General features: G+C 70.5%; 108 protein-coding genes, 1 tRNA gene and 2 pseudogenes (1 of these 111 cut by a window edge). 56 read left to right on the forward strand and 55 right to left on the reverse strand.

The window, feature by feature from the left end; translation table 11 throughout:
* Positions 1–155, forward strand: the 3' portion of a protein-coding gene (locus ABZT17_RS00280; protein ID WP_356341755.1) for an MBL fold metallo-hydrolase. It extends 874 nt beyond the left edge of the window; only the last 155 of its 1,029 coding nucleotides appear in the window; its start codon lies beyond the left edge, outside the window; the stop codon is at positions 153–155.
* Between the two features lie 39 nt (positions 156–194).
* A complete protein-coding gene (locus ABZT17_RS00285) occupies positions 195–755 on the forward strand; it encodes a nuclear transport factor 2 family protein (RefSeq protein WP_356341758.1) in 561 nt (186 codons plus the stop codon).
* On the opposite strand, the gene ABZT17_RS00290 is transcribed toward ABZT17_RS00285, so the two are convergent.
* Positions 704–2,854, reverse strand: coding sequence for a hypothetical protein (locus ABZT17_RS00290; protein ID WP_356341760.1), 2,151 nt, complete (start codon positions 2,852–2,854; stop codon positions 704–706). The two genes, ABZT17_RS00285 and ABZT17_RS00290, sit on opposite strands and share 52 nt — an antisense overlap.
* A 207-nt stretch (positions 2,855–3,061) precedes the next feature.
* Between ABZT17_RS00290 and ABZT17_RS00295 the strand changes: the two genes are divergently transcribed.
* From ABZT17_RS00295 to ABZT17_RS00305, 3 genes are all read left to right on the forward strand, one after another.
* Positions 3,062–4,069 carry a PP2C family protein-serine/threonine phosphatase gene (locus tag ABZT17_RS00295; protein ID WP_356341763.1) on the forward strand — a complete coding sequence of 336 codons (1,008 nt, stop codon included), beginning with the start codon at positions 3,062–3,064 and terminating at the stop codon, positions 4,067–4,069.
* 493 nt (positions 4,070–4,562) lie between these two features.
* Positions 4,563–4,982, forward strand: coding sequence for a transglycosylase SLT domain-containing protein (locus tag ABZT17_RS00300; protein ID WP_356341766.1), 420 nt, complete (start codon positions 4,563–4,565; stop codon positions 4,980–4,982).
* A gap of 295 nt (positions 4,983–5,277) precedes the next feature.
* The gene (locus tag ABZT17_RS00305) at positions 5,278–5,811 is read left to right on the forward strand and encodes a hypothetical protein (protein ID WP_356341768.1); all 534 of its coding nucleotides are present in this window, start codon (positions 5,278–5,280) and stop codon (positions 5,809–5,811) included.
* 37 nt (positions 5,812–5,848) lie between these two features.
* On the opposite strand, the pseudogene ABZT17_RS00310 reads toward ABZT17_RS00305, so the two are convergent.
* The 4 genes and pseudogenes from ABZT17_RS00310 to ABZT17_RS00325 all read right to left on the reverse strand — a co-directional run.
* Positions 5,849–6,070: pseudogene (locus ABZT17_RS00310) on the reverse strand (helix-turn-helix transcriptional regulator); the annotation flags it as partial.
* Between the two features lie 29 nt (positions 6,071–6,099).
* Positions 6,100–6,438: a helix-turn-helix transcriptional regulator gene (locus ABZT17_RS00315; RefSeq protein WP_356341771.1), complete on the reverse strand. Its 339-nt coding sequence runs from the start codon at positions 6,436–6,438 to the stop codon at positions 6,100–6,102.
* Positions 6,435–6,818, reverse strand: a complete 384-nt coding sequence (locus tag ABZT17_RS00320; RefSeq protein ID WP_356341773.1) for a type II toxin-antitoxin system RelE/ParE family toxin — start codon at positions 6,816–6,818, stop codon at positions 6,435–6,437. Before ABZT17_RS00320 ends, ABZT17_RS00315 begins: the two co-directional genes overlap by 4 nt.
* 421 nt (positions 6,819–7,239) lie before the next feature.
* Entirely contained in the window at positions 7,240–8,187 is a 948-nt protein-coding gene (locus tag ABZT17_RS00325; protein WP_356341775.1) for a WD40 repeat domain-containing protein, read from the reverse strand.
* A gap of 451 nt (positions 8,188–8,638) precedes the next feature.
* Between ABZT17_RS00325 and ABZT17_RS00330 the strand changes: the two genes are divergently transcribed.
* On the forward strand, positions 8,639–9,094 hold the full coding sequence (locus ABZT17_RS00330) for a DUF1801 domain-containing protein (RefSeq protein WP_356341778.1): 456 nt from the start codon (positions 8,639–8,641) through the stop codon (positions 9,092–9,094).
* Between the two features lie 12 nt (positions 9,095–9,106).
* Here ABZT17_RS00330 and ABZT17_RS00335 read toward each other — a convergent pair whose 3' ends face one another.
* The gene (locus ABZT17_RS00335) at positions 9,107–10,411 is read right to left on the reverse strand and encodes an alpha/beta hydrolase (protein ID WP_356341781.1); all 1,305 of its coding nucleotides are present in this window, start codon (positions 10,409–10,411) and stop codon (positions 9,107–9,109) included.
* A gap of 76 nt (positions 10,412–10,487) precedes the next feature.
* Between ABZT17_RS00335 and ABZT17_RS00340 the strand changes: the two genes are divergently transcribed.
* On the forward strand, positions 10,488–11,168 hold the full coding sequence (locus tag ABZT17_RS00340; RefSeq protein ID WP_356341783.1) for a YoaK family protein: 681 nt from the start codon (positions 10,488–10,490) through the stop codon (positions 11,166–11,168).
* A gap of 13 nt (positions 11,169–11,181) precedes the next feature.
* On the opposite strand, the gene ABZT17_RS00345 is transcribed toward ABZT17_RS00340, so the two are convergent.
* The 4 genes from ABZT17_RS00345 to ABZT17_RS00360 all read right to left on the reverse strand — a co-directional run bounded on the left by ABZT17_RS00345 (position 11,182) and on the right by ABZT17_RS00360 (position 13,159).
* Positions 11,182–11,649, reverse strand: coding sequence for a pyridoxamine 5'-phosphate oxidase family protein (locus tag ABZT17_RS00345; RefSeq protein ID WP_356341786.1), 468 nt, complete (start codon positions 11,647–11,649; stop codon positions 11,182–11,184).
* Complete coding sequence (locus ABZT17_RS00350) at positions 11,649–12,149, reverse strand: hypothetical protein (RefSeq protein WP_356341788.1); 501 nt, start codon at positions 12,147–12,149, stop codon at positions 11,649–11,651. The genes ABZT17_RS00345 and ABZT17_RS00350 overlap by 1 nt, the downstream gene beginning before the upstream one ends.
* Before the next feature lie 65 nt (positions 12,150–12,214).
* Positions 12,215–12,760 carry a GNAT family N-acetyltransferase gene (locus ABZT17_RS00355; RefSeq protein ID WP_356341790.1) on the reverse strand — a complete coding sequence of 182 codons (546 nt, stop codon included), beginning with the start codon at positions 12,758–12,760 and terminating at the stop codon, positions 12,215–12,217.
* 3 nt (positions 12,761–12,763) lie between these two features.
* On the reverse strand, positions 12,764–13,159 hold the full coding sequence (locus ABZT17_RS00360) for an ATP-binding protein (RefSeq protein ID WP_356341792.1): 396 nt from the start codon (positions 13,157–13,159) through the stop codon (positions 12,764–12,766).
* A gap of 98 nt (positions 13,160–13,257) precedes the next feature.
* Between ABZT17_RS00360 and ABZT17_RS00365 the strand changes: the two genes are divergently transcribed.
* Both ABZT17_RS00365 and ABZT17_RS00370 read left to right on the forward strand, forming a co-directional pair.
* Entirely contained in the window at positions 13,258–14,094 is an 837-nt protein-coding gene (locus ABZT17_RS00365; protein ID WP_356341797.1) for a helix-turn-helix transcriptional regulator, read from the forward strand.
* Entirely contained in the window at positions 14,066–14,269 is a 204-nt protein-coding gene (locus ABZT17_RS00370) for a DUF397 domain-containing protein (protein WP_356341800.1), read from the forward strand. Before ABZT17_RS00365 ends, ABZT17_RS00370 begins: the two co-directional genes overlap by 29 nt.
* On the opposite strand, the gene ABZT17_RS00375 is transcribed toward ABZT17_RS00370, so the two are convergent.
* Together ABZT17_RS00375 and ABZT17_RS00380 are read right to left on the reverse strand one after the other, a co-directional pair.
* Entirely contained in the window at positions 14,247–14,468 is a 222-nt protein-coding gene (locus ABZT17_RS00375; protein ID WP_356341802.1) for a hypothetical protein, read from the reverse strand. The genes ABZT17_RS00370 and ABZT17_RS00375 overlap by 23 nt on opposite strands.
* Positions 14,469–14,494: 26 nt before the next feature.
* Positions 14,495–15,664, reverse strand: coding sequence for a steroid 3-ketoacyl-CoA thiolase (locus ABZT17_RS00380; RefSeq protein WP_356341804.1), 1,170 nt, complete (start codon positions 15,662–15,664; stop codon positions 14,495–14,497).
* A gap of 228 nt (positions 15,665–15,892) precedes the next feature.
* Here ABZT17_RS00380 and ABZT17_RS00385 point away from each other — a divergent pair, with 228 nt between their 5' ends.
* Entirely contained in the window at positions 15,893–17,128 is a 1,236-nt protein-coding gene (locus ABZT17_RS00385; RefSeq protein WP_356341807.1) for a cytochrome P450, read from the forward strand.
* A gap of 55 nt (positions 17,129–17,183) precedes the next feature.
* Here the strand turns inward: ABZT17_RS00385 and ABZT17_RS00390 are convergent, their stop codons facing one another.
* Positions 17,184–18,359, reverse strand: a complete 1,176-nt coding sequence (locus tag ABZT17_RS00390; protein ID WP_356341810.1) for a hypothetical protein — start codon at positions 18,357–18,359, stop codon at positions 17,184–17,186.
* Positions 18,360–18,441: 82 nt separating this feature from the next.
* The gene (locus ABZT17_RS00395) at positions 18,442–20,487 is read right to left on the reverse strand and encodes a bifunctional glycosyltransferase 87/phosphatase PAP2 family protein (RefSeq protein WP_356341812.1); all 2,046 of its coding nucleotides are present in this window, start codon (positions 20,485–20,487) and stop codon (positions 18,442–18,444) included.
* A gap of 296 nt (positions 20,488–20,783) precedes the next feature.
* Between ABZT17_RS00395 and proP the strand changes: the two genes are divergently transcribed.
* Together proP and ABZT17_RS00405 are read left to right on the forward strand one after the other, a co-directional pair.
* On the forward strand, positions 20,784–22,154 hold the full coding sequence (proP, locus tag ABZT17_RS00400; RefSeq protein ID WP_356341815.1) for a glycine betaine/L-proline transporter ProP: 1,371 nt from the start codon (positions 20,784–20,786) through the stop codon (positions 22,152–22,154).
* A 69-nt stretch (positions 22,155–22,223) separates the two neighbouring features.
* Positions 22,224–22,895 (forward strand): O-methyltransferase, encoded by a 672-nt coding sequence (locus ABZT17_RS00405; RefSeq protein WP_356341817.1) that lies wholly within the window; start codon positions 22,224–22,226, stop codon positions 22,893–22,895.
* A gap of 28 nt (positions 22,896–22,923) precedes the next feature.
* On the opposite strand, the gene ABZT17_RS00410 is transcribed toward ABZT17_RS00405, so the two are convergent.
* Positions 22,924–23,313, reverse strand: coding sequence for a hypothetical protein (locus ABZT17_RS00410; RefSeq protein ID WP_356341820.1), 390 nt, complete (start codon positions 23,311–23,313; stop codon positions 22,924–22,926).
* 80 nt (positions 23,314–23,393) lie between these two features.
* Here ABZT17_RS00410 and ABZT17_RS00415 point away from each other — a divergent pair, with 80 nt between their 5' ends.
* Positions 23,394–23,837 carry a DUF1992 domain-containing protein gene (locus ABZT17_RS00415; RefSeq protein ID WP_356341822.1) on the forward strand — a complete coding sequence of 148 codons (444 nt, stop codon included), beginning with the start codon at positions 23,394–23,396 and terminating at the stop codon, positions 23,835–23,837.
* On the opposite strand, the gene ABZT17_RS00420 is transcribed toward ABZT17_RS00415, so the two are convergent.
* On the reverse strand, positions 23,826–24,236 hold the full coding sequence (locus tag ABZT17_RS00420) for a hypothetical protein (protein ID WP_356342229.1): 411 nt from the start codon (positions 24,234–24,236) through the stop codon (positions 23,826–23,828). The genes ABZT17_RS00415 and ABZT17_RS00420 overlap by 12 nt on opposite strands.
* 446 nt (positions 24,237–24,682) lie before the next feature.
* Positions 24,683–25,348, reverse strand: coding sequence for a hypothetical protein (locus ABZT17_RS00425; protein WP_356341825.1), 666 nt, complete (start codon positions 25,346–25,348; stop codon positions 24,683–24,685).
* A 125-nt stretch (positions 25,349–25,473) separates the two neighbouring features.
* Here ABZT17_RS00425 and ABZT17_RS00430 point away from each other — a divergent pair, with 125 nt between their 5' ends.
* On the forward strand, positions 25,474–25,974 hold the full coding sequence (locus ABZT17_RS00430) for a GNAT family N-acetyltransferase (RefSeq protein WP_356341827.1): 501 nt from the start codon (positions 25,474–25,476) through the stop codon (positions 25,972–25,974).
* Between the two features lie 31 nt (positions 25,975–26,005).
* On the opposite strand, the gene ABZT17_RS00435 is transcribed toward ABZT17_RS00430, so the two are convergent.
* Complete coding sequence (locus ABZT17_RS00435) at positions 26,006–28,051, reverse strand: MDR family MFS transporter (RefSeq protein ID WP_356341830.1); 2,046 nt, start codon at positions 28,049–28,051, stop codon at positions 26,006–26,008.
* 176 nt (positions 28,052–28,227) lie between these two features.
* Here ABZT17_RS00435 and ABZT17_RS00440 point away from each other — a divergent pair, with 176 nt between their 5' ends.
* A complete protein-coding gene (locus ABZT17_RS00440; protein ID WP_356341832.1) occupies positions 28,228–29,199 on the forward strand; it encodes a peptidoglycan-binding domain-containing protein in 972 nt (323 codons plus the stop codon).
* Positions 29,200–29,212: 13 nt separating this feature from the next.
* Here the strand turns inward: ABZT17_RS00440 and ABZT17_RS00445 are convergent, their stop codons facing one another.
* Both ABZT17_RS00445 and ABZT17_RS00450 read right to left on the reverse strand, forming a co-directional pair.
* Positions 29,213–29,881, reverse strand: coding sequence for an HAD-IA family hydrolase (locus ABZT17_RS00445; RefSeq protein ID WP_356342231.1), 669 nt, complete (start codon positions 29,879–29,881; stop codon positions 29,213–29,215).
* Positions 29,882–30,165: 284 nt separating this feature from the next.
* Positions 30,166–30,747, reverse strand: coding sequence for a TMEM165/GDT1 family protein (locus tag ABZT17_RS00450; RefSeq protein WP_356341835.1), 582 nt, complete (start codon positions 30,745–30,747; stop codon positions 30,166–30,168).
* 364 nt (positions 30,748–31,111) lie between these two features.
* On the opposite strand from ABZT17_RS00450, the gene ABZT17_RS00455 reads away from it, so the two are divergent.
* The 3 genes from ABZT17_RS00455 to ABZT17_RS00465 all read left to right on the forward strand — a co-directional run bounded on the left by ABZT17_RS00455 (position 31,112) and on the right by ABZT17_RS00465 (position 34,409).
* Positions 31,112–31,756, forward strand: coding sequence for an HNH endonuclease family protein (locus ABZT17_RS00455; RefSeq protein ID WP_356341838.1), 645 nt, complete (start codon positions 31,112–31,114; stop codon positions 31,754–31,756).
* A 140-nt stretch (positions 31,757–31,896) separates the two neighbouring features.
* The gene (locus tag ABZT17_RS00460; RefSeq protein WP_356341840.1) at positions 31,897–33,531 is read left to right on the forward strand and encodes an alkaline phosphatase D family protein; all 1,635 of its coding nucleotides are present in this window, start codon (positions 31,897–31,899) and stop codon (positions 33,529–33,531) included.
* Positions 33,532–33,797: 266 nt separating this feature from the next.
* Positions 33,798–34,409, forward strand: a complete 612-nt coding sequence (locus ABZT17_RS00465; protein ID WP_356341841.1) for a VTT domain-containing protein — start codon at positions 33,798–33,800, stop codon at positions 34,407–34,409.
* Between the two features lie 77 nt (positions 34,410–34,486).
* On the opposite strand, the gene ABZT17_RS00470 is transcribed toward ABZT17_RS00465, so the two are convergent.
* Entirely contained in the window at positions 34,487–34,711 is a 225-nt protein-coding gene (locus tag ABZT17_RS00470) for a DUF2277 domain-containing protein (RefSeq protein WP_356341844.1), read from the reverse strand.
* Positions 34,712–34,804: 93 nt separating this feature from the next.
* Here ABZT17_RS00470 and ABZT17_RS00475 point away from each other — a divergent pair, with 93 nt between their 5' ends.
* The 3 genes from ABZT17_RS00475 to ABZT17_RS00485 all read left to right on the forward strand — a co-directional run bounded on the left by ABZT17_RS00475 (position 34,805) and on the right by ABZT17_RS00485 (position 36,775).
* On the forward strand, positions 34,805–35,782 hold the full coding sequence (locus tag ABZT17_RS00475) for a 2-dehydropantoate 2-reductase (protein WP_356341846.1): 978 nt from the start codon (positions 34,805–34,807) through the stop codon (positions 35,780–35,782).
* A 68-nt stretch (positions 35,783–35,850) separates the two neighbouring features.
* Positions 35,851–36,366 carry a hypothetical protein gene (locus ABZT17_RS00480; RefSeq protein ID WP_356342233.1) on the forward strand — a complete coding sequence of 172 codons (516 nt, stop codon included), beginning with the start codon at positions 35,851–35,853 and terminating at the stop codon, positions 36,364–36,366.
* A gap of 79 nt (positions 36,367–36,445) precedes the next feature.
* Positions 36,446–36,775 carry a hypothetical protein gene (locus ABZT17_RS00485; protein ID WP_356341849.1) on the forward strand — a complete coding sequence of 110 codons (330 nt, stop codon included), beginning with the start codon at positions 36,446–36,448 and terminating at the stop codon, positions 36,773–36,775.
* Between the two features lie 45 nt (positions 36,776–36,820).
* Here the strand turns inward: ABZT17_RS00485 and ABZT17_RS00490 are convergent.
* Positions 36,821–36,892 (reverse strand) — tRNA-Val (locus ABZT17_RS00490).
* 198 nt (positions 36,893–37,090) lie between these two features.
* On the opposite strand from ABZT17_RS00490, the gene ABZT17_RS00495 reads away from it, so the two are divergent.
* The gene (locus ABZT17_RS00495; protein ID WP_356341851.1) at positions 37,091–38,479 is read left to right on the forward strand and encodes a hypothetical protein; all 1,389 of its coding nucleotides are present in this window, start codon (positions 37,091–37,093) and stop codon (positions 38,477–38,479) included.
* A 38-nt stretch (positions 38,480–38,517) separates the two neighbouring features.
* Positions 38,518–38,733, forward strand: coding sequence for a zinc ribbon domain-containing protein (locus ABZT17_RS00500; protein ID WP_356341853.1), 216 nt, complete (start codon positions 38,518–38,520; stop codon positions 38,731–38,733).
* A gap of 87 nt (positions 38,734–38,820) precedes the next feature.
* Here ABZT17_RS00500 and ABZT17_RS00505 read toward each other — a convergent pair whose 3' ends face one another.
* From ABZT17_RS00505 to ABZT17_RS00515, 3 genes are read right to left on the reverse strand one after another with little or no spacing between them, the layout of a single operon-like run.
* Positions 38,821–39,636 carry an HAD family hydrolase gene (locus tag ABZT17_RS00505; RefSeq protein WP_356341856.1) on the reverse strand — a complete coding sequence of 272 codons (816 nt, stop codon included), beginning with the start codon at positions 39,634–39,636 and terminating at the stop codon, positions 38,821–38,823.
* Positions 39,636–42,281: a phosphoribosyltransferase gene (locus ABZT17_RS00510; RefSeq protein WP_356341859.1), complete on the reverse strand. Its 2,646-nt coding sequence runs from the start codon at positions 42,279–42,281 to the stop codon at positions 39,636–39,638. The genes ABZT17_RS00505 and ABZT17_RS00510 overlap by 1 nt, the downstream gene beginning before the upstream one ends.
* 19 nt (positions 42,282–42,300) lie before the next feature.
* A complete protein-coding gene (locus ABZT17_RS00515) occupies positions 42,301–43,467 on the reverse strand; it encodes an HpcH/HpaI aldolase/citrate lyase family protein (protein WP_356341861.1) in 1,167 nt (388 codons plus the stop codon).
* A gap of 183 nt (positions 43,468–43,650) precedes the next feature.
* Between ABZT17_RS00515 and ABZT17_RS00520 the strand changes: the two genes are divergently transcribed.
* Positions 43,651–44,457, forward strand: coding sequence for a TerD family protein (locus tag ABZT17_RS00520; RefSeq protein ID WP_356341863.1), 807 nt, complete (start codon positions 43,651–43,653; stop codon positions 44,455–44,457).
* Between the two features lie 19 nt (positions 44,458–44,476).
* On the opposite strand, the gene ABZT17_RS00525 is transcribed toward ABZT17_RS00520, so the two are convergent.
* The 6 genes from ABZT17_RS00525 to ABZT17_RS00550 form a co-directional block, all read right to left on the reverse strand.
* A complete protein-coding gene (locus tag ABZT17_RS00525; protein ID WP_356341865.1) occupies positions 44,477–45,214 on the reverse strand; it encodes a Tellurium resistance in 738 nt (245 codons plus the stop codon).
* A gap of 119 nt (positions 45,215–45,333) precedes the next feature.
* Positions 45,334–46,482: a DUF475 domain-containing protein gene (locus ABZT17_RS00530; RefSeq protein WP_356341868.1), complete on the reverse strand. Its 1,149-nt coding sequence runs from the start codon at positions 46,480–46,482 to the stop codon at positions 45,334–45,336.
* Positions 46,483–46,530: 48 nt separating this feature from the next.
* Positions 46,531–47,106: a TerD family protein gene (locus tag ABZT17_RS00535; protein WP_356341870.1), complete on the reverse strand. Its 576-nt coding sequence runs from the start codon at positions 47,104–47,106 to the stop codon at positions 46,531–46,533.
* Between the two features lie 148 nt (positions 47,107–47,254).
* Positions 47,255–47,830, reverse strand: coding sequence for a calcium homeostasis/redox stress adaptation protein (locus ABZT17_RS00540; protein WP_356341872.1), 576 nt, complete (start codon positions 47,828–47,830; stop codon positions 47,255–47,257).
* A 112-nt stretch (positions 47,831–47,942) separates the two neighbouring features.
* Positions 47,943–48,401 (reverse strand): peroxiredoxin, encoded by a 459-nt coding sequence (locus ABZT17_RS00545; protein WP_356341874.1) that lies wholly within the window; start codon positions 48,399–48,401, stop codon positions 47,943–47,945.
* Positions 48,402–48,512: 111 nt separating this feature from the next.
* Positions 48,513–48,944, reverse strand: coding sequence for a DUF3052 domain-containing protein (locus ABZT17_RS00550; protein ID WP_356341877.1), 432 nt, complete (start codon positions 48,942–48,944; stop codon positions 48,513–48,515).
* A 352-nt stretch (positions 48,945–49,296) separates the two neighbouring features.
* Here ABZT17_RS00550 and aceE point away from each other — a divergent pair, with 352 nt between their 5' ends.
* Both aceE and ABZT17_RS00560 read left to right on the forward strand, forming a co-directional pair.
* Positions 49,297–52,044, forward strand: a complete 2,748-nt coding sequence (aceE, locus tag ABZT17_RS00555) for a pyruvate dehydrogenase (acetyl-transferring), homodimeric type (RefSeq protein WP_356341879.1) — start codon at positions 49,297–49,299, stop codon at positions 52,042–52,044.
* Between the two features lie 48 nt (positions 52,045–52,092).
* Positions 52,093–52,830, forward strand: coding sequence for a potassium channel family protein (locus ABZT17_RS00560; RefSeq protein WP_356341882.1), 738 nt, complete (start codon positions 52,093–52,095; stop codon positions 52,828–52,830).
* A 205-nt stretch (positions 52,831–53,035) separates the two neighbouring features.
* Here ABZT17_RS00560 and ABZT17_RS00565 read toward each other — a convergent pair whose 3' ends face one another.
* Together ABZT17_RS00565 and ABZT17_RS00570 are read right to left on the reverse strand one after the other, a co-directional pair.
* A complete protein-coding gene (locus tag ABZT17_RS00565; RefSeq protein WP_356341884.1) occupies positions 53,036–53,344 on the reverse strand; it encodes a small hydrophobic protein in 309 nt (102 codons plus the stop codon).
* Positions 53,345–53,604: 260 nt separating this feature from the next.
* Complete coding sequence (locus tag ABZT17_RS00570; protein WP_356341886.1) at positions 53,605–55,227, reverse strand: MFS transporter; 1,623 nt, start codon at positions 55,225–55,227, stop codon at positions 53,605–53,607.
* Positions 55,228–55,293: 66 nt separating this feature from the next.
* Between ABZT17_RS00570 and ABZT17_RS00575 the strand changes: the two genes are divergently transcribed.
* From ABZT17_RS00575 to ABZT17_RS00585, 3 genes are all read left to right on the forward strand, one after another.
* On the forward strand, positions 55,294–55,920 hold the full coding sequence (locus ABZT17_RS00575) for a TetR family transcriptional regulator (RefSeq protein WP_356341888.1): 627 nt from the start codon (positions 55,294–55,296) through the stop codon (positions 55,918–55,920).
* A gap of 92 nt (positions 55,921–56,012) precedes the next feature.
* The gene (locus ABZT17_RS00580; RefSeq protein ID WP_356341890.1) at positions 56,013–57,230 is read left to right on the forward strand and encodes an alpha/beta hydrolase; all 1,218 of its coding nucleotides are present in this window, start codon (positions 56,013–56,015) and stop codon (positions 57,228–57,230) included.
* A 57-nt stretch (positions 57,231–57,287) separates the two neighbouring features.
* Positions 57,288–58,145, forward strand: a complete 858-nt coding sequence (locus ABZT17_RS00585) for a DUF4429 domain-containing protein (RefSeq protein ID WP_356341892.1) — start codon at positions 57,288–57,290, stop codon at positions 58,143–58,145.
* 31 nt (positions 58,146–58,176) lie between these two features.
* Here the strand turns inward: ABZT17_RS00585 and ABZT17_RS00590 are convergent, their stop codons facing one another.
* Positions 58,177–59,193 (reverse strand): aldo/keto reductase, encoded by a 1,017-nt coding sequence (locus ABZT17_RS00590; RefSeq protein ID WP_356341894.1) that lies wholly within the window; start codon positions 59,191–59,193, stop codon positions 58,177–58,179.
* A complete protein-coding gene (locus tag ABZT17_RS00595; protein WP_356341896.1) occupies positions 59,190–59,654 on the reverse strand; it encodes a MerR family transcriptional regulator in 465 nt (154 codons plus the stop codon). Before ABZT17_RS00595 ends, ABZT17_RS00590 begins: the two co-directional genes overlap by 4 nt.
* Before the next feature lie 116 nt (positions 59,655–59,770).
* Here ABZT17_RS00595 and ABZT17_RS00600 point away from each other — a divergent pair, with 116 nt between their 5' ends.
* On the forward strand, positions 59,771–60,589 hold the full coding sequence (locus ABZT17_RS00600; RefSeq protein WP_356341898.1) for a serine hydrolase domain-containing protein: 819 nt from the start codon (positions 59,771–59,773) through the stop codon (positions 60,587–60,589).
* Here the strand turns inward: ABZT17_RS00600 and ABZT17_RS00605 are convergent.
* Positions 60,586–61,245 carry a pirin family protein gene (locus ABZT17_RS00605; protein ID WP_356342235.1) on the reverse strand — a complete coding sequence of 220 codons (660 nt, stop codon included), beginning with the start codon at positions 61,243–61,245 and terminating at the stop codon, positions 60,586–60,588. The genes ABZT17_RS00600 and ABZT17_RS00605 overlap by 4 nt on opposite strands.
* Positions 61,246–61,471: 226 nt before the next feature.
* Between ABZT17_RS00605 and ABZT17_RS00610 the strand changes: the two genes are divergently transcribed.
* The 5 genes from ABZT17_RS00610 to fabF all read left to right on the forward strand — a co-directional run bounded on the left by ABZT17_RS00610 (position 61,472) and on the right by fabF (position 66,443).
* Entirely contained in the window at positions 61,472–62,674 is a 1,203-nt protein-coding gene (locus ABZT17_RS00610; RefSeq protein WP_356341900.1) for a helix-turn-helix domain-containing protein, read from the forward strand.
* Between the two features lie 89 nt (positions 62,675–62,763).
* Positions 62,764–63,690, forward strand: coding sequence for an ACP S-malonyltransferase (locus tag ABZT17_RS00615; protein WP_356341903.1), 927 nt, complete (start codon positions 62,764–62,766; stop codon positions 63,688–63,690).
* 22 nt (positions 63,691–63,712) lie between these two features.
* Entirely contained in the window at positions 63,713–64,711 is a 999-nt protein-coding gene (locus tag ABZT17_RS00620; RefSeq protein ID WP_356341906.1) for a ketoacyl-ACP synthase III, read from the forward strand.
* 103 nt (positions 64,712–64,814) lie between these two features.
* Positions 64,815–65,063, forward strand: a complete 249-nt coding sequence (locus ABZT17_RS00625) for an acyl carrier protein (RefSeq protein WP_015660680.1) — start codon at positions 64,815–64,817, stop codon at positions 65,061–65,063.
* 108 nt (positions 65,064–65,171) lie between these two features.
* The gene (gene fabF / locus ABZT17_RS00630) at positions 65,172–66,443 is read left to right on the forward strand and encodes a beta-ketoacyl-ACP synthase II (RefSeq protein ID WP_356341909.1); all 1,272 of its coding nucleotides are present in this window, start codon (positions 65,172–65,174) and stop codon (positions 66,441–66,443) included.
* Positions 66,444–66,521: 78 nt separating this feature from the next.
* On the opposite strand, the gene ABZT17_RS00635 is transcribed toward fabF, so the two are convergent.
* Positions 66,522–67,016, reverse strand: a complete 495-nt coding sequence (locus ABZT17_RS00635) for a DUF3145 domain-containing protein (protein WP_356341911.1) — start codon at positions 67,014–67,016, stop codon at positions 66,522–66,524.
* Between the two features lie 284 nt (positions 67,017–67,300).
* On the opposite strand from ABZT17_RS00635, the gene ABZT17_RS00640 reads away from it, so the two are divergent.
* Complete coding sequence (locus tag ABZT17_RS00640) at positions 67,301–68,191, forward strand: SGNH/GDSL hydrolase family protein (RefSeq protein WP_356341914.1); 891 nt, start codon at positions 67,301–67,303, stop codon at positions 68,189–68,191.
* Positions 68,192–68,206: 15 nt separating this feature from the next.
* A complete protein-coding gene (locus ABZT17_RS00645) occupies positions 68,207–69,178 on the forward strand; it encodes an aldose epimerase family protein (protein ID WP_356341917.1) in 972 nt (323 codons plus the stop codon).
* 165 nt (positions 69,179–69,343) lie between these two features.
* Here the strand turns inward: ABZT17_RS00645 and ABZT17_RS00650 are convergent, their stop codons facing one another.
* Positions 69,344–71,797 carry a glycoside hydrolase family 3 C-terminal domain-containing protein gene (locus ABZT17_RS00650; protein WP_356341919.1) on the reverse strand — a complete coding sequence of 818 codons (2,454 nt, stop codon included), beginning with the start codon at positions 71,795–71,797 and terminating at the stop codon, positions 69,344–69,346.
* Positions 71,798–71,902: 105 nt separating this feature from the next.
* Here ABZT17_RS00650 and ABZT17_RS00655 point away from each other — a divergent pair, with 105 nt between their 5' ends.
* Positions 71,903–72,481 carry a TetR/AcrR family transcriptional regulator gene (locus ABZT17_RS00655; RefSeq protein WP_356341921.1) on the forward strand — a complete coding sequence of 193 codons (579 nt, stop codon included), beginning with the start codon at positions 71,903–71,905 and terminating at the stop codon, positions 72,479–72,481.
* Positions 72,482–72,500: 19 nt separating this feature from the next.
* Here ABZT17_RS00655 and ABZT17_RS00660 read toward each other — a convergent pair whose 3' ends face one another.
* Positions 72,501–72,839, reverse strand: coding sequence for a YrdB family protein (locus tag ABZT17_RS00660; RefSeq protein ID WP_356341924.1), 339 nt, complete (start codon positions 72,837–72,839; stop codon positions 72,501–72,503).
* A 141-nt stretch (positions 72,840–72,980) separates the two neighbouring features.
* On the opposite strand from ABZT17_RS00660, the gene ABZT17_RS00665 reads away from it, so the two are divergent.
* Entirely contained in the window at positions 72,981–73,226 is a 246-nt protein-coding gene (locus ABZT17_RS00665) for a hypothetical protein (RefSeq protein ID WP_356341926.1), read from the forward strand.
* A gap of 95 nt (positions 73,227–73,321) precedes the next feature.
* Entirely contained in the window at positions 73,322–74,575 is a 1,254-nt protein-coding gene (locus tag ABZT17_RS00670; RefSeq protein ID WP_356341928.1) for a pyroglutamyl peptidase, read from the forward strand.
* A gap of 48 nt (positions 74,576–74,623) precedes the next feature.
* Here the strand turns inward: ABZT17_RS00670 and ABZT17_RS00675 are convergent, their stop codons facing one another.
* Together ABZT17_RS00675 and ABZT17_RS00680 are read right to left on the reverse strand one after the other, a co-directional pair.
* Positions 74,624–75,436, reverse strand: a complete 813-nt coding sequence (locus tag ABZT17_RS00675; protein ID WP_356341931.1) for an EI24 domain-containing protein — start codon at positions 75,434–75,436, stop codon at positions 74,624–74,626.
* A 73-nt stretch (positions 75,437–75,509) separates the two neighbouring features.
* A complete protein-coding gene (locus ABZT17_RS00680) occupies positions 75,510–76,373 on the reverse strand; it encodes a hypothetical protein (RefSeq protein ID WP_356341933.1) in 864 nt (287 codons plus the stop codon).
* Between the two features lie 119 nt (positions 76,374–76,492).
* Between ABZT17_RS00680 and ABZT17_RS00685 the strand changes: the two genes are divergently transcribed.
* Both ABZT17_RS00685 and ABZT17_RS00690 read left to right on the forward strand, forming a co-directional pair.
* Entirely contained in the window at positions 76,493–76,696 is a 204-nt protein-coding gene (locus ABZT17_RS00685) for a hypothetical protein (RefSeq protein WP_356341935.1), read from the forward strand.
* Between the two features lie 9 nt (positions 76,697–76,705).
* Positions 76,706–77,857: a serine hydrolase domain-containing protein gene (locus ABZT17_RS00690; RefSeq protein WP_356341937.1), complete on the forward strand. Its 1,152-nt coding sequence runs from the start codon at positions 76,706–76,708 to the stop codon at positions 77,855–77,857.
* Between the two features lie 327 nt (positions 77,858–78,184).
* On the opposite strand, the gene ABZT17_RS00695 is transcribed toward ABZT17_RS00690, so the two are convergent.
* Positions 78,185–79,183 (reverse strand): NADP-dependent oxidoreductase, encoded by a 999-nt coding sequence (locus ABZT17_RS00695; RefSeq protein ID WP_356341939.1) that lies wholly within the window; start codon positions 79,181–79,183, stop codon positions 78,185–78,187.
* A gap of 90 nt (positions 79,184–79,273) precedes the next feature.
* Here ABZT17_RS00695 and ABZT17_RS00700 point away from each other — a divergent pair, with 90 nt between their 5' ends.
* Positions 79,274–79,726, forward strand: coding sequence for a MarR family transcriptional regulator (locus ABZT17_RS00700; protein ID WP_356341942.1), 453 nt, complete (start codon positions 79,274–79,276; stop codon positions 79,724–79,726).
* A gap of 79 nt (positions 79,727–79,805) precedes the next feature.
* Here the strand turns inward: ABZT17_RS00700 and ABZT17_RS00705 are convergent, their stop codons facing one another.
* Entirely contained in the window at positions 79,806–80,642 is an 837-nt protein-coding gene (locus tag ABZT17_RS00705; RefSeq protein ID WP_356341944.1) for a hypothetical protein, read from the reverse strand.
* Positions 80,643–80,900: 258 nt separating this feature from the next.
* Here ABZT17_RS00705 and ABZT17_RS00710 point away from each other — a divergent pair, with 258 nt between their 5' ends.
* From ABZT17_RS00710 to ABZT17_RS00745, 8 genes are all read left to right on the forward strand, one after another.
* Positions 80,901–82,061 (forward strand): mandelate racemase/muconate lactonizing enzyme family protein, encoded by a 1,161-nt coding sequence (locus ABZT17_RS00710; protein ID WP_356341946.1) that lies wholly within the window; start codon positions 80,901–80,903, stop codon positions 82,059–82,061.
* Positions 82,058–83,068 (forward strand): alcohol dehydrogenase catalytic domain-containing protein, encoded by a 1,011-nt coding sequence (locus tag ABZT17_RS00715; protein ID WP_356341949.1) that lies wholly within the window; start codon positions 82,058–82,060, stop codon positions 83,066–83,068. Before ABZT17_RS00710 ends, ABZT17_RS00715 begins: the two co-directional genes overlap by 4 nt.
* 112 nt (positions 83,069–83,180) lie before the next feature.
* The gene (locus ABZT17_RS00720; RefSeq protein WP_356341951.1) at positions 83,181–84,149 is read left to right on the forward strand and encodes a hypothetical protein; all 969 of its coding nucleotides are present in this window, start codon (positions 83,181–83,183) and stop codon (positions 84,147–84,149) included.
* 46 nt (positions 84,150–84,195) lie between these two features.
* The gene (chvE, locus tag ABZT17_RS00725) at positions 84,196–85,305 is read left to right on the forward strand and encodes a multiple monosaccharide ABC transporter substrate-binding protein (RefSeq protein ID WP_356341953.1); all 1,110 of its coding nucleotides are present in this window, start codon (positions 84,196–84,198) and stop codon (positions 85,303–85,305) included.
* A 36-nt stretch (positions 85,306–85,341) separates the two neighbouring features.
* Entirely contained in the window at positions 85,342–86,892 is a 1,551-nt protein-coding gene (gene mmsA, locus ABZT17_RS00730) for a multiple monosaccharide ABC transporter ATP-binding protein (protein ID WP_356341955.1), read from the forward strand.
* On the forward strand, positions 86,889–88,133 hold the full coding sequence (mmsB, locus tag ABZT17_RS00735; RefSeq protein WP_356341957.1) for a multiple monosaccharide ABC transporter permease: 1,245 nt from the start codon (positions 86,889–86,891) through the stop codon (positions 88,131–88,133). Before mmsA ends, mmsB begins: the two co-directional genes overlap by 4 nt.
* A 56-nt stretch (positions 88,134–88,189) precedes the next feature.
* Positions 88,190–89,344 carry an aldose epimerase family protein gene (locus ABZT17_RS00740; RefSeq protein WP_356341960.1) on the forward strand — a complete coding sequence of 385 codons (1,155 nt, stop codon included), beginning with the start codon at positions 88,190–88,192 and terminating at the stop codon, positions 89,342–89,344.
* Between the two features lie 188 nt (positions 89,345–89,532).
* Positions 89,533–91,242, forward strand: coding sequence for a histidinol-phosphate transaminase (locus ABZT17_RS00745; protein ID WP_356341962.1), 1,710 nt, complete (start codon positions 89,533–89,535; stop codon positions 91,240–91,242).
* Positions 91,243–91,292: 50 nt separating this feature from the next.
* Here the strand turns inward: ABZT17_RS00745 and ABZT17_RS00750 are convergent, their stop codons facing one another.
* From ABZT17_RS00750 to ABZT17_RS00760, 3 genes are all read right to left on the reverse strand, one after another.
* Positions 91,293–92,903: a methyltransferase gene (locus ABZT17_RS00750; RefSeq protein ID WP_356341964.1), complete on the reverse strand. Its 1,611-nt coding sequence runs from the start codon at positions 92,901–92,903 to the stop codon at positions 91,293–91,295.
* A 25-nt stretch (positions 92,904–92,928) separates the two neighbouring features.
* The gene (locus ABZT17_RS00755; protein ID WP_356341966.1) at positions 92,929–94,107 is read right to left on the reverse strand and encodes a 4-hydroxybenzoate 3-monooxygenase; all 1,179 of its coding nucleotides are present in this window, start codon (positions 94,105–94,107) and stop codon (positions 92,929–92,931) included.
* Positions 94,108–94,273: 166 nt separating this feature from the next.
* Positions 94,274–94,858: a class I SAM-dependent methyltransferase gene (locus tag ABZT17_RS00760; RefSeq protein WP_356341968.1), complete on the reverse strand. Its 585-nt coding sequence runs from the start codon at positions 94,856–94,858 to the stop codon at positions 94,274–94,276.
* A 545-nt stretch (positions 94,859–95,403) separates the two neighbouring features.
* Here ABZT17_RS00760 and ABZT17_RS00765 point away from each other — a divergent pair.
* A pseudogene (locus ABZT17_RS00765) lies at positions 95,404–95,673 on the forward strand (helix-turn-helix transcriptional regulator); the annotation flags it as partial.
* A gap of 131 nt (positions 95,674–95,804) precedes the next feature.
* On the opposite strand, the gene ABZT17_RS00770 reads toward ABZT17_RS00765, so the two are convergent.
* Positions 95,805–96,455: a DUF4360 domain-containing protein gene (locus ABZT17_RS00770; protein WP_356341971.1), complete on the reverse strand. Its 651-nt coding sequence runs from the start codon at positions 96,453–96,455 to the stop codon at positions 95,805–95,807.
* A 263-nt stretch (positions 96,456–96,718) separates the two neighbouring features.
* Positions 96,719–97,177, reverse strand: a complete 459-nt coding sequence (locus tag ABZT17_RS00775; protein WP_356341973.1) for an Rrf2 family transcriptional regulator — start codon at positions 97,175–97,177, stop codon at positions 96,719–96,721.
* 79 nt (positions 97,178–97,256) lie between these two features.
* On the opposite strand from ABZT17_RS00775, the gene ABZT17_RS00780 reads away from it, so the two are divergent.
* Both ABZT17_RS00780 and ABZT17_RS00785 read left to right on the forward strand, forming a co-directional pair.
* On the forward strand, positions 97,257–100,196 hold the full coding sequence (locus tag ABZT17_RS00780; protein WP_356341976.1) for a beta-galactosidase: 2,940 nt from the start codon (positions 97,257–97,259) through the stop codon (positions 100,194–100,196).
* A gap of 58 nt (positions 100,197–100,254) precedes the next feature.
* On the forward strand, positions 100,255–101,412 hold the full coding sequence (locus ABZT17_RS00785) for a hypothetical protein (RefSeq protein ID WP_356341978.1): 1,158 nt from the start codon (positions 100,255–100,257) through the stop codon (positions 101,410–101,412).
* Between the two features lie 9 nt (positions 101,413–101,421).
* Here ABZT17_RS00785 and ABZT17_RS00790 read toward each other — a convergent pair whose 3' ends face one another.
* The 5 genes from ABZT17_RS00790 to ABZT17_RS00810 are packed head-to-tail and all read right to left on the reverse strand — an operon-like array spanning position 101,422 to position 107,082.
* Complete coding sequence (locus ABZT17_RS00790; RefSeq protein ID WP_356341981.1) at positions 101,422–102,939, reverse strand: alpha-N-arabinofuranosidase; 1,518 nt, start codon at positions 102,937–102,939, stop codon at positions 101,422–101,424.
* Between the two features lie 21 nt (positions 102,940–102,960).
* Positions 102,961–103,929 carry an arabinan endo-1,5-alpha-L-arabinosidase gene (locus ABZT17_RS00795; RefSeq protein WP_356341983.1) on the reverse strand — a complete coding sequence of 323 codons (969 nt, stop codon included), beginning with the start codon at positions 103,927–103,929 and terminating at the stop codon, positions 102,961–102,963.
* The gene (locus ABZT17_RS00800) at positions 103,926–104,795 is read right to left on the reverse strand and encodes a carbohydrate ABC transporter permease (protein WP_356341985.1); all 870 of its coding nucleotides are present in this window, start codon (positions 104,793–104,795) and stop codon (positions 103,926–103,928) included. The genes ABZT17_RS00795 and ABZT17_RS00800 overlap by 4 nt, the downstream gene beginning before the upstream one ends.
* On the reverse strand, positions 104,792–105,730 hold the full coding sequence (locus ABZT17_RS00805) for a sugar ABC transporter permease (RefSeq protein ID WP_356341988.1): 939 nt from the start codon (positions 105,728–105,730) through the stop codon (positions 104,792–104,794). Before ABZT17_RS00805 ends, ABZT17_RS00800 begins: the two co-directional genes overlap by 4 nt.
* Entirely contained in the window at positions 105,727–107,082 is a 1,356-nt protein-coding gene (locus tag ABZT17_RS00810) for an extracellular solute-binding protein (RefSeq protein ID WP_356341990.1), read from the reverse strand. Before ABZT17_RS00810 ends, ABZT17_RS00805 begins: the two co-directional genes overlap by 4 nt.
* Positions 107,083–107,308: 226 nt before the next feature.
* On the opposite strand from ABZT17_RS00810, the gene ABZT17_RS00815 reads away from it, so the two are divergent.
* Positions 107,309–107,887, forward strand: a complete 579-nt coding sequence (locus ABZT17_RS00815; RefSeq protein ID WP_356341992.1) for a toxin-antitoxin system, toxin component family protein — start codon at positions 107,309–107,311, stop codon at positions 107,885–107,887.
* Positions 107,884–109,164, forward strand: coding sequence for a DUF6545 domain-containing protein (locus ABZT17_RS00820; RefSeq protein ID WP_356341994.1), 1,281 nt, complete (start codon positions 107,884–107,886; stop codon positions 109,162–109,164). Before ABZT17_RS00815 ends, ABZT17_RS00820 begins: the two co-directional genes overlap by 4 nt.
* 45 nt (positions 109,165–109,209) lie before the next feature.
* On the opposite strand, the gene ABZT17_RS00825 is transcribed toward ABZT17_RS00820, so the two are convergent.
* Together ABZT17_RS00825 and ABZT17_RS00830 are read right to left on the reverse strand one after the other, a co-directional pair.
* Entirely contained in the window at positions 109,210–110,064 is an 855-nt protein-coding gene (locus ABZT17_RS00825) for an SMP-30/gluconolactonase/LRE family protein (protein WP_356341996.1), read from the reverse strand.
* Positions 110,061–110,834 (reverse strand): IclR family transcriptional regulator, encoded by a 774-nt coding sequence (locus tag ABZT17_RS00830; RefSeq protein WP_356341998.1) that lies wholly within the window; start codon positions 110,832–110,834, stop codon positions 110,061–110,063. The genes ABZT17_RS00825 and ABZT17_RS00830 overlap by 4 nt, the downstream gene beginning before the upstream one ends.
* Between the last annotated feature and the right edge of the window lie 489 nt (positions 110,835–111,323).

The following is a 111,323-nucleotide window of genomic DNA, read 5'->3' on the forward strand; positions in this document are numbered from 1 at the left end:
AACGCATGGAGTGGAACCGGCCCTGGGACCAGATCCCCTACGGATCGAGGAACATCGCCGTGTCGGAGGCGGAGGCGCATCTGCGGCGACTGGTGAAACTGGGCCGGGCGGAAGCGGTGACGGGGAGCGATCCGGTGACGTACGTGGCCGTGTAATGCGTTGATCCGCTCGATCCAGCGGTGGTACGAATCCCCATGGACCCCATACAGACCGATTCCCCGCAGACCGATTCCCCGCAGCTCGGCCCTCTGCAGACCGATTCCCCGCAGCTCGACCCCCTGCAACAGCTCCTCGCCGAGCGGGCCTGCGAGCGGCTCATCCTCGACTTCGTCCGTCGGCTGGACCTCGGAGAGCCCGGCTCCGTCGCCGGGTTGTTCACCGAGGACGGGCGGTGGGAGTGGCCGGCGGGCGAGCGGCTGATCGCGGGGCGCGCCGCGCTGCGGCGGTACTTCGGCTCCCGGCCCGCCGACCGCCTCTCGCGCCGCGTCATGACGAACGTCCTGGTCAGCGTCGCCTCCGCGGAGTCCGCCACGGCCACCTCGTACTTCACGACGTACCGCGTCGACGGATGGACCGGCGGCATCGTCCCGGCCGCCGCCCCCGTCCAGGTCGGACACTACGAGGACGCGTTCCGCCGTACCAACGACGGGAGTTGGCTGCTCTCGCGCCGTGTGCTGCACCTGCCGTTCGGCGGCCCCACCCCTCAGGCGCCGGGCGCGCCGGGGACGCCGGGGGCGTCCGGGTTGAGCGCGTAGTCGAGGCCTTCGTCGTACGACATCGCCGCGCCGTCCGCGTAGGCCTGCTCGTAGGTCTCGTCGCCGAGGCGGTCGCGGAGGGTGCGTTCGCGGGCGCGGCGGGCGGCGATCTGCTGCGGGGAGTTCATCTGGGAGCGGCCGAGGAGCTCCCAGATCCGCTCGCTGACGCCCTGCACCCGGGCGGCGAACCGGCCGTCCCCGGCGGTGGTCTCGGCCTCGGCGAGGACGTCGAGGGTGAAGGCGAGGCCGAGCGTGTTGTGCAGCAGCCGGTGCCCGGTGAGCGCGGCCCGGCAGTTGCGCCGGGCCGCCTCGAAGTCGCCCTGTGCCGCGTCCAGTTGGGCGATCATCGCGTCGGCGAAGGCTCTCGCCCAGCGTTCACCGCAGCGCTCGCTGCCGGCCAGGGTCGCCCGGGCCGCCGCGCGCGCCTTCTCGTGGTCGCCGGCGTAGAGATGGCTGTAGGCCACTCCGAGGCTGTTCATGACGAGGGCTGCTCCCCGCCAGTCCATCCCCACGGACGGCGGCGGATCCGCCGCCAGGACGTCGACCGCCTCGGGCAACCGGCCGACCAGGGCCAGATACCCGCCCGTGAGGTACGCGGACGCCCGGATCATGCCGGGGTCGCCGAACTCCCGCGCGGCCTCGGCGCACTGCACGCCCCAGCCCCGCATCACATCGAGGTCGCCCTGGTTCATCGCCACCGCTCCCCGCGCCCACAGCGCGAGCACCAGCTCAGGACCCGGCTCGTGCGCCACCGCCAGCACCCGGTCGAGGCACCATTGGGCGTCCCGTGGCATACCGCAGTTGCGCCACAGGAAGCCGACGCTCCCGGCCATCTCCAGCGCCACCCGCCCGCCGGGCTCCTCCAGCGCGCACTCCACCGCGGCCCGCAGATTCGCCTGCTCCGCGAAGACACGCTCGCACCACGCCACTTGACGGCTGCTGTTCCAGTCGGAGCACGCCTCCCGCGCGAACCGCCGGTAGTGCTCGCGGTGCCTTCGGCGTACGTCCTCCTCCTCGCCGAGCCCGCGCAGCCACTCCGCGCCGTACTCCCGGACCGTGTCCAACAGCCGGAAGCGGTCGGGGTCGGCGGGGTGCCGTAGCACGATCGACTGTTCGTGCAGGCGCAGCAGTACGTCCGCGACCCGTTCGGCGGGCAGGGGGCCGCCGGCGCAGACCCAGGTGGCGGCGCCTCTGGTGAACGTACCGGCGAAGACCGAGAGCCGGGCCCACAGCAGCCGTTCCAGCGGGGCGCACAGTTCGTGGCTCCAGCCGATGGTGGTGCGCAGGGTCCAGTGGCGGGGCGGGCCCTCGCCGCCCCGCTCGGTGGCGAGGACGTCGAAGCGGGAGCGCAGACGGTCGGTGAGGAGGTCGTGCAGCTTGTCGAGGGAGTACGACGCCAGGCGGGCGGCGGCGAGTTCGATGGCGAGGGGGATGCCGTCCAGGGCCCGGCAGATGGCGGCGACCTGGTGCCGGGAGCCGTCGTCGAGGACGAAGGAGCCGGAGCTGAAGGCGGAGTCGGCGGTGGCGGCTCGGCGGACGAACAGGGCTTCGGCGTCGGAGAGTTCCCCGCCCGATGGCGTTCCTTCCGCCGCCACCGGCAGCGGGTCCACGGCGAGTACCCGCTCGCCCACCAGTCCCAGCCGCTCCCGGCTGGTGGCGAGGATCCGCAGCCCCGGTGCCGCGGAGAGCAGGTCGGCGGCGAGGGCCGCGCAGTCGGCCAGCAGGTGTTCGCAGGAGTCGAGGACGAGCAGCAGCCGCTTGTCCTGGGCCCAGACGGACAGCGCCTCGATCGCCGAGCCGGTCGACTGGTCGGCGAGCCGCACCGCCTCCATCACGGCGAGCGGGAGCTGACCCTGGGCGCGCAGCCAGGACAGTTCCACCACCCACACACCGTCCGGATACGCCTGGCGGGCCTGTTCGGCCGCCCGGAGCGCGATCCGTGTCTTGCCCACGCCGCCGACCCCCAGAAGGGTCAGCAGCCGACCGCCGTCTTCGGTCAACTCCTGTGCCAGCCAGGAGAGTTCGTGGTCACGGCCGATGAGGTCACGGGGGTCGGGCGGCAGGTTTCCCGGCCCGCGGACGTCCGTCTTGCGAGGCACGGCGACCAGTCTGGCCGTACCGGATCGCGCACATATGCCAGAGCGCCAAGCACGACAGAAAGATCGCGGGAATTGGGCAGTTCGCGGCACATTTCGACGAGATGCGCTCAACTCCATGTCGGCGCGCGACGGAAGGGAGATATTCGGACATCGTCGGGCGGGGGCAGCGACGGCGAGGGCAGCTACGAGGGAGCGGGAACAGCACGAATGAACGCCATCCGCACGGCGCCGATGACCCTGATCCTGCTGGGGCCGTTCCTGGCCTGTGTCTGGCTGGGCGTGCGGCGCACACTGCTGGTCGGCTGCGCCGCGGCCGCCCTCGGTCTGGCTCTGGGGCTCGGCCAAGGCGCCCTGTCGTCGGGGGAGTTCGCGGCCGGGTACGGCGGGCTTCTGGCGGGCTGCGCGCTCGCGCCGTACGCCGCCGCCCGCCGCACCGCCCTGCTCCGGGCCTGCACCGAGGCCCGTGAGGCGGCCCGCGGCACCCAGCAGCTGATCCTGCGCCCCCTCTCCCGCGAGCTGGCCGGCACCCACGTCTGCACCCGCTACCACTGCGCCGCCCCGAGGTCGGCGATCGGCGGCGACCTGTACGACACCGCGGTGACGCCGTACGGCCTGCGGGTGCTGGTCGGCGATGTGCGCGGGCACGGCGTGGAGGCCCTGCGGCTGACCGCCGCCACCATCGCCGCCTTCCGTGAACTCGCCTACACCGCACCGGACTTGCCCGCGCTCGTCACCGACCTGGACAAGCGGCTGACCCCGGAGCTGGAGGCGGAGGACTTCGTCACCGCCGTACTGGCCGAGTTCGCGCCCGGCGAGGTGCGCCTGGTCAACTGCGGCCATCCGGCGCCGCTCAGAGCGGGCCGGCGGGTGGAGCTCCTCGAACCCTTCGTGCCGGTCACGCCCCTGGGCCTGGCCCCGGACCCCCGCCAGTACCGGGTCCGTCTCGCCCCCGGCGACCGGCTCCTCCTCTACACCGACGGTCTCACCGAGGCCCGCTCCCCCGAGGGCGTCCCCTTCCCCCTCCTCCCCGAGGCCACGCTCGCGCTGCGCGAGCCGCTCCCCGACGACGCGCTCGACTCCCTCTACGGCCGTCTCCTCGCCCACACCCGCGCCCGCCCCGTCGACGATCTGGCCCTGGTGCTGTGCCAGCCGTCCGACACAGCGGTCCCGGTGCCGGCCACCGTCTCTCACAGCCACCCCTCAGGGTGCGACTGACCTGCGGGTGGAGCGGCCCGGTCGTCATCACACCCGTACAGGGAGGCCGGTGCGAGACCTGGGCCGGGCCCCGTCGTCACGGTCTCACGGTCGTGCTGACGCCGACTCTCGGCCCGGCCGTGCTCAAGGTGCTACGCAGAGCCACACGCCGGGCCGCGTTCGAGAGCGCGGTCACATTCGAACCTCGTTGAGCGGTGAACCGTCCCACATGACCCACATCACTCACTATCCTACCTAGTAGTGCATATCGGACGCCATGTCCACGCCATAACGCACTCTGACCTGCGCTTTGAGAGTCAGGTCACATTCACCCCGATCACCCCAAATGCGACCACAACTAGTAAAAGGGGTCATTGCGGACGTGCCCTGAGCCTGTTTCTCTGGACGACGTCGCACGGCGCCGACCGGCCCCACGGGCCTCGGCGCCGCCGTATGTCCCCGGTCCTCCGGAGACGTACACGCGACAGACCTGTTCCCGAAGAAAAGGCTCCTCGTGACCATCTCCCGCATCGTCCGCCGCATCTCGTCCCCGAAGAAGGCCCTCGCCAGCGCCGCCGTGGCCGCCGCCACCGCCGGTATGGTGCTGACCGCGGCCCCCGCTCACGCCGCGACCGCCGACTCGGTCACCGCGGCCAAGGCGATCGCCCACCGGATGATCCCGAGCGCGGCCCAGTACAGCGCCTTCAACAACATCGTCGAGCACGAGAGCGGCTGGAACGTCACCGCCACCAACTCGTCCTCCGGCGCCTACGGCCTGGTCCAGGCCCTGCCGGGCTCGAAGATGGCCTCCGCCGGCTCGGACTGGAAGACCAGCGCCAAGACCCAGATCGAGTGGGGCCTGAACTACATGAACGCCCGCTACGGCAGCCCGGCCGGCGCCTGGGCCTTCTGGCAGGCCAACGGCTGGTACTGACCCCGGCCTGCCGTCACGGAACCCAGGAGCCCCATCAGGATGTACCTGATGGGGCTCCTGTCTGCTGTTGAAACCTCAGAGTCTGCTGGGCCCGCGAACGATCGAGGGTAACTCTGCACCTGCCGGTCCCCCAGGGCTTCGGCGTAGTCGGCGGGTGTCCGTTTCGTGATCACTTGAGATGACGAGAGGGAGAGCGGGTGGTTCCTGCTCATGTCCGTTGCGCCCCGGAGCCCTTGCCTCTCCCCCCGCACCGTCGGGTGGAGCGAGCCGACTGCGCTGGGAGATGATCCCGTGCGTGGCTGAAGAGGCAGGTACAGATGCGGACGACGCTTGTGCATGGGCTGAGCGACTGGGTTGGGCGTTCGGGCTTATATCGGAGGATCCGGCTGCGAGAGGTGCAGCGCTCGTCCATCTGGCGGAGGCCCAGAGAAAGGTCTTGGATGCGCTCGCCCGGTCCAACGAGATGTGGCTGCTGACGCGGCCCCTGGGAGCCGACAAGCGGTACCGGGAGCCGGCCTGTGTGAATGTGCTGCTTTTCCTGGAGTGGGAGGCAAGGGACCCGCTGGAGTGGACGCAGCATGCGAAGGCGTGGGGTACGAAGCAGAGCCTGATCCGCAAGGTGGCCCGTGCTCGCCAGGAGGAGGCGATCAAGGCGAAGCTCACCGACCTGGTCGAGATCGTTGTCCACCGGGCGTATCGCTGCAAGGATCGCGAATACGTGCGGGTTGCCCGGGCTGTCGACAGCGCTGATCTACGGGGCAGGCTCGATCGGGCAGCCGATTCGGACAGTCCGTGGGCCCGGTGCCATGCCGGTGCTCTGGCTCCTTGACCGCCCTGACCTGCCGAACACCCCTCGTGTCTGCGTGTCAAGCGGCTTTGTCGTGCGGGGTGAGGCTGATGGTCAGGTCGGCGCCGAGAGCCTGAGCCAGGCGGCGCAGGAGGGGAAGCGTGGGCATGGTCCCGCCGCCTTCGAAGCGGGAGATCTGCGGCTGCTTCATCCCGCACCGCTCGGCCAGCTCGGCCTGGGACAGCCCGAGCTCGATGCGCCGGTCGTGGACGAGTTGCCCGAGCTCACAGGCGAGCGCGGAAGGCGGGTCCTGCATGGTTCCTCCCCGCCTCAGGCCGCTGGGGCGACGATGGTGACGGTGGGCTCGTCTCCCCCGGCGAGGTGCACGTCCACCGTGAGGTCCAGTGCGCGGGCCAGGCGCATGATGACCGCGATGGGCGGCAGCTCGGTGGCCGTCTCGATGCCTTCGATGTCATCGACGTCGACGTGCATGCGCTCGGCGAGGTCGGCCTCGCTCAGGCCCAGCTGCTTACGCCGGTCGTAGACGGCCCTGCCCAACGTCATGGCGAGGCCGGCCTCTTCGTAGACCCGGTCGTACTCGGGGTCAGCGTCCAGGTGTTCGCCCAGCAGCCGGCGGTGGCGACGGGTCCTCCATTCGCTGTGGTTCATCGGTTCTCCTTGAGGTTGCGGCTGTAGAGGTCGTGCTCGGCGGCGGCTTCATGCTCTGCCTCGCACAATCGCTGTGCGGCGTGGGCGCGGTCCACTTCGGCCTGCTCGCGCATCTTGGTCTTGCGGAACACGGTGAGCAGCACGACACGTCGGCCGGGCACCAGCCAGTAAGTGATCCGCTGATGGGCATCGCCCAGGCGGAAGCGCAGCTCGCGGAGCTTGCCGCCCAGGTGGCGGGAGTGCGGTTCGTCGAGCGTGGTGGGCTGCTCGGCGAGCAGGTCGGCGACACGTTCGGCCTGCTTGTAGTGATGGGCGGGAAGGTACTCCAGCCACAGTCGCACCTCCGGCTCGATCTCGATCGAGTACCGCCCGCTGTCCATAGCGCCGATGATATATGGCACGGGGTGCGAAAGCGCGATTTCGAACGTCAGGTCGTGTGCCGTCGCCGCGATCGCAGCCGCTCCAGCGTCGCACACCCCCGTACTCCCCCCTTCGTCCTGCCGCCACGGCGCCGCCCGCAACCAGCGGCAACCTGCCGAGGCGGCGCAGGGTCGGCTTCTTTCGGCAGGATCGGGCCCAGCGGGGGAGGCAGCGTACAGCCGGGCTGGTGCGTCGCCCAGTTTGGCGGCGCGGGGCAGGGGCGGGAGGGGGCGGCCCCAGACGGGTGGCCGGGAGCTTCGCCCCCCGCCGGAGGCGAGGCAGGCCACCGCCCTCAGTAGCCACCTTTCCACTCACGTCCAGAAATTCCTTTAACCTGCTGCCTCACTATCGCCGCGCACCAACCGCAGGCAGCACCCGAATTCATTCCGCCACGGAATAGAGCCTGATTTCACCCTGCGCTGTCCCCACCGCGATGAGAGTGGTTCCATCCGGCTGGTCAAGCGCAGCAACCGATACGCCGGACAGCGACAGGTCTATCGCCTCACCGGTCCAGGCGTGCCAGGCCAGAATTACGCCGCTTGAACCCGCGGCCAAAAGTAGTGGTATGCCCCCCGGACACGCGGTGGTCAAGAATCGTACGTCAGACCCGGCCGTCAGGGGATCCCCTACCCGCTCACCCGTCACTGCGTCCCAACGGGAGACCTCGCCCTCGACATCACTCGATGCGAACAGGCTTCCCCCATCGGCCGTAGGCAGACGACAAATAGATGTCACCAGTGAAGCGTGCCCTTCGACCGGAACGCCGATAGGGGCACCGGTGATCGCATCCCAACGTCTCAGGTAACCCGCATCGTCTCCGGACATGATGACGGCATCCGTCGCTGAGAGGCCCACGAGCCCCACAGCCCGTACGGAAGTCTCGTGACCACGCAGCGGCGCACCCAACTGTTCGCCACTTGCAACGTCCCACCGGAAAACGGCGTGATTATGCCCTGCACCCAGAAGTACCGTACGACCATCAGGAAAGGTGGCGACTTCCATCCCCCAGATGGTCCAATCCGACGAATCCACGCTGTCCAGAGGTTCTCCGGTGTGGGCGTTCCAGCGTTCGACGCCGTCTTCCGTCGACACGGCCAGGATGCTTCGCCCATCCGGAAGTCCGGCAAGCACAGCGTCGTACCAGCCCGGAAGTTCCTCGGTGAAGGACCACAATGATGCACCGGTGGTGAGGTCCCACCCGTGGATTACTGTTTCTACCCCCATTATCGAAACGATTAGATTGGAGCCATCCGTTCCGGGTGCGAGGATGGGGCGCACCGCCTCCGAGTGCCCCGTGTTGATGGTCAACACCTCGACAGCTCTCAGCATGAGCGCCCCTTTCCTGTAAGCACGAACCGCCGAAATCTACCACAAAGACATTCAACTCTATCGCCGTTTTTTTCGGTTTCATTCGTTGCGACCGCCTCTCTTGTTCGCGAATGGAAGTCGGGATCCACGGTCCTGGACTTGGAGACGTGGCTGGTCGTGCTCTTGGTGGTGCCTCTGCTGGATTTCTCGGTGACGGTGTCGAGGTCGCCGGTGGGGTTCCAGGTGAGGGACTGGGTGTCGGTGCCGTTCGGGCAATGAGAAAACGCAAGAGGAGACCTTGATTTCCGTCAAGGCACCGGCGCCCTGTGCCCGCTCGACGCCGCCGGCGGGACGTGCAGGTGCCAGCAGCCGACCTTGCCATCGGTCAGTTTTCGAGAAGTCTCCGGCCCGGCCCTGTCCGTAGCCTGAAATGGCAGCGGGAAAGTCTCGCGGGCGACGGAGGAGACCTGCCATGGCCACGAAGGCGAGCGTCACGACGGACGAGAAGTACGACGGCTTCACCGCCGCGGAGCGCGAGGCCATGAAGGAGCGCGCCAAGGAGCTGAAGTCGACCGCCCGCCGGGGCAGGGCGAAGGCCGACACCGAGGCCGAGGTGCTGGCGAAGATCGCCGAGATGACGCAGGAGGAGCGCGTCCTCGCCGAGGGGATCCACGCCATCGTGAAGGCCGCGGCCCCGCATCTCACGCCGAAGACCTGGTACGGCATGCCGGCGTACGCCAAGGACGGCAAGGTCGTCTGCTTCTTCCAGCCCGCGAGCAAGTTCAAGGCCCGCTACTCGACGCTCGGGTTCAACGACCCGGCCACCCTCGACGACGGCACCATGTGGCCGACCGCCTTCGCCCTGACCGCCCTCACCCCTCAGAACGAGGCCGCGATCACCGCCCTCATAGCGAAGGCCGCGGGCTGATCTCACACGACCTCATACCGAAGGCCGCGAGCTGAGCTCGCCGAACCACCGCGCCACCTCCGGCGCCGACACGGCGAACGAGCCGAAGTGGTCTACGTTCCCCCGGTTCAGCACCGGCACCGCCCGCCCGTGCTCCGCCAGCCGCTCGGCGCAGCTGCCCGCGTTCTGGATCGGCACGTCGGTGTCGGCCGCCCCCGCGTACAGCCGAACCGGCACGTCCGGCTTCCAGTCGCAGGTGCCGTCGGCCGAGCGCAGCGCGGCGAGCAGCCGGCCGGTGGGGTGGCGCAGACGGTCGTAGAAGGCCGGTGTGAGCAGCCGTTTGACGGAGGGGGCCAGCCCCTTCACCACGTCGTCCTCCTCGTGCGTGCCGTCGAGGAGTGACTCGACGCGGCTCGCGTAGGGAGCGCGGAAGACCTCGGCGGGGTTGCCGTAGAGGTGGTGCAGGCGGTTCTGGGCGGTCAGCCAGTACGAGATGTAGAGAACGCTGCTGGTGTCGTTGACGCGCCCGTCGAAGAGGGCCGGCATCTCCTGGCCCTCCAGGTCGTACGGTCCGCTGATCGGCGCGAGCGCCCTCAGCCGGAAGTGCGGGTCGGCGCCGTGCTCCAGCGCCTTCCCGAGCGCCATGGCCACCTGCCCGCCCTGCGAGAAGCCGGTCGCGTACACCTCACCGTCCAGCGGCCGGCCCAGCCGCGCGGCGGCGGTCCGCGCGGCGCGCAGCATGTCGACGGAGGCGGTGACGGAGGAGGCGGTGTCCATATAGGGGTGCGGGCCCGGCCCCTCCCCCAGTCCCAGATAGTCGGGCGCGGCGACCGCCTTCCCGGCGGAGGCGTTCAGATACGACGGCACCCGCCCGAAGTCCTCGCTCGCGGAGGGCGCGTAGGTGCGCTTGACCATGGTGCCGTGGGTGTCGGAGACGAGGTCGAGGCGGTGGGCTCCGCCCGTGGGGAGGGTGAGCAGCCCGGTCGCGGTGGTGGGTTTCCCGTACGGGTCCACGGTCCGGTACGTCAACCGGTACGCCCGCACGCCGTACCGTACGGTGCCGCCGGCGATGTTCCGCTCGGCCAGGAAGGCCCTGACCTGCGCGGCGTCATGGTCGGAGACCGACGTGACGGAGACGAGACCGCCCCGCCCCCCGACGTCCCGCTCCCCCGCGGCGGCGACCGGCGCGACGGTGAGCCCGCCGAGCGCTGTGACCCCGGCCAGCAGCAGGGCGGCGGCCCTCGCGAGCCCTCGCTTCCGCCCACGCCAACTGGTCCTGTTTTCTTGAGATGTACCTGATTCAGCGTTTTCGCCGGATATACGGCTCTCATCGCTCATGCCGCCGACGCTACGGAGGCGCGCCCCGCGTCGGCATCCGAGACTCCCCCGGATCCGTGGTGGACTTGGGTCCACCATGAGCGAGAGCGCGAGCGCATACGAGACACGCGGACTGCGGCTGGTGGCCGTGCTGTTGGGGCTGACGGCGGTCAGCGGACTGATCGACGCCGTGAGTTATCTGGGCGTCGGCCACGTCTTCACGGCGAACATGACCGGCAATGTGGTGGTGCTGGGCTTCGCGGCGGCCGGCGCCCCCGGCTTCTCCGTGCCGCACACGGCGACCTCACTGGCCTGCTTCCTGCTCGGCGCGATCACCGGCGGCCGGGCCTCCCGATGGCGGCCGGAGGGCTCGCGCCGTACCAGGGCGCGACTGCTGCTGGCGGCCGAGGCGGTCCTGGTGGGCGGCGCGGCGCTGACGGCGTTCCTCGTCCCGCACGGGACCGCCACCGACTACGCCGTGATCGCCCTCACGGCGATCGCGATGGGCCTGCGCAACGCGACGGTCCGCAAGCTCGACGTCGCCGGTCTCACCACCACGACGGTTTTGACCATGACCCTTACCGGGCTGGCGGCCGACTCCCGCGCCGGGGGCGGCTCGGGCCGCCGTTCGCCACGCCGCTCGGGGGCGGTCGTGGCGATGGCGGCCGGGGCCTGTCTGGGTGCGTGGCTGGTGCTGCACCACGGCCTGGCCCTGCCGCTGCTGGTCGCGGCGGTGGCGGTGGGCGTGCTGGCGGTGGTGGCGTCGGGGCGGGAGTAGGCCGACGAGCGGGTCAGCCGAGGTCGACCGGGATCCGGTGGTCGGGCGCTCCGTCCTTCGCCAGGATCGAGTGGTCTGCGGCCACCGCGCGGTACAGCCGCATCCCGGAGTCGCCCCGTACGTCGTCAAGTGTCCAGGCCCTGCCGCCGTGCCGGAGCGAGCGGCGGGAGAAGACGTCCATGGCGCGCTCGGCGGCCGGTCCGTCCACCGCCTCGGCGACGGCGGACATGTACACACCCTGCCCCGTGCCGATCGGCACCGACGAGTCGAACACCGAGATGCCGACCTCCGGCCGCACCGCGATGTTGCGCGAGTGGAGGGCGTCCGGGGACGAGACCCAGACGAACTCCCGGCACCCCAGATGCGCGAAGTAGACCGGCGAGCTCCAGGGCCGCCCGTCCCCGTCGGCGGTGGCGAGCACCATGTACAGACTCGCCTCGACGATGTCACGCGCTATCCCACAGGACGGCCTCGGGTTCATCAGTGGCTCCTGCGGTACGACAGGACGAAGTCCAGTTCCCACGGCGTCGAATCCCCGACCGCCTTCTCCCACGCGCCGACGATCGTGGGGCGACGCGAGCCGTCCGGGCCGCCCTCGGCGATCCGCGCGAAATACCGCTGCCGGAAGTCGAGGGGCGTGAAGTCGGGCCTCTCCCGGAGCAGTTGCCACGCCCCGTCGGCGAGGCTCATGTCGTAGAGCCGTACGACACCCCGGGTGTCGTAGTAGTGATACGTGTATCCGCTTCCCTCGGTACCGAGGGGGTCCACCGGGACCACCGGGTTCACGGCGATGATCGCCATGCTGTCCGGGGCCGGATCCGGCGCCTCGGTCCGCTGGATCAGGAACTGCCCGTTCAGGCCCCACTCGAACACACTCCGCCCCGGGGACGTGGTCATCCCCGGGAAGTCGGCCTCCACCACCCACTCCCCGACCAGGACGTCCAACCGCCTCAGCGCTTCCTGCCGTACCGCAGCGTCCACCGCGAACACCTCCCTCTCAGGAGGACAGACACCGCCCGCCGCCGAAACTCATCGGTCGCCGGGTTTCAGCCGAGGTTCAACCACGCCCGGCGCAGCCCGGTCTCCGCGGGCTGCCGGGTCCGGTTTCCCAGCGTCTCACCGGTCAGCTCCTCCGGCTCCCCGACCGCGAAGCCCAGACCGCGCAGAAACCCGAGCCCCGGCTCCCAGCCTCCCGGGCAGGCGGCGGCCACCTTCCGCGTCCCCCGCCCGGCCCCCTCCTCGATCAACCGCCCGGCGACCGCCGACCCGACCCCCTCCCCCCGGGCCTCGGGCGCCACCACGAACAACCCCACCGAACAGCTCTCGGCATCCGGATACCGGTCCACGAGATCGACCAGGCCTACGACACCCCCGCCCCGGCAGACGACCAGCAGCCGCTTCTGGTCGAACTCCGCCCCCTCGGGCAGCGCGTAGTACAGGCTCTGTACGTCCGCCGGTAGCGCCGCGGATCCGGTCGCGGCGGTGAAGTAGTCCCCGCAGGCCGCGAACAGCCGGGCCACGCCCTTCTCGTCCTCCGGCAGCAGCTCCCGCACGGTCACCGGGGCACCCCCGGCCATGTCGATCTCGTCCATGCCTCAGTACCTCGTCGCCTCGAACCACACCGTCTTGCCGCCCCCGGACGCCCTGCACACCCCCCATTTGTCGACCACCGCGTCCAGCAGGACCAGCCCGCGCCCGCCCTCCGCCTCCGGACACAACTCGTCTCCCAGCACCGGCGGTTGGGCCCACCCGTCGGTCAGCTCGACGCGTACCCCGGCCGTCTGCCGCAACACCAGCAGCACGCAGCGCCGGTCGGGGACATGCCGTACGACGTTGGCGACCAGCTCCGTCACGCCCAGCTCCACGGCGTCCGACAGCTCGGGCAGGCCCCACTCCTCCAGCAACGAGCGGACGATACGGCGGATATGACGTGCCGAGTGGGCGCCGGCGGTGAGGCTCAGACGGTAGGTGGGGGGAAAGTACAGGTTCATGGGACGAGCGTGACCTGGTCCAACTACTCTGGGCTACAAGGCGGATACAACCAGTCCCGCAGTCGACAGCAGTCCTTGCAGCCAAGGGGGCCGTGCGCGTGACCCACATCCACACCCTCGACCCGGGCGCCTCGCCCCTCGATTACTACGGCTACGAGTTGCGCCGGTACCGCGAGGCGGCGGGCCTGACCCAGCGGCAGCTGGGGGACATCGTCAACTACACGGGCTCGATGGTGGGCCAGATCGAGACGGCACGGAAACTGCCGACCCACGACTTCAGCCAGCGGGCGGACGCGGCACTGGGCACGGACGGGGCACTGACGAGGCTCGTCGAGCTGGTGATGCGAAGCCAACTACCGGCCTGGTTCAGGCAGGTGGCTGAGCTGGAGGCTCGGGCCGTTGAGATCTGCACCTTCCAGATGGGCATGATTCACGGCCTCCTCCAGACCGACGCGTATGCCCGAGCCACGCTGGGAGCGCTCGACCGAACCAACCTCGACGATCGCACCGCCGTCCGGCTGTCCCGCCAGCGCATCTTCGAGAAGGACGAGCCACCGGTCTTCTGGATGGTCGTCAGTGAGGGCGTGTTGTACCAGGAGGTCGGTGGACGGGACACCATGCGCGGCCAACTGGCGCACCTGTTGAGCTTCGCAGGCAATCCTCGGATCAACGTCCAGGTGCTGCCTTTCTCGGCAGGAGCCCATGCCGGTTCGCAAGGCTCGTTCACCGTCTTCCGCTTCGCGAGCGATCCGACCATCGTCTATACCGAGGGGTACGGCAGCGGACATCCGAGCGCGAACCCGGACACCGTCAAGGACTGTTCACTCCGTTACGATCATCTCCGAGCCGCCGCTCTCCCCCTCAGGGATTCGGCGGAGCTCATCCGGCGAGTGATGGAGGAACGCTATGGAGAACCAGGCGACTCAGTGGCGTAAGTCCAGTTACAGCGGCGACCAGGGCGGCGAGTGCATCGAGGTCGCCGAACTGCCCGCCGCCACCATCGCCATCCGAGACTCGAAGACCCCCGCCGGACCCATCCTCACCCTCCAGCCCGACGCCTTCCGTCGCTTCGTCTCCTGGGCCGGTGCTACTCCTGGGCCTGGGCTCTGACCCGTCTCCACTCCTTGCGGAACAGGAAGCCGCGCAGGACCGCCACGGCCAGGAACAGCAGACCTATGCCGCCCCTGGCCCAGCCTCCCACCGTGACGAACCAGTAGAGGGCCAGGCCGGCGAAGAAGAGGGCGATCGCCATCACGAGCGGTTCGCGGATGTACCAGGGCAGGACGCGGAGGATCAGATTGATCAGCATCCGCAGACCTTATCGGCGCGATGGCCCTAGAGGCGCTGAATAATCGTTCCGGTGGCCAGCCCACCCCCCGCGCACATGGTGATGAGCGCGAACTCCTTGTCGGTGCGCTCCAGTTCATGGAGCGCGGTGGTGATGAGCCGGGCCCCGGTGGCGCCCACCGGGTGCCCGAGGGCGATCGCGCCGCCGTTCACGTTGACCTTCTCCAGGTCCTGCTCGAAGACCTGCGCCCAGCTCAACACCACTGCCGCGAACGCCTCGTTGATCTCGACGACGTCGATGTCGCGCAACGACATACCGGCCTTGCCGAGCACGGCGCGGGTCGCGTCGATGGGCCCGTCGAGGTGGAAGTGCGGGTCGGCGCCGACCAGCGCCTGGGCCACGATCCGCGCGCGGGGCCGCAGCTTCAGCGCCCGCGCCATCCGCTTGGACGCCCACATGATGGCCGACGCGCCGTCGCTGATCTGCGAGGAGTTGCCCGCCGTGTGGACGGCCGTGGGCATGACCGGCTTCAGACCGGCCAGCGCCTCCATCGACGTGTCGCGCAGGCCCTCGTCCCGGTCGACGAGCCGCCACATGCCCTGTCCGGCGCGCTGCTCGTCCTCCGTCGTCGGCACCTGGACCGCGAAGGTCTCCTTCTTGAACCGCTCCTCGGCCCACGCGACGGCGGCCCGCTCCTGCGAGATGAGGCCGAGCGAGTCGACGTTCTCCCGGGTCAGCCCCCGGTGCCGGGCGATCCGCTCGGCCGCCTCGAACTGGTTGGGCAGATCCACGTTCCACTCGTCCGGGAACGGCTTGCCCGGCCCGTGCTTGGACCCCGATCCCAGCGGCACCCGCGACATCGCCTCGACACCGCACGAGATACCGACGTCGATCACACCCGCGGCGACCATGTTGGCCACCATGTGCGAGGCCTGCTGCGAGGAGCCGCACTGGCAGTCGACCGTCGTCGCCGCCGTCTCGTACGGCAGCCCCATGGTCAGCCAGGCCGTGCGCGCGGGGTTCATGGACTGCTCGCCGGCGTGGGTCACCGTACCGCCGACGATCTGTTCGACCGCGTCGGCTGGGATGCCGGTGCGGCCGAGGAGTTCACGGTAGGTCTCGCCCAGGAGGTAGGCGGGGTGCAGATTGGCGAGCGCTCCGCCGCGCCTGCCGATGGGGGTGCGTACGGCTTCGACGATCACGGGTTCCGCGGCCATGGGGAGGTCCTCTCCTCTGGTACCCGCGCGGCGCGGGGGCGTCCCGGCCGGCCCCGCCACGCTGAACTAGTACGTGTTCTAGTTCTGTCTGCAGTCTGCTGACTCCGCGTCCATAACCGCAAGGGGCTTGCACGCAATTGGGTTCGCCACGCCTCTTGCACCTTGTAGAACCCGTTACTACCTTCACGGCAACCCTGATTTCTGATGGACCGTCAGCTGGAGTAGCCCATGTCCTGTCCAGCTCTCCCCGAGGGGTTCGACTTCACCGACCCCGATCTGCTGCAAGCGCGTGTGCCCCTGCCGGAGTTCGCCGAGCTGCGGCGGGCCGAACCGGTCCGCTGGGTGCCCCAGCCGGGGGGCATCGCCGGCTTCCAGGACGAGGGCTACTGGGCCGTGACCCGGCACGCCGACGTCAAGTACGTCTCCACGCACCCGGAGTTGTTCTCCTCGTACCTCAACACGGCGATCATCCGCTTCCACGAGCACATGCAGCGCGACGCGATCGACGCCCAGCGGCTCATCCTGCTCAACATGGACCCGCCGGAGCACACCCGCGTCCGCCAGATCGTGCAGCGCATCTTCACCCCGCGCGCCATCCGCGCGCTGGAGGAACGCCTGCGCGACCGGGCCCACACCATCGCGGCGGGCGCCCGCGCCCACCCGGGCCCCTTCGACTTCGTCACCGAGGTCGCCTGCGAACTGCCCCTGCAGGCCATCGCGGAGCTCATCGGCATCCCGCAGGACGACCGGTCCAAGATCTTCGACTGGTCCAACAAGATGATCTCCTACGACGATCCCGAGTACGCCATCACCGAGGAGATCGGCGCCCAGTCGGCCGCCGAGCTGATCGCCTACGCGATGAACATGTCCGCCGACCGCAAGCAGTGCCCGGCGAAGGACATCGTGACGACGCTGGTGGCGGCGGAGGACCAGGGCAACCTCAACTCCGACGAGTTCGGCTTCTTCGTGCTGATGCTGGCTGTCGCCGGCAACGAGACGACCCGTAACGCCATCACGCACGGCATGCACGCCTTCCTGACCCACCCCGAGCAGTGGGAGCTGTACAAGCGGGAGCGGCCGGCCACCGCGGCCGAGGAGATCGTCCGCTGGGCGACCCCGGTCAACGCCTTCCAGCGCACCGCCACCCAGGACCTCGAACTCGGCGGCCGGCAGATCAGGAAGGGCGACCGCGTAGGCATCTTCTACGCCGCCGCCAACCACGACCCCGAGGTCTTCACCGACCCCGACGCCTTCGACGTCCTCCGCGACCCCAACCCCCACCTCGGCTTCGGCGGTGGCGGCCCGCACTACTGCCTGGGCAAGTCCCTCGCGGTCCTGGAGATCGACCTGATCTTCAACGCGATCGCCGACGCCCTGCCCGACCTCACCCTCGTGGGCGACCCGGACCGTCTGCGCTCGTCATGGATCAACGGCGTCAAACACCTCCAGGTACAAGCTGGTTGACGATCTCGGGCCGGCGGTCTCCCGGACCCGCCGGCCCGTCCCCCGTCAGACCGCGTCAGCGCGTCCAGAGCGTGGCGTGGTACGTCGCGTCGGGACCGCCCGGGCTCGACGGCGCGGTGCCGCTCGTCCCCACGACGGCCCCGTGCCGGTCGACCGCGGACGCCGTGGAGTAGACCCCGCCGAGGGACGGCAACTGGGTGAACCGGTGGGTGTCCACGCGGTAGACGTACGGGAAGGGCCCCAGGTACAGGTCACCGGCGACGTATTTCCCGGCGACCCCGTTGATACCGGTCCTGCTGCTCGCGGTGCCGAACTTGGTGACGGCGCCGGTGGTGAGGTCCAGTGCGTAGGCGGCCGGGCGGTTGCCGGCGAGGACGGTGTGCCCGGTGACGTACGGCTGGTACGACATGTCGGTGCCGAGGTCGGTCCAGGCCCCGGTGCGGATGTCGTACGCGAAACCGTGCGGCGCGTCGCCCGGCCGTGGCTGGGTGATGCCGACGACCGTGTGGCCGCTGACCGAGGTCGCCCTGCTGGAGACGCCGCCGTGGGCGCTCAGGTCGGTCCAGGTCTTGGTGCGCAGGTCGTAGACGTAGGCCTGCCCGTTCTGCGCGCCGGGGCCGGTCCAGGTGCCGACGACATAGCGCCCCCCGGAGATCCCGGCCGCGCCGCTGCCACCCGACGGGCCGATCGGTGAGCCGAGGTCGGTCATGACCTTGGTCCGGGCGTCGTACGCGAAGGCGTGGTTGCCCTGGTTGCCGGCCGTCCAGCCGCTGCCGACCACGATGTTCCCGCTGATCGCGTTGACATGGCTGTCGCTGCCGCCGAGGCCCAACTCCCGCATGTGATGGGTGCGCAGGTCGTAGACGAAGGCGCGCTCGTCGCCGGCGGCGGTGAGGGAGTCGCCGATGACATGGCGCCCCTCGACCCCGACCGTGCTGCTCGTGGTGCCGCCGAGCGTGCCGAGGTCGGTCATGACACGGGTGGAGCGGTCGTAGGCGTAGGCGTGGAACTCGGTGTCACCGGCGGTCGAGGAACCGCCGACCACGGTGTCGCGGTCGACCGCGATCGCCGTGCTGCTGCTGCCGCCGAGCGTGCCCAGGTCGAGCGCCGTGTACGGCGGCGGCGCCGGCTTCCCGGCCGGGGCGGCGAACGCCTGGCCCGAACCGAACGCGAGCAGGGCGAGCGTGGCGGCCGCGGCCCGTGCGGCCAATCCGGATCTTGCGCGTCTCATACGACAACCCCCTGTGGTCGGATGTACGAGAAGACTCGTCCGGGTCACAGGGGGTTGCGCAGGTTTCCAGACATACGTTCGGTCAGCTGGGCGTCGGTTCCTTCGCCGCCGCCGGCTCCGCGCTCGCCGCGGTCACCGTCGCGAGCCTGGCGCGTGGCCCCTGGAGCAGATACGACAGTCCGAAGCCCGCGCCGACGACCACCGCGCCGCCCACCGCGTCCAGCACCCAGTGGTTGCCGGTGGCGACGATCGCCGACACCGTGAAGAACGGGTGCAGCAGGCCCAGTGCCTTCATCCACCACCGGGGCGCGATGATCGCGATCACCACTCCGCACCACAGCGACCAGCCGAAGTGCAGGGACGGCATCGCCGCGTACTGGTTGGTGAGGGCGGTCAGGGTGCCGTAGTCGGGCTTGTTGAAGTTCTGGACGCCGTGGACCGTGTCGATGATGCCGAGGCCGGGCAGGAGGCGGGGCGGGGCGAGGGGGTAGAGCCAGAAGCCGATCAGGGCGATGAGGGTGGCGAAGCCGAGGGAGGCGCGGGCCCAGCGGTAGTCGACCGGGCGGCGCCAGTAGAGGACGCCGAGGACGGTCAGCGGGACGACGAAGTGGAAGGACTCGTAGTAGAAGTCGAAGAAGCTCCGGAGCCAGTCGACCTTGACGACCGCGTGGTTGACCCAGTGCTCGACGTCGATGTGCAGGAAGCGCTCGATGTCGAGGATCTGGTGGCCGTGGTGCTCGGCCCGCGCCCGCCCCGCCGAGTTCGAGCCGCCCGTCGCCGCGAGTCTGACCTTCTGGTACGCCGCGTAGGTGACGCGGATGAGCAGCAGCTCCAGGAGGAGGTTCGGCCGGCTGAGGACCCTGCGCAGGTACGGGACCAGCGGGACGTGCCGCAGGCGCGCCGGGACCGGCTCGGCGTACTCCGTGGGGATCGGCGCCCGGTAGTACGGCGAGGTGCGGGACAGGAAGGGCACCACGGTCGCGGCGGCCAGGGCGGCGAGCAGGACGACGTTGTCACGCAGGGGGTCCATCGCCGCCATGTTCGGCAGCATCATCTTCGCCGGCAGCGTCATGACCAGGACGACGGCCACCGGCCAGACGTAGCGGTCCGAGGCCCGCCTGCCGACCCGGCCCACCACCGCGAGCAGCACCCACAGCAGCTGGTGCTGCCAGGTGGTCGGGGAGACCGCGATCGCCGCGCAGCCGGTGATCGCCACGGCGAGCAGGAGCTGGCCGTCGCGCGCGTAGCGCACGGCCCGGCGGACGCCGAGGAACGCCACCGCCGTACCGAGCGTGAAGAAGAGGGTGATCTCCAGCGGGCCGGTGAGGTCCAGCCGCAGCAGCGCGCCGTGCAGGGACTGGTTGGCGAGGTCGTCGGCCTTGCCGCCCAGACCCGTGCCCGCCATGTGGTGGACCCAGTAGGTGTACGAGTCGTGCGGCATCGCCGCCCAGGCGAGCGCCGTGGACGCGACGAAGGTGAGCCCGGTGGAGACGGCCGCGCGTCTGCGGCCGGTGAACCACAGCAGCGCCGCGAAGAGCAGCACCGTCGGCTGGAGCGCGGCGGCGAGGCCGATCAGCAGACCGCCGGTCCTCTCGCCGCGCACGACGAAGCAGCCGACCAGGACGAGCAGGACCGGGATGATGCTGGTCTGGCCGAGCCAGAGCGCGTTGCGCACCGGCAGGGACAGCATGAGCAGACTGATCGCGACCGGCGCGGCCAGCAACGAGGTGCGCCGGCTCACCGGCTGCGGCAGGGCCCGCGCGACCACCAGGCCGAGCGCCACCACCAGCAGCAGGGTGCCGAAGGTCCAGCCCCAGCCGAGCGCCTGCTCGGCCGCCCGGGTCAGCGGCTTGAGGACCAGGCCCCCGAAGGGGGTGCCGGTGAACTGCGTCGAGTCGTACAGCGACCCCTTCACATGCAGGACGCCGTCGGGTCCGACCCAGGTCTCCAGGTCCGTCAGCCGCTCGCCTCTCGGCGTACTGAGGACGACGGCCACCTGCCGTACGGCGAGGACCGCCGCGACCAGCCACAGACCCAGCCGGGCCACGCGCAGACGGCCCCTCACCGCGCCGACGGCCGTCGCCCCGTAGGCTCCCGCCGGTCGTCCGCTGTGCTCCACGTTCGCCACGCCTCGTCGGCCTCCCGCCCCGATCCTCTGTGAGCCCCGTGAGGGACCCCCCGGAGAGAGACGCAGGCTACCCCGGCTTCACCTGACGTCCCTCCTCCTTTTGTCTGGATGACGATAGTCCGCCCGGGGTGGGGTTGCTCGCGCGGGACGCGATAAGGATCACAACCGGTCGGGTTCTGCCCGGGAGCGGGCATACGAGTCTCCGTACACCCCGTTTACGTGTATGGCACAACGACGTGCGCCGGGCCCTTGTCGGCCCCGTCCCTGTCCCCGTCGAAAGGTAGGCGAGCGAAGTTTTGGCGAGCGTCACCGCCCCCGTCCCCGCCCCTCCCGTCCGCACCACCCACCGCGCCCCCGATGCCACCGCCACCGACCCCGCCCTCGTACGACGCGCCGTCAAGGCCGCGGCGCTGGGCAACGCGATGGAGTGGTTCGACTTCGGTGTCTACAGCTATATCGCGGTCACCCTGGGCAAGGTCTTCTTCCCGTCCGGCAACCCCACCGTGCAGCTCCTGTCCACCTTCGGAGCCTTCGCCGCGGCCTTCCTGGTCCGCCCGCTCGGCGGCGCGGTCTTCGGCCCGCTCGGCGACCGGATCGGCCGCCAGAAGGTCCTCGCGGTCACGATGATCATGATGGCGGCGGGCACCTTCGCCATCGGCCTGATCCCGTCGTACGCCTCCATCGGCGTCGGAGCACCCCTGCTGCTGCTCGCCGCCCGTCTCGTCCAGGGCTTCTCCACCGGCGGCGAGTACGCGGGCGCCTCGACCTTCATCGCCGAGTACGCGCCCGACCGGCGGCGCGGCTTCCTGGGCAGCTGGCTGGAGTTCGGCACGCTGGCCGGCTACATCGCCGGCGCCGGCCTGGTGACCCTGATGACCGCCCTGCTGTCCACCGCCGACCTGGTGAGCTGGGGCTGGCGGATCCCGTTCCTGATCGCCGGCCCGATGGGCGTCGTGGGCCTGTATCTGCGGATGCGCCTGGAGGAGACCCCGGCGTTCGCGGCGGAGGTCGAGAAGGCGGAGTCCAGCCGCCCCAAGGTCCCGCTGCGCGAGATGATCACCGGCCAGTGGCGGGCCCTGCTGCTCTGTGTCGGCCTCGTGCTGGTCTTCAACGTCACCGACTACATGCTGCTGTCGTACATGCCCAGCTATCTGACCAGCGAGCTCCACTACGACGAGACGCACGGCCTGCTCGTCGTGCTCGCGGTGATGGCGCTGATGATGATCGTCCAGCCGTTCGCGGGCGCCCTCACCGACCGTGTCGGCCGGCGTCCGGTGATCGCGGCGGGCTGCGCGGGCTTCCTGTTCCTGTCCGTGCCCGCCGTGCTCCTGATCCGCCAGGGCGCTCTGGCCGCGGTCGGGCTCGGCATGGGCGCGCTCGGCCTGCTGCTGGTCTGCTTCACGGCCGCGATGCCCTCGGCCCTGCCCGCCCTGTTCCCGACCCGGGTGCGCTACGGCTCCCTGTCGATCGGCTTCAACGTCTCCGTGTCCCTGTTCGGCGGCACGACCCCGCTGGTCGTCACGGCCCTGATCGGCGCGACCGGCGACATGATGATGCCCGCCTACTACATGATGGCCGCGGCCGTGATCGGCGGTGTCGCGGTGTGGTTCATGACCGAGTCGGCGGGCAAGCCACTGCCGGGATCGGCACCGTCGGTGGAAAAGTAGACGTCGATCCATCCGATTCGGTCGAACCGGCCGATTCAGCCCGATCCAGCCGATGAAAGGCGCAGGCGCATGAGCGAGTCGCAGGTCTGGGACACCGTGGACGACTACTTCACCGCCCACCTCTCCCCGAACGACGAAGCCCTGGAAGCCGCGGTCCGCGACAGCGACGCGGCCGGCCTCCCGCACATCGCGGTCAGCGCGCCCCAGGGCAAGTTCCTGCAACTCCTCGCCGAGATCCAGGGCGCCCGCACGGTCCTGGAGATCGGCACCCTCGGCGGCTACAGCACCATCTGGCTGGCCCGCGCCCTGCCCGCCGACGGCAGGCTGATCTCCCTGGAGTACAGCGCCCGGCACGCCGAGGTCGCCACCCGCAACCTCGCGCGGGCCGGCCTGGACCGGGTGGCCGAGGTCCGCGTCGGCCCCGCCCTGGAGTCACTGCCCAAGCTGGCCGACGAGAACCCGGCCCCCTTCGACCTCGTCTTCATCGACGCCGACAAGGGCAACAACCCGCACTACGTCGAGTGGGCGCTCCGGCTGACCCGCGCGGGCAGCCTGATCGTCCTCGACAACGTCGTACGGCAGGGCCGGGTCGCCGACCCCGACAGCACCTCACCCGATGTGGTCGGCACCCGCGCCGCGCTCGAACTGATCGGCAGCCACCCCAGGTTGACGGGCACCGCGATCCAGACGGTGGGCGGCAAGGGGTACGACGGGTTCGCGCTGGCGCGGGTGCTGGGGTAGTCAGAACTCGTGAGTCGGAACTCGTGAGTCAGAACTCGTGGTAGAAGCCCACGTTCACGCTGCGGGGGGCGGTGCGGTCGCGGATGACGATCTCGCCGTTGCCGCCCCGGGGCAGGGCCACCGTGCCGCCGTAGGCGAGGGCCTGGGCGTACTCGCCCACCACCAGGCGCACCTCCGAGGAGGGATCGGGCTGCGAGCCCTGCAGCCAGGTCACCTGCCAGATGCCCTCGGGCCCGCACAGGAATTCCAGGTGGACCCGGGAGACGAACAGCCAGTCGTCGGGCGTCACCAGCCGGCACACCGCCCGGTCCCGGCCCACTCGCAGCACGGCACCGGCCTCGCTCGGCGCGTCGGCCAACTGCATGCCGGCCGTGGCCCCCTCTTCCCCGGAGACGGTGGCCATGGTCAGTTCGAGCACGTGCACTCCTCTTGAAGTGTCCTTACGCAGCCGCCGCATGATAAATCGCCCGGGCATACCGCGTCCGGCACAATGGACTCATGACCGAGCGAAAGCCACCGGGTGTCCCGTTCGAGTCCTGGGTGGACAAGCAGATCCGCGACGCGGAGCGGCGCGGGGAGTTCGCCCAACTCCCGGGCGCGGGGAAGCCGTTGCCGGCCGGCAGTGACACGACGTACGACGAACTGTGGTGGATCAAGCAGAAGATGGCCCGCGAGGGGCTGTCGGTGCTGCCGCCGACGCTGGCCCTGCGCAAGGAGGCCGAGGACACGCTCGCGGCGGCGTACGCGGCACCCTCCGAACGGATCGCGCGCAAGCTGATCACCGACGTCAACGTCAAGATCCGCGACATGATGTTCAAGCCGCCGCCCGGGCCCCCGCTGGGGATGAAGCCGTACGACGTCGACGAGGTCGCACGGGAGTGGCGGGAGCGCCGGACGGCGGCGGGCGGGGCGGGCGGCCCCGCGGAGGGCTCAGCCCTGTAGCAGGCGTTCGGCCAGCTCGCGGTAGTCGCGCAGGGCGAGGCGGAGCTGCTCGGTGTCGGGGTGCGAGCCCTTGGTGCCCTTCTCGTCACCGTCCTGCCAGGACATCCGCAGCGTCCGCCGGCGCCGTGTCACCGCCTCGACGAACCGCCCGGCGATCTCCTCGACCACCTGATCGGCCTCGGCGACGGCGTCCCGGGGACCGTCGACGAACCCGGCCACGGCGTGCCGCAGCCGAAGCTGAAGCTTGTCGGACTCGTCATGGGGGAAGAGGCGGGGGCCGGCGGCACCGGTGCTGGTGTCAGTGCCGGGGGTGGTGTCGGTGCGACCGGGCGCGCCCGCGGAACCGGAGGTGGTGCCGGCGTGAGCGGCGGCGCCCGCCGCCCCCGACGCGCCGACCACGGTGGTACCGCCTTCACGCCGCGCGTCCCGCGCCGTCGAGTCGGTCGCCTCGGACGGCGTCGGCGCCACGATCGGCCCCGTCGACCCGCCCTCACCCGCCACGGCGTCCCGCTCCGTCCCCTCGACGAACCCGTGCCCGGTACGACCACCGCCGGCCCCGGCCGCCCCGGCCTCGGACGGCGTGGTCGGCGCGACCGTACACCCCTCCGTACCGTCACCCTCCGCGTACCCACGACCGGTCAGACCGCCACCCGCATCGGGCGTCTCGGCCCCGGACGGAGTCGGCGCGACGGTACGGCCCTCCGTGCCGTCGCCGTCGCCCGGCGTGCCTTCACGGCCCGCGTTCTCGGGTGGGGTCGGGGTGACCGTTCGGCGAGGGTTGTCGTCGTCGCCCGGTGTGCGGCCCCGGTTGGCGTCGGGGCCCTTCGTCACGTCTGTCATGTCGGTCAGCTCCCCTTCGCGTGCCGGCGGGTGAAGGTCCACGGCGCGTGGCCGCGGTCCTCCTCGTGGACGTCCGCGCGGGCGGCGGGCGCCAGTGCCTTCTCCTCGTGGCGGGCGGGCGTCATCAGTTCGTCGAAGAGCGCGCGGGCCTCGACCATGGCCTCCCGCATCTCCTCCGTGTCGGCCCGGTCCCCGTCCTGCCCGCCGGCGCCGACGCGGGCGACCCGGTGGACGTGCCGGTAGCCGTGGACATGGTCGGCGTGGTGCACGGACAGCGCGGCGAGCTGCTCCTCGTACTCCCGGCCGTCCGGGAAGCCGCGCTCCGCGGCCACCTCCGCCAGCAGCCGGTCCGCCTCGGCGACCGCTTCCCGGGGCGCGTCGACGAACCGCTCCTGCGCGGCCGTCCAGCGGGCCTCGTACTGCTCACGCCGGCCCGCGTCCAGCGGCCGCTCGCGCAGCGAACCGTGCCGCTCGACGCGCTCGGTGAGCTCACGTTCGGCGGCCTTGGTGTCTCCGTCGTGCCGGGCCAGCGTACGGGCGTACTCGGGCCCGAAGCGCCGCTTCAGGTCCCGGCCGCCGCGGGGGCCCTTGGCACGCAGGGTCAGGGCGGCCGCTACAACGACCACGGCCGCCACGATCACGATCAGAACAATGATCATGCCAGTGGACATGGGTGCCTTCCGGTGTGTCGGCCCAGGCGGGCCGGTTCCCCGAACGGGTCACCCGGAAGCCCCCGCTCAAACGGCACGGCATATTCGCTTGCGTGGGCGACACGCCCGGTTCGCAGAATGGCCGGATGACGACGAGCTGGACCATCGGCCCCGAGCCCTTCGACTCCCCCGTGGCGTCGGCCCTCTGGCGGGCGTACTACACGGAGGTCAGCGACCGCTACTACCTCCTGCACGAGGGCCGCAGGACCGACCCGGCCGAGCTGGAACGCGAGGTCAGGGCCCGCACCGGCGAGGAACTCGCCCCACCCACAGGGCAGTTGCTCGTCGGACGGTACGGCGGTGAGCCGGCGGGTTCGGCGGGCGTACGGCTGCTCGACGCGGCGACCGCCGAGCTGACCCGGATGTTCGTCGTCGAGGAGCTGCGCGGCAAGGGCGGGGCCGCGCTGCTGGTGCGGGCCGCCGAGGAGGCCGCCCGGGCCCTGGGCGCCGCCCGCCTGGTCCTCGACACCCGGGCCGACCTCACCGAGGCCCGCGCCCTGTACGCCCGCCTGGGATACGAGGAGACCGCGCCGCACAACGACGACCAGTACGCCGACCACTGGTTCCGCAAGGACCTGACCGGCTGACCTGCTGACCTGCTGACCGGCGAGATTCTGCTCAAACGGTCTTCTCCGCCGAGGAATTGTGCGGCTGCTCCCGTTCCGAGCCGCACAGCTCGGCGTTCAGCTCCTGGACCAGCCGCGTCAGATCGGTCGGTCGGTCCGGTCCCCACCAGTCCCCCAGCAGCGCGGCGAGGGACTCCTCACGGGCCTGCGCCAGCCGCTCCGCGACCTCGCGGCCGGTGTCGGTGAGGACGAGGTCGAGGCCCTCCCGGTTCGCCAGGCGCCGTTCCTCGACCTGCCGGGCCGCGGCGAGGATGACGCCCAGCGGCACGGAGCTGCGGTCCGCCAGCACCGCCGGCTCCGTCCAGCCGTACCTCTTGATCCGCAGCAGCAGCCAACTGGCCGCCGGGAGAAGGTCGTAGCCCGCGCGTTCGGTGATCTCGCGGTAGATCTCCCGGCGGCCCTCCCGTGTGCCCAGCAAGGACAGCGCACGGCACACCTCGTCGTACGAGGACCGCTCGACCGGATTGCTGGCCAGTGTCTCCGTGACGTCGGGCGCGGTGACGGACCCGCGCAGCCGGTCCTCCTTCAGGAACCAGGCGAGGACGAAGCCGAAGGCGGCGACCGGGGCGGCGTACAGGAACACGTCGGTGATGGCCGAGGCGTAGGCGTGCAGGGCGGGTCCGCGCAGGGCCGGCGGGAGCGAACCGATGCCCCGCGGATCGGACTTGAGCGCGTCCGGTGAGACACCGCCCGGCAGCCGTGCGCCCCGGAAGGCGTCCGTCAGCTTGTCGCCGAGACGGCTCGCGAAGACCGTGCCGAAGATGGCCACGCCGAAGGAGGCGCCGATGGAGCGGAAGAAGGTGGCGCCGGAGGTGGCGACGCCGAGATCCTCGTACGAGACCGCGTTCTGCACGATCAGCACCAGCACCTGCATGACCAGGCCGAGTCCGAGGCCGAAGACGAAGAAGTAGGCGCTCATCTCGGCCGTGGAACTGTGCTCGTCGAGGCGGTGGAGCAGCAGCAGCCCGAGCGTGGTGACGGCCGTGCCCGTCACCGGGAACACCTTCCACCGGCCCGTGCGGCTGACGATCTGTCCGGACACCGTGGACGACAGCAGTAGCCCGAACACCATCGGCAGCATGTGCACACCCGACATGGTGGGCGAGACACCCTGCACCACCTGTAGGAACGTCGGCAGATAGGTCATCGCGCCGAACATCGCGAAGCCGACGATGAAGCTGATGACCGCCGAGAGCGTGAAGGTGCGCACACGGAACAGCTTGAGCGGGAGCACGGGTTCGGCCGCCCGCCGCTCCACGAGCACGAAGGCGACCGCGAGCACCGCTCCCGCCACGGCCAGTCCGACGATCTGCGGGGAGCCCCAGCCCCATGTCGTACCGCCGAGGGAGGCCACCAGCACCAGGCAGGTGGCGACGGACGCGATCAAGAAGGTGCCCAGGTAGTCGATGACATGGGGGGTGGACCTGCGCGGGATGCGCAGCACGCCCGCGATGACGGCGAGCGCGACGACCCCGACCGGGAGGTTGACGTAGAACACCCAGCGCCAGCTCAGATGCTCGGTGAACAGACCGCCGAGCAGCGGGCCGAGGACGCTCGTCGCGCCGAACACCGCCCCGAACAGGCCCTGGTAGCGGCCGCGTTCACGCGGCGGGACCACATCCCCGACGATCGCCATCGACAGCACCATCAACCCGCCGCCGCCCAGCCCCTGAACGGCCCGGAACGCGATCAACTCCCCCATGTTCTGGGACATTCCGCACAGCGCGGAGCCGATGAGGAAGATGACGATCGCGGTCTGGAAGAGCCGCTTGCGGCCGTACTGGTCACCGAGTTTGCCCCACAGCGGGGTCGCGGCCGTCGAGGCCAGCAGATACGCGGTGACCACCCATGACAGGTGTTCAAGCCCGCCGAGGTCGCTGACGATCGTCGGCAGCGCCGTCGACACGATGGTCTGGTCGAGTGCGGCGAGCAGCATCCCGAGGAGCAGCGCGCCGATCGAGACGAGGACGTTCCCGGGCACATGCGGATCCCGTGCCTCCTGCCGGTGCCCGGTCGCCGCGGGCGCATCCCCTGCCATCAGACCTCCCAAGGATTCGGTGCCCTTCCCTCGTGTCCATCCTGGTCGGAGTGACCGGATATGGCCTGTCGAGTCCTGCGGAGGGCGGTATTCCGGGGGCTTGTGGGAGACGCGGTGGAGAAGATCTGAATAATGTCTGGGGTCCGCGAGGGGAGCGTGGAGGGAGGGATGATCACATGACGGACCGAAACGGTCACCTGTGCCCGGAGTGCGGTGCGCCGAGAGGCGCCGACAACACCCCGTCCTGCGGCTGCACCCGCCGCGCGGCGGAAGCCCTGCGCGAGACCCGCACGGCGGAGGCGGCGGCCGCGGAGGACTTCGATCCGCTGCGCATACGGCCGTATGTCGAGCTGGAGGGCTCGGCCGAAGGGGTGCTGGAAGGCGCGGCGGACGAGACGATGCCGTTGCGGGCGGTGCCGGGGCACCTGGGCGCCACGCCCGCCATCGACGACGACCTCCCTACACGGGAGCTACGGCTGTCCGAGGCGTCCATGGGGCCCGCAGCGCTCGAAGCGCTCGAAGCTCACGACGGGGCCGGCGCGTCGCGTCCGTCCCGGCGTCGGCGCGGCACCGTCCTGCTCGGTGCGGGTGGGGCGCTGGTGGCCGTGGTCGCCGCCGCGGGGCTCGCGAGCGGGATGTTCTCCTACCAGACGCCGACACGGAACACCGCGCTTCCGCACGACGTACGGGCGAGCGTGCCGGACGCGTCGACCAGCCCGGCGTCCCCGTCTCCGTCCCTGGCGGCCACCTCGCCACTGCCCGCGGCGCCGCCGCCGTCCGTGCGGCCGCACCCGTCCCTCCCTCCGTCGCCGTCGGCGTCCGGCCCGGCACCGAGCCCGTCCCGCTCGACGGCCCCGACGACGGCTCCACCGACGGCCACCGCCACCGGCACGGTCACCGCCGGCCAGGACCGCCAGAGCCAGCCGCCGGTCCTGCGCCGTGGGGACAGCGGGCCGGAGGTGACGGAGCTGGAGCTGCGGCTGACCCAACTCGGCCTGTACACACGGCAGGCGAGCGGCCAGTACAACGAGGGCGTCGAGGACGCGGTGACGCGGTATCAGCAGGCGCGGGGGCTTCAGGTGCCGGAACTCGGGGTGTACGACCTGGAGACGCGGGCGCACCTGGAATCGGAGACGACGCAGCCCTGAGCCCCGGGAACGGTCACTGTACGTACAGTCGAATCGTCCCGTCGGCTCCGCCCTCGACCTTCACCTGCGTCAGGTCCCGTACCACCACGTCCGGCTCGTGGAAGTCCGCGCGGGCGCCCACGCCCACCACCCGCATGCCCGCCGCGCGCCCGGCCGCGATGCCCGCCGCCGAGTCCTCGAAGACTATGCAGTCGGCAGGGTCGACGCCCAGTTCGGCGGCGCCCTTGAGGAACCCTTCCGGGTCCGGCTTGCTGGCTCCCACACACTCTGCGGTGACGCGCACGTCCGGCAGCCCGAGCCCGGCCGCCGCCATCCGCGCCGCGGAGAGCGGGGCGTCCGCCGAGGTCACCAGTGCGTGCGGCAGCCCGCGCAGGGAGGCGAGGAACTCCCCGGCGCCGGGGATCGCCACGACGCCGTCCGTGTCGGCGGTCTCCTCGGCGAGCATGCGGGCGTTGTCCGCGTGGTTCTGCTCCATGGGGCGGTCGGGCAGCAGTACGGCCATGGAGGCGTGCCCCTGGCGTCCGTGCACCACCTTCATCACCTCGTCCCCGTCCAGCCCGTGCTGCTCGGCCCAGCGTCGCCAGATGCGCTCGACGACGGCGTCGGAGTTCACGAGAGTGCCGTCCATGTCCAGCAGGAGGGCGCGGGCGGTCAGGACGGTGGGCACGGTGGTGACCGTCATCGGCAGCTCCAGGGCGCGGTGGGAGGGTCCGAAGGACAAGGCGGCCTCGCCCGCCGGTCAGGGAGAACGGGCGAGAGCCACTTTGTTTCTCCACGGTACAAAATCCCCCCGCCATCCGCCAGCCCCCCGAATAACAGTTCACCCACCGTTCAGCTCCCCCGGCCCCACCACACCCGCCCCCGCCCCACCCGGAACCGGCGCCAGCCACCACCGGCCAAGGCACACAAACCCAGCGGGCACGGAGGGCGCGCCCCAGCCCGGGGCCCATCGGCGCCGGGTCACGCTCAGCCGGCCAAGGCCTCCCACAGGCTCCATACGCCCAGGGCCAGCATCAGCAGGGCCGCGATCTTGGTGATCAGTGCCAGTGGCACCCGCTTCATCAGGGCCTTTCCGCCGACGATGCCCAGACCGGCCACCGCCCACAGAGCCAGCACCGCGCCGAGGCCGACGGACAGCGGGTCGTCGTAGCGGGCCGCGAGGTTCGCCGTCATGATCTGCGTGAGATCGCCGAACTCGGCGACCAGGATGAGCATGAATCCGGTGCCGGCGACCTTCCAGAAGGACTGGTCCGCGGGCCTGCGGATGTCGTCGTCGCCCTCGTCCTTCTTCAGCAGCAGTACGGCGGCGCCGGCCAGGAAGAGCACACCGGTCAGCGCGTGCACGATCCGCTGGGGCAGCAGGGTCAGGACGCTGCCGGCCGCGACGGCGAGCACGACATGCAGCAGGAACGCGGCCGCGACCCCGGCGAAGACGTACGACGCCCGGTAGCGCGTGCCGAGCACGAGCCCGGCCAGGGCGGTCTTGTCCGGCAGCTCGGCCAGGAAGACGACGCCGAAGACGAGCGCCGTGACGGTGATGCTGATCAAGGTTCCTCAATCGGTCGGGGCTGCCCCACCGAGAGTGCTGCTGCTGTGCGCGGACACCTCGGCATGGCAGCACACATGAATGCGCACTGCTTGCCGAAGGTCTCGCCGGCGAGGTCCACAGGGACCCGCCTCCGGGCGCCGGCTCAGACGAGCTGAGCAGTATGTCGACGGTCCGGCGAAGAGCTACTCCCCTTCTGCGCCGTCCATCGTACGCGACACACGGAGCGAAGAAAGTTCGACCGTGAACCTTGTCGTGTCATGAACGCGTCACTAACTTCTTACCGAAGACTCACCTTCCCGCAACACGGCACCGCGAGCATTCCCCTGCTCGCACCCACCGCCCCCGCCTCCCAAGGGAGTTCGCATGCCGAAGTTCTACGCGCGTCGACGGCTGAGCATACTCGCGGCCCTTACCGGACTCATAGCCTCCGTCGGACTCCTCAACGGTCCGACCGCCTCCGCCGCCCTCCCCACCCCGGTCAGCGCCGCCACCGCCCGCACCTACCTCGCCTCGCTCACCGTGGCGACGGAGAACCGTACCGGCTACGCCCGCGATCTCTTCCCCACCTGGATCACCATCTCCGGGACCTGCAACACCCGTGAGTACATCCTCAAGCGGGACGGCTCCAACGTCGTCGTCGACTCCGCCTGCGCCGCCACCAGCGGCAGCTGGTACTCGGTCTACGACGGTGCCACCTGGACCGCCGCCTCCGACGTCGACATCGACCACCTCGTCCCGCTCGCCGAGGCCTGGGACTCCGGCGCGAGCGCCTGGACCACCGCCCAGCGCCAGGCCTTCGCCAACGACGTGACCCGGCCGCAGCTGCTCGCCGTCACCGACAACGTGAACCAGTCCAAGGGCGACAAGGACCCGGCCGAGTGGATGCCCCCGCTCAGCTCGTACGCCTGCACCTACGTCCGCGCCTGGGTCCAGGTGAAGTACTACTACGGCCTCTCGGTCGACTCCGCGGAGAAGAGCAAGCTGAGCTCGGTCCTCAGCGGCTGCTGATCTCCCCGCCCCGGAACCTGGTCAGTGACCTCCGTCGTTCCGTACCGTACGGGGCGACGGAGGAGGGTGGACCGAAGGGGCGCGCCGACACCGGCCGACGCCCCGGAGGCCGACCCGACCATGGAAGGGCGGGGCATCACGTGGCCGAACTGCGCCTGGGTCCGGTGCTGAGATATGCCGACGAGACGTCCGCGACCGTGTGGGTCGAGGCCGGTCGCCCGTGCACGGCCGAGGTGCGCTGCGCCGACGGGTCGAGCGGACAGGCCCGGACCTTCCAGGTCGCCGGCCATCACTACGCCCTGGTGCCGGTCACCGGACTCACCCCGGGCACCACGACGTCGTACGACGTCCTTCTCGACGGTCTGCGCGTGTGGCCGCCGCCCGCATCGCCCTTCCCGCCCTCCGTCATCCGCGTCCCGGGCGGGGACGACGGTGTCCGTGTCTCCTTCGGCTCCTGCCGCTGGGCCGCCCCGCCCACCGCCGAGCCCGACCCCGTCGGCCCCGACGCCCTGGACACCCTCGCCGCCCGTATCGCCGCCGACCCGGCCGCCGAACGCCCGGACGTGCTCCTGCTGTTGGGCGACCAGGTGTACGCCGACGAGATCTCCGAGGCGACCCGGCGCTGGCTGGCCGCGCGGCGCGATCTGAGCGATCCGCCGGGGGTGGAGGTGGCGGACTACGAGGAGTACACCCGCCTCTACTACGAGTCCTGGCTCGACCCCGAGGTGCGCTGGCTGCTGTCGACCGTGCCGTCCTGCATGATCTTCGACGACCACGATGTCATCGACGACTGGAACACCTCGGCCGCCTGGCTGGACGACATGCGGGCCACCCCCTGGTGGCGCGAGCGGCTGCTGAGCGGGCTGATGTCGTACTGGGTGCACCAGCATCTGGGCAATCTGTCACCCGCCGAGCTCGCGGCCGACCCCCTCTACACCGCCGTACGCGAACTCCCGGACGGAACCGACGAATTGCGTGCCTTCGCCTGCAAGGCCGACGCCGATCCGGCCTCCGTGCGCTGGAGCTACCGGCGCGACTTCGGCCGGGTACGGCTGCTGATGGTCGACACGCGTGCGGCCCGGGTGCTCGACGAGGAGGCACGGGCGATGCTCGACCCCGGGGAGGCGACGTGGCTGCGCGAGCAGGCGCTCGCGGACCGGGGGTCCTACGACCACCTCCTCGTCGGCACCTCCCTGCCCTGGCTGCTGCCGCACCTGGTGCATGACGCCGAGGCGTGGAACGCGGCCCTGTGCCGGGGTGACCGCGGAGCGCGCTGGGCGCGGTTCGGGGAGGATCTGCGGCGGCGGGCGGATCTGGAGCACTGGGCGGCGTTCCCGGCCTCCTTCGCGGAGCTCGCCGCACTGTTCGCGGAGGTCGGTTCGGGGGCGGAGGCACCGGCGACGGTGCTGGTGCTGTCGGGGGATGTGCACCACGCCTACGTGGCCGAGGCCTCCTGGCCCTCCGGTGGACCGCGCCCGAACTCGCTGGTGCTGCAACTGACGTGCTCGCCCGTGCACAACGCCGTGCCCCGCGCGATACGCGTCGGCTTCCGGTTCGGGTGGAGCGCGGTGGCCCGGGTCCTGGGGCGGCGGTTCGCCCGGCACGGGAGGTGTGCGCCGACGCCGGTCAAGTGGCGCAGAACGGGCGGACCTTGGTTCGGCAACCAGCTCATGACCCTGACGCTGAAGGGGCGTTCGGCACGGCTGCGGCTGGAACAGGCGCGGGGAGAGGGCGTGTTGGAGACGGTGGAGGAGGCCACGCTCAGCACCGCGTGAGGCGCGGACGCGTCACCGTTGCCCGTGGGCGGCCGGGGAGCGACCGGGGGCGACCGGGGGCGACCGGGGGGCGGATGAGGCGGACCGTCCGCTTCCACCAGGCAGTGTGCGACAGCCGGGTGAAGGTCTCGTATCGATCACACTCGCCCCCCATGTATCTGCTGTAACACCCCGGGCGTACGCTGTATGGCTGTTGATGGCCGCCCTGCCGCTCCCCTGCGACGTCGCGGCAGATGTGGTTCAGGGGGAGTCACGGGGAGTCTGCGGTGCTGGAGAGTGTGGGGTCACTGACCGAGACCCCTTGGATCTACGCCATGGTGGCGCTGTCGGTGCTGCTCGACGTGTTCCTGCCGGTCCTGCCGAGCGGAGTGCTGGTGATCACGGCCGCCACGGCGGCGGCAGCGGGCTCCGCGACCGGCCAGGTGCCGCACGAGGTGCCCGACATCATCGCGCTGACCCTGTGCGCGGCGGCCGCCTCGGTCCTCGGCGACCTGGTGGCGTACCGGCTGGCCTGGCGGGGCGGTGAGCGCCTGGACCGCGCGATCGCGCGCTCACGCCGGCTGACCTCCGCGCAGGAACGTCTCGGCCAGGCCCTCGCCCGGGGTGGCGGCGGCCTGGTCATCCTCGCCCGCTTCGCCCCGGCCGGCCGCTCGGTCGTCTCCCTCGGCGCCGGCGCCGCCCACCGCAGGGCCCGCGACTTCCTGCCCTGGTCGGCGCTGGCGGGCCTGGCCTGGGCGGTGTACAGCGTCGCCCTCGGCTACTACGGCGGCCAGTGGCTGGGTACGACATGGCTGGCGACCGCGGTGTCGGTGCTGGCGCTGTTCGGGGCGGGGGCGGGGGCCGCGTATGTGATGCGCCGGCCGGTGAAGGCGTCGTAGCCGAACGTCCGTCACGGCCGAGTGCCCGACGCGGCCGAGTGCCCGACGCGGCCGAGTGCCCGCTGCCTTCCAGGGCCCTAGGCGCTCGCCTTCTGGCCCCGTACCTCCAGGCCGTCCAGCAGCTCCGTCGTGGCCTGTGCGATCACCTCGACGGCGTGGTCGAACACCTCCTGGTTGTGTGCGGCGGGCGCCCGGAAGCCGGACACCTTCCGTACGAACTGCAGGGCCGCGGCCCTGATCTCCTCCTCGGTCGCCTCTTCGGGCAACGCGGGCGGGCGCAAGGTCTTGATGCTCCGGCACATGGGACCAGTCTGGCCCAACTCCGGGGCGCCTGCGATGATCCTTTCCGAGGCGGCCACCGGTTCGGGGCCGACCGACGAAGGGACAACACCATCATGGCGAACGAGAAGCCGACCGTCGCGGTGCTCGGCCCCGGCGGTGTGGGCGGGCTGCTCGCGGGACTGCTGGCCAGGGCGGGCCACCGGGTGATCTGCCTGGCGTCCGACGAGACGGCGCACACTCTGCGCACGGCCGGGCTACGGGTCCGCACCCGCGACTTCAGCGCCGCCGACCTGGGCGGAGCGGACGGCGGGGGTGAGGCGTTCAGCGAGTTCACGGTCGCGGTCGAGGCGGACGGCGTGCTGCGCGAGCCGGTCGACTTCTGTCTGGTCGCCGTCAAGGAGACCGGTCTGGACGGCGCCCTCGACCGCGTCCCGCCCGCCGCGCTGGGCGACGCCCTTCTCGTGCCGTTCCTGAACGGCGTCGAACACCCGGCGGCCCTGCGGGCCCGCTACCGCGCCGATCTGGTCGCCCCGGCCGCCATCCGCGTCGAGTCGGCCCGGGTCGCGCCCGGGGTGATCGAACGGGGCAGCCCCTTCACCGAGATCGACCTGACCCTCGGCGACGGCACCGTCGACCGCGAACGGGTGCACGTCCTCGCCCGCGCCCTCGACTCCGCCGGTGTCTCGCGGGTGCGGGTGTACGACGAGGAGACGGCGCCACTGTGGGCCAAACTGAGGTTTCTGGCGCCCTTCGCCCTGCTCACCACCCGTTACGCGCTGCCCCTGGGCGAGGTACGCACCCGGCACCGGGACGAGCTGAGGACCCTGCTGGAGGAGGCCGCGGCGGTCGGCCACGCCGCCGGCACTCCCACGGGCCCGGCTCCCGACGCGGCCCTGATCAACCGGGAACTGGCCCGCTACGACGCCTTCCCGGCCCCCGCCAAGTCCTCGATGCAGCGCGACGCCGAGGCCGGCCGCCCGCTCGAACTGGACGCTATCGGCGGCTCGTTGCTGCGCGCCGCGGAGCGGCACGGGGTGAGTGTGCCGGTGACGGCGCGGGTGGTACGGGAGTTGAGGGCCGCCGGCCACTGAATCCGCGACCGTCCGACGACGCCCCTCGGTCCGGTGCCCCCGGTTCGGGCCGTCCCGCCTCTTCCGGCCTGTGGCGGGACCGCGACTTCCGTAGTCTCTGGATCGGGCAGACCGTCTCCCAACTCGGCGAGCACACGAGCCTGTTGGTGCTGCCGCTGTTCGCCGTGCTCACGCTCGGCGCCGGGGCCGACCAGCTGGGCCTGCTGCGCGCGGTGGGGCAGGCGCCGATCCTGGTGTTGTCGCTGTTCGTCGGCGCCTGGGTCGACGGATGGCGGACCCGTACGGTGATGGTGGTGGCGGACGCCGGCCGCGCCGCGGGCGGCCAGCTGGTGAACGTCACGGTCATGGCGGTCCGGCAGGCGCTCACCCCGGCCGGGATACAGGGCCGCGTGGCCGCGACGATCACCTGTGCCGGCATGGGGACGACCCCCCTCGGCTCGCTGCTCGGCGGCTTCCTCGCCCAGTGGTGGGGCTTGCGCACGGGCCTTCTGGTGACGGCCGCGGCCATGCTGCTCTCCCCGGCCCTGATGGCCCTCTCCCCGCTCACCCGCCTGGGCCGAACGCTTCCCGCCCCCGCCGAGTAGGACGGACCGGCCCCACCCGTTCGCATGAACCCCGAGAAGGAACTCGCATCCCAAAATCGAACAGGCGTAGCATTGTCGCGTGGCAACGACCTATGACTTTCCGAGTGACCTCCTCGCCGGTCAGGAGGAGCTGCATCAGGTCCGGGCCGAGCTGTCGGCCCTGCTCAAGCGTCTCCCCTGGTCGGTGGAGCCCCTGGACGGCTTCAGCGACACGGGCGGCTGGCGCAAGGTGGAGCGCCCCGCTTCCCCGGGCTGGACGGCCGACGAGCAGGCGGAGGTCGAGAAGCTGCGGCAGCGCGAGCACGAGCTGGCGGTCTTCGTCACCACCCACCGCTTCTGGACGGAGGTCACGGCCGGAGAGCGGGTCGACGCCCGTACGAGGCTGAAGCACGCCCGCTCCGGCGAGTGAGACACGGAAGACCCCGGCCGCGGACGACCGGGGTCTTCTCCTGTGTGGGCGCGGACGGTTTCGAACCGCCGACATCCTGCTTGTAAGGCAGGCGCTCTACCCCTGAGCTACGCACCCGGGACGAGTCGACAGCCTACCTTGCCCGAGCCGGTGCCCCGCAAACCCGTTTCACGAGAGTGCCTGGTGCGGAAGGGTGCCGATGACGGCAAAGTCACAGTGCCGAACGCGAACTGACCGGCCCGTGTGTTCGTCCTTCACGGGTGGGAGAATGAAACCGGGCACCCGCCAGGACGAATGACAGCACGGGAGAGGGATGTGACGGCGACACCTTCGCAGCCGAACTCGCCGTCGGCGCCGCGCGCATCCCGCCACCGCCACCGTCAGGCGCTCGGGGACGGCCTCGCCCTCCTCGCCCTCCCCCTCGTCGCCGCGCTCGCGCTGCCCGCCGCGTTCGCCGGCGGTGGCACCCGGCGCTGGTTCGGCGGGCGGGCCGAGTCCCAGCGGGCCGAGGCGCAGGCCGCGAAGGACGCCGCGGCGGCCGCGTTCTACGAACTGGACACCGCCCAGCGCGATCTGCGGATCTCGATCGAGACGATCACGGCCGTCGACGACACCCCGGCCGCCCGCCGCGTCGTCTCCGACTTCGACGCCCTCGGCCGCCGTATCGACGAGGCCAGCCACCGCTACATCGAGGCCGTCGACGCCCATGACCTCGACCGCGACGACCTGGAGGCCTCGGTCGCGGCACACGCGCGTACCGAGCTCACCCGCGCCAAGGACGAGCTCACCGCTGTCAAACGGGAGCTGGACCGTTTCGCCGACAGTCTCGGCCCCCTCCTCGGCAAGGCGGAGACCCAGCTGGCCCGGCTCGCCCCGGCCGTGGAGCGCGCCCGCCAGGGCCTGCTCGCCGCCTCCAACGCGCTGGACGCGGTCAGAGCCACCCAGCTCAGAGCCGACGACCTCGCCGCCCGTCTCGCCGCGCTCGGCCCCGAGCTGACCAAGCTCAACCAGGGCGCCGGACAGCACGGCGTCCCGCAGACCCTGGAGCGCGCCGAGCGGGTGGCGCGCGAGGCCGAGGCGATCCGGGTGGAGGCGCAGCGCCTGCCCGAGAAGGCGGCCGAGATCGACCACCGCCTCGTCTCCCTCCGCACCCGCGCCCAGGCCCTCACCACCCGCGCCGGCCAGGTCGAGCCGGTCCTGAGCGAACTGCGCCGCCGCTTCTCCGCGGCCTGCTGGCAGGACCTCCAGCACGTCCCCGACCAGGCCACGGAGAACGTCCGCCAGGCCGAGACCAAGCTGAAGGAGGCCCAGGCGGCGAGAGACGCCCAGCGCTGGCCGGACGCGACGTCCCTGCTGTCGACGGTTCGGGCCCTGCTGAACACCACCGACGAGTCCGTGTCGGCCGCGCGGGACCGTCTGCAGCGGCTGAACGCCGTGCAGAAGGACCCGCAGCAGGAGATCGACAGGACCCGCTTCGCCATCCGGGACGCCCAGCGCCTGGCGATGACCGGCAGGACGGCGCCCGATCCACGGCACGCCCGTCCGCTGGACGATTCGGTGGCGCGTCTGGACCGGGCGATCACCGGCCTGGAGGGTCGGCACCCGGACTACTGGCACTTCCTCACGGAACTGGAGGCGATACGCCGGACGGTGGCCGGGGTGGTCACGCGGATCCGCGAAGAGCGCGGTTCAGTGGCCCCCTAGTTCCGATGGGCGCAGTTGGGCGCGGTTAACCTGTGTGTATGCCTCGCTATGAGTACCGCTGCCGGACGTGCGGCGACACCTTTGAAGTGAGCCGTCCCATGGCTCAGTCGTCCGACCCCGCGAAGTGCTCCGCAGGGCACGCCGACACGGTGAAGTTGTTGTCGACGGTGGCTGTCAGCGGTAGGGCGTCCGGGCCGGCGCCCCGAGCGGGTGGCGCCGGCGGCGGGTGTTGCGGTGGAGGGTGCTGCGGCTAGGCAGGGGTGACGGCCGGGTGCGGGTGCGTGGGGGAACGCTTGGCGCGCCCCGCGGCGGAGCCGTAGATCGACACACCCCCGCGCCCCTTACGGCATTGCGGTACGCCCTGCCTTCAGGAACTCGCGGAGGATGCGCTCCCCCGCCAGCACTCCTCGCTCCGGCAGCCCGGTGACCGCCGGCGCCGCCCAGTCCGCCTCCGCCAGTTCGCCATGCCCGGGCCGCCAGCCCCGGTCCGCCGCCAGCAGTAGGTCGGCGTCCAGGAGGGAGTCGCCGGCGGCCAGGGTGAGTTCCGCGCCCGTCCGCCGTGCGACCTCCCGCATCGCCGCGCTCTTGGTCAGGGGCTTGGGGACGGCGTAGATCTTCCGGCCCTGAAGGGAGACCGTCCAGCCGCGGTTCTCCGCCCAGACCGCCAACTCCTTGACCCATTCCTCGGAGAGGAGTTCGCGCTCCACGACCAGATAGGCGAAGAGGTCCTCGGCGACACGGTGCTTGCGCACCCACTCCGGGTCAGCCGTCGCCAGCAGATGCTCACGGACCTCGTCGAGCGGCGCGCACTCGTCGGCGAGACGGGTCGTGACCCGTGCGTGCCAGTCGAGGTCGGAGACACCGTCGACCAGCAGATGGCCGCCGTTGGCGCAGATCGCGTACTTGGGCGTCGGGCCGGGCAGGTTGATGCGCTGGTACTGCTTACGGGTCCGGGTCGTCGTCGGCACGAAGACCGCAGCGTCCCCCAGGTCGGTCAGCAGCCCGGCCGCCGTCTCCGTCATGAAGGACAGCGGCCTGCTCTCGTGCACCTCGACACAGAGCAGCCGGGGCGCCCGCGCGTCCGGCATGGTCAGCGCGAGGGCCGCCGGGGAGTAGATCAGCGTACGGTCGAGATCGCTCGCCACCAGCACCGGCATCAGACGTTCACCGCCCTGCCGTCGGCACCGGTCGCGCCGCGCGTGTAGCGGGGGTGGATCAACCCCACGCAGGTGTACGGCAGTTCGGCGACCTCCTCGACCGGTACGCCCCTCTGCCCGGCCAGCAGCCGTACATGGTCCAGGTCGGCGCCCGCCCCCTGCCGCGCCAGGATCTTCCAGGGCACCCGGCGCAGCAGCACCCGGGTGGTCTCGCCGACACCCGGCTTGACGAGGTTCACATCGTGGATGCCGTACTCCTCGCTGATCCGCTCGACCGCCGCCCAGCCCTCCCAGGTCGGTGCCCGGTCGCCGGAGAGCAGCTCCTTGGCCTGTGCGTCGACCGCTTCCGCGACCTCCGGGAAGCGGGCGGCGACGGCGTCGACGAAGTCCACCGAGACGTCCGCGCCGGCCAGTTCGCGGTAGAACTTGGCGCCGTGGAAGTCGTGCGGGCCGACCAGGTCCGAGCGCAGCACGGTCCGTGAGATCAGGCCGGAGACCGTCGAGTTGAGACAGGCGGAGGGGATCAGGAAGTCCTCGCGGGTGCCGTACGTCCGCACACAGGAACCGGGGTCGGCCAGCACCGCGATCTCCGGGTCGAAGCCGGTGATGCCGTCGGAGGCCTCGAACTCCCTGATGGCGTCGGCGAGTTCACGGGTGATGGCGCCCTTGCCGGTCCAGCCGTCGACGAAGACCACGTCGTGCGGGTCGTGGTGGGCGGCCAGATAGCGCAGGGCGTTGGCGTCGATACCGCGGCCTCGGACGATCGAGACGGCGTAGTGCGGCAGTTCCAGGCCGTGGCGGTAGTGGGCCCAGCGGCGCATCAGGACGCCGACGGGGGTGCCGGCGCGGGCCAGCGACACCAGCACGGGGCGCGGGGAGCGCTCGGCGAGCACGATCTCCGTGACGGCGCCGACGGCCTGGGCGAGCCGGGACGCGGTCGTCTCCAGGGCCGCGTGGAACAGCTCCTGGTACTGCTCGCTCGGCTGGTACTCCACCGGCAGCGACTCCGCGTAGTGCGCGCCGCCGCTCTGGATGGCCTCCTCCCGCTCCTCGGTCGGCGCCTCCAGCGTCACGTCCGAGAGGTCCTGGAGCAGCCAGCCGACCTCCTCGGGTGGATACGAGGAGAAGGCGGGGCCGCGGAGGGGCTCGGGCAGCATGGCGGGCCTTTCGGGGACGTACGACGGTATGACCGCGAGGAGGACGTGCGGGGTATGGGCGGCGAGCCGGGCCAGCAAACCGTCCGGCGCGTGCAGCGCGGAGGTGTCGGCGGCCGAGTCGACCACGGCGACGACGGCGTCGAAGCCGGCGCCGGCCACGTTGTACGCGTAGCGCTCGCCGGGGCCGTCGGCCGGGTCGTCGTGGGCCGGGAAGGACATACGGCTGCGTATCGCGTAGCCCGGGTCGTCGACGGCGAGGACGGGTGAGCGGGTGGTGGTCGAGTACCGGACCTCGGCGTCGACGACGTGCTCCAGCTCGCGGGCGAGCCTGAGGGGGGCGTACATCAGCTCTTCGAAGCCGAGGACGTGTACGCGGCGCGCGTCCGCCGGGAGGGCGTCGACCAGGCGGGCGGCCATGGCGGGGAGGGCGCGTTCGAGGCGGATGCGGTGCTGGGGGGTGAAGCCGTGCCGACCGCCGTCGGGCAGGCCCCGGGGCCAGAACAGTTCCACGCGGGTGATGTAGCCGTTTTCGGGACGCGTCTGCCAGGTGCGGTTGTCTTCCGAGCGCAGGTCGTACGGGGCTGGTCGCGCCCGCGCGGCGGTAGCCGCGGATTCAACGCCGCCCCGCGCCCCTGGGAGGGTGCTGCTCAGGTCGGCTTCGGCGGCACCGCCCTTCTTCAGGGGCGCGGGGCTGTGTCGATCCGCAGCTTCGCCGCGGGGCGCGACCAGCCCCCACTCGCCCGCAGACGCCTGACTGCCCGCAGCCGCAGCCTCGTGTCGCGCCACCAACTCCTGTCCCTTTTCCAACACCCCTTCCGGCAACCGAACAGTCCCCGAAGCCGCCGCCACCAAATCCACCCGGGCACCTATCTCCCGCGCGAACTCCTCCAGCCGCCCGAGGTCCGCCGCCGACCGCATGTCGACCAGTGCGACCACCACGTACCGGCGCCGGGGATACCGCTCGTGAAGATCACGGATCGTGTTCAGGACCGTGTTCCCGGTCGAGAACTCGTCGTCGACCAGCACCAGCGGACCGTCACCGGCCAGCAGCGCGGGATCCTCCGGCAGCAGCAGATGCGAGGTGGCGTGGGAGTGGGACTCCTCGAAGCCGCCTGCCGCGGTCACACCCGGCACCGGACGGCGGGTGGAGTGCAGGTACGGCGCCAGACCGACGCCGTCGGCGACCGAGTGCCCGAGCCCCGTCGCCGTCTCCGCGTAGCCCAGGACGACCGCCCTGGCCGCCTCGGGCGTCCCCAGCAGCTCCCGGACCCGTCGGCCCAGGGCGAAGCCGTACCCGTACACCACCGACGGCGACTGCGGTACGTGCTTGCCCAGGACGTTGGAGACCAGCAGATGCGCCCGCTTGGGGTTGCGCCGCAGCGCCAGCCCCAGCAGGTCCGTCAGCTTGTCGTCGCCCACGAGTTCCAGCCCGAGTCGCTCGGCGACCCAGGTCCCGGACCAGACCTCGTTGTTCACTGCGTTGCTCATGAGTCCCTAGTCGGTGAGATCAGCCGGGTACGCCGGCGGCGAGCAGGTCCACGAAGCTGACGTCCTCGCGTGCGACGCCGAAGACCTCGGCCCGCAGCATGGTCCGCTCGGCCCAGGCGCGGTGCGGCTTCACCTCGTTCATCTTGTTCGTGTACGCCGACCTGAGCACGCCCCCGCCGCCCCGCTCGGGCCGCAGGATGTCCGCGGCGTCGCTGAACTCCTCGTGGCTGACCACGGACAGCGCGTGCACGGGCAGGACATGGGTCGGGTGTATGCAGGTCTTGCCCAGCAGACCGTTGGCCTGGTCGAGCGAGATCTCCCGCAGCAGACCGTCCATGGCGTGCTCGATCAGTTTCTCGCGCAGTTCGACGGCCTGCCCCTCGAGGAAGGGGCTGGTGCGAAGAAGCGGCTTGAACATCCGCTCCGGGACGCGGAAGTACTCCCACACCGGCCCGGTCACCGTGAACCCGGTGCCGTCGGCGCGCCCCAGCATGTTGACCACGTCGGCGATCACGGAGGCGATGATCTGGACGTCGTAGGCCGTCATGTCGGGAGCCCTGCGCAGCCCGTACGACGAGCAGAAGTCGGTGACGCCCAGCCGGAGCGCCAGTACGCGGTCGCGGTACTTCTCGACGGCGCGGGCGATGCCCTCCAGGGCGTCCACGCGCGTCTCCCGGTACATCAGCTCCGGTGTCTCCAGCACGGGCATCCCGAACAGCCGGCGCCCGCTCGCCGTCTCGGCACCCGCGAGGGCCTCCAGGAACGGGATACCGCGCTCCTCGGTGAACTTCGGGAACACGAACCCGGACAGCAGCCGGACGCTCGCGCCGAGCCGCCGTACGAGATCGGGGATCTGCTCGGGTGTGCGCACCCGGATGAACAGCAGCGGGATGCGGTCGCCGCCCCGGGCGTCCAGGTCGGCGAACTGCCGGACGAGGTTCTCCTCCCCCGCCACCACGTCCGCGTCGTCGATCGAGTCCTCGAGGCACAGCACCATCGAGACCACGCCGAGCGCCGCCTGCTTGACGATGTCGTCGGCCAGCCGCGGCCTGGTGGCCGGGCTGTAGAGCGTGGCGCCCAGGGCCGCGGAGAGCAGCCGGGCCGGGGAGTCCGCGTCGAAGGCGCAGGGCTCCTGGTGGAAGAGGCGCTGACGCACCTCCGGGGCGATGTGCCCGAAATGACGCATAAAGCTCCCCCGTGTTGGCTATGTGATCGGTGATGTGTCGAAGGTGGCCGGTAATAGTACGTACAAACCCATGTCATGGGTTCCCATCGGGCATGAATTTCAGGTAACGCAGGACATGAACAGCTGTGACGGATGCCGCACCCCGCGTTGTCGTGACCAGGACCGAGAGGGCAGGATGACCGCATGACGCACGCGATGCTGAAGGGGTCGAACGTCCCGCTGGAAGCCACGACGGTGCGCGCCGTGCTGCGCTGGACGCCCGGGCCGGGGGTCCCGGATGTCGACGCCTCGGCGCTGCTCCTCGGCCCCGACGGTCGTGTGCGCTCCGACGAGGACTTCGTCTTCTACAACCAGCCCCGGCACCCCTCCGGGAAGATCTGGTGGCTCGGCAAGAAACGGCTCGCCGACGGTCCCACCGACACGATCCAGACGGATCTCGCCGGAGTCGAGACCGATGTCAGCCGTATTCTCCTGGTCGCTTCGGCGGAGGACGTCCCCTTCGGCCGCGTACCGGGCCTGCGCATCCTGCTGTACGACGCCCGTCTCACCGACGCCGAACCGCTGATCACCTTCGACATCAAACCGGAGACCGGCGGCGAGACGGCCCTGATCTGCGGTGAGCTCTACCGCCGCGGCGAGGGCTGGAAGTTCCGCGCGGTGGCCGAGGGCTACACGGACGGCCTGAAGGACCTGGCCACGGACTACGGCATCTCGGTCGACGAGTCGGGCCCGGAGGCGGCCCCGCCGCCCTCCGCGCAGGCCCAGCCCCTGCCCCCCGAGCAGCCGGCCGCGTTCCCCGCCCAGCCGTCCTACGGCTACCCCCAGGCCACTCCCGCGACCCAGCCGGCCTACGGCTATCCCCACCCGGCCCCCGCCACCGCGGGGGTGGCGGCCCCGCAGTCCGGCTACGGCTATCCGCCACCGGTGACGACCCTCCCGAACCCCGACTTCCGACTCCCGCCCCAGGGCCCGCAGTTCATCGGCCGCTGAGGGGGAGTCGCCGGGGCGGCTATCGCTCCACCTTCGTCTTGTAACCCCGCCCCCACTGAAGGCCCCACCCGTACAGCCGGTCCAACTCCGCCTGGAACCCGTAGACGAACTTCACCTCACGCCGGACCACCAGCTCGCCCTTGACGTTCTCGATCATCACCACCGCGCACGACCGCGCCTGCGGATGCCGCTCGTCGAGATGGATCTCGATCCGGGGCCCGTTGCTCGGGTACAGCGTCACGATCGCGTGTGTGCGGTCGAACGCCGGCGTCTGGTCGTAGATGTAGACGAACACCAGCAGCCGCTTGATCTCGTCCCGGTGGTCCAGGTTGACGTACATCGTCTCCCCGGACGCCGACCCGAACCGGTCGTCACCGCTGAGCTTGACGTACGGCGGCGCGTTCACGTCCCCGAAGTAGTTCCCGAGCGGCTGTACGACCCCCTTCGTACCGTCGGCCAGCTCGTACAGGCACGCCAGGTCGAGGTCGACGTTGACCATGCTCTGGTTGTGCCCCATGACCTCCGGCGGCCGCAGCGCCTTGAACGGGTGGCGCCACAGGGACTCCCGCTGCGAGCCGCCTATGTCGGAGGTCCGCATCCGCCAGTTCAGGTTGACCCGCAGATGCCCGGTGGCGGCCCCCTGCTTGGTGAGGGAGACCTGGTTGTGCCGCTTGGTCAGCTCGATGGCGTTGGTGGCCGAGCTGCCGGAGTCGAAATCGGCCGCGCGCGACCCCAGCAGACCGTCGAAGAACCCCATTCCCGCCCCCATGTTCGACTCGAAAGAGACCGGCTCCCAGGAGACCGGCTCGGCAAAGACCGGCGGGGCGGCCGGAGGCCCGGCCGCCCCGCTCAGAGCGTTCCTCACCCGAAGGGGCGTCACACCCCGGACGAGACCTCAGTCTTCTCGTCCGAGCCCGTCGCTTTTCCCTCGGCGGCCGCGAGACGCTGGTTGCGGCGCACGGAGGACCAGAAGGACCAGCCGATCAGGACGACACCGACGAGGCCGGTGATGACCTCGTTGATCTGGTACTGGATGGTGACCATGAGGATCACCGCCAGCGCGCCGATCGCGTAGTGCGCGCCGTGCTCCAGGTAGACGTAGTCGTCGAGGGTGCCCTGGCGGACCAGGTACACCGTCAGGGAACGGACGTACATGGCGCCGATGCCGAGGCCGAGCGCCATCAGGACGATGTCGTTGGTGATGGCGAAGGCGCCGATGACGCCGTCGAAGGAGAACGAGGCGTCCAGGACTTCGAGATAGAGGAACATGAAGAAGGCGGCCTGGCCGGCCAGGACGACCGCGGGCTTCTTCTTGCCGGTGCGCTCGGCCGCTTCCTCCTCCTCGTGCTCGCGCTCCTCCTCGGCCTCCAGACGGTCCTCGAAGAACCCGGAGAGGCCACCGACGACCATGTAGGTGATCAGGCCGGCGATACCGGAGATCAGGACGGTCTGGGCCTTGTCGACGTGGGCGCCGCCGTGCTGGTGGGCATGGGTGGCGAAGGTGAAGGAGGTGATCAGCAGGACGATCAGCGCGATGCAGACCGCCAGCATGTCGACCTTGCCGAGCTTGGCCAGCGGGCGCTCGATCCAGCGCAGCCACTGGATGTCACGGTCCTCGAAGATGAAGTCCAGGAAGATCATCAGCAGGAACATGCCACCGAACGCGGCGATCGCCGGGTGGGCGTCGGTGACGAGCTGCTGGTAGTGGTCCTTGTTGTTCAGGGCGAGATCGACCGCATCGATCGGGCCGATCTTGGCGCTGATCGCGACGATGACGACCGGGAAGACCAGGCGCATGCCGAAGACCGCGATGAGCACGCCGACGGTGAGGAAGATCTTCTGCCAGAAGGCGCTCATCTTCTTCAGGATTCCGGCGTTGACCACCGCGTTGTCGAAGGACAGCGAGATCTCGAGGATGGAGAGGATCGCCACGATGCCGAAGGCCTCCCACCCCCCGTAGAGGACGGCGACGACCAGGCCGACCGCGGTAATCGCGAACGACCAGCCGAAGGTTTTCAGAAGCACTGGCTACCCAATCCTTGGCGACCGGGTCTCCCCGGACCGCACTCGGCTTTACGAAACGTTGACTCCGAAGTCTAGAGCGATGCCCCGGAGCCCCGACGCGTACCCCTGTCCCACTGCACGGAACTTCCACTCGCCCTGGTAGCGGTAGACCTCACCGAAGATCATGGCCGTTTCCGTGCTGGCGTCCTCGCTGAGGTCGTAGCGGGCCAGCTCCTGGCCGTCGGCCTGGTTGACCACGCGGATGAACGCGTTGCTCACCTGACCGAAGGTCTGGCCGCGCTCGTCGGCCATATGGATCGAGACCGGAAAGACGATCTTGTCGCACTGGGCCGGCACCTTGGAGAGGTCGATCAGGATCGACTCGTCGTCACCCTCGCCCTCACCGGTGAGGTTGTCACCGGTGTGCTCCACCGAGCCGTCCGGGCTCTTGAGCTGGTTGTAGAAGACGAACCACTCGTCCCCGAGCACCCGCCCGCTGTTGCAGAGCAGCGCGCTGGCGTCCAGGTCGAAGTCGGCTCCGGTGGTGGAGCGCGCGTCCCAGCCGAGCCCGACCATCACCTGAGTGAGGTTGGGTGCGGCCTTGGACAGGGAGACATTGCCCCCCTTGGCGAGCGTGACGCCCATGATGCTGGTCCTCCCCGAGACGGTGCGTATGTGGTTGTACTGATCCTCCGGCGCCGCACCGCGGGCGGTGCGGCGCCGGAGGGTTCGACCGGCCGGGCGGCCGCTCGGACGTCGACGTCGGACGTCGAAGCCGTCGGACGTCGACCCGTCAGACGTTGACGCCGAAGTCCTGCGCGATGCCGCGCAGGCCCGAGGCGTAGCCCTGGCCGATGGCGCGGAACTTCCACTCCGCGCCGTTGCGGTACAGCTCGCCGAAGACCATGGCGGTCTCGGTCGAGGCGTCCTCGCTCAGGTCGTACCGGGCGATCTCCGCCTCGCCGGCCTGGTTCACCACGCGGATGAACGCGTTGCGGACCTGGCCGAAGGACTGCTGGCGGTTCTCGGCGTCGTAGATCGACACCGGGAAGACGATCTTCTCGATGTCGGCCGGGACGGCCGCGAGGTTGACCTTGATCTGCTCGTCGTCCCCCTCGCCCTCACCGGTGATGTTGTCGCCGGTGTGCTCGACCGAGCCGTCGGGGCTCTTGAGGTTGTTGAAGAAGACGAAGTTCTGGTCGCTGGCGACCTTGCCGGAGCTGTTCAGCAGCAGCGCGCTAGCGTCCAGGTCGAAGTCGGTGCCGGTCGTGGTGCGGACGTCCCACCCCAGACCGACGATGACCGCGGTCAGGCCCGGGGCCTCCTTGGTCAGCGATACGTTGCCGCCCTTGCTGAGGCTGACTCCCACGAGTCCTCCATTGGGTTCAGGGGCGGGGCGCCCCGCCGTGCGTTTGACATCGGATCAACGAATCGATCCTAGTGACGGGTTCCCGCCCCACGCATGGCTTGGAAACGAAGAATCACAGGGTGTCGAGCGCCTTCACGTACTCGCCGAGGTCGCGCGCGTCCGGCAGGGCGTTGACGACGGTCCAGCGGACGACGCCCTCCTTGTCGATGACGAAGGTGCCGCGCACCGCGCAGCCCTTGTCCTCGGCGAAGACGCCGTAGGCGCGGGAGACCTCGCCGTGCGGCCAGAAGTCGCTCAGCAGCGGGTAGTCGAGGCCCTCCTGCTCGGCGAAGACACGCAGGGTGTGGATGGAGTCGTTGGAGACGGCGAGCACCTGGGTGTCGCGGTCGGAGAACTGCGGCAGGTTGTCCCGCACCTCGCACAGCTCGCCGGTGCACACGCCGGTGAAGGCGAAGGGGTAGAAGAGCAGGACCACGTTCTTCCGGCCGCGGAACTCGGAGAGTTTCACGGTGGCGCCGTGGTTGTCCTTGAGCTCGAAGTCGGGGGCCTTGTCGCCGACCTGGATCGCCATCGGGATACGTCCCTTTCGGTGGGGCTGTTCGGGTGGTGGGGCCAACCCTACGCAGCGCTCACCGGGAACCGACGGACGGGCCGAGCGAAGACTCGGCCCGTCCGGTGCGGCCTACTTCTTGGACTTGGCCGCCTTGGGCGTCACCAGCCGGCTGCCGCTCCAGTCCTTGCCCACGCTGACGCTCTTGGAGGCGGACAGGCCCGCCGTCGTCGCGGCTTCGGAGATGTCGCTCGGCTCGACGTAGCCGTCACGGCCGGTCTTCGGCGTCAGCAGCAGGATCGAGCCACCCTCCTCGATGTACGTGGTGGCGTCCACCAGCACATCGGTCAGGTCGCCGTCCTCGTCGCGGAACCAGAGCACCACGGCATCGGCGACGTCGTCGTAGTCCTCGTCCACAAGGTCGCTGCCGATGACTTCCTCAATGGCCTCGCGGAGTTCCTGGTCTACGTCCTCGTCGTAGCCGATCTCCTGGACCACCTGCTCGGGCTGGAACCCCAGCCTCACGGCAGGGCTCGTCTCCGCGTGGTCCGCGGTCGCGCTCACGGGGTGCCTCCTGATCATGTCTTGGGAATCTCTCAGCCACGCGCGTGCGCGAAGCATTGGCCGTAGTCCACACGGGCGGGGCGGATCGCGCAAGTACCCGGCCGTTCAGACCGCCGAAACGGTGACGTTCCTGGCCGTGTCACCGCAACTCCAGCTACGCCGCCGCAGCCGTTAGTGACCTACACCACACCTTTCTGCCCCCTTTGCGGCATTGGGAACCCGGGCGGGTCTCCACAGGTCTCGGTTACCTCTCAGTAGAGATGACGTTTGCTTCCCCGAGGTACACGATGGGGAACGGTGCAGGCATACCGAAAAGCAGCTCAAAGCAGCCCTCTGACAGGTAAGGAACAGCGTGGCTTCCGGATCCGATCGCAACCCGATCATCATTGGCGGCCTTCCGAGTCAGGTTCCTGACTTCGATCCCGAGGAGACCCAGGAGTGGCTCGACTCCCTCGACGCCGCCGTCGACGAGCGCGGCCGTGAGCGGGCCCGCTACCTGATGCTGCGGCTGATCGAGCGGGCCCGCGAGAAGCGTGTGGCCGTGCCCGAGATGCGCAGCACGGACTACGTGAACACCATCCCCACCAGGGCCGAGCCCTTCTTCCCGGGCAACGAGGAGATCGAGCGCAAGGTCCTCAACGCGACCCGCTGGAACGCCGCGGTGATGGTCTCCCGCGCCCAGCGCCCCGGGATCGGCGTCGGCGGCCACATCGCCACCTTCGCGTCCTCCGCGTCCCTCTACGACGTCGGCTTCAACCACTTCTTCCGCGGCAAGGACGACGGCCTCGGCGGCGACCAGGTCTTCTTCCAGGGCCACGCCTCCCCGGGCATCTACGCGCGCGCCTTCCTGCTCGACCGCCTCACCGAGGAGAACCTGGACGGCTTCCGCCAGGAGAAGTCGAAGGCCCCGCACGGCCTGTCGAGCTACCCGCACCCGCGCTCGATGCCGGACTTCTGGGAGTTCCCGACCGTCTCCATGGGCCTCGGCCCGATCGGCGCGATCTACCAGGCGCGGATGAACCGGTACATGCACGCGCGCGGGATCGCCGACACCTCGAAGTCCCGGGTGTGGGCCTTCCTCGGCGACGGCGAGATGGACGAGCCGGAGTCGCTGGGCCAGCTGACCATCGCCGCCCGCGAGGGCCTGGACAACCTGACCTTCGTCGTCAACTGCAACCTGCAGCGCCTCGACGGCCCGGTGCGCGGCAACGGCAAGGTCATCCAGGAGCTGGAGTCGGTCTTCCGCGGCGCCGGCTGGAACGTGATCAAGCTGATCTGGGACCGCTCCTGGGACCCGCTGCTCGCGCAGGACCGGGACGGCCTCCTCGTCAACCGGATGAACACGACGCCGGACGGGCAGTTCCAGACCTACGCCACCGAGTCCGGCGCGTACATCCGCGAGCACTTCTTCGGCGACGACCAGCGGCTGCGCGCGATGGTCGAGAACATGACCGACGACCAGATCCTGCACCTGGGCCGCGGCGGTCACGACCACCGCAAGATCTACGCGGCGTTCAAGGCGGCCACCGAGCACAAGGGCCAGCCCACGGTCATCCTCGCCAAGACGATCAAGGGCTGGACGCTGGGCCCGAACTTCGAGGGCCGCAACGCCACGCACCAGATGAAGAAGCTGACGGTCGACGACCTCAAGCGCTTCCGCGACCGGCTGCACCTGCCGATCTCCGACAAGGAGCTGGAGTCCGGCGCGCCGCCGTACTACCACCCGGGCCGGAACTCGGAAGAGATCCAGTACATGCACGACCAGCGCCGGCAGTGCGGTGGTTACGTCCCCACCCGCGTGGTGCGCTCCAAGCCGCTCGCGCTGCCGGACGACAAGACGTACGCGACCGTGAAGAAGGGCTCGGGCCAGCAGTCGATCGCGACGACCATGGCCTTTGTGCGTCTCCTCAAGGACCTCATGCGGGACAAGGAGCTCGGGCGTCGTTTCGTGCTGATCGCGCCGGACGAGTACCGCACGTTCGGCATGGACTCCTTCTTCCCGAGCGCGAAGATCTACAACCCGCTGGGTCAGCAGTACGAGGCGGTGGACCGCGATCTGCTGCTCGCGTACAAGGAGTCGCCGACGGGCCAGATGCTGCACGACGGCATCTCCGAGGCCGGCTGCACCGCCTCCCTGATCGCGGCGGGCTCGGCGTACGCCACCCACGGCGAGCCGCTGATCCCGGTCTACGTCTTCTACTCGATGTTCGGTTTCCAGCGCACCGGTGACCAGTTCTGGCAGATGTCCGACCAGCTGGCGCGCGGTTTCGTCCTGGGTGCGACCGCGGGGCGTACGACGCTGACCGGTGAGGGGTTGCAGCACGCCGACGGGCACTCGCAGCTGCTCGCCTCGACCAACCCGGGGTGTGTCGCGTACGACCCGGCGTACTCGTACGAGATCGCGTACATCGTGCAGGACGGTCTGCGGCGGATGTACGGCGGTGACGCCGAGCACCCGCACGGCGAGGACGTCTTCTACTACCTGACCGTCTACAACGAGCCGATCCAGCACCCGGCGGAGCCTACGAGCGTGGACGTCGAGGGCATCCTCAAGGGCATCCACCGGATCTCCGAGGGCGGTTCGGGATCGATCCCCGCGCAGATCATGGCGTCCGGTGTCGCGGTGCCGTGGGCCGTCGAGGCGCAGCGGATCCTCGGCGAGGAGTGGAACGTGCGTGCCGACGTCTGGTCGGCGACCTCCTGGAACGAGCTGCGGCGTGACGCGGTCGCCGTGGAGCAGCACAACCTGCTGCACCCGGAGGAGGAGCAGCGGGTGCCCTACGTGACGCAGAAGCTGTCGGGTGCGCAGGGGCCGTTCGTGGCGGTGTCCGACTGGATGCGGGCCGTGCCGGACCAGATCGCGCGGTGGGTGCCGGGGTCCTACCAGTCCCTGGGCGCGGACGGGTTCGGTTTCGCCGACACCCGTGGGGCGGCCCGTCGGTTCTTCCACATCGACGCCCAGTCGATCGTGGTGGCCGTGCTGACGGAGCTGGCGCGGGAGGGGAAGGTGGACCGGTCGGTGCTGAAGCAGGCCATCGACCGGTACCAGCTGCTGGATGTCGCCGCCGCGGATCCGGGGGCGGCAGGCGGGGACGCGTAGCCGCTTCGGGGCGCGGGGGTCCTCCCCGTTTGTCTCTACGATGCGGGCATGAAGCAACAAACGGCGCAGGGGCGTTGGGAGCAGGTCACCCAGCGCCCCTTGCTGGCGTTGGCCGTGTTGTTCGCCGTCGCGTATGCCGTGCCGATCGTGGATCACTCGGCGGGGCATCTGCTGACGGCCGTGTGCACCTGGGTCGAGTGGGTGGTGTGGGGGACGTTCGCCGTCGACTACGTGGTGCGGGTGGGGCTGGCGCGGCAGCGCAGGGAGTTCGTGCGGACGCACTGGCTGGACCTGTGTGCCGTGGTGGTGCCGGTGCTTCAGCCGCTGCGGCTGCTGCGGATGGTGTCGACGCTGATACTCGTCGGCCGGCGGGCGCGGATGGCTTCGCAGATCCAGCTGACGACGTATGTCGCGGGGGCCGTGGTCGGGCTGCTGATGTTCGGGTCGCTGGCCGTGCTGTCCGTGGAGCGCGACTCACCGGACGGGAACATCCGCACGCTGGGTGACGCGCTGTGGTGGTCGTTCACCACGATGACGACGGTGGGATACGGCGACCACGCCCCGACGACGGGCCTGGGCCGCATGATCGCCGTGGGCCTGATGCTCTCCGGCATCGCGCTGCTCGGTGTGGTGACCGCCAACATCGCCACCTGGTTCATCGCCCGCTTCGAAAAGGACGACGTGGAGGAAAGACGCCAGACAGAGGCCATCGAGGCCCTCACCGAAGAGGTAAGAGCCCTACGAGCCGAGATCGCCTCCCTGAAACAGACCCCGGTGGACAGCTGAGGTTGGTCCCGCGTCTCGCCGGCGCTCGGTACAGGGGCGATCAGGGCCGGAATCGGTGTCGTCACGCGAACCGGCCCCGTCCGTGGCCACCGACCGTGTGAGGTCGCGGTATCGGTGAGCCGTCGGCCAGGCGGCGAAGAGGCCGGACCACGAAAGAGGTGGACCCCCGGTCCATCAACCGGGGGTCCTCCCTCACTTGCCCGGGTCAGAACAGGCCTGTGCCCGGGGTGGCCGCTCCTGCCAGCCAGATGATGGCCAGGAGCGTGTCGATGGCGCCCAGTACGAGCGCGACCAGGGCCGGCACGGGGCGGGAACCCGCCCAGCCGCGGCCCATGGCGAGCCAACCGCACACGACCGCCACCGGACCGAGGACAATCCCCAGCACGAAGAAACCGGCCACCGCGCAGATGACTCCGATGATTCCGAGCGTCGCGCGATCCGGCCCGGTCCGTGACCACGTCCGGCCACGTGAGCGGGGGTACCTGCGCGTTCCGTGTCCAAAGCCCGCCATCATCAACTCCCTGAACCCCGGGGTCTGTTCGGGGCTCAGGGAGCCGGGTACCCCCGGTGCGGCTCCTAATCACCGGCCGCGTCACCGGTCTGTCGGCGCGCTGCCCCCCTCCGGCAGCGCGCCGCAGCACCGGTCGCCCTCTGCGGAGGGCATGACCCACTGTGACCTGCGGCGCGTACCGAGGGCGAGGAATCTTTAGCGTCTTCACCCTGATAGGCGAAGTCGGCTGAAGTTCCGTCAGTTTTCCACCGCGGTAAGGCGACTCAGATGTGGCCCACCCCGGCGCCCGCCTCCGCGTTCGCGCCCCGCTTCGTCAGCAGCGCCACGAACACCGCCACCACCGCGACCCCGCACGCGACCAGCGACGCCAGGCTCATGCCCGAGATGAACGTCTGGTGCGCCACGTCGGCGATCTTCGCGGCGACCGCGTCCGGCGTCCCCTTGGCGACCGGCGCGATGCCGACCTGGACCGCCTCCGAGGCCTGCCCCAGCTGGGCCGGGGTCAGCGGCGGGAGGCCGGCGTCCTTCCAGTTGCCCGCGAGGTCGTTGTCGACCTTGGAGGCCATCACCGCGCCAAGCACCGCCGTACCGAGGCTGCCGCCGATCTGCATGGCCGCCTGCTGGAGGCCTCCGGCCACACCGGAGAGCTCCATGGGCGCGTTGCCCACGATGACCTCGGTGGCGCCGACCATGACCGGCGCGAGACCGAGGCCGAGGAGGCCGAACCAGAGGGACATCAGCGCGCTGCCGGTGTCCGTCTGCAGCGTCGACATGCCGTACATCGCGATCGCGGTGGCCGCCATACCGCCGGCCAGCGGGACACGCGGGCCCAGCTTGGTGATCAGCACGCCCGCGAGCGGGGAGCCGACGATCATCATCCCGGTGAGCGGCAGCAGGTGCAGACCCGCCTCGATCGGGGTCATCCCGTGCACGTTCTGCAGATAGAACGTCACGAAGAACAGCCCGCCCATGAACGCGATGGCCATCAGGACCATCAGGACGACGCCTGCGGAGAGCGGCACCGAGCGGAAGAGGCCGAGCGGGATCAGCGGCTCCTTGACCCTCGTCTCCCAGAAGGCGAAGAAGGCGAAGCCGAGGAGCGAGGCGGCTATGAAGGTCCAGGTCCTGCCGTCGCCCCACCCCCAGCTCGGCGCCTTGATCAGGGCCCAGACCAGGCAGAACATCGCGCCGGAGAGCAGGGCTATGCCGAGGATGTCGAAGGAGCGCGGCGCGTTCTCGGCGCGGTGGTCGAGCAGGATCAGCAGGCCCAGGAGGAGGGCGATGGCACCTACCGGCACATTGATGAAGAACACCGACTGCCAGTTGACGTGCTCGACGAGGACGCCGCCGAGGATCGGGCCGCCCGCGGTCGAGGCGCCGATGACCATGCCCCAGATGCCGATGGCCATGTTGAGCTTCTCGGCCGGGAACGTCGCCCGCAGCAGACCGAGCGCGGCCGGCATCAGCAGGGCGCCGAACAGGCCCTGGAAGACGCGGAAGGTGACGACCGCGGCGATGCTGTTCGACAGGCCGATGGCGCCCGAGGCGGCGGCGAAGCCGGTCACGCCGATCAGGAAGGTCTGGCGGTGGCCGAAGCGGTCACCGAGCTTGCCCGCGGTGATCAGGGAGACCGCGAGGGCGAGGAAGTAGCCGTTGGTGATCCACTGGACGTCGGCGAAGCTCGCCTTGAGGTCCTTCTGGATGGCCGGGTTGGCGATGGCCACGATGGTGCCGTCCAGGGCCACCATCATGACGCCGACCGCCACGGTGATGAGAGTGAACCAGGGGTGGCCGCGCAGTCCGGAGGCCGGCGCCGACCCGTCCGACGGGGCCTGCGGCGCCTCGCCACCCCCCGAACCCGTCGTGTCGATGGTCTGACTAGTCATGCGTTCGAGGCTAATGACAGCCACTGACAATTGACAAACCAGTTCACAAGTCAGTAACTGACGCCTATGGAAACACTGCGCGAACGCAAGAAGCAGCGCACCCGGGACGCCCTGCTGAGGGCCGCCATCGAGCTGTTCACCACACGGGGCTACGACCGGACGACCGTCGACGACATCGCCGAGGCCGTCGATGTCTCGCAGCGCACCTTCTTCCGCTACTTCGCCGGCAAGGACGAGGCGGCTCTCGCCCTGGAGGCGCTGGTGGTGGCGCGGTTCGTGCAGGCCGTGCGGAGGCGGCCGGCGGTGGAGGCGCCGATAGTGGCGCTGCGGCAGGCGGTCCTGGAGGGGTGGGACCATCTGCACGAGGTGATCGAGGCCGTCGTACCCGTCGAGCTCTATCTGCGGATGCACCGGGTGATCGAGTCGACGCCGACCCTGCTCGCCGCGCAGCTGCGGCGCAATCTGGAGGCCGAGGACGCCCTCGCGCGCGTGATCGCCGACCGCGAGGGCCTCGATGTGGACGCCGATCCCCGGCCGCGGCTGGCCGTGGCGGTCTTCGGCGGGGTGATGCGGGTGACGGAGCGGCAGTGGGGCACCGACGCGGACTTCGACGTGGAGGCGATGCGCGCGTTGACGATCTCGTACCTCGAACAGGTGGGACCCGCACTCACCGAGAACGGGCGAACACGCTGAGACACACTGAGGTCACCGCCACGTTTATCGAAACGTGATCCGCGTCACTCGACTCACGCGAGACCCTCTCGTTCTCCTAGTGTGTCCTCCCAGTGACTTCCTTCGACACCTCCCCGCAACTGAACGTCTGGCGCGCGCTGCTCGCCCTGGCCGTCGTGTTCGTGATGCTGGCGACCACCGGCTGGACGGCCCTGCGCAACCACGGCGTGAAGAGCCCGCTCCAGGCCTCGCTCTCCTCCTGGGAGCACGGCCGGATACACGGCCACCATCTGCCGGACCCGGACGCGTCCCCCGCGCGCCTGTCCCGCTTCTTCGCCACGCTCACCGCCCAGGAGGGCGCGGCGCTGGCCCGCCGCTACCCGCTCGCGGTCGGCAACATGAACGGCGCCCCGGTCGCGCTGCGCTACCGCGCCAACCATCTGGCGCTCCAGCAGCAGCGCCGGGCCGAACTCAGGCGTATGCACGACAGCCGCCTCTCCCCGGTCGGGCAGCAGGAGGCGGGCCGTCGTATGCACCGCTACGAGTCCCTGCTGAGCGGGGGCCGGCAGATCCTCGCCTTCGACCCCGACGGCACCGGCCGGGTCGCCGAGGTCTTCGGCGATCTGCAGAAGGCGCGGCGGGTGTCGGTCGTCGTCCCCGGCGTCGACACCGACCTGCTGACCTTCCAGAAGACCTACCGCCCGTACTCGGCTCCGGTCGGCATGGCCAAGTCGTTGTACGCGGCCGAGCAGGACGCGAGCCCGGCAACGCGTACGGCGGTGATCGCCTGGGCCGACTACACGGCACCGGCCGGCCTCGGCATCGACTCGGCGACGGCGATGCGCGCCCAGGACGGCGCGGTCCGGCTGAACGCGCTGCTGCGGGCGCTGCCCGGCAGGGCGCCGGTCTCGCTGTTCTGCCACAGCTACGGCTCGGTCGTCTGCGGGGTGGCCGCGCACGCGCTGCCGCGCCGGGTGGCCGACATAGCGGTGGCCGGCAGCCCCGGTATGCGGGTCCGCCGGGCGGCGGGGCTGCACACCTCCGCCGCGGTGTGGGCGATGCGGGACAGCACGGACTGGATCCAGGACGTGCCGTACATGGAGGTCGGCGGGCTCGGCCACGGCGCCGACCCGGTCTCGTCGGCCTTCGGGGCGCGGGTGCTGTCGGCGGCGGGCGCGAAGGGACACGCGGGCTATTTCGAACCGGGTACGGCGAGCCTGCTGAACTTCGCGGAGATCGGCGTTGGCGCGTACCGGTCGGTGGTCTGTGCCCGCGAGGTCCGCGGGTGCGGTTCGGGTTTGTCCGGCGCGGCTGCGGCCGGACGCGCGTAGAGGCGCAGGAACAGCGGTCTGCGCGGGATGGCGACGAAGGAGCGGGTCGCGCATACGATGAGCCGCATGGGTGACGTACTGGCCGGATTTCATGCCGCCTGGGAGTTCGAGTCCGACTCCGTGCTCATCCGTTACGAACGGGGGATTCGAACGCCCAAGCTGTTCCAGGCACTGGGGGAACGTCGTGTTCCCCTCGGGGCGATAGCGGGGGTGACGCTGGCGCCGGGGAAGCGGGGCACCGTCGTCCTCCGGGTCGAGCTGCGCGAGGGCGCCGACCCCTTGCTGGAAGCGGCGGCCGGCCAGCTGAAGGAAGGCTGCGACCCCTACCGCCTGGTCCTGCCGGCCGAGAAGGAGACACTGGCCGAGTACTACGCCGACGAGCTGCGGGCGGGGCTGGACGGCGGCGGGCCGGTCGACGGCTATCTGGTGGCCGCGCCCGAGGCGCCCCGCCAGTTCAAGGCGTACGACGCGAAGGCCTCCTTCGACGGGCGGACGGTGAGCTTCCGCTGGTTCTGGACGGGCGCGTCGTCGGCGAAGTGGAAGGCCGGGGACCAGAGCTTTCCGGTGACCGAGCTGAGCGGAGTGCAGTGGCGGTCGCCGGAGGTGTTCGAGGGGCATCTGCGGCTGATGCTCCGGGACGGGGCCACGGCGCCCACGCAGCCCGACCAGGATCCGGCGGCCGTGGTCTTCGGGCTCGGCTACGGGCCGGTGCACGAGTCGCTGCCGTTCGCGGCGGCGGTGCTGGCGGCCGTACGAAAGAGCGGACCGGCGGCGGTGGTACCCGCGGCCGGTCCGCGTCGCGACCCCGCCGACATCGCGGAGCGCATCCGTCATCTGGGAGAGCTGCACCAGGCGGGGCTGGTGACGGACGAGGAGTTCTCCAGCAAGAAGGCCGAGCTGCTGGCGGAACTCTGAGTCATTCGCGTCCGGGTCATTCGGGTCCGGGTCATTCGCGTCCGGCGGAGGCGAACGTCATGTCCGCGTACCGGTCGCCCGCCACCTTCGCCGCGATCGGCTCCAGCAGCGCCAGCTCCTCCTGACTCAGCGTGATCCTCGCCGCCGCCGTGTTCTCCTCCACGCGGCCCGGCTTGCGGGTGCCCGGTATGGGGACGACCGGGAGGCCGTGGACCGCCGCCTGCTGCTGCACCCAGGCCAGGGCGATCTGGCCCAGCGACGCGCCATGGGCCCCGGCGATCGCGCGGACGGGGTCCAGGAGGCTCGCGTTGGCACTCGCGTTGCCGCCGGTGAAGCGGGGCTGCCGGCGGCGGACGTCGTCGGCCGTGAGCTCCTTGTCGGCGTCGGTGAAGGAGCCGGTGAGGAAGCCACGACCGAGCGGGGAGTACGGGACCAGGGCGACACCCAGCTCACGGGCGGCCGGCACCACGTTGGCCTCGATGTCCCGGCTGAACAGCGACCACTCCGACTGCACGGCCGCGATGGGGTGCACGGCCTGCGCGGCGCGCAGCTCACCGGCCGTGACCTCGCTCAGGCCCAGGTGCCTCACCTTGCCCTCGCGGACCAGTTCGGCCATGACGCCGACGGTCTCCTCGATCGGCACGTTCACATCGCGCCGGTGCATGTAGTAGAGGTCGATCGTGTCGACGTCCAGACGCCTGAGGCTGGCCTCGGCGGCCTGGCGGATGTAGGGCGGGTCGTTGCGGATGACGCGACGGGTGGGCTCGTCGGGCGGGATCGACAGGGCGAACTTGGTCGCGATGACGACCGAGTCCCGGTGGGCCTTGAAGAACGGGGACAGGAACTTCTCGTTCTCGCCCCGGCCGTAGGCGTCCGCCGTGTCGTACAGGGTGACGCCCAGCTCCAGCGCCCGCTCCAGGGTGGCCCGCGACTCCTTCGCGTCCGAGGGGCCGTAGGCGAAGCTCATGCCCATGCAGCCGAGGCCCTGGACGCCGACCTCGGGGCCGGTGCCGCCCAGTCGCGCGGTCGGAATGCTGCTGTCGGTCATCGCACCTTCTCCGCCTCGCGGACGCGGTCCGCGTCCGCGTAGAAACTGATCTTCCGGTCCAGCACCGCGAGGGTGTCCTGCAGCTCGGCGATCCGCGCCAGCACATCGCGCCGGGTCGACTCGAGCAGTTCGAATCGCTCGCCGTAGGTGTGGTCGCCCTCGCGCACCAGTTCCGCGTACCGCACCATGTCGGCGACCGGCATGCCCGTCAGGCGCAGCTTGCCGACGAGGTCGAGCCAGTCGAGGTCGCGGTTGCTGTAGCGACGCTGGCCGGTGTGGGAGCGGTCGACATGCGGCATCAGTCCGATGCGCTCGTACCAGCGCAGGGTGTGCGCGGTCAGCCCGGTGAACGCGACGACCTCGCTGATCGTGTAGTTGTCCTGGCCCAGTGGGCGCCGATGGGGTGGGGGCGGGGCTCCGCAGGCGTCGGTCCGGGTGGGGGTGGTCTCCATCACCGTCATGGCCTCAACGCTATGGGGTTGGAGTGCACTCCAAGCAAGCGGAACCGGTAAGAATTCGTCCCCCGCCGCCGACCCCGCGAGAAGTACGCGGCCGTACGCCGCTTAGGCTCGTCGGCATGTCCTTGCAGAGCCTCGCACTGATCGAGAACTGGCCGGTTCCCACCGCCGCGGCCGGCGTGGTGCGTGCCGACGGCACCGTACTCGGCGGCCACGGACCGAGCGGCCACCGCTTCCCGCTGGCCTCGGTCACCAAGCCGCTCGCCGCGTACGCCGTCCTCGTCGCGTACGAGGAGGGAGCGGTCGAGCTCGACGAGCCGGCCGGGCCCGCCGGGGCGACGGTCCGGCATCTGCTCGCGCACACCTCGGGGCTGGCCTTCGACGAGCACAGGGTGATGGGGGTGCCCGGCGAACGGCGCCTGTACTCCAACGCCGGTTTCGAGCAGCTCGGCGACCACATCGCCAAGGCGACGGACATCCCGTTCGGGGAGTATCTGCGGCAGGCGGTCCTCGCGCCCCTGGGCATGACGTCCACGGCCCTCGAAGGCTCCCCGGCGAAGGACGGCGTCTCCACGGTCGACGACCTCCTGCGCTTCGCGGCCGAGATCCAGGCCCCCCGTCTCCTCGACCCCCGTACGGTCGCCGAGGCGATGACGGTCCAGTACCCCGGCACCAAGGGCGTGCTGCCCGGCTACGGCCACCAGAACCCCAACGACTGGGGCCTCGGCTTCGAGATCCGCGACTCCAAGTCCCCGCACTGGACCGGCGGTTCGTCGTCGCCGCGCACCTTCGGCCACTTCGGGCAGTCGGGCACGTTCCTGTGGATCGACCCCGACGCGGGGCTCGCGACGGTCGCGCTGACCGACCGCGCCTTCGGGCCCTGGGCGGTGGAGGCATGGCCCGCGTTCACGGACGCGGTGCTGGCCGAAACCCGCTAGAACGGCGGGGCCATCTCCCACAGCAGCAGCTCGGCCGGGGCCGACGCGACCGCCTCGAGATCCTTCGCGTCCGTGATCCGGGCCGCGTCCCCCGCCCCCAACTCCGCGCCGTCCAGCCGTACTTCACCGCGCACGACATGGACGTACACATACGCCCCGTCCGGTACCGCGGTGCGCTCCCCCGCACCCAGCCGCCGTACATGGAGCATCGCGCCCGCCTCGGGCACGGCGTACGGCGTCGAGTCCGCGATGCCGTGGACGATCTCGTACGACGGCTCACCGCCCGGCTTCAGCGGCGCCAGCCACATCTGTACGAAGGTCAGCGGCACCTCGGCGTCGTTGCGCTCGACGTGCCGGACACCGGCCGCCGCGCTGAGGCGCTGCACGTCCCCGGGGCGGACCGTCGTCTCATGGCCCCCGGAGTCCCGGTGCGTCAGCTCGCCCTCGACCACCCAGGTCACGATCTCCGTGTGGCTGTGCGGGTGTTCGTCGAACCCGGCACCGGGAGCGAGCCGCTCCTCGTTGCAGGCGATCACCGCGCCGAAGCGGAGGTTGTCGGGGTCGTAGTGCGGACCGAAGGAGAAGGCATGCCACGACGAGATGCCACCCGCCGCATCACCCCCGGGATAGCGCTCCGCAGCGCGCCGTACGTCCATCACACCCCCAAGGTAGCGGTGCCGGACAACGCACATATGACAGACGGCAAGGGCCCACCAACCCAGCGTGTGCCCACGCGTCGGCCGGGAGGGAGCCGGAGGGGGCGCGTCGGTGTCGAGACGGTGAACGCGCGGAGGCGCGAAGCGCTGAGCACGATCACCGTCTCGACACCGACTAAGGCGCCCCCGTAGGCGACCGACCCATCCCATAAGGCAGTCTTGTCCCGTGCCCGAACCCGTATCCCGCAAACCCGAGGCCGTTGCGCCGCCGCATCCGCACTCCGCGACCCTGAAGCGGCTGGAGAAGTCCTCCGGCTCGCTCGCCGCGCACGCGATCGCGCGCATGGACGAGACGCTGCCGTGGTACCGGGCGATGCCCCCGGAGAACCGTTCCTGGATCGGGCTGGTCGCCCAGGCCGGTATCGCGGCGTTCACCGAGTGGTTCCGGCATCCCGACGCCCCGCAGGCCATCTCCACGGATGTGTTCGGGACGGCCCCGAGGGAGCTGACCCGGGCCATCACGCTCCGGCAGACCGTCGAGATGGTGCGCACCACGATCGAGGTCATGGAGACCGCCATCGACGAGGTGGCGGCGCCCGGGGACGAGAACGTGCTGCGCGAGGCGCTGCTCGTGTACGCCCGGGAGATCGCCTTCGCCACCGCCCAGGTCTACGCCCAGGCCGCGGAGGCCCGCGGTGCCTGGGACGCGCGGCTGGAGTCGCTGGTCGTGAACGCCGTGCTCAGCGGTGAGGCCGACGAGGGGGCCGTCAGCCGGGCCGCCGCCCTCGGATGGAACGCGCCCGAGCATGTGTGCGTGGTGCTGGGGACGGCGCCCGAGGGGGATTCGGAGTTGACCGTCGAGGCGATCCGCCGCGCCGCACGGCACGCCAAGCTCCAGGTGCTCACCGGGGTGCTCGGCGACCGGCTCGTCGTCATCGCGGGCGGCAGCGACAATCCGCTCGGCGTCGCCAAGTCGCTGATCGGCCCGTATGCGGCGGGTCCGGTGGTGGCCGGGCCGATCGTGCCCGATCTGCTGGCCGCGACCCGGTCCGCGCAGGCCGCGGCGGCCGGCCTGAAAGCCTGTTCCGCCTGGCAGGACGCGCCTCGGCCGGTGCTGGCGGACGATCTGCTTCCGGAGCGCGCGATCGCCGGTGACCCGAGCGCGCGGGAGCAGTTGGTGGAGGAGATCTACAGACCGCTGGAGGAAGCCGGCTCGGCTCTGCTGGAGACGCTCTCCGTCTATCTCGAACAGGCGTCCAGTCTGGAGGGGGCGGCCCGGATGCTCTTCGTCCATCCCAACACCGTGCGCTACCGGCTTCGACGTGTGACTGACGTCACCGGATGGTCGCCATCCGATGTACGCTCGGCGTTCACACTGCGCATCGCGCTGATCCTGGGGCGTCTGGCCGATGGAGATCTCCCCGCCTAGTCTTTTGTCGGGGCCCCACAAAACCGCCTCGTGTTCTTCGTCCCTGTCCCCACGGGCGGCCGTGCCCGTCCACAAGAGAGAGTGTGAGAGTGCTCGTACTCGTCGCTCCCGGCCAGGGCGCCCAGACGCCCGGCTTCCTGACTCCTTGGCTCGAACTGCCCGGTGCCGCCGACCGCGTCGCCGCGTGGTCCGACGCCATCGGACTGGACCTCGCCCACTACGGCACACAGGCCGACGCCGACGCCATCCGTGACACCGCCGTGGCCCAGCCCCTGCTGGTCGCCGCGGGGCTCCTGTCCGCCTCGGCACTCGGGGGGGTGGCCGGCTTCGCCCCGGGCGCCGTCGCCGGGCACTCCGTCGGTGAGATCACCGCCGCCTCCTTCGCCGGTGTCCTCGACGACACCGCCGCGCTGACCCTCGTACGCAAGCGGGGTCTGGCGATGGCCGAGGCCGCCGCGATCACCGAGACCGGTATGTCGGCGCTGCTCGGCGGCGACCCCGAGGTGTCCGTCGCGCATCTGGAGAAGCTCGGTCTGACCCCCGCGAACGTGAACGGCGCCGGTCAGATCGTCGCCGCGGGCACGCTGGAGCAGCTCGCCGCGCTGAACGAGGACAAGCCCGAGGGCGTCCGCAAGGTCGTCCCGCTGAAGGTCGCCGGCGCCTTCCACACGCACCACATGGCGCCCGCCGTCGACGCGCTGGCCAAGGCCGCCGCCGACCTGACGCCGGCCGACCCCACCGTCACGTACGTCTCCAACAAGGACGGACGGACCGTCGCCACCGGTGCCGAGGTGCTGGAGCGGCTGGTCGGCCAGGTCGCCAACCCGGTCCGCTGGGACCTGTGCATGGAGACGTTCAAGGAGCTCGGCGCGACCGCGCTCATCGAGGTCTCCCCCGGCGGCACCCTGGTGGGCCTCGCCAAGCGCGCGCTGCCGGGCGTGCGGACGCTCGCCCTCAAGACCCCCGACGACCTCGACGCGGCCCGCGAGCTCCTCGCCGAGCATGCTCAAGCCTGACCCCCTAAGGAGCCGTACGAACATGTCGAAGATCAAGCCCAGCAAGGGCGCCCCGTACGCGCGCATCCTGGGCGTGGGCGGCTACCGTCCGACCCGGGTGGTGCCCAACGAGGTGATCCTCGAGACGATCGACTCGTCCGACGAGTGGATCCGTTCGCGCTCCGGCATCGAGACCCGGCACTGGGCCTCCCCCGAGGAGACCGTGGCCGCGATGTCCGTCGAGGCGTCCGGGAAGGCGATCGCCGACGCGGGAATCTCCGCCGGGCAGATCGGCGGTGTGATCGTCTCGACGGTCTCGCACTTCAAGCAGACCCCGGCCGTGGCGACGGAGATCGCCGACAAGCTGGGCACCAACAAGGCCGCCGCCTTCGACATCTCGGCCGGCTGCGCGGGCTTCGGCTACGGTCTGACGCTCGCCAAGGGCATGATCGTCGAGGGCAGCGCGGAGTACGTCCTCGTCATCGGCGTGGAGCGGCTGTCCGATCTCACCGACCTGGAGGACCGGGCCACGGCCTTCCTGTTCGGCGACGGCGCGGGCGCGGTGATCGTCGGCCCGTCCAAGGAGCCCGCGATCGGCCCCACGGTCTGGGGCTCCGAGGGCGACAAGTCCGAGACCATCAAGCAGACCGTGCCGTGGGACGAGTACGACAGCTCCACGGGCAAGTTCCCTGCGATCACGCAGGAGGGCCAGGCGGTGTTCCGCTGGGCCGTGTTCGAGATGGCGAAGGTCGCCCAGCAGGCGCTGGACGCGGCCGGGATCACCCCGGACGAGCTGGACGTCTTCATTCCTCACCAGGCCAACGAGCGGATCATCGATTCGATGGTGAAGACGCTGAAACTGCCGGCGCACGTCACGGTCGCGCGGGACGTACGCACCACCGGCAACACCTCGGCCGCCTCGATTCCGCTCGCGATGGAGCGGCTTCTGGCGACCGGTGAGGCGAAGAGCGGCGACACCGCGCTCGTCATCGGCTTCGGGGCGGGTCTCGTCTACGCCGCGACGGTCGTTACTCTCCCCTAGGCACTCCGTGCCGGATCACACGTCCGGTGCGGAAGCACCTCAACACCCGCCGCTCACGCGGCGGGGGCCAAACCCTCTGGATCACAAAGAAGGAGCGCCTGACATGGCCGCCACTCAGGAAGAGATCGTCGCCGGTCTCGCCGACATCGTGAACGAGATCGCCGGCATCCCGGTTGAGGACGTCCAGCTGGACAAGTCCTTCACCGACGACCTGGACGTCGACTCGCTGTCCATGGTCGAGGTCGTCGTCGCCGCCGAAGAGCGCTTCGACGTCAAGATCCCGGACGAGGACGTCAAGAACCTCAAGACCGTCGGCGACGCGACCGACTACATCCTCAAGCACCAGGCCTGAGTCAGCCCTTAAAGGTCTCGTCCTTTAAAGGTCTCGGGTCGGCTGCCCGGCCCCGCCACCCGGCGGTGGCGCCGCTGAATCCTCGTAATCGTTGGAGAAAGAATTCCCGTGAGCCCGACCAATCGCACCGTGGTCGTCACCGGTATCGGCGCAACCACACCGCTGGGTGGCGACGCAGCCTCTACCTGGGAGGGTCTGATCGCCGGCAGGTCCGGCGTGAAGCCCCTGGAGCAGGAGTGGGCCGCCGAGCAGGCGGTCCGTATCGCGGCGCCCGTCGCCGTGGAACCCACCGAGGTCATCCCGCGGCCGCAGGCCCGACGCCTCGACCGTTCGGCGCAGTTCGCGCTGGTCGCGGCCAAGGAGGCCTGGGCGGACGCCGGTTTCACCGACCGGGCCGGAGAAGACGCCAGTGTCGACCCGGACCGGCTCGGTGCCGTCATCGCCTCCGGCATCGGTGGTGTGACGACCCTGCTCGACCAGTACGACGTGCTCAAGGAGAAGGGCGTCCGCCGCGTCTCCCCGCACACCGTCCCCATGCTGATGCCGAACGGCCCCTCGGCCAACGTGGGCCTGCTCGTGGGCGCCCGTGCGGGCGTGCACACGCCGGTCTCCGCGTGCGCCTCGGGCGCCGAGGCCATCGGCTACGCCATCGAGATGATCCGTACGGGCCGCGCCGACGTCGTCGTCGCGGGCGGCACGGAGGCGGCCATCCACCCGCTGCCCATCGCCGCGTTCGGCAACATGATGGCGATGTCCAAGAACAACGACGACCCCGAGGGCGCCTCGCGTCCCTACGACACCGCCCGGGACGGCTTCGTCCTCGGTGAGGGCGCGGGTGTCGTCGTACTGGAGTCCGCGGAGCACGCCGCGGCGCGCGGCGCGCGGGTCTACGCCGAGGCGGTCGGGCAGGGCATCTCCGCCGACGGCCACGACATCGTGCAGCCGGAGCCGGAGGGGCGGGGCATCTCGCACGCCCTGCTGAACCTGCTGGAGCGGACCGACCTGAACCCGGCGGAGATCGTGCACGTCAACGCGCACGCCACCTCGACGCCGGCCGGTGACATCGCGGAACTCAAGGCGCTGCGCAAGGTGTTCGGCGACGACGCGGACCACATGGCGGTCTCCGCGACGAAGTCGATGACCGGTCATCTGCTGGGTGGCGCGGGCGGTATCGAGACGGTCGCGACCGTGCTCGCCCTGTACCACCGGGTGGCCCCGCCGACCATCAACGTCGAGAACCTCGACCCGGAGGCGGAGGCCAACGCGGACGTCGTCCGCGGCGAGGCCCGCAAGCTGCCCGTCGAGGGCCGGATCGCCGCCCTGAACGACTCGTTCGGGTTCGGCGGGCACAACGTGGTGCTGGCGTTCAGGACCATCTGAGAACGGTCCGGGAAGCGTCTGTACGCAACGGGAGGGCCCCCACCGAGAGGCGGGGGCCCTCCCGTTGCGTACGCGGCCCTAGACGACCTGGTGGAGCCAGCGGACGGGGGCGCCTTCGCCCGCGTACCGGAACGGCTCCAGTTCGTCGTCCCAGGGCTTGCCCAGCAGCTTGGCGATCTCGGCCTCCAGGTCCGTCTCGCCGCGCTGGGAGCGGGTGAGGGCGGCCCTCAGCCGGTCCTCGGGGATGAGGATGTCGCCGTGGATGCCGGTGACGGCGTGGAAGATGCCGAGGTCGGGGGTGCAGCTGTAGCGCTCGCCCTCGGCGGTGGGGCAGGGCTCGGCGGTGACCTCGAAGCGGAGGAGGTGCCAGCCGCGGAGCGCCGACGCGAGCTTGGAGGCCGTGCCGACCTCGCCCTTCCAGGAGAACTCGGAGCGCCAGGTGCCGGGCGCGGCCGGCTGCCGGATCCAGTCGAGGTTGACGCGCGTGCCGAGCACCCCGGCGACGGCCCACTCGACGTGCGGGCACAGCGCGCGCGGCGCGGAGTGCACGTACAGAACTCCACGTGTCGTCACCGGGACCTCCGGGCAGAGCAGGCATCTTGCGTACTGGCGGACGGTGTGGCCGGGCAGCCACGTTGATGGCGAGGCTACCGTGCGGCGGCGCAAGGAGTGTGACGTACCGTCCGTCCCGATGCGCCGAAACGCCCGCCATTCACCCGGCAGGACGCTTGTACGGGTGCGAACCGTTGCACATGACCGAGATCGGGAACTCCCGCGCGTTGTTATGGGGGGACACCTCCGGATACGTCTGCCGAGCAGTCACGACTACATACGCCTACCGAGGGGAACATCAGCGGATGCGGAAGCCGAGCCACCGTTCACGGGCCGTTCTCGCCGTCGCCACGGCGGCCGTCCTGGGCGTCGCGGGCTGTGACGCCGTCGGTGGCAACTCCTCGGGCCCCACCGGCACCCAGGCGCACCGCGCCAAGCCGATGGCGCCCGTGTGGGACACGAGCCCGAGCTCCGTCGCCGCCGTCGGTGACTCCATCACCCGTGGCTTCGACGCGTGCACGGTGCTGTCCGACTGCCCCGAGGTGTCCTGGGCGACCGGCTCCAGCACCGAGGTCGACAGTCTCGCCGTACGGCTGCTGGGGAAGGCCGAGGCGGCGGAGCGCAGCTGGAACTACGCGGTGACCGGGGCCCGGATGGCGGATCTGCCCGGGCAGGTCGCCCAGGCGGTGAGCAGGCGGCCGCAGTTGCTGACGGTGATGGTGGGGGCCAATGACGCCTGCCGCGCCTCCACCTCGGCCATGACCTCCGTGGCGGACTTCCGCGCCGACTTCGAGGACGCGCTCGCGAACCTCCGCAAGGCGCTGCCGAGGACGCAGGTGTACGTGGCCAGCGTGCCGAACCTGAAGCGGCTGTGGTCGCAGGGGCGGACCAACCCGATGGGCAAGCAGGTGTGGAAGCTCGGCATCTGCCCCTCCATGCTGGGCGACGCGGACGCGCTGGACGCGGCGGCGACCGCGCGCCGGGACACCGTGCAGAAGCGGGTGGAGGACTACAACGAGGTGCTGCGGGAGGTGTGCGCGAAGGACAAGCGGTGCCGCTTCGACGGGGGCGCGGTCTACGACTACCGGTTCGGGACCGACCAGTTGAGTCACTGGGACTGGTTCCACCCGAGTGTGAACGGACAGGCCCGGCTGGCGGAGATCGCCTACCGTGCCGTCACCGCGAAGAAGACGTGACTTAAGGTTCCGCTCATGAGCGAACACTTCGGCACACTTTCCGACGGCACCCCGGTCCGGCGCTGGACCCTGGAGCGGGCCGGCGTGCGGGTGCGGATCCTGTCGTACGGCGGCATCGTGCAGTCGGTGGAGATCCCCGACCGGGACGGACGCACCGGGAACGTGGTGCTGGGGTTCGCCGGTCTGGACGGCTATCTCGACCATCCGGAGCCGTTCCTCGGCGCCCTGATCGGGCGGTACGCCAACCGGATCGCCGGGGCCCGCTTCCCGCTCGACGGGGTGACGTACGCCCTGGAGCCGAACAACGCGCCCAACTCCCTGCACGGCGGGCCGGGCGGCTTCGACAAGCGGGTGTGGGACGTGACGCCGGCCGGGGAGTACGGGGTGCGTCTGAGCCGGGTCAGCCCGCACGGGGAGGAGGGCTTCCCGGGGCGGCTCGATGTCTCGGCGACGTACACGCTCGACGCCTCCGGCTCGCTGCGGATCGCGTACGAGGCGGTGACCGACGCGCCGACCGTGGTGAACCTGACGAACCACTCGTACTGGAACCTGGCCGGTTCCGGCGACGCGAGCGGCCATGAGCTGCGGATCGCGGCCGCCCGCTACACGCCCGTCGACGCCGATCTGATCCCGGCCGGCGTGGCGGACGTCGCCGGCACACGGTTCGACTTCCGGGAGGGGAGGAAGGTGGGCGCCGGGTTCGACCACAACTTCGTGCTCGACGGCGGGGTCACCGAGGCCGCTCGGGGGGTGGCCGAGCTGCACGATCCTGCGTCCGGGCGGGTGCTGACCGTGGCGACCACCGAGCCCGGCCTCCAGCTGTACACGGCGGACCATCTGTCGGAGCCCTTCGCCCCGAACGACGGTGTCGCGCTGGAGACCCAGCACTTCCCGGACTCCCCGAACCGGCCGGACTTCCCGAGCACGGTGCTGCGGCCGGGTGAGGTGTTCCGGTCGGAGACGGTGTACGGGTTCGGCGTGCGCTGACCCGCCCGAGGGGCGCCCGGAGGCGCGTCCGCCGGCCGGTGGCTGGTGTGGCCGGTGTGGCCGGTGGCCGGTGTGGCCGGTGGCCGGTGGCCGGTGGAAAGAACTTGCCCCGGTCCGGGGGTCAGGTCCCGGACCGGGGCGGCTCATGGGGAGGCGTGCCCCGGATCAGACGTTAATCGTCGCGGTGAGTCGGCGGTCGGCTATCGAGCGGCTCACCTGGATCTCGTACGAACCCTTCACAAATGACCACGACCCGGTCACCTCGTCCCAGACCTCGAAGGCGCGGCGCGGGATCTCGACGACGGCCTCGGCCGTCTCCCCGGGGGCCGCCTCGACGCCCGCGAAGCCGGCGAGCCGGCGCGCCGGACGGTCCGGACCGGGCTCGGCCGGGGCCAGATAGACCTGTACGACCTCGCGTCCCGCGCGCTCGCCGGAGTTGCGGACGCGGACCTTGACGGTGGTGCCCTCGGGGGTGGCCTCCACCTCGGCGGAGTCGTAGCTCCAGCCGGTGTAGCCGAGGCCGTGGCCGAAGGGGTACGAGGGGGCCCTGCCCTCCTTCTCCCAGGCCCGGTAGCCGATGAAGACGCCCTCGTCGTAAGGGAGTTCGCCGTCCTGGGGGGTCACCCGGGTGACCGGGGCGTCGACCAGGGAGCCCCAGGTGGTGGGGAGGCGGCCGCCGGGCTCGTACGCGCCCGTGAGCACGTCCGCCAGGGCCGCGCCGCCCTCCTGGCCCGGGAACCAGCCGAGCAGTACGGCGGCGACCTCGTCACGCCAGGGCAGCTCCACCGGGGAGCCGGAGTTGACGACCACGACGGTGTTCGGGTTGGCGGCGGCGACCGCGCGGACCAAGTCGTCCTGGCGGCCGGGCAGGTCGAGGTCCTTGCGGTCGAAGCCCTCCGACTCGACGCGGTCGGTGGTGGCGACCACGACGACGGCGGTGTCGGCGGCGCGGGCCGCCTCGACGGCCTCGGCGATCAGCTCGTCGGCGTCGCGCTGCGGCCCCAGATGGGCCAGGGCGAAGGCGACGACCTTGAAGGGGAACTCCTCGGGGAGCGCGTAGACGTAGGTGAGGGAGACCTCGACCGGTTCGCCGGCGGTCAGTTCGACCTGGGCCCGGGGCACGGGCGCGCCGAAGAACGCCTCGAAGGGGTCGCTGTCGTCGGCGGGCCTCTGGAGGCCGTCGTAGTGGGTGGTCCCGGCGACCTCGAGGGTGAAGTGGCCGGTGCCCTTGGCGCCGAAGGTGTGCGGGCCGGTCTCGCGCGGGGTGAAGGTGCCGGTCAGCTCGACGGTGTGCAGGGCGGCGTGGGTGACGCCCTCGGGGAGGTCGGCGCCCATCCACTGGAGCTGGCCGTTCGGCGCGGAGCCCGTGCCCAGGATGTTCCCGTCCCGGTCGCGGCAGACCGCCTTCAGGGTGAACCCCTTGTCGGCGACGGCGAGTTCGGTGGTGGGGTCGGCGCCGACGGCGTAGCTGAGGGTGCCGTCGGGGAGGGCCGCGGTGAGGCCGTCGAGCGGGGAGACGATCCGCGACGGGAAGACGGTGGCCGAGCCGCCGCCTAGCACGCGCGCGTCACGGGCGGCGGCGCCGATGAGGGCCACGGTTCCGGGTCGGAGCGGGAGGGCCTGGCGGTCGTTCTTGACGAGGACGAAGGCGCGGCGAGCGATCTCGCGGGCCAGGGCCTCGCCGTCGACCGTCTCCGGCGGCTCGGTCACGGCCGGTTCGGCGCTCTCCAGGGCGCCGACGCGGGCGGCGAGACGCAGGACGTTGCGCACGGCCTCGTCGACCGTCTCCTCCTCGACCCGGCCGTCGCGGACGGCCTGGGCGAGCGGGGGGCCGTAGACGGTCTGCGGGCCCGGCATGGCCACGTCCAGGCCGCCCTCGATGTCGCCGACCGTGGAGCGGGCGGCCATCCAGTCGGAGACGTTGTAGCCGTCGAAGCCCCATTCGCCGCGCAGGATCCCGTTCACCAGGTGGCGGTGCTCGGTCATCGTCGTGCCGTTGACCGTGTTGTAGGCGGTCATGATGCCCCAGGGGTGGGCGTTCTCGACGATGAACTCGAAGGGGGCCAGGTACAGCTCGCGCAGGGCGCGCTCGCTCACCAGGTTGTTCACGGTGAAGCGGTCGGTCTCGGCGTCGTTGGCGACGAAGTGCTTGACGGTGGTGCCGACGCCGCCTTCCTGTACGCCGGTGACATAGCCGGCGCCGATACGGCCCGTCAGATACGGGTCCTCGCTGTACGCCTCGAAGTGCCGCCCGCCGAGCGGGGAGCGGTGGAGGTTGACCGTCGGGGCGAGCAGCACATGCACGCCCTTGCGGCGGGCCTCCTGCGCGAGGAGGGTGCCGGCGCGGCGGGCGAGTGCCGGGTCCCAGGTGGCGGCGAGGGCGGTCGGGGAGGGCAGGGCGATGGAGGGGTCGTCGGCGGTCCACCGCACACCCCGGACGCCGATCGGCCCGTCGGACATGACCAGGGACTTCAGGCCGATCTCGGGCAGCGCGGGCAGGGACCACATGTCCTGGCCGGACAGCAGCCGGGCCTTGGCGTCCAGGTCCAGCTTGCCGAGCGCCGCCTCCACGGCCGCCTCACGGGCCTGGTCGCCGGCGTTTCCCGGGGTTGCCGCCATCGCGGTGCCTCCTCGTCGAGTCATGTCGTCCTGGGCCCATCGTGCACCTCATTCCCTGTAACGCGGTAGGTTTCGTGATGCTTCCGTAATATTCGCCGGGCGGCGATGTCGTACGGTGACGCCATGAACGCCAGGGTCAGGAGCGAGGAACGGCGCGCGGAGATCGTGCGGGCGGCGCTGGAGGTGATCGCCGAGCGCGGGTACCGGGGGGCGAGCCTGGCCGCGGTCGCCGAGCGGGTCGGGCTCACCCAGCAGGGGCTGCTGCACCACTTCCCGACCAAGGAGGCGCTGCTGGTCGCGGTGCTGAAGGAGCGCGACCAGTGGGACGCGGTGCCGGACTCACGGTGGCGGGTGGATCTGCTGGTCTCGCTGGTCGAGTACAACGCCATGCGGCCCGGCATCATCCAGACCTTCTCGGCGCTGCTCGGGGAGAGCGTGACGGAGGGACATCCGGCGCGCGGCTACTTCACGGAGCGGTACCGGCAGGTGCGGGAGACCATGGCGGCGGTCCTGCGCACCGAGTACGGCGACCGGCTGCCGAACGGGCTGACACCGGAGCGGACGGCGCCGCTGCTGGTCGCGGTGATGGACGGTCTGCAGTACCAGTGGCTGCTGGACCCGGAGTCGGTGGACATGCCGGGGGCGTTCCGGGACTTCCTGGCGCTGCTCGGCGAGGACGTGTGAACCCGGCCGCCGCCTGCCGTCACTGACGCCAGACGACGGCGAGGGTCTTGCTGACGGCGCAGACGGCGGCGAAGGCGATCGCCCACCCGACCGCCCCGGCGGCGAACAGCGCGGCCACCCCGGCGCCGAACCACAGCAGCTCGAAGCCGACCCGGACCGCGCCACGGGTCTTGTACGACGCCTTCTGCGAGCCGAACAGCGCCCACAGCACGACGAGTACGGCCGGGGCGCCCAGCCCCAGCAGCCAGGCCAGGGGGGTCGCCACATCCCGGGTGAACCCCCAGTGGCCGACGGCCCCGAGGGCGCCCAGCTCGATGAGGAAGAGGACGCCCAGGTTCGCTGCCTTCGCTGCCTTCACGCGCCGCAGTATCACCCACCGCCCGCCACCGCCGCCACGATTTCGATCTCTGCCGGCGCCTCGGGCCGACACGGCCGCGGCCGAGCGGTACTGAGTACCGGTACTCAGGCGCTCGCCCTCGTGCCGGGTCACGATGGCCGCATGAGGGTCAGGGATGTCGTCGCGGTGCTCGCGCTGTTGCCGGTGGACGCGCTGAGTGTGGGTTTCGGGTGGACGGCGGTGATCTGGCAGGAGGAGCCCGGCGGCACGCCGACGGGTCAACTGGCCGCGATCTGCGCGGTGTTGGCGGTGGTCGTCGCGGTGCTGTGGGTGACCCGGCTGCGGAATGCCGCCCTGCTCCAGACCGTTCCGGTGCTGATGCTCCTCTGGCTGATGTTCGCCCCCTGAGCCACACCCCATGGCGTAGACCACTTCCGTCACGCGATACTGCCGCCGTCCGCACCACGCTCCCCCACGACGGCGACGGAAGGACCTGAACCGCCTTGACTTCCCTACGTGTTCGGATCGTTTTCCTCGGACTGGCCCTGACCACGGGCCTCGCGACCCCCACCACGGCCAGGGCGGCACCGACCGCCCCCTCCCCCACCGTCGAGGAGCAGCGGCTCGACAAAGCGGTGCCGCAGGAGATCCTCCGGCGGTCCGGATTCGACGACGTGGCACCGCGGTTCGCCCGCGACCTGGGCCGGGCCCACTCCTATGCCGAGGCACGGCGGACCGTCGTACGCGAAGGGTCCGCGCTGTGGCGGCGGGCCGTGGACCGGGTGCAGGGGCGGGGGCCGGCCGGTGGGGACCTCAGCCGGGACGACGACCGGCCGCTGTACTGGGCCCGGCTCGGGATGACACGGGAAGTGCGCGCCTGGGAGCCGGAGTTCGGGCTGAGCGACGACCAACGGGCGTCGCTGATGGATCAGTTGGAACGGAACTCCCGTGGGCAGACCGAGGTGCGCTATCCGCACGGGAAGGGACTGCGGCGGATTCTCGTCACCGGGTTCGATCCGTTCACACTGGACCGGGACATCCGGATCTCCAATCCGTCCGGGGCGAGCGCGCTCGCGCTCGACGGGACGGTGATCCGGACGGCCGAGGGCCCGGCGCGGATCGAGACGGTCGTGTTCCCGGTGCGGTGGCAGGACTTCACCGCCGGGACGGTGGAGCGGACGCTGCGGCCGTATCTGGGGAAGGTCGATCTCTTCACGACGGTGAGCCAGGGGCGGGTCGGCCGGTTCGACGTCGAGCGGACCAACGGGGCCTGGCGGGGCGGGTTCCCCGACAACGACAACATCGGGCGGACCGAGACCGTCCCGGTGAGCGATCCGGCCTCGCAGCCGCAGTGGACGACGACCACCCTGCCGTACAAGGACATCGTGGCCGCGGACACCGGGCGCTTCCCCGTCTACGACCACACCGAGGTGACCGAGATCCCGGCGGGCCGGACCGACGCCGTGGTGCGGCCGGACGGGCCCACGGAGGGGTCCACAGCGCGGGCCGGGGGCGGCGGGAACTACCTGTCCAACGAGATCGCCTACCGGGCGACGCTGTTGCGGGACCGGCTCGGGCTGCACGACCGGTTGCCGGGCGGGCATGTGCACACGCCGGTGCTGCAGTTCGGGGCGGGGAACACCGATCCGGCGACCGGGACGGTGACCGATCCGGAGTTCGTGCGCAACCGGGTGGACATCGTCGACCAGGTGCGGGCGATCATCACCGTGGCCGCGGACGTCACGTTCGAGAAGTGACCCGATTCAGGGGTCCAGGACATGACCTGGTTCAAGAAGTGACCAGGTTCAGGAAGTGAGTTCCCCGTCCTGGGCCTCGTCACCGTCCCCCTCCGCGTCCTCCGCGTCCTCGTTCGTCTCCTCCCCCAGCAGCTCCCGTGCCATCAGGGTTGCTCCCGCGACCGCTCCCGGCATCAGGAACACCGCGACGAACGGCACCAGGAACGCCAGCCCCAGCGGGGTGCCGAAGCCCCAGACCAGGGTCCTGCGGGAGCGGAGGAGGGCGAGGCGGGCGCGGAGTTCGACGCCCCGGCGCTGGAGGGCCACGGCGGTCAGTTCCTCGGTGAGGAAGAAGCCGGTGACGAAGAAGCCGATCACCGGGACGGCCGTCTGCCCCACGAGGGGGAGGAAGCCGCACGCGAAGAGCAGGACGCCCCAGAGCAGGGCGCGGACCACGATACGGAGGCTGTCCCGCGCGGAGATCCACAGCTCGCGCCAGAGGGGGAGGCCGGACTCGGGGGCGGTGCCGTCGGGGGAGACGTCCCGGTCGACCTTCTCGGAGAGGTTCTCGTAGAAGGGCTGGCCGATGAGGAGGGTCACGGCGGTGAAGGTGAGGACGGCGAGGAGGAGGCCGAGGGCGAAGAGCACGGCCGTGAGGAAGCCGCGGAAGAGCCCTTGCCAGGGGCTGGACCAGGTGTCGGCGAAGGGGGTCGACCAGGTGACGGCGTCCTCGCCCCACAGGGCCAGGCTGATCAGGGCGGCCAGATAGAGGACGAGGGTTATCAGCCCCGGGATGAGGCCGAAGCCGAATTGTCTGCCGTGGCGGGCTGCCCAGCGCTGGCCCTTCAGGAGGTAGGTGAAGCCCGCTGCAAGATCACGCATGGGGAGGACTTTACCGGGGAGGGGGTGGCGGGTCCGGACTCGATACGGCCCGGCGCCCCCGGGGTGGGCCCGCTCACGTCGGCGAGACGGCCACCACCACTCCGCGGTCCGCCGCCGGGGACACCGCCGCCGAGATCCGTACCGCTGTCGCCCTCGCCAGGCCGCCCGCGCGGGAGGCCACCGCCAGCAGCAGCGGCTGGAGCCGCTCCAGGCCCGCCACCAGCAGCTCCTCACCCGCGATCAGCACCGGGCGGGCCGCCTTCGTCGTGGCCGCCGCTGCCTCTGTCAGGTCGGCCAGGGGCGGCAGCGTCGCCCGGGCCACTCCCGCGCCGACCGTCGCCGCACGCTCCGCCAGGGCGACCTGGAGGGGCAGCAGAGGGGCGAGGGCCGCCGTCAACGCGTCGGTGATACGGCGGAGTTCGGGGGACGAGTCACGCAGGACGTCCGCCGCGGCCCGCAGTACGGGTGTCAGCGCCAGCAGCGCCCCCGCGACCACGCCGGCCGCCGCTGGGAGCAGCGGCGACGACGCCTCGACCAGGTCGCCGAGCGCGTCCGCGAACTCCTCGACCGCGGGCTCCACCGCGTCCAGCACGGGCAGGAGGCTGTCGCCCAGGACGGCCAGCAGCGCCTGGGCGGGCTCGCTGACCGGATGCACGGCCAGCGGCGCCCCGCTCGTGCCCAGCCGGGTCAGGGTGTCGACGATGCGGTAGAAGGCCTCCTGGGCCTGCGGCGACGCGCTGGCCTCCGCCAGTTCCGCGGTGGTCTCGCGCAGGACGCGCAGGGCCTCCGCTCCCGAACCGTCCCTCGGGTCCAGGGTGTTGATCGCGATTCTGGTGATGTTCCCGGCCGTGTCCAGGAGTTGGCCGGTGATGTCGGTGGTGCTGCGTGCCATGCGCAGCATGTCGTCCCTGCTGGGGAGTGAAGGGATCGAAGCCATGGTCTCTCCTCGCCTCACGGGCCCGGGCCGGCGGTCCGCCCCCAGGATGCCCGGTTGCGGTTGAGTCGAACAGGTACATCCCGCCGTACCGATCTCTGGAAGCCCCGGAGGAGGTACGCGTGCCCACCACGAGAACCGTCCTTGCGAAACGAGCCGTGTTCGCAGCCCTGGCCCTGACCGGCTCGTTCCTGCTGACCCCTTATGCCGCCGACGCCCGTTCCGGACCGCCGGTGCGGGAGGGCTCTGCTCCGGATGTGCGCCCCGCCATGATCAAGGTTCTGCCGGACGGCCACAGCGGCCCGCACCAGCGTCGCCCCAGGTGAGGAGAGCGGATGACTCAAGAGATCCACGGCACGGTCGCCGACGGCTTCGAGGCGGTGCGCGAGGAGTTCGCCGCCTTCGTGGCGGGAGAACTGCCGGACTACGAAGGCCAGCTGTGCGCGTACGTACACGGCCGCAGAGTGGTCGACCTGTGGGCCGGCGACGAGGCGGGTGCCGACTCGCTCTACGCCGTGTACTCGTCCACCAAGGGGGCCGCGCATCTGGTGGTGGCCCTGCTCGTGCAGGACGGCACGCTCGAACTCGACCGCAAGGTGACGTACTACTGGCCGGAGTTCGCGGCCGAGGGCAAGGGTTCGCTGACCCTGCGCGATCTGCTGGCCCACCGGGCGGGGGTGGTGGGCGCCGACTCGGGGTTCTCGGTCGCGGAGATGGCCGACGACCGCGCGATCGCCGAACGGCTCGCGGACCAGAAGCCGTTCTGGCGTCCCGGCACCGCCTTCGGCTATCACGCGCTGGTCATCGGCGCGTTGACCGGGGAGGTGGTCCGGCGGGCCACGGGCCGGACCCTGCAGGAGGTGTACGAGGAACGGGTGCGGGCGCCGTACGGACTGGACTTCCACCTCGGTCTGCCCGCCGCCCTCGAACCCCGTTTCCGGTCCGCGCGGCCGATGGCTCCGACGCCGGTCCAGCAGGCGGTGCTGGACGAGGCGCCGGCCGGGCCGCACACCCTGACCGCGATCGCCTTCAACACCCATGTGCCGGGCACCGGAAGCCTCGTCGACTACGCCAACTCCCGCACCGTACGCGCCAAGGGCCCGGCGTCGGCGGGCGGTGTCGCCGCCGCACGCGGCCTGGCCGGGATGTACGCGGCGACGATCAGCGAGGTGGATGGACGGCCCCCGCTGCTCAAGCCGGACACCATCGCCGAGGTCGGCCAGATCCACTCCGCCGGTTACGACCTGGTGGCCCGCACGCACAAGTCGTACGGCCTGGGCTTCCAGGCCACCGCCGACACCTGGCACCCCTTCCTGGGCGCCGGGGCCTTCGGCCACAGCGGCGCGGGCGGCTCCCAGGCCTTCGCCGACCCGCGCAGCGGCCTGGCCTACGGCTACACCAGGCGCCGCCTGGCCTTCCCGGGAGGCGCGGCCCCGGAGAACGACCGCCTGGTCAGAGCCATACACAAGGCAGCCCTGGCGATCTGACCACAGCACCACCCAACTCCCCGCCCCCGAACCCACCCCCGGCCGACCAGAACCCACGGCGAGTGCCCACCAACCTCAACTGTGCCGACGCGCCGGCCGCGAAGAGAGCCGAAGGGGGCGCGCCGGTGCCGAGAGGCCGAACGCGCGGAGGCGCGAAGCGCTGAGCACGTTCGGTCTCTCGGCACCGGCACAAAGCGCCCCCGGAGGCGAACGAAGCAAAAAAGGGGGAAAGCCGCACCCCACGTCCAAGGGTGCGGCCTCCGCAGTGGCTGAACGAGTGAGGTCGGACCCGCGTCACGGTGATGTTCGCGCGGACCGCCCTCGACGCTACAGCTTGACGATCATCTTTCCGGTGTTGTCGCCGCGCAGGACCCCGAGGAACGCCTCCAGGTTGTTCTCGATGCCCTCGACGACGGTCTCGCGGTACTTCAGCTGCCCGGAGGCGACCCACGGTCCGACCTCGGCCACGAACTGCGGCTGCAGGTCGTAGTGGTCGCCGACCAGCAGGCCCTCGATACGGCCGCGGGTCGCGATGAGCCGGGCGAGGTTCTTCGGGCCGGGGGCGGGCTCGGTGTTGTTGTAGACCGAGATCATGCCGCAGATCGCGATACGGCCCTTCTCGTTGAGGGAGCCGATGGCCGCCTCCAGGTGGTCCCCGCCGACGTTGTCGAAGTAGACGTCGATCCCGTCCGGAGCGGCGGCCCGCAGCTGCTCGCTCACCGGGCCGTTCTTGTAGTTGAAGGCGGCGTCGAAGCCGTACTCCTCCACCAGGAGCTTGACCTTCTCGTCGGAGCCGGCCGAGCCGATGACCCGGGAGGCGCCCTTGAGCCTGGCGATCTGGCCGACCTGGCTGCCGACCGCGCCGGCCGCGCCGGAGACGAAGACGGAGTCGCCCTCCTTGAAGGCGGCGGTGCGCAGCAGGCCGGCGTAGGCGGTGAGGCCCGTCATCCCGAGGACGCCGAGGTATGTCGACAGGGGCGCGGCGTCCGGGTCGACCTTGACGGCCTGCCGGGCGTCGACGGTGGCGTATTCGCGCCAGCCGCCGAAGTGCAGGACGTGGTCGCCGGCCGCGATGCCCTCGGCGCCGGAGGCCACGACCTCGCCGACCGCGCCGCCCTGCATGACCTTGCCGAGCTCGAAGGGGGCGACGTAGGACTTGGCGGCGCTCATCCGGCCGCGCATGTACGGGTCCACGGACAGGTACTTGTTCCGCACGAGGACCTGCCCCTCACCGGGCTGCCGGACCTCCGCCTCGACCAGGGCGAAGTCCTCGGGCTTGGGCCAGCCCACGGGGCGGGAGAGGAGGTGCCACTCGCGGTTGATCATGACGGAAGCCTTTCAGATTTACTTCAGTACCTGAAACAACCATGCTCCTGAATATTTCAGGTTGTCAAGTAATGGGGGTAGTCTTGAGCCATGGCCACTCCGCAGAAGACCGATCGCCCAGGGGCCGGGCGCCCCGATCCGCTGACTCTCGAGGTCGTCGAGCTGATCGGCGATGTCGTGGCGCGTTACTACGCGGACTTCGACGAGGCGGCGGCGGAGCACACGCTGACCGGGGCGCAGGCCAGGCTGCTGAGCCTGCTGTCGCTGCAGCCGCTGCCCATGCGGAAGCTGGCGCAGAAGCTGAAGTGCGAGCCGTCGAACGTCACCGGGATCGTGGACCGGCTGGAGTCCCGGGGGCTGGTGGAGCGGCGGCCCGACCCCGCCGACCGCCGGGTCAAGCTGGCGGCGGCCACGGAGGAGGGGCGCCGGGTGGCGCGGGAGCTGCGTGACGGGCTGCGCTTCGCGCGGGAGCCGCTGGCCGGACTGTCCGACGAAGAGCGACTGGGTTTGCGGGATTTGCTACGGCGGATGCTGGCGGCGTAACCGTTTTCCGAACGCCGGAACCTCCCGGCGGTCCCGGGGTTTCGAGCTTCCGGCGCTCCGAGGACCCCGAACGGAACCCCTACGTGCACCACCACAGGAACCGCGTGCACGTCGGTGACGGGGCCGGGCTCGGGTCGGAGGTGGACGGGGCGGACGTCGGGGTCGCCGTCGACGCCGGGGTGCCGGCCGCGGGGGCCGTCGGCGAGACACCCGTGCCCGTGGTGGACGATTCGGTGCCCTTGCTCGGCTTGTCCTTGTCGGCGGCCGTCTCCTTGTCCTTCGGGGAGTCGGACGCCGAGGGGGACGGCGAGCCGTCGTCGGTGGGAGTGGCCGTAGCGCCCGTCCTGTCGGCGATCGGCTTGTCCTTGCCGCCCGCCTCCGTGGATGCCGCGCCGTCGGCGGAGGCGTCCGCGGAGCTCTTCGGCGAGGAGAAGGGGGCGTCCATGCCCAGCTCGGCGAGGCTCAGGCCGCCGGCCGCCAGGACCGCCGCCACCGAGATCAACAGGACCCTGCGGCGGCGCCGCCGGTGTGCCGCCGCTTTGCGATCGCGTCGACTCGCGGCACCCGCGCCGGCCGGTCCCGCCGGTCCCGTCGACTCCTCGCCACCACTGCCGCCGCGCCCGCCGCGTCCACGTCCCCGGCCCTGCGCCCGGCGTGCCGCCGCCCGGCCGGGTGGCCGCTCGGCGTCATGGTCGGCCTCGTCGCCGTCGTCCTCGCCGTCGCCCTCGTCACCGTGGGGCCCCTCGTCGCCGTAGGACCCTTGGGGACCCTCGTCGCCCAGGCCGTCGTACGCGACCGCGCGCACAGCGGGCTCCTCCGCGTGCGCCTGCGCGCGGAGTTCTTCGAGGGATGCGCCGCACCCCGGGCAGGCGAGGGCGCCGTTGAGGTGCCGTCGGCACGGGTGGCAGAAGTCCATGACGCGGGAAGACTAAGTTCCTGACAGGTCACGTTCATAGTCACGACTGTGAAGGTTGTGTGGTGAACCACTCCTGACGGCGTGGCGAGTTGAGGCATCTCTCCCGATCGCACCGAAACCGCCGCCGAAAGCCGCACCGAAAGCGGTGTCGAAACCGTTATGCGTTCGACCCATTGACACTCCCCATACCCCGTCCTTACTGTCACGCCAGCATTTCGAACGTGTGACGAAATCTCGAACAGCTGAGGGGCAATCTCCGTGCGTATCACCGGAATCAGCACACACGTGGTCGGGACGCCTTGGCGCAACCTGACCTACGTCCAGGTGCACACCGACGAAGGGATCACGGGAGTCGGCGAGACCCGGATGCTCGGTCACACCGACGCGCTGATCGGCTATCTGCGGGAGGCCGAGGCCAACCACATTCTGGGCTCCGACCCCTTCGCGGTGGAAGACCTCGTACGGCGGATGAAGTACGGCGACTACGGCCGTGCCGGTGAGATCGTGATGTCCGGCATCGCCGTGATCGAGATGGCCTGCTGGGACATCAAGGGCAAGGCCCTGGGCGTGCCCGTCTGGCAGCTGCTGGGCGGCAAGGTCACCGACAAGGTCAAGGCGTACGCCAACGGCTGGTACACCACGGAGCGCACTCCGGAGGCGTACCACAAGGCCGCCCAGGGGGTCATGGAGCGCGGCTACAAGGCGCTGAAGATCGACCCCTTCGGCACCGGCCACTTCGAGCTCGACCACGAGCAGACCCTGTACGCGGTCTCCCTGATCGAGGCCGTGCGCGACGCCATCGGGCCGGACGCCGAGCTGATGCTGGAGATGCACGGCCGCTTCTCCCCCGCGACGGCCGTGCGCCTCGCGAACGAGCTCGCGCCCTTCAAGCCCGCGTGGCTGGAGGAGCCCTGCCCGCCGGAGAACCTGAAGGCGCTGGAGAAGGTCGCCGCCAAGGTCGACATCCCGGTCGCCACCGGTGAGCGCATCCACGACCGGATCGAGTTCCGCGAGCTCTTCGAGAGCCAGGCCGTCGACATCATCCAGCCGGACGTCGGCCACATCGGCGGCATCTGGGAGACGCGCAAGCTCGCCGCCACCGCCGAGACCCACTACATGCTCGTCGCCCCGCACAACGTGGGCGGCTCGGTGCTCACCGCCGCCTCCCTCCAGGTCGGCTTCACCTCCCCCAACTTCAAGATCCTGGAGCACTTCAACGACTTCGCCGACGCGGAGATCAAGAAGGTCGTCAAGGGGGCGCCGGAGGTCGTGGACGGCTACTTCCACCTCTCCGACAAGCCCGGCCTCGGGGTCGAGCTGGACGTCGACGCCGCCGCCGAGTTCCCGCAGCAGCAGGCCCGGTTCGACCTGTGGGCCGAGGGCTGGGAACAGCGCAAGCCGAAGGGCGCCCAGCAGTGAGCCATGCCGTCGAAGTCCTCATCGAGGCGCCCGGGGAGCATCGGCTCGCCGAGCACACGCCTCGTGAGCCCGGCGCCGGTGAGGCCCTCGTCCGTGTCCACGCGGTGGGCATCTGCGGCAGCGACCGCGAGGTCTACCAGGGCAACCGGCCCGAGGGGTATGTGCGTTACCCCCTCACGCCGGGCCACGAGTGGTCCGGGACGGTGGAGGCCGTCGGGGCCGCGGTGCCTTCAAGTCTCGTAGGGCGCAAGGTCGTCGGCGAGGGCTTCCGCAACTGCCAGGTGTGCGACCGGTGTCACGCCGGTGAGACCACGCTGTGCGGCGCGGGGTACGAGGAGACCGGGTTCACCCAGCCGGGGGCGATGGCCGCCACGCTGACCCTGCCCGCGCGTCTGCTGCACGTTCTGCCCGACGACGCCGATCTGACGGCCGCCGCGCTGCTGGAGCCGGCCGCCTGTATCGCGGCCGCCGCGATCAAGGCGAACGCCCTGCCGGGTGAGCGGGTCGCGGTGGTCGGCACCGGGACGCTGGGCATGTTCGGCGTTCAGTTCCTGAAGGCGGGCTCGCCGGCCGAGCTGCTGGTCGTCGGCACCCGGCCCGACCGGGCCGAGCTGTCGAAAGCTTTCGGCGCCACCGACTTCCGTACGAAGGATCAGCGGCTGCCGGACGACTTCGACGTCGTCATCGAGACCGCCGGGTCCGCGTCCGCCGCGCGCACCGCCGCCTCCCTGCTCAGGCGCGGCGGACGCCTGGTCCTCACCGGGATCCCGGCGCCGGGTGCGGAGGGTCTGGACCCGACGGACCTGGTCGTACGGCAGCTGGAGGTACACACCGTCTTCGGGGCCCCGCCGGACGCCTGGGCGCACACGGTGCGGGTCTTCGGAGCCGGACTGCTCGATCCGCTGCCGCTGGTCACGCACGAGCTGCCGCTGGACGAGTTCCCGCACGCCATCGAGCTGGTCGGATCGGGTGATCCGAAGGTCGGCAAGGTGCTGCTCCGCCCCTAGACGTACGCCGGTACGGGGGCGACCTGACGGTCCCCGTACCGGCGTACACCCAACGCTTTCCCTGCCCCGAGCCGCGAACCTTGTCCGAAATATCGAACACGAAGGACAGCTTGTGACGACCGACTCCGCCCCGGCGGCCCGCCGACCCGGTGAGCAGGCGCTCGCCGCCCTCGGCCTGGGCGCGCCCGCCCTCGACCCCGCCGACGCCTCCGCGCACACCTTCCCCGGCGGCGGCAAGTGGCGCACCGAGATCCCCTCGTGCGAGGGTCCCGAAGCGCTGACCGTCGTACTCAAGGAGTCCTCCCGCCTCGACGTGCCGATCCACCGGATCAGCCAGGGCAGCGGTGTGTGGATGCTGAGCGACGCCGAGATCACCGAGATGGTCGAGGCGACGGCCGAACGCGACATCGAACTCTGCCTGTTCACCGGGCCGCGCGGCACCTGGGACATCGGCGGGTCCGTGCGCTCCGACTCGCGAGGGGCCGGACTGCGCGCACGCGGCCACGACGCCGTCGCCGGATGCGTCGAAGACGCGGTCCGCGCAACGGAGTTGGGCGTCAAGTGCCTGCTCGTCGCCGACGAGGGCGTGCTGTGGACGCTGCACCGGGCGCGCGAGGCGGGGATCATCCCGGCCGACACCACGCTCAAGGTGTCGGCGCTCATCGGCCCGGTGAACCCCGCCAGTTACGCGGTCTACGAGCGTCTCGGGGCCGACTCGCTCAATGTGCCCAGCGATCTGACGCTCGATCACCTCACCGAGATCCGGCGGGTCTCCGCCGCCCCCATGGACATGTACATCGAGGCCCCGGACGACCTCGGCGGCTACATCCGGATGTACGAGGTCGCCGAACTGATCCGGCGCGGCGCACCGCTCTACCTGAAGTTCGGTCTCTCCAAGGCCCCCGGCATCTACCCGTGGGGCACCCATCTGCGGGACGTGACCCTGGACACCGCCCGGGAGCGGGTACGGCGTGGCCGGCTCGCCCTGGATCTGCTCGCCCGGCACGGCGCGGACGGCGACATGGCGCCGCTCGGCTCCCGGCTGCCCGGTCCGCTCAACCGTTTTCCCGCTGGCGCCTGAACCGCTCGCACCTCTCAACGACGAGAAGATCAAGGATGGATGACCCATGCGCACTCGTAGAAGCGCCCTCGCCCTCATAGCCGGAGCCGCCTCGCTGGCCCTCACGCTGTCCGCCTGCGGGCAGAACAGCTCGGGCGGCAGCAAGGAGAAGGCCGACAGCACCAAGGGCGGGACCATCGGTATCGCCATGCCGACCAAGTCCTCCGAGCGCTGGATCGCCGACGGCAAGAACGTCGTCAAGGACCTCCAGGCCAAGGGGTACAAGACCAAGCTGGTCTACGGCGAGGACGACCCCGACACCCAGGTCTCGCAGATCGAGAACCTGATCACGCAGGGCGTCAAGGGCCTGATCATCGCGGCCATCGACAACAAGTCCCTGAACAACGTGCTTCAGGAGGCCGCGTCGGCCAACATCCCGGTCATCGCCTACGACCGCCTCATCCTCGGCACCAAGAACGTCGACTACTACGCCTCGTTCGACAACGAGAAGGTCGGCGAGCTGCAGGGCGGCTACATCATCCAGAAGCTCGGCCTGGACAGCGGCAAGAAGGGCCCGTTCAACATCGAGCTCTTCGCCGGCTCCAACGACGACAACAACACCAAGTACTTCTTCGGCGGCGCGATGAAGGTGCTCCAGCCCTACATCGACAAGAAGCAGCTGGTCGTCAAGTCCAAGCAGACCTCGCTCAACCAGGTCACCACCCTGCGCTGGGACGGCGCCACCGCGCAGAAGCGCATGGAGGACATCCTCACCTCGACCTACACCAGCGGCAAGGTCGACGCGGTGCTCTCGCCGTACGACGGCATCTCGATCGGCATCCTCGCCGCGCTCAAGTCGGACGGCTACGGCAGCGCCGGCAAGCCGCTGCCGGTCATCACCGGCCAGGACGCCGAGCTCGCCTCGGTGAAGTCGATCATCGCGGGCCAGCAGACGCAGACCGTCTACAAGGACACCCGCAAGCTCGCCGACGTCGCCGCGGGCATGGTGGACGACGTCCTCAACAAGAAGACGCCGCAGACCAACGACACCAAGACCTACGACAACGGCACCAAGGTCGTCCCCGCGATGCTGCTCCAGCCGGTGAGCGTCGACAAGACCAACTACGAGGACGTCCTGGTCAAGGGCGGCTACTACACCGACGCCGAACTCAAGTAACCGCCTCCCGCCCCCTACTGATTGGAAGGCACGACCATGGCGGGACCCGTCCTGGAAATGCGCTCGATCGTCAAGACCTTTCCCGGTGTCAAGGCGCTCTCGGACGTCACACTGACTGTCCGTCAGGGCGAGGTCCACGCCATCTGCGGTGAGAACGGCGCCGGCAAGTCCACCTTGATGAAGGTGCTCTCCGGCGTCCATCCGCACGGCACCTACGAAGGCGAGATCCTCTTCGAGGGAGAGGTCTCGCAGTTCAAGGACATCCGGGCCAGCGAGCAGCACGGCATCGTGATCATCCACCAGGAGCTGGCCCTGGTGCCGTATCTCTCCATCGCGGAGAACATCTTCCTCGGCAACGAGCACGCCTCCGGCGGGTTCATCGACTGGCGGGAGACGCTGAAGCACGCCACCGAGCTGCTGCGCCGGGTGGGTCTGAGCGACCACCCGGAGACCCGGGTCGCCGACATCGGCGTGGGCAAGCAGCAGCTGGTGGAGATCGCCAAGGCGCTGTCGAAGAAGGTGAAGCTGCTCATCCTGGATGAGCCGACCGCCGCCCTGAACGACGAGGACAGCGGCAAACTCCTGGATCTCATCCTGGAGTTGAAGAAGCAGGGCATCACCTCGATCATCATCTCCCACAAGCTCAACGAGATCCGCCGGGTCGCCGACTCGGTGACGATCCTCCGGGACGGCAAGTCCATCGAGACGCTGGACGTGAAGGCCGCCGAGACGACCGAGGACCGGATCATCTCCGGCATGGTCGGCCGCGACCTCGACCACCGGTTCCCCGAGCGGACGCCGTACGAGGGCGAGAAGGACGCGGCGCCCGCCCTGGAGATCCGCAACTGGACCGCGTACCACCCGATCGACCAGCAGCGCAAGGTGGTTGACGATGTGTCAATTCATGTGCGCCGGGGGGAGATCGTCGGTATCGCGGGCCTGATGGGCGCGGGCCGCACGGAACTCGCGATGAACGTCTTCGGGCGGACCTACGGTCGTTACGCGGCCGGCACGGTCCTCAAGGACGGCCGGGAGATCCGTACGAAGACCGTCTCGGAGGCGGTCGACCACGGCATCGCGTATGTCACCGAGGACCGCAAGCACTACGGCCTCAACCTCATCGACACCATCAACCGGAACATCTCGCTGACCGCGCTCGGCAAGGTGGCCAAGCGGGGGATCGTCGACGAGCACGAGGAGCGCCAGGTCTCCGAGGGCTACCGCAAGTCCATGAACATCAAGGCGCCGACCGTCTTCGAGCCCGTCGGCAAGCTGTCCGGCGGCAACCAGCAGAAGGTCGTCCTCAGCAAGTGGATCTTCGCGGGTCCCGAGGTGCTGATCCTGGACGAGCCCACGCGCGGTATCGACGTCGGTGCCAAGTACGAGATCTACACGGTCATCGACCAGCTGGCCGCGCAGGGCAAGGCGGTCGTCTTCATCTCCTCCGAGCTGCCCGAGCTGCTCGGAATGTGCGACCGCATCTACACCATGGCCGCCGGGCGGCTGACGGGCGAGGTCCCGCGGGCCGAGGCCACGCAGGAAGTGCTGATGCGCCATATGACGAAGGACAAAGAGGTAACGCGATGAGCACGGACGTCACCGACAAGGTCTCGGCGGCCCCGCCGCCGGGCAAGGGCGGCTCGGGCGCCGGCACGAGCCTGGTGCAGCTGGTCCTCGGCGGCCTGCGCCGCAACCTGCGCCAGTACGGCATGCTGATCGCGCTGGGTCTGATCGTCGTCCTGTTCCAGGTGTGGACCGGCGGCGACCTGCTGCTGCCGCGCAACGTCTCCAACCTGGTGCTGCAGAACAGCTACATCCTGATCCTCGCGATCGGCATGATGCTGGTGATCATCGCCGGGCACATCGACCTCTCGGTCGGCTCGCTGACGGCGTTCGTGGGCGCGTTCGCGGCCGTGCTGACGGTGCAGCACGGTGTGGCCTGGCCGGTCGCGCTGGTGCTGTGCCTGCTGATGGGCGCGGTCGCGGGAGCCGTACAGGGCGTACTGATCGCCTACTTCGGCATACCGTCCTTCATCGTCACCCTGGCCGGCATGCTGCTCTTCCGCGGTCTGACGGAGATCCTGCTCCAGGGCCAGACCCTCGGCCCCTTCCCGAACGGTCTGCAGAAGCTCGGCAACGGCTTCCTGCCCGCGGTCGGCCCGAACACCAACTACCACAACATCACGCTGCTGCTCGGCCTCGTGCTGATCGCCGCGGTGGTGTGGCAGGAGGTGCGCGACCGGCGCCGGCAGCAGGAGTTCGCGCTCGACGTGGTGCCGCGCAACCTCTTCCTGCTCAAGCTGGTCGCGATCGTCGCCGCGATCCTCGCCCTGACCATGCTGCTGGCCAGCTACAACGGTGCCCCGATCATCCTGATCGTGCTCGGTGTGCTGGTGGTCGGCTACGGCTACGTCATGCGCAACGCGGTCTTCGGCCGGCACATCTACGCGATCGGCGGCAACCTGCCGGCGGCCAAGCTCTCCGGCGTCAAGGACAAGAAGGTCACCTTCTACGTCTTCCTCAACATGGGCGTGCTCGCGGCCCTGGCGGGTCTGGTGGTCGCAGCCCGTCTGAACGCGGCCTCGCCGAAGGCGGGCCTCAACTTCGAACTCGAGGCGATCGCCTCGTCGTTCATCGGTGGCGCGTCCATGAGCGGCGGTGTGGGTACCGTCCTCGGCGCGATCATCGGTGGTCTCGTCCTCGGTGTGCTGAACAACGGCATGAACCTCCTCAGCGTCGGCACCGACTGGCAACAGGTCATCAAGGGCCTCGCCCTGCTGGCCGCGGTCGGCTTCGACGTGTGGAACAAGCGCAAGTCCGGTTCGTAAGTCAGCTCGGGCCCCGTCGAAAGGCGGGGCCCCACCCCTTTACGGGAGCCGCACACATGGAACTGAACAGACGCACAGTCATCGCGGGCGCCGCTGCTGCGGGGATCGCCGCCACCACCCTCGGCTCCGGGACGGCCGAGGCAGCATCGGGAGGCAGGAAGCCGGTGAAGGAGCTCTTCGGCAAGCTGGCCGACGGCAGCAAGGTCTACCGCTGGTCGCTGGAGAACGGCGGCACCCGGCTCAAGGTGCTGAACTGGGGCGGTGTCGTCCAGTCGCTGGAGATCCCGGACCGCAGGGGCCGGTACGCCAACGTCTCCCTCGGCTTCGACAACATCGAGGACTACGTGGCGAAGACCCCGTACTTCGGGGCGCTGATCGGCCGTTACGGCAACCGCATCGACAAGGGCAAGTTCACCCTGGACGGCAAGTCGTACCAGCTGTCCGTGAACGACGGCGTCAACCACCTGCACGGCGGCACGCAGGGCTTCGACAAGCACATCTGGGACGTCGAGCCGTTCACCAAGGGCTCCGACGTCGGCCTCCACCTGCACTACACCAGCATCGACGGCGAGATGGGCTACCCCGGCACGCTCAAGGTGAAGGTGACGTACACCCTCAACAAGCACGGCGACTGGCGGATCGACTACGCGGCCACCACCGACAAGGCCACCGTCGTCAACCTGACCAGCCACGTCTACTGGAACCTGGCCGGTGAGGGCAGCGGCACCATCGAGGACCACGAGCTCACGATCGCCGCGTCCCGCTACACGCCCACCGACTCGGGCCTCATCCCGACGGGCGAGCTGGCGAAGGTCTCCGGCACCCCGTTCGACTTCCGCGAGACGAAGACGATCGGCCGGGACATCCGCGCCGGCCACGCCCAGCAGGTGCAGGCCAAGGGCTACGACCACAACTGGGCCCTGGACAAGGGCATCACCGCCAAGCCCGAGCATGTCGCGACCCTGCGCGACCCGCGCTCCGGCCGCACCCTGAGGATCGCCACCGACCAGCCGGGCCTGCAGTTCTACTCCGGCAACTTCCTCGACGGCACCCTCACCGGCACCGGCGGTCACACCTACCGCCAGGGTGACGCCCTGTGCCTGGAGACCCAGCACTTCCCGGACTCGCCGAACCACGCGAACTTCCCGTCGACCGTGCTGCGGCCGGGACAGACGTATCGGACGACGACGATCCACACCTTCGGGTCGTGACACCGGGCACTCGGACCGGGACGTTGAGCAAGGGCTTCCGGTTCCCGAAGTCACACTAGTTTCACATCAGTTGAACAGCGCCACGGACGAATCCGTATTCAAGGGCGGCCCGTGCTCCCCCGCACGGGCCGCCTGAACACGACGGGCCCCCGCCGCCCCCCACCGGGCCCGCCCCATACGGAGGTTCCATGGCCGACAACGTCACCTCGCTGTTCCGCGGCTCAGCGGCCCACAGTCCGTCGATGGCTGCGCTGGCGCGGGAGGGCGGCGACGGGGCCGGCCCGATCGACTTCTGTATCCCCTGCAACCCCTACTTCCCCACCCCGGCGATGTTCGACGACATGTCGGCCCGCCTGCGCGACATCATCACGTACTACCCGAGCAGCGCCGACACGATCACCGCAGAGCTGTGCAGCCTCCTCCAGCTGCCGCCGCAGTGCGTCGCGATGGGCAACGGCTCGACCGAACTGATCACCTGGATCGACCATCTGATGGTCCGCGAGTCCCTCGCCATCCCCGTCCCCACCTTCGGCCGCTGGACCGACCAGCCGATGGAGACCGGCAAGCGGGTCGACATGTTCCCGCTGCAGGAGTCCAACGGCTTCGCTCTGGACCTCGCCCAGTACGCCGAGTTCATCCGCAAGCGCGGCACCCGGGTCGCGGTGATCTGCAACCCGAACAACCCCGACGGCGGCTACCTGCAGAAGCACGCGGTCGTGCAGTTCATGGACTCGATGGCCGACCTGGACCTGGTCGTCGTCGACGAGTCGTTCCTGGAGTTCGCCGACGCGGAGGCCGAACCCTCGGTCGTCCAGGAGGCCATGCTCCGCCCCAACGTGGTGGTGCTGCGCAGCCTCGGCAAGAACTTCGGCCTGCACGGCATACGGTTCGGCTATCTCGTCGCCAACCCCGCGCTGGCCGGGCGGATCCGTTCCATGCTCCCCAAGTGGAACCTCAACTCCTTCGCCGAGCACGTGGTGTTCATGCTGAAGGAGCACGGCGCCGAGTACGCGCAGAGCCTCCAGCAGATCCGCCGCGACCGGCTGGACATGGCCGCCCAGCTGTCCGCGCTGCCGGGGCTGACCGTCTACCCCTCGCAGGGAAACTTTCTCTTCGTGCGCCTCCCCGTGGGCGCCGAAGGCACCGTGGTCCGGGACCGGATGCTCACCGAGCACCGCATCCTGGTCCGCGAGTGCGGCAACAAGATCGGTTCGTCCAGCCGCTTCCTGAGGCTCGTGGTGCGCCCCCAGACGGACGTGCGTCGCCTGGTGTCCGGAATGGAACAGGTGCTCTACGGGACCAGGAGGGGAGCCGCCGTGCCCGAGCTGGGCGCCGGGACCAGCTACAGCTCGGGTACGGCGGCCGTGGACCGGCTGGTCAGTGAGACCAACGGGGCGGGTATGCCGCTCGTGGCGATGGCCTCGGGCGGTTCGACCGGTATGGGCATGCCTATGCCGGCGGCGGCGCAGATGCCGATGCCGATGCCGATGCAGCAACCGGTGCCTGTGCCGGTGCCGCAGCCGGCGGCGGCGCAGATGCCTACGCCCCTGCCGACCTCGACTCCGATGCCGATGCCGATGCCGATGCCCATGTCGACGCCGGCGCCCATGCCTGCGGTCGCCCAAATGCCTGCGGCTGCCCAGATGCCGATGCAGCCGATGCAGCCGATGACTCAGCCCGTACCGCAGCCGGTGCCCGCGCAGATGCCTTCGCCTGCGCCGATGGCTCCCGCCGCCGCGATGCCCGGTCCCACGCCGCCCGGTGTTCCGGCCCGTGGGGGGCTTACTGCTGCGCAGGTGCGGGGGACCACTGGGCCTGGGTTGACTCCGGCGCCGGCCACTGGGTGGCCGAACGCGCAGAGCTGGCCCAATGCCGCGGGAATGGGGCAGGCCGGGTAGTTCGTCGGGCGCGGGTACGTTGTGGCTGGTCGCGCAGTTCCCCGCGCCCCTCAAAAACAGGGCGTTGCCCTCACGGCGGTCATCAGTGATGCCCCCAGCGGCAGCGCATGACAACCCCGCAGCTCGAAGCCCGTGTCCGCCAACAGGCGTCGGTAATGGTTCTCGTCCCGCTCCCTGCCACCCACGTTGCACAGCATGTGGATGTCCCAGGCGACCGCCGTCGGGTTCGGCAACAGGCGTTCCACGACCAGCAGTTGGGCGCCGGGGCGCATCGCCTGCGCGCACCGGTCCAGGATGGTCGCGCAGCGGTCGTCGTCCCAGTCGTGCAGGACCCGGGACAGGAGGTAGACGTCGCCGCCCTTCGGCACGGACCGGGTGAAGTCTCCGGCGACGAAGGTGCAGCGTTCGGTCAGTTGGTGGCGGGCCGCCTCCAGGGCCTGGGGGCGTTCCAGGAGTACGCCCTCCAGATGGGGGTGTGCCCGAAGCAGCCGGCCGAGCAGCGCGCCGTTCCCGCCGCCCACGTCCACCACGTGCCGTACGGCGGAGAAGTCGACCAGGTGGGGTACCGGGGTGAACATCTCGGCGCTCGCCGCCATCGCGTTGTGGAAGAGGGCGCCGAGTTCGGGGTGTTCGGCGAGGTGGGCGAAGTGGTGCCGGCCGTGGCGGTGGGCGAAGGCCTCCTCGCCGGTGCGGACGGCATGGGTCAGGTCGGCGAAGGAGTCGTAGAACAGGCGGCCGTAGAGGAGTGCCAGGGGGTGGAGGGAGAACTCGGCGGTGGTGCAGAGGGGTTGGCCGAGGGCGGTGAGGCGGTGGGTGCCGTCGGTCGAGGTCAGGAGGCCGAGGGTGGTGAGGTAGCGCAGGAGGCGGTGCAGGGCGTCGGGGTGGGTGGCGGTGAGGCCGGCGAGGGTGGGGGTGTCGAGGCCCGGGGTGTCCGTGAGGTGGTCGGCGATGCGGAGTTCGGCCATGGTGGCGACGGCCTGGGTGGCCCAGGCGCCGGTCATGACACCGAGGAGGGAGACCGCGGGGTCCGGGAGGGGCTCGTGGCGGCCCGGGAGGCGGAGTTCGAAGCGGCGGTGGTGACGGGTGCGGAAGTAGAGCACGGTCACGTTCTCGTGGCCGTTGTAGCCGCCGCCGTCGGGGACCGCGCCGCCGCATTCCGTGAGGAGTGTGCGCAGGCCGGCCGGGACCACCGTGCCGGGTGAGGTGAGGGCGAAGGCGTGGTGTGCCTCGTGTTCGGCGGCGCGTTCGTCGTCGGCGACCGCGCGCAGCGGGGAGTCCGGCGGCACGGGCAGCGCGAAGATCTCGACGCTTCGGCCCTCGACCGCCACATGGACGATGCCGACCGGGCTCTCGCCGAGGATCGCGCCGTAGCGCCGGGCCAGTCGGCCGCGGACCACGACGCTCGGTGTGACGGTGCCGGGTTCCAGGTCGTGGCGGCGCAGTTCGTCGCGGAGTCCTTCGAGACAGTCGGGGAAGACGAGTACGGCGGTGTGGTCGTAGACGAGGTGCCGGGAGACATCGGCCCGGTCCTCGGCGGTCAGGTCGGGCAGCAGGTCGGCCAGGACCTGGTCCGTGTCGTGGGTGCGGACATGGGCGACCGCGCGGCGGATCCGCTCCAGGTCGGCCGCGGCCAGGCAGGCCTGTGCGACGGGGAGTGTCATGTGGGAGTTCCCAAAGGTCGTGGGTTCAGATGCCGGTGTAGTTCTCGGCGAAGAAGTCCTGGTGGGCACGGGAGGTGCGCAGGCTCTCCAGGCGGGCGTACTGGAGCGCCCGCCCGTAGCGGGCCTCGGCGTCGTCGCCGGCCGGTCCGTGCAGCAGGCCGCTCATCCAGTGCGAGAACTCGTGGGCCCGCCAGACGCGGGGGAGGCAGTCGGCGGCGTACTGGTCGAGGCCCTTCTCGTCCCCGTGGGACAGCGCCGACTCCAGTGCGCGGGCGAGCAGTTCGGCCTGGAGTACGGCGAGGTTGGCGCCCTTGGCCGCCGACGGGCTGATGAGACCGGCCGCGTCGCCGGCCAGCCAGAGACGGTCCGCGCCGGGGCTCTCCAGCACGTCGGAGCGCAGATCGACGACCGTCTTCTCCAGTACGGCGCCCTGGCGCAGAGGCCCGAACTCGCCGGTCCGCATCCGGGTGGCGAGCTCGGCCCAGATCCGTTCCTCGCTCCAGTCGGCCGGATCGGTGCCGGGCGGGCACTGGAGGTAGTACCGGGTGACCGTGTCCGTACGGGCCATGTGTCCCGCGAACCCCCGCCGGTGCAGGGCGTATCCGACGGCGGACAGGCTGGGCGGGGCCGCGACGAGCACCGCCAGCCAGGACACACGGTGGTCCCGGTGGGCCGTCCGTACACCCCGTGCGGCCTGGGCGGCGCGGGCGGCGCCGTGCCGCCCGTCGCATCCGGCGATGTACCGGCCCCGGACCTCCTCGCCGCCGCGCACCCGCACCCGGCCGTCCGCGAGGATCTCCTCGGCCCGGGCGCCGAAGCGGAGTTCGCCGCCGCGCCGCAGATACTCGGCCACCAGGTCCCGTACGAGTTCCTGCTGGGGGTGGACAGTGTGCACCTCGCGCCGGCCCAACCGCCCGTAGTCCAGGGTGAACTCGCCCTGGTCGCTGCGGAACAGGCAGGTGGAGTGGGGCTTGCCCCGCTCCCGTACGCCGGTGCCGAGTCCGTGCTCCGTCAGCACCCGCACCGAGTGGGCGGCCAGGAATCCGGCCCTGGCCCGCCCTTCCACCGCCTCGCGTCCCCGCCGTTCCAGGATCACGCAGTCGATACCCCGTTCGAGCAGCAGATTGCCCAGTACCAGCCCCGCCGGACCGGCCCCGACGATCACCACACCGACCTGTTCCCGCAGGTCGAACCGTTTCCCCATGCCCGCCTCTGAAGTTGTGCTTTCGGCCAAGGGGTTTCCTATCATCCCGATCTTCACCGAAGACACACAAACGGAGGCAATTACTCCATAAGGGTGGCCGCGGGCTCACGGTCCTGCGGACGGCGCCGTAATCCGGCCCAGGAGCCGGAAAGGCCGGCGCGCCGCCTCAGTCGCGCGGCCTGCGAGCGGTGAACCGGAAATGTCCCTCACCGGGCGGGCTGACGACGGTGATGGCGGTGAACCCGGCCGCCGCGAGCCGGAGTTCGAGGGTGCCGGGGTCGACGGGGACATAGGTGTCGTCGACGTGGAAGTCACGCAGTTCGTCACTGGCGACGGAGTCCACGCCCACGAACACCCCGCCCGGGCGCAGCAGTTGGCACACCCGGGCGAACAACCGGTCCTGCGCCTCCGGCGATTCGACGTGATGCAGCATCGTGAAGCAGGTGGCCCCGGAGAAGCGGCCGCTCCCCAGGTCGACGGTCGTGGCGTCGCCGTGGACGACCTCGGCTCGGGAGCCGTCCAGCCGGGCCGCGAGTTTCCGCGCGAGGTCGGCGTCGATCTCGACCGCCGTCACATGGTCGACCAGTTCGAGCAGCAGATCGGTGGTCAGCCCGGGGCCCGGGCCGATCTCCAGTACGTCGTCGCCGAGTTCGCCCGTCTCCCGCAGCCAGGGCAGCAGCCGGGTGCGCAGGGTCTCGGCCCACTCGGGAGAGGCGAGGAAGGTCAGATGGCGCTGATTCATGGACGTCATGCCCTCATTCGTACATACTCCGGACGATGACCGGCTCCGCACGAACGGCCACATCTCTGCCCCCCGCGGCCAACTCCCTCTGGGCCGGGCTGCGTTCGACGGGCGTGGCGGCCGGGACCTTCTCCTTCGAGGGCGACGGGACGACTCCGTGGCACCGGCACGACCAGCACCAACTGGAGTACGCCTCCGAGGGGATCGTCGGTGTCGAGACGGCGACGGCACGCCACCGGCTGCCGTCACGGCAGGCGGTGTGGATACCGGCCGGCCTCGCCCACCAGAGCTCGTTCACCGGGGCGCGGACGGTCTCGGTCTTCTTCGACCCCGCGCTGCTGCGGGACTCCGGCGGCCGGGTCCGTGTGCTGCCCGTGGACCCGATCCTGCGCGCGATGCTCATCTACGCCGCGCGCTGGCCGATCAGCCGCACCAGCGGGGACGCGGTCGCCGACTCCTACTTCGAGGCGCTGTCCCACCTGGTGCGCGAACGCCTCGACGAGGAGCTGCCGTTCCATCTCCCCACCAGCACGGATCCCCTGGTCACCGAGGTCATGCGGCACACCGACGCCCATCTCGCGACGGTGCGTCTCGACCACGTCTGCCGCGCCGTGGCCGTCTCCGAACGCACCCTGCGCCGCCGTTTCCTGGCCGCCACCGGCATGACCTGGCGGCAGTACCTGCTCCACAGCCGTCTCCTGCACGCCATGACCCTGCTGGTCGAGCCCGACCGCACGGTCCTCGGCACCGCCCTCGCCGTGGGCTTCGACAGCGCGAGCGCCTTCAGCCGGGCCTTCCAGGCGTACACGGGAGAGACCCCGAGCGGCTTCCGCCAGGAACGCACGGCACGCCGCCGCTCCTCGGCGACCGTCCGAGCGCATAGGCTCCCCGCCGCCACGCCTGCCCGGCCACAGGGGTGGCCCGCCGTGCGAGCGGGCCACCCCTGCCCCCTGCGTCAGGAAGCCGGGCACTCCTTCCATGCCATGTGGTACGTGGTGCTGATGTTCCCGTCGGTCGAGTCCATGGTCATGAAGCTGACCTTGCCCGGGTTGGCGGTGCCCGCGTTCACTCTCAGCTCGGTGTTGATGTTGAAGTTACGGAGAACTCCGCAGGGCGCCCAGACCAGTTGGGCCACGTCGGTGCTGTCGGTGGCCTGCCAGTCGTCGTTGTAGGAGCCGTTGAACGGGTGGGTCTTGGGCACCGTGTTCGAGGAGCCCTGGAAGTAGTACGAGGCCTTCTGCGTGGCACTCGCCCCCGGCTGGAGCGAGAGGAAGCCGCGGTAGTCGGCGCTGGCGATGGCGTAGGTGAAGCCCTGCGGGACGTGCACGATCAGGTTGAGCTGGCAGTTCTTGCGGAAGGCCGTGGGGTCGGAGTTGCCGCCGGCCTGGGCCAGGTACTGGCTGTAGGTGACCGTGAAGGCCGTGTTGTCCGGCGAGACGGCGACCGCCGCCGTGCCCTGCGGACAGCCGGAGCCGTTCACCGTCGCAACGTCGATGACGATCTTGTCCGGGGGCGGGTTGTCGACGACGGGGGACGAGGCCGGTGCGGGCAGTGCCGCGGTGAGCAGAGCGGCTACGGCGCCGCTCAGCAGGAGTCCACCAGTCATGGTTTCTCCGGTTCTGTGAGTGGGGGGTGGCACGCCCCCGGCTCGTAGGGAACCGACCGAGCTCCACCGAGAGCTCTTTGGAGAAACAGTGAGGTTCCTGTGAAGGCCGGGAGCGCTCCGCATCGTAGGGAGGCGCACAACCCACGGTCAGGGCGAACTCAAGCCATTCACAGTTGCGGATTTCACAGCGGAGACACAGGCTCGCAGTGGCGGCGCCGGCACCCGCGCCCCCGGCCCCGGCCCCGAGTCGGCGGGTCCCCTCGTCAGGGGTTCTCCCAGGCCGCCGGTTCCGCCGCCAGTTCCCGTACCGGCTCCGGCAGGGCGTCCGCCGCGAGGTCGGCGATGGTGACGCCCTCCAGGATGCGGCGGACATTGGCGCGCAGGGCGATCCACAGGGGCAGGAGCGGCTGGGCGGAGCCGGTGTACTCGAGGCCCGTGGGGCGCTCGCCGCGCACGGAGACGATCGGACCGTCGACCGCGCGGATGACGTCGGCGACGGTGATCTTCTCCGCCTCCCGGGCCAGCCGGTAACCGCCGCCTCCGCCGCGCCGGCTGTCGACGACGCCGCCGCGCCGCAGATCGCCGAGGATGCCCTCCAGGAACTTGTGCGGGATCTCCTGCGTCGCGGCGATGGCCTCCGCCTTCACCGGCCCGCCGTCCTGCCGGACGGCCACCTCGAGAACCGCCCGTACCGCGTAATCCGCCCGTGCCGAGATCCTCATAACACCATTGTGGCCGGAACTGCTGTACAAAATGACCTCGCACGCACCGCCGACCGGCCCGGCCCGACGGGAGACCTCCATGGGGCTCAGCAGACGTACCTTCAGCGCTCTCGCCGGGACCACCGCGCTGGGCCTGGCGCTGGGTGGCAGTGGCGCCGCGACCTGCGCCTACGCCAGCCCGACCGCCCCGACGGGCCCCGCGCCCGCGCCGCCGCGCGCGGACCGGCGGCGGCACACGATCGGCTTCGACCGCTACTCCCTGGTCGTCGACGGCCGGCGGCTGGTGGTCTGGTCGGGCGAGATGCACCCCTTCCGGCTGCCCAGCCCGTCGCTGTGGCGGGACGTCCTGCAGAAGATGCGCGCCCACGGCTACAACGCGGTCAGCATCTACGTCTCCTGGAACTACCACTCCCCCGCCCCCGGACAGTACGACTTCACCGGCATCCGGGACCTGGACCTCTTCCTGCGCACGGCCGCCGAAACCGGTCTCTACGTCATCCTCCGCCCCGGCCCCTACATCAACGCCGAGATCGACGGCGGCGGCTACCCCGGCTGGCTGACGGCGACGAAGGGCTCGGCGCGCACCAGTGACCCGACCTATCTGTCGTACGTCGACGAGTGGCTCACCCGGGTGAACGCCATCGCCGCCCGGCATCTGCACTCCGACGGCGGCGGCACCGTCCTGCTCTACCAGATCGAGAACGAGTACGACGCCCATGTCACCGAGGCGACCGGGCGCGACTACATGTCCCATCTGTACAAGAAGGTGCGGGCCGACGGCATCGACGTGCCGCTCTTCCACAACGACAAGGGCAGGAACGGCTACTGGACGCCCGGCTCGTTCGACACCGGCGGGGAGGAGGGGGGCTGGCTGTACGGGTTCGACGGGTATCCCTCGCCGACCCAGACCCCGCCCGACTGGGGGCACTTCGGGATCGGCGGCGCGAAGGGCGGGGCCTCGGCGAGTCCCAGGACCCCGGGGTGCGTGCCCGAGTTCGGGGGCGGCTGGTTCGATCCGTGGGGCGGGGTCTGGTTCGACCGGAAGGGGTACGCGGAGTCCCGGCGGCAGCGCGACGCGGCGTACGAGCGGCGCTTCTACCTCACCAACCTCGCCAACGGCATCACCGTGCACAGCGTCTACATGACCTTCGGCGGCACGTCCTGGGGCTGGCTGCCCGCGCCGGTCGTCTACACCTCGTACGACTACGGGGCCGCCATCGACGAGGGCCGGCAGCCCACCGACAAGCTCGTCCCCATGCACCAGCTCGGTCATCTCCTGCGCCATGTACCGGACTTCGCCAAGCTGGACCGCGCGGCGGACGTGGTGGCGGCGGGTCTGAAGGTGTACCACCTGAGCAATCCGGACACCGGCGCCGATGTGTACGTGGTCCGCAACGACGGTACGCAGGAGGTGACTTCGACCGTGCCGGGCCTCGGCGGCCTCGATGTCACGGTCCCGCCGAAGGACGCCCGTCTGCTCGTTGCAGGCCTCCGTCTGGGCGGGCGCAGGGTCCGCTGCTCCAACGCCCAGCCGATGCTCGCCCTCACCGCCGGCCGGCAGGAGATCGCCGTGTTCACCGGGCGTCCGGGCGAGACGACGGTGACCGTGCTGGAGTGCGCGGTACGGCCGACGGTGACCGTGCTGGAGGGCGGCGCCGCCCACACCTACGAGGACGGGCTGCTGCGGATCGAGGCCCGTCTGGACGGGCTGACAAGGGTGTTGGTGTCCGGCGGCGGCTCCGGCACCCCGCTCCTGCTGCTCCTCGCCGACGACCCGGCCTCGCTGCGGCTGTTCCCCCACGACACCCCGTCCGGGCCGGTGCTGGTGCGCGGGCCCGCGCTGGTGCGGACCGCGGAGGTCGACGGGAAGACCGTGTCCCTCACCGGGGACACCGTCCGGGCGGCCGAACTGGAGGTGTGGGGCCCGCGCGGGATCGGCGAAGTCACCTGGAACGGGCAGAACTCGACGGTACGGACCACCCCCTCCGGAAGCCTGCGCGCGGACCGCTCCCTCCCCGGCGTCCAGGAGGTCTCCCTGCCCGCCCTGCGCGACGGCTGGCGGCGCCGGGCCGAGAACCCGGAGTCGGCCCCCGGCTACGACGACTCGGCCTGGCGGACTGCCGACCGGTCGACGTCGTACAGCACCACCCCCGTCCCCGGCGGACAGCCCGTCCTCTTCGCCGACGACTACGGCTTCCACTACGGCGATGTCTGGTACCGCGGGCACTTCACCGACGCACGCGGCGCCAGGATCGTCTCCCTCGCCTACAGCACCGGCACCCAGGGGCTGCTGATGGCCTGGCTGGACGGGCGCCCGCTGGGCACGCACCGGATGCCGGTGCCGGACAACAGCAGTGTGCGGCAAGGGAGTTGGGCGGCCACGGCGGAGTTCGCGGTGCCGGAGGCGGTGCGGACGGACGGCCCGCGTGTGCTGTCGGTGCTGGTGCGGCGGATGCAGCACGACCAGGACGGCAAGGCGCAGGACACCCACAAGGTGGCACGCGGACTGACCTCGGTGACCTTCGACGGAGCAGCCCCGAAGGTGAGTTGGCGGATCCAGGGCGAGCGGGCGGCGGACCCGGTCCGCGGTCCGCTGAACACCGGCGGACTGCACGGGGAGCGGCACGGCTGGCATCTGCCGGAGTACGCCGACGGCGGCTGGGCGGCCACCGCGTTGCCGCGCGCCGACAGCGGGCAGGGGGTGACCTGGTACCGGACGAGCTTCAAGCTGGCCGTCGACTCCGGAATCGACGCGTCGATCGGGCTGGTCCTCGACGACGACCCGGGCCGCGCCTATCGCGTCCAGATCTTCCTCAACGGCTGGAACATGGGCCAGTACATCAACGACGTAGGCCCCCAGCACACCTTCGCCCTCCCGAACGGGGTGCTGCACACACGTGGTTCCAACACACTGGCGCTGGCGGTCCTGTCCGACGGGACCACACCGGCGGGGCCGTCGGAGGTGCGGCTGACGTTGCTGGGAGCGGCGGCGGGCGGGGTGCCGGTGACCGCGGTGTGACCGTATGGAGCCTTTTCCGTGCATTGCCTTCTCCGGCCGGGTCGTTGACCGTGTCGGTATGCGAAGACGGCGTTTCATCAGCGGATTAGTCGGTTCCGGGGTCGGTCTTGGACTGACCTCGGCAAGTACGGGCGCACGGGCGAGTACGAGTTCTCCGAGCCCTTCCCCCGGCGGCTCCCGGTCGGCCGCCGAGCCGGCCACGGCGGGTGAACCCCATGAGTGGCAGGCCGTACCGGTACCGGACGTCCTGGCCGCCGCCCAGCTGACGGGGGTCGCGGCGGCCGGTCCGGACCTCGCCTGGGCCGTCGGCGAGGAAGGGCGCAACGGCGGTACCCGCGGCCGCCCGCTGGCCCTCGTCCGGGACGGCGAGGACTGGCGGAAGGTCGATCTCGGCCACCTGCAGCTGCCGAGCGGCTACCTCCGCTCCGTCGCCGCCGGCACGACCGGCCAGGCCTGGAGCGTCGGCACCACCGGCTCCACCTCCCATCTGCTCACCTGGGACGGCACCACCTGGAACGAGGCCGACTTCCCGGGGCGCGGCACGACCGGGACCTCGCTGACCTCCGTCGCCGTGGGTCCGGACGGCGACCTGTGGGCCGGCGGACGCAACTCCGACGGCTCGGTCCTCCTCCACGGCCACGGCACCGATCTGACCTGGCTGCCCGCACCCCCGAGCGCCACCACCGCCACCCCCTCGGGCGTCCGCGTCACCCGCTCCGGCGAGGTGTGGGTCTACGACGCTGCCCTCATCGCCCGCTGGAGCGAGGGGAGTTGGACCGAGCTGCCCGCTCCCGCCGGCCTCCGGCCCGGTGTCACGGACCTGCTCCCCGTCACCGCCGACGACATCTGGCTCACCGGCTACGACTACGGAGTGGGCGGCCCGCCCGGCAAGCCACCGTCCGTCCTGCTCAAGCACTGGGACGGCGGCGCCTGGAACACCGTCACCGCCCCGTTCACCGCCGGCCTCCTGTCGGCGATCGTCGACGACGGCCAGGGCGGCCCCGACCGCATCGCCGGCTGGGACTTCTGGGACCAGACCAGAGCGCACTACCTCCGCTGGGACAACGGGAGTTGGGTGAGCGAACGCGGCCCCCTCTCCTCGACTCCCGTGGTTCCGCAGGCACTTGCCACGGTGCCCGGCACGGGCGGCTACTGGTCCGTCGGTACGACGTCCTCCTCGCCGTATCCGCCCGCGACGGTGCGCATCGAGCGGTGACCGGGCCGGTCAGGCCAGCCGGATCACGTTCCACGACAGCGGTTCCAGTACGGCGGTGAGGGTGCCGTCCGTGAGGGCGGTCCCCTCCACCGTGTGCGGGGCCACCCGCTCCGGGTCGTCGAGGGTGTTCCGGGCGTCCGGGTCGGCGTCCGCGAGGGCGCTGTGCTCCACGACGTCCGTCAACCCCAGTGCGCCGAGGGCGACTTCGAGCGGCAGCGCGTCCGTGCGGCTGCGGTTGACGGCGAGGACGGTGACGGTGCCGTCCTCGCCGCGCACCGCGGTGGCGTGCAGCAGGTCGGTCTCGCCGTACTTCTTCGTCTCGTACGTCGGCGAGTCCACCCGGACGTCGAGGACCTGGCCGCGGCCGTACTTCGCGGCCTGGGCGAACGGGAAGAAGGTGGTCTGGCGCCAGGCCGGGCCGCCGGGCTCGGTCATGATCGGGGCGATGACGTTGACCAGCTGGGCGAGACAGGCGACGGTGACGCGGTCGGCGTGGCGCAGCAGGGCGATGAGCAGCGAGCCGAAGACGACGGCGTCCAGGACGCTGTAGTTGTCCTCCAGGAGGCGGGGGGCCTCCGCCCAGTCCCGGGTGCCGGAGTTCTCGATCTCGTGCCACCGCGAGATGTACCAGACGTTCCACTCGTCGAAGGAGAGGTTGATCTTCTTCTTGGACTTCAGCCTGGCGCCCACGTGATCACAGGTGGCGACCACGTTCTCGATGAAGGACTCCATGTCGACGGCGGAGGCCAGGAAGGAGTCGAGGTCACCGTCCTCCGGCTGGTAGTAGGCGTGCAGGGAGATGTGATCGACGAGGTCGTACGTCTCCTCCAGGACCGTCGCCTCCCAGGTGGCGAAGGTCGGCATGGACTGGCTGGAGGAGCCGCAGGCGACGAGTTCGACCTCCGGGTCGATCTGGCGCATCGCGCGGGCGGTCTCGGCGGCGATCCGGCCGTACTCCTGGGCGGTCTTGTGGCCGGTCTGCCAGGGGCCGTCCATCTCGTTGCCGAGGCACCACAGCCTGATGCCGAAAGGGTCCTTGTCGCCGTGGGAGACGCGGAGGTCCGACAGGGCCGTGCCGGCGGGGTGGTTGGCGTACTCCTGCAGCTGGAGGGCCTCGGCGACGCCCCGGGTGCCGAGGTTGAGGGCCATCATGGGCTCCGCCCGGGGGCCGATCTTCTTCAGGAAGGCGATGTACTCGGAGAGACCGAAGCGGTTGGTCTCGGTGGAGCGCCAGGCGAGGTCGAGGCGGCGCGGACGGTCCTCGACGGGACCGACGGAATCCTCCCACCGGTAGCCGGAGACGAAGTTGCCGCCGGGGTAGCGGATGGTGGTGACGCCGAGTTCACGGACCAGTTCGAGGACGTCCCGGCGGATGCCGTCCTCGTCGGCGGTGGGGTGCCCGGGTTCGAAGACGCCGGTGTAGACGCAGCGGCCGAGGTGTTCCACGAACGAGCCGAAGACACGGGGGTCGACCTCACCGACGGTGAAGGCGGGGTCGAGGGTGAAACGGGCGGTGCTCTTGCTCATGGGAACCTTTCGAAAACGGGGTTACTTGACCACGGGCCAGTCACGCACCCAGCCGAGCCGGTTGAGGCCCAGCTTGGGGGTGCCGCCGTCGTCCGCGTCGTAGTAGTGGTACGCCAGCCAGTCCTGGCCCTTGTCGCGGAAGACCGACTCTCCTCCTGTGCCGACGTACCTGCCGTGGCCGGCCAGGAGCAGGTCTCCGCCTCCCTCCAGCAGGGACTTGCCCGTGCTGTCCTCGTAGGGGCCCGTCACCTTCGTCGAGCGGCCCACTCTGATCTTGTACGTGGAGTTCACTCCCGCACAACACTGGTCGTAGGAGGCGAAGAGGTAGTAGTAGTGGCCGTGCTTGACGACGTACGGGCCCTCGACCGCGTACGGGGCGTCCGGGCGGGTCGCCAGCTGGGCCACCGCCGCTCCCTCGACCGCCTTGCCCGTGCGGGGGTCCAGCTGGACCATGCGGATGCCCGTCCAGTACGAACCGAAGGCCATCCACAGCCGGCCGTCGGCGCGGACGACCGCCGGGTCGATGGCGTTCCAGGTGTCGGCGGTCTCGGAGGTGAAGGCCTTGCCGTGGTCGGTCCAGGTACCGGGGAGGCCGGACGGGGAGGTGGCCACGCCGATCGCGGAGTGGTTGGTGCCCCAGGAGGAGACCGCGTAGTAGAGCCAGTAGCGGCCGTCGCGGTAGGAGATGTCCGGCGCCCAGGGGTCGCCGGTGGAGTTGTACTCGTACCACCAACTCGGTGGCGCGGCGAAGGCGTTGCCCGCGTCGTCCCACTGGCGCAGGTCCTTCGAGAGGCGGGCGCCGATGACGCCTCCGGTCGAATAGGCGACGTAGCCGCCGGACTTGAGGTGGACGACCGTGGGGTCGTGGATGATCTGCTGGCCGGTCAGGGGCAGGGGGTCGGGGTAACTCTCCGCCGCCTGCGCCGCGTTGGGGAGGAAGGCCAGGACGGCGGCTGCCGCCACGGCCGTAAGCGCTCTGGGTACTCTCACTGTCCCGCCAATCCGGTATGGGCGACACCCGCCACGATCTGGCGCTGGAAGAAGACGAACACGACGATCAGCGGCAGGCCCGCCATGAGGCCGCCGGCCATGAGCTGGGCCCACTGGATGCCGTAGGAGTTCATGACGGTCGCGATGCCGTTGGGCATTGTCATCAGGTCGGGGTTGTTCGTCACCATGTACGGCCACAGGAAGTTGTTCCACGAGGCGATGAAGGTGAAGATGCCGACCGCCGCGAGGGAGGGGCGGGAGAGCGGGAGGACGATCGTGAAGAAGACCCGCCAGCGGCCCGCGCCGTCGATGAAGGCGGCCTCCTCCAGTTCGCGCGGGACGCCCTGGAAGAACTTGTAGAGGATGTAGACCATCGCGGCGGGCGCGCACTGCGGCAGGATCATGCCCCAGTAGGTGTCGACCATCCCCATCTGCTGGACGGTGGTGAACAGGGGGACGCCGAGCACCGCCGGCGAGACCATCAGGCCGGACATCACGACGCCCATCACAAGGCCCTTGCCGCGGAACTCCGTACGGGCGAAACCGTATCCGGCGAGCGCGGTGACCAGCAGGACGATCGAGGTGACGCAGACGGAGACGACCAGGGAGTTCAGGAACCAGTCCGTGATGTTGCCGGTGTCGAGGATGGCCTTCCAGGCCTGCGCGGTCCACACCCTGGGCAGCCAGTGCGGGGGTACCTCGACCGCCTCGGTCTCGGACTTGAGGGAGGTGAACAGGGCCCACAGGAGGGGCGCGAGGAAGACGGCCGAGACGGCGGCGCCGAGGAGGGTGAGGACGACCTGGCTCGGCGTCCAGGCCTTGCGCGTACGGGACTTGCCCCTGACCGGTACCTGCGTGGCGGTCATCGCACGCCCTCCTCACGCTTGCGCAGCAGCCACATCCGCGCGAGGGCGACGGACGCGATGATGACGAAGAAGAGGACGGAGATCGCGGAGGCGTAGCCCACGCGGTAGCTGGTGAAGCCCTCTTCGAGGGTGTACTGGACGAAGGTGCGGGTCGATTGCTCAGGTCCGGGGCCGAAGTCCATCATCACCACCGCCTGGTCGAAGACCTGGAGCGAGGCCAGGATCTGCAGGGCGACGACGAGGCCGGTGATGTTGCGCAGCATCGGCAGGGTGATGTGGACCATGCGGTGCCAGGCGTTCGCGCCGTCGAGCTCGGCCGCCTCGTAGAGGTGACCGGGGATGGCCTGGAGGGCGGCGAGATAGAGCAGGAAACTGAATCCGACGGTCCACCACAGGGTCTCGATGACCAGGGCGAGCATGGCGTACGACGTGTCGGTGAGCCATGGCGTGTCGCTGCCGAGGACGTGGTCGACCATGCCCGTACCGGGGTTGAACAGCCACTGCCACAGATTGCCGGCGACCGTGGAGGGCAGCAGGAAGGGCGCGAAGAAGCAGAGCCGCCACAGCCATCTGCCGCGCTCGATGTGATGGGCCAGCATCGCGAGGAGGAAGGCGAGGACGGTGACGCAGGGCACGACCAGCAGCGTGAAGTACGCGCTGTGGCCCAGGCTGTCCCACATCAGGGGGTCCTTGAACGCCTCCCGGTAGTTGTCCAGGCCGAGGAAACGCTCGCCGTCCCCGGTGATGTCGGCGTCGGTGAAACTGAGGTAGACGCCCCGCAGCAGCGGCCAGATCACGAAGAGCGCGAACAGCGCGAGGAACGGCGCGACGAACCAACCCCCGTGCTGGAAGCCCTGCTTGCGGCGGAGGGTGGCGCTCGCGGCGGCGGTCCTCGCGCGGGTCGGCGCGAAAACGGTTTCGGCGCTGGTCGTCATGCGCTCGCACCTCCCTGCGCGGCGGTCTTTCCGTCCATGGGGTTCTTCATCGCGAGCAGCGTGCCGAGTTCGCTCCTCATCCGCCGGGCCACCACGTCCGGCTTGGCCGAGCCCAGCGTCGAGGAGACGACGATGGGGCCGACGCGCTGGGCGAGGATGCCGGTGGAGCCGGCGAACCACACCTTCGGCTCGTTGGCCTGGTGGTCGATCGCGGAGGCGTACTCGTTCTGCGGGTAGAGCTTCTTGTACGCCGGTGTCGAGAGCGTCGGCGTGTAGGCGGGGATGTGGCCGCCGGCCGCCCACTGGGTGGCGTGGGTGACGACGTAGGCCGCGAGCCGGTGGGCGGCCTCGTCGGCGGCACCGCCGCGGTCGGACTGGTGCGGCAGGACGAAGGTGTGCGACTCGGCGTGGGTGGCCCGGTGGCCGAAGACGGGCGGCAGCGGGATCGCGCCGTAGTCGAGCTTCGCGGAGTCGTAGACCGGCACCGACCAGTTGCCCTCCCAGGCGAAGGGGGAGCCGTTGATGAACTGCTCGGAGCCGACCGAGCCCTTGGCGGGGTCGGCGTATCCGTCGGTGACGTGCCGGCGCAGGAACTCCAGTACCTGGGTGGCCTTGTCGGTGTCGAAGGTGACCCGGGTGCGGGCGTCGTCGAACCAGGTGCCGCCGAGCTGGGTGTAGAAGGCGACGAAGAACCACCACTGGAAGTTCTGGTCGTTGATCCACAGGCCGATGGTCTGCAGGCCCTTCCTGGTGGCCTTCCTGGCTTCCTTGAGTACGCCGAACCAGTCGTCGGTGGAGGTGATCGGCACGATCCGGCCGTCGGCGCCGAGCAGGCCCGCCTTCCTGAGCACGTCCTTGCGGTAGAAGCAGAGCTGGACGTGGACGTCGAGCGGAAGGGCGTAGAGCTTGCCGTCGATGACGCCGCGCCGCCACAGGCCGGGGTTGTAGTCCTGTTCCCGCAGGCCGTATCCGGCGAGCAGGTCCACGTCCCAGGCGTCCAGCAGCCGGCCGGGCGCGAAGCCGGTGACCCGGCCCATGTGCATCACGCCGAGGTCGGGCGCGCGGTTGCCCGCGGCGGCCATGGCGAGCTTGGTGTAGAAGGGGTTGCCCCACTGGAGGGTGGAGTCCTTCACGGCGATGTCCGGGTGGGCCCTGCGGAAGGCGTCGAGCATCGCGATCATGTTGTAGCCGTCGCCGCCGCTGAAGAGGTTCCAGTAGCGCACTCGGGTGCGCGCGGTGGACGCGAGCGCGTCGGCGCCGGTGCCGAGCGCGGCGAAGCCGAAGCTGCCGGCGATCGCCGCACCGCCCGCGGCGGCCAGAAGCCGCCTGCGGTTCAGGTCAGGTCGTCCCATGCCCTGCCCTATCCCTCCGGGAGAACGATGTCCGAGATGTTCGATCTTTCGATGTTCGATATTTCGAAATGTGCTCGTAACTTCGAACGAGACCGTAGATAGGAAGCGCTTGCTGGTCAATGGGTGGGGCAGGACTTTCCAGCCATGGAGGATGGTTACGGGTTGAACGACCGGTACGACGGCGTAGGCTCGAACGGCCTGCTGTGCGGCTGCGAGAGGGGGAGGTATGCGGCTACGGCTGCGACGCTCGCGACGGGCCTCCGGGATGCGGGAGCTCACCGAGGACCTGGCCGCCGCGGTGCGGGCGAGACCGGGCCGACCGGCCGACGCGGAGGAGCTCTGCCGGGCGCTGTGCGAGGAGATGAGCGCGCGGCGCGGCGGGCGGCCGGTCGAGCTGCGGTTCGAGCGGTTCCCGGACGAGATCGAGGTGACCGGGCTCTGGGTCGGCTTCCAGGACTTCGACCTGGTCATCGTCGAGGAGCGGGCCGAGGCGATGCAGCAACTGGTCATCCTGGGGCATGAGTTGTGGCATCTGCACGCCGGGCACAGTCACCACCACGTGGCGGGGGCGGCGCTGGCCGATCGGCGGGAGTGGGCGGATCGGCGGGAGTGGACCGACGGGCGGGAGTGGGCGGACGGGGCGCTCTCCGTCGCCGCCCGTGACGGCTCGCGGGCCGATGACGAGGCGGAGGCGGACGACTTCGGGCACCGGTTGGCGGCGCGACTCAGGCCGTTGCTGACGGGGCGGGACACCGGGGCCGCGCTGGACCCCCTGCGACGGTCGCTGGGGTACCGGGGCCGATGATCGCGACCGTGACCTCCGCGGGCTCCGCGGCCTCCGCGGGCTCCGCGGCTGCCCAACTGGCCTGGTCCCCGGCGGGGTTCGTCAACGAGTTCTATCCGTCCTTCTGGTGGATCCCGGCCGGTGTCCTGACCGCCGCGCTCGCCATCAAGCTGCCGACGATCGTCCGGCTGTGGAGCGATCCGCTGCTGCGTGCGGTGGGCGGTGTCCTGCTCGTCGCCTGCGCCGTGTTCGTGTTCGTCGCCCCGTCGACGATCGCCCGGGTCAACCGGATCACCGGCGTGCCGAACATCTCGGCGCCCTGGGTGTACTCGCTGCTCACCGCGTTCTGCGGCTCCTGTCTGCTGCTGATCATCGCGTGGCGCAACGGCCTCAACGACCGCTCGGCGTCGACGGTGCGGGCGGTGCGGTGGGTGATCGCGGGGTCCCTGGGCGTGATCGCCGCGCTGTGGATCCTCTTCGCCCTCGCCGACGCGCCCGTGGAACGGCTCCGCGACCTCGACACGTACTACGCGAACACGCCGTACATGCGCGAGATGATCGTGCTGTACCTGCTGGCGCAGACCGTGGCCACCGTGATCACGTCGGCCCTGATCTGGAACTGGATCCGCACCGACGGCCTCGACGCCTGGCTGCGCTGGGGCCTGAAGTTCCTCGGCGCCGGATACGCGGCCCAACTCTCCTTCTACGCCGTCAAGTTGCCCGCGGTGGTGGCGCGCTGGACGGGACATCACCTGGACTGGCTGAGCACGGGTGTGGCTCCGCCCCTGGCCTGTCTCTCGGCCCTCCTCATCGCGGTCGGCTTCATCCTGCCCCACGCCGGCCAGTACCTCCACGACCGCTGGCGCCTCCGCGTCGCCCACCACCGGCTGCGCCCGCTGTACCTGCTGATGCGCACGGTCAACGGCACCGGCGTCCCCGTACTCCTGCACACCACACCGGAGTTGAGGCTGATCCGCCGGGAGACCTTCATCCGCGACGTACTCCTGCCCCTCGCCCGCCATATCGACGAGGCGCGCCGACAGCGCTTCTACGAGGCGGCACTGGCCCTCGGCCTCGAACCCGGGCGAGCGAAGGCGCTGGCCGCGGCGGCGGCCGTGCAGGACGCGGTCGAGGCGCGGCGGGAGCGGACGGGGGACGACGGGGAGAGTGGCCACGAGGCGGACACGACGGAACTGCTCCGGGAGATCGGGGCGTTGTCGTGTGCGCTGCGTCGGGGCGAGGAGTTGGGGGCGGTGCGGGAACGGGCGCGGGGGGTGAAGCGGGTGGGCGCGGGCTGAGCAAGTCACGGCCGCCGCCGGGCCGTTCCCCTCACCCGCGCCGGCTCAGCCCGCGAACGCCGGCTGCGGCAGCCCCTTCCCCGCGCCGGGGACCACCAGCAGGGAGCCGGTGATCGGGTGCGGGGCGGAGAGGCCCACGCCGGCCGTGGTGATGTAGAGGTCGGTCAGGTCGGGGCCGCCGAAGGCGCAGGCGGTCACACGGGGGGTGGGGAATTCGATCACGCGGTCCAGTTCGCCGTCGGGTGTGTAGCGCCGTACCGCACCGCCGTCCCACAGGGCCACCCACACACAGCCGTCGGCGTCGACCGTCAGCCCGTCGGGGAAGCCAGCGCCCTCCTCGATCCGGGCGAACCGGCGCCTGTCCGCGACGCGGCCGTCCTCGTGGTGGAAGACGTCGATCTGCCGGGTGGGCGAGTCGACGTAGTACATGAGCCGGCCGTCCGGGCTCCACCCGGTCCCGTTGCTCACCGCGACGTCGTCGAGAACGGTTTCCACGGCCCCGTCCCCGGTGAACCGGGACAGCGTGCCGCCCCCCGGTGCCTCGTCGTAACGCATGGTGCCGGCCCAGAGCGAGCCGTCGGGGGCGACGGCCGCGTCGTTGGCGCGGCGCCCGGGCACGGCCTCGTGGTGCAGCCAGCGGAAGGTGCCGTCGGGGTCGACGAGCCCGACGCCGTCCCGGAGGTTGAGGACCAGCCCTCCCCCGGCCCGGGGCTTCGCCGCACCCACGTGCTGGTCGGTGACACGGACTGTGCGGCGGCCGGTCACCGGGTCGTACGTGTGGACCCGGGCGCCCAGGATGTCGATCCAGATCAGCCGCCCGGTGGCCGCGTCCCAGGTCGGCCCCTCCCCGAGGGTCGCCTCGGCGCGTACGGCGACCTCGTACCCGTGGCGGCGTGTCATACGACGGTCCGGTATCCGAGGCGCTCCGACAGTTCCACGGCGCCCTTGGCGGCGAGCTGTTCGAGCTCGGCACGGCGCTCGTCGCTCCAGCGGATCATGGGGACGGAGATGGAGAGGGCGGCGACGACCTGTCCCGTACGGTCACGCACGGGCGCGGCGACGCAGCTGACGTCCGGGTTGGACTCGCGGCTCTCGACGGCGATCCCGCGCTGGCGGATCTGTGCGAGGGCCTCGCGCAGGGCGCCCGGCTCGGTGATGCTGTTGGGTGTCATCGCGACGAGGGCGGCGTCGTCCGGGATGCGCGCGCCGAGCTCCGGCTCCGGAAGGGAGGCCAGCAGCATCTTCCCGACGGAGGTGCAGTGCGCGGGCAGCCGGCGGCCGGCGGCGGACACCATGCGCACCGCGTGGGTCGAGTCCACCTTGGCGATGTAGATGACGTCGGTGCCCTCGAGGATGGCCACGTGCACGGTCTCGTCACAGGTCTCGGCGACGGACCGGGCCACCTGCTGGCCCTCGGCGGCGAGATCCAACTGCTCGGCGTACCGGCTGCCGAGCTGGTACGGCCGTACACCCAGCCGGTAGCGTCCGGGCTGCCCCGGCACCTGGACGATGTAGGACCGCGCGGCGAGCGTGGTCACCAGCTCGTGCACGGTGGTGCGCGGGAGTTGGAGCTTGCGCACTATGTCGGGGGCGGAGAGCGTACCGTCCCCGTCGAGGAAGAGCTCGAGAATGTCGAGAGCCCGGGTCACGGCAGGTACGAGGCGTCCCACGACCGGCCCCCTCCCTTGTTTTTCCTAGGCGTCTGTGTTCGAAATTTCAACAGACGATCGGCATGACGAACACAGGGTAGGCGGAGGTGTTTGCCTGGGCAATGGTTCCGCTCAGACCAACCCGGAAGGGGGTCGTCCGGGATGGCACCGATGCCCGAACTGATCAACCTTGACAACTTACCGGCGACTATGCGGCATCTTGGGATGTATTTTCACCACGGAAGATCACATGATAACGAATCAGCCACGAACGGAGTACAAAAAGGCGGGGCAATTCGACGCCTCCTCCGCAGCGGATATAGCATTCTCTCGCAATCTGTCACAGCACCCTCAGCGGAAAATGGTCAACCGAATACGATGCGGATCACCGGACGACTCGACGAGGCAGCAGGGCGCTGCCTCAACGAGATTAACTGCCCAGCAGTGTTCTCGCTCTCCACAGGGGACGTCGCCTTCATCGGAAGCACTGCCCCGCCCGAACTGCTGAGC

The sequence above is a fragment of the Streptomyces sp. NPDC005648 genome (assembly GCF_040605395.1).
Classification (GTDB): domain Bacteria; phylum Actinomycetota; class Actinomycetes; order Streptomycetales; family Streptomycetaceae; genus Streptomyces.

Coding starts and splice junctions, on each gene's coding strand:
- ABZT17_RS00595 (WP_356341896.1), bottom strand. CDS start 59,654: ATGACGGTGATGGAGACCACCCCCACCCGGACCGACGCCTGCGGAGCC.
- ABZT17_RS00745 (WP_356341962.1), top strand. CDS start 89,533: ATGGCCGACAACGTCACCTCGCTGTTCCGCGGCTCAGCGGCCCACAGT.
- mmsB (WP_356341957.1), top strand. CDS start 86,889: ATGAGCACGGACGTCACCGACAAGGTCTCGGCGGCCCCGCCGCCGGGC.
- ABZT17_RS00560 (WP_356341882.1), top strand. CDS start 52,093: ATGAAGCAACAAACGGCGCAGGGGCGTTGGGAGCAGGTCACCCAGCGC.
- mmsA (WP_356341955.1), top strand. CDS start 85,342: ATGGCGGGACCCGTCCTGGAAATGCGCTCGATCGTCAAGACCTTTCCC.
- ABZT17_RS00510 (WP_356341859.1), bottom strand. CDS start 42,281: ATGAGCAACGCAGTGAACAACGAGGTCTGGTCCGGGACCTGGGTCGCC.
- ABZT17_RS00820 (WP_356341994.1), top strand. CDS start 107,884: ATGATCGCGACCGTGACCTCCGCGGGCTCCGCGGCCTCCGCGGGCTCC.
- ABZT17_RS00320 (WP_356341773.1), bottom strand. CDS start 6,818: ATGGACAGCGGGCGGTACTCGATCGAGATCGAGCCGGAGGTGCGACTG.
- ABZT17_RS00455 (WP_356341838.1), top strand. CDS start 31,112: ATGCCGAAGTTCTACGCGCGTCGACGGCTGAGCATACTCGCGGCCCTT.
- ABZT17_RS00430 (WP_356341827.1), top strand. CDS start 25,474: ATGACGACGAGCTGGACCATCGGCCCCGAGCCCTTCGACTCCCCCGTG.
- ABZT17_RS00600 (WP_356341898.1), top strand. CDS start 59,771: ATGTCCTTGCAGAGCCTCGCACTGATCGAGAACTGGCCGGTTCCCACC.
- ABZT17_RS00625 (WP_015660680.1), top strand. CDS start 64,815: ATGGCCGCCACTCAGGAAGAGATCGTCGCCGGTCTCGCCGACATCGTG.
- ABZT17_RS00535 (WP_356341870.1), bottom strand. CDS start 47,106: ATGGGCGTCACGCTCGCCAAGGGGGGCAATGTCTCCCTGTCCAAGGCC.
- ABZT17_RS00505 (WP_356341856.1), bottom strand. CDS start 39,636: ATGCCGGTGCTGGTGGCGAGCGATCTCGACCGTACGCTGATCTACTCC.
- ABZT17_RS00655 (WP_356341921.1), top strand. CDS start 71,903: ATGTCGTACGGTGACGCCATGAACGCCAGGGTCAGGAGCGAGGAACGG.
- ABZT17_RS00815 (WP_356341992.1), top strand. CDS start 107,309: ATGCGGCTACGGCTGCGACGCTCGCGACGGGCCTCCGGGATGCGGGAG.
- chvE (WP_356341953.1), top strand. CDS start 84,196: ATGCGCACTCGTAGAAGCGCCCTCGCCCTCATAGCCGGAGCCGCCTCG.
- ABZT17_RS00575 (WP_356341888.1), top strand. CDS start 55,294: ATGGAAACACTGCGCGAACGCAAGAAGCAGCGCACCCGGGACGCCCTG.
- ABZT17_RS00645 (WP_356341917.1), top strand. CDS start 68,207: ATGAGCGAACACTTCGGCACACTTTCCGACGGCACCCCGGTCCGGCGC.
- ABZT17_RS00330 (WP_356341778.1), top strand. CDS start 8,639: ATGGCCACGAAGGCGAGCGTCACGACGGACGAGAAGTACGACGGCTTC.
- ABZT17_RS00360 (WP_356341792.1), bottom strand. CDS start 13,159: ATGAACCTGTACTTTCCCCCCACCTACCGTCTGAGCCTCACCGCCGGC.
- ABZT17_RS00570 (WP_356341886.1), bottom strand. CDS start 55,227: ATGACTAGTCAGACCATCGACACGACGGGTTCGGGGGGTGGCGAGGCG.
- ABZT17_RS00435 (WP_356341830.1), bottom strand. CDS start 28,051: ATGGCAGGGGATGCGCCCGCGGCGACCGGGCACCGGCAGGAGGCACGG.
- ABZT17_RS00700 (WP_356341942.1), top strand. CDS start 79,274: ATGGCCACTCCGCAGAAGACCGATCGCCCAGGGGCCGGGCGCCCCGAT.
- ABZT17_RS00755 (WP_356341966.1), bottom strand. CDS start 94,107: ATGGGGAAACGGTTCGACCTGCGGGAACAGGTCGGTGTGGTGATCGTC.
- ABZT17_RS00705 (WP_356341944.1), bottom strand. CDS start 80,642: ATGGACTTCTGCCACCCGTGCCGACGGCACCTCAACGGCGCCCTCGCC.
- ABZT17_RS00790 (WP_356341981.1), bottom strand. CDS start 102,939: ATGAGCAAGAGCACCGCCCGTTTCACCCTCGACCCCGCCTTCACCGTC.
- ABZT17_RS00800 (WP_356341985.1), bottom strand. CDS start 104,795: ATGACCGCCACGCAGGTACCGGTCAGGGGCAAGTCCCGTACGCGCAAG.
- ABZT17_RS00285 (WP_356341758.1), top strand. CDS start 195: ATGGACCCCATACAGACCGATTCCCCGCAGACCGATTCCCCGCAGCTC.
- ABZT17_RS00425 (WP_356341825.1), bottom strand. CDS start 25,348: ATGTCCACTGGCATGATCATTGTTCTGATCGTGATCGTGGCGGCCGTG.
- ABZT17_RS00340 (WP_356341783.1), top strand. CDS start 10,488: ATGAGCGAGAGCGCGAGCGCATACGAGACACGCGGACTGCGGCTGGTG.
- ABZT17_RS00385 (WP_356341807.1), top strand. CDS start 15,893: ATGTCCTGTCCAGCTCTCCCCGAGGGGTTCGACTTCACCGACCCCGAT.
- ABZT17_RS00295 (WP_356341763.1), top strand. CDS start 3,062: ATGAACGCCATCCGCACGGCGCCGATGACCCTGATCCTGCTGGGGCCG.
- ABZT17_RS00780 (WP_356341976.1), top strand. CDS start 97,257: ATGGGGCTCAGCAGACGTACCTTCAGCGCTCTCGCCGGGACCACCGCG.
- ABZT17_RS00805 (WP_356341988.1), bottom strand. CDS start 105,730: ATGACGACCAGCGCCGAAACCGTTTTCGCGCCGACCCGCGCGAGGACC.
- ABZT17_RS00605 (WP_356342235.1), bottom strand. CDS start 61,245: ATGGACGTACGGCGCGCTGCGGAGCGCTATCCCGGGGGTGATGCGGCG.
- ABZT17_RS00565 (WP_356341884.1), bottom strand. CDS start 53,344: ATGATGGCGGGCTTTGGACACGGAACGCGCAGGTACCCCCGCTCACGT.
- ABZT17_RS00760 (WP_356341968.1), bottom strand. CDS start 94,858: ATGACGTCCATGAATCAGCGCCATCTGACCTTCCTCGCCTCTCCCGAG.
- ABZT17_RS00415 (WP_356341822.1), top strand. CDS start 23,394: ATGACCGAGCGAAAGCCACCGGGTGTCCCGTTCGAGTCCTGGGTGGAC.
- ABZT17_RS00810 (WP_356341990.1), bottom strand. CDS start 107,082: ATGGGACGACCTGACCTGAACCGCAGGCGGCTTCTGGCCGCCGCGGGC.
- ABZT17_RS00475 (WP_356341846.1), top strand. CDS start 34,805: ATGGCGAACGAGAAGCCGACCGTCGCGGTGCTCGGCCCCGGCGGTGTG.
- ABZT17_RS00665 (WP_356341926.1), top strand. CDS start 72,981: ATGAGGGTCAGGGATGTCGTCGCGGTGCTCGCGCTGTTGCCGGTGGAC.
- ABZT17_RS00335 (WP_356341781.1), bottom strand. CDS start 10,411: ATGAGCGATGAGAGCCGTATATCCGGCGAAAACGCTGAATCAGGTACA.
- ABZT17_RS00620 (WP_356341906.1), top strand. CDS start 63,713: ATGTCGAAGATCAAGCCCAGCAAGGGCGCCCCGTACGCGCGCATCCTG.
- ABZT17_RS00445 (WP_356342231.1), bottom strand. CDS start 29,881: ATGACGGTCACCACCGTGCCCACCGTCCTGACCGCCCGCGCCCTCCTG.
- ABZT17_RS00640 (WP_356341914.1), top strand. CDS start 67,301: ATGCGGAAGCCGAGCCACCGTTCACGGGCCGTTCTCGCCGTCGCCACG.
- ABZT17_RS00515 (WP_356341861.1), bottom strand. CDS start 43,467: ATGCGTCATTTCGGGCACATCGCCCCGGAGGTGCGTCAGCGCCTCTTC.
- ABZT17_RS00695 (WP_356341939.1), bottom strand. CDS start 79,183: ATGATCAACCGCGAGTGGCACCTCCTCTCCCGCCCCGTGGGCTGGCCC.
- ABZT17_RS00775 (WP_356341973.1), bottom strand. CDS start 97,177: ATGAGGATCTCGGCACGGGCGGATTACGCGGTACGGGCGGTTCTCGAG.
- ABZT17_RS00585 (WP_356341892.1), top strand. CDS start 57,288: ATGAGCCGCATGGGTGACGTACTGGCCGGATTTCATGCCGCCTGGGAG.
- ABZT17_RS00545 (WP_356341874.1), bottom strand. CDS start 48,401: ATGGCGATCCAGGTCGGCGACAAGGCCCCCGACTTCGAGCTCAAGGAC.
- ABZT17_RS00825 (WP_356341996.1), bottom strand. CDS start 110,064: ATGACACGCCGCCACGGGTACGAGGTCGCCGTACGCGCCGAGGCGACC.
- ABZT17_RS00500 (WP_356341853.1), top strand. CDS start 38,518: ATGCCTCGCTATGAGTACCGCTGCCGGACGTGCGGCGACACCTTTGAA.
- ABZT17_RS00770 (WP_356341971.1), bottom strand. CDS start 96,455: ATGACTGGTGGACTCCTGCTGAGCGGCGCCGTAGCCGCTCTGCTCACC.
- ABZT17_RS00375 (WP_356341802.1), bottom strand. CDS start 14,468: ATGCTGATCAATCTGATCCTCCGCGTCCTGCCCTGGTACATCCGCGAA.
- ABZT17_RS00675 (WP_356341931.1), bottom strand. CDS start 75,436: ATGCGTGATCTTGCAGCGGGCTTCACCTACCTCCTGAAGGGCCAGCGC.
- ABZT17_RS00690 (WP_356341937.1), top strand. CDS start 76,706: ATGACTCAAGAGATCCACGGCACGGTCGCCGACGGCTTCGAGGCGGTG.
- ABZT17_RS00650 (WP_356341919.1), bottom strand. CDS start 71,797: ATGGCGGCAACCCCGGGAAACGCCGGCGACCAGGCCCGTGAGGCGGCC.
- ABZT17_RS00785 (WP_356341978.1), top strand. CDS start 100,255: ATGCGAAGACGGCGTTTCATCAGCGGATTAGTCGGTTCCGGGGTCGGT.
- ABZT17_RS00750 (WP_356341964.1), bottom strand. CDS start 92,903: ATGACACTCCCCGTCGCACAGGCCTGCCTGGCCGCGGCCGACCTGGAG.
- ABZT17_RS00370 (WP_356341800.1), top strand. CDS start 14,066: ATGGAGAACCAGGCGACTCAGTGGCGTAAGTCCAGTTACAGCGGCGAC.
- ABZT17_RS00355 (WP_356341790.1), bottom strand. CDS start 12,760: ATGGACGAGATCGACATGGCCGGGGGTGCCCCGGTGACCGTGCGGGAG.
- ABZT17_RS00345 (WP_356341786.1), bottom strand. CDS start 11,649: ATGAACCCGAGGCCGTCCTGTGGGATAGCGCGTGACATCGTCGAGGCG.
- ABZT17_RS00590 (WP_356341894.1), bottom strand. CDS start 59,193: ATGACCGACAGCAGCATTCCGACCGCGCGACTGGGCGGCACCGGCCCC.
- ABZT17_RS00325 (WP_356341775.1), bottom strand. CDS start 8,187: ATGCTGAGAGCTGTCGAGGTGTTGACCATCAACACGGGGCACTCGGAG.
- ABZT17_RS00440 (WP_356341832.1), top strand. CDS start 28,228: ATGACGGACCGAAACGGTCACCTGTGCCCGGAGTGCGGTGCGCCGAGA.
- ABZT17_RS00390 (WP_356341810.1), bottom strand. CDS start 18,359: ATGAGACGCGCAAGATCCGGATTGGCCGCACGGGCCGCGGCCGCCACG.
- ABZT17_RS00740 (WP_356341960.1), top strand. CDS start 88,190: ATGGAACTGAACAGACGCACAGTCATCGCGGGCGCCGCTGCTGCGGGG.
- ABZT17_RS00680 (WP_356341933.1), bottom strand. CDS start 76,373: ATGGCTTCGATCCCTTCACTCCCCAGCAGGGACGACATGCTGCGCATG.
- ABZT17_RS00380 (WP_356341804.1), bottom strand. CDS start 15,664: ATGGCCGCGGAACCCGTGATCGTCGAAGCCGTACGCACCCCCATCGGC.
- ABZT17_RS00470 (WP_356341844.1), bottom strand. CDS start 34,711: ATGTGCCGGAGCATCAAGACCTTGCGCCCGCCCGCGTTGCCCGAAGAG.
- ABZT17_RS00525 (WP_356341865.1), bottom strand. CDS start 45,214: ATGGGGTTCTTCGACGGTCTGCTGGGGTCGCGCGCGGCCGATTTCGAC.
- ABZT17_RS00520 (WP_356341863.1), top strand. CDS start 43,651: ATGACGCACGCGATGCTGAAGGGGTCGAACGTCCCGCTGGAAGCCACG.
- ABZT17_RS00315 (WP_356341771.1), bottom strand. CDS start 6,438: ATGAACCACAGCGAATGGAGGACCCGTCGCCACCGCCGGCTGCTGGGC.
- ABZT17_RS00405 (WP_356341817.1), top strand. CDS start 22,224: ATGAGCGAGTCGCAGGTCTGGGACACCGTGGACGACTACTTCACCGCC.